The 115,343-nt window shown below is 50.1% G+C and carries 111 protein-coding genes, 1 tRNA gene and 2 pseudogenes (2 of these 114 running past the window's edge); 61 read left to right on the plus strand and 53 right to left on the minus strand.

The genetic code is table 11. The annotated features are described in order from the left end of the window. Window positions 1-349, plus strand: the 3' portion of a protein-coding gene (gene idi / locus GZ59_RS08530) for an isopentenyl-diphosphate Delta-isomerase (protein ID WP_011094324.1). 191 nt of this gene lie to the left of the window's left edge; 349 of the gene's 540 nt are visible here — the last part of the coding sequence; its start codon lies beyond the left edge, outside the window; it ends in the stop codon at window positions 347-349. Between the two features lie 84 nt (window positions 350-433). Here the strand turns inward: idi and GZ59_RS24120 are convergent, their stop codons facing one another. The 3 genes from GZ59_RS24120 to GZ59_RS08545 all read right to left on the minus strand — a co-directional run bounded on the left by GZ59_RS24120 (window position 434) and on the right by GZ59_RS08545 (window position 2,166). Then, window positions 434-541, minus strand: coding sequence for a membrane protein (locus tag GZ59_RS24120; RefSeq protein WP_039291214.1), 108 nt, complete (start codon window positions 539-541; stop codon window positions 434-436). A gap of 91 nt (window positions 542-632) precedes the next feature. Beyond that, entirely contained in the window at window positions 633-1,280 is a 648-nt protein-coding gene (locus GZ59_RS08540; RefSeq protein ID WP_011094323.1) for a LysE family translocator, read from the minus strand. A gap of 52 nt (window positions 1,281-1,332) precedes the next feature. Further along, window positions 1,333-2,166 carry an AraC family transcriptional regulator gene (locus tag GZ59_RS08545; protein ID WP_011094322.1) on the minus strand — a complete coding sequence of 278 codons (834 nt, stop codon included), beginning with the start codon at window positions 2,164-2,166 and terminating at the stop codon, window positions 1,333-1,335. Between the two features lie 165 nt (window positions 2,167-2,331). Between GZ59_RS08545 and dinG the strand changes: the two genes are divergently transcribed. From dinG to GZ59_RS08620, 16 genes and pseudogenes are all read left to right on the plus strand, one after another. Further along, window positions 2,332-4,431, plus strand: coding sequence for an ATP-dependent DNA helicase DinG (gene dinG / locus GZ59_RS08550; protein ID WP_011094321.1), 2,100 nt, complete (start codon window positions 2,332-2,334; stop codon window positions 4,429-4,431). A 641-nt stretch (window positions 4,432-5,072) separates the two neighbouring features. Then, window positions 5,073-6,482 (plus strand): serralysin family metalloprotease, encoded by a 1,410-nt coding sequence (locus tag GZ59_RS08555; RefSeq protein ID WP_011094320.1) that lies wholly within the window; start codon window positions 5,073-5,075, stop codon window positions 6,480-6,482. A 103-nt stretch (window positions 6,483-6,585) separates the two neighbouring features. Beyond that, window positions 6,586-6,897: a protease inhibitor Inh/omp19 family protein gene (locus GZ59_RS08560; protein ID WP_011094319.1), complete on the plus strand. Its 312-nt coding sequence runs from the start codon at window positions 6,586-6,588 to the stop codon at window positions 6,895-6,897. Between the two features lie 17 nt (window positions 6,898-6,914). Then, window positions 6,915-8,642 carry a type I secretion system permease/ATPase gene (locus GZ59_RS08565; protein WP_011094318.1) on the plus strand — a complete coding sequence of 576 codons (1,728 nt, stop codon included), beginning with the start codon at window positions 6,915-6,917 and terminating at the stop codon, window positions 8,640-8,642. Window positions 8,643-8,670: 28 nt separating this feature from the next. Then, on the plus strand, window positions 8,671-9,999 hold the full coding sequence (locus tag GZ59_RS08570) for an HlyD family type I secretion periplasmic adaptor subunit (RefSeq protein ID WP_011094317.1): 1,329 nt from the start codon (window positions 8,671-8,673) through the stop codon (window positions 9,997-9,999). A gap of 2 nt (window positions 10,000-10,001) precedes the next feature. Continuing rightward, window positions 10,002-11,348: a TolC family outer membrane protein gene (locus GZ59_RS08575; RefSeq protein WP_011094316.1), complete on the plus strand. Its 1,347-nt coding sequence runs from the start codon at window positions 10,002-10,004 to the stop codon at window positions 11,346-11,348. A 110-nt stretch (window positions 11,349-11,458) separates the two neighbouring features. Continuing rightward, window positions 11,459-11,788 carry a putative holin gene (locus tag GZ59_RS08580; protein ID WP_011094315.1) on the plus strand — a complete coding sequence of 110 codons (330 nt, stop codon included), beginning with the start codon at window positions 11,459-11,461 and terminating at the stop codon, window positions 11,786-11,788. A 1-nt stretch (window position 11,789) separates the two neighbouring features. Beyond that, window positions 11,790-12,401, plus strand: a complete 612-nt coding sequence (locus tag GZ59_RS08585) for a transglycosylase SLT domain-containing protein (protein ID WP_011094314.1) — start codon at window positions 11,790-11,792, stop codon at window positions 12,399-12,401. Beyond that, window positions 12,391-13,065: a hypothetical protein gene (locus tag GZ59_RS08590; protein WP_011094313.1), complete on the plus strand. Its 675-nt coding sequence runs from the start codon at window positions 12,391-12,393 to the stop codon at window positions 13,063-13,065. Before GZ59_RS08585 ends, GZ59_RS08590 begins: the two co-directional genes overlap by 11 nt. Next, complete coding sequence (locus GZ59_RS08595; protein WP_011094312.1) at window positions 13,055-13,384, plus strand: hypothetical protein; 330 nt, start codon at window positions 13,055-13,057, stop codon at window positions 13,382-13,384. The genes GZ59_RS08590 and GZ59_RS08595 overlap by 11 nt, the downstream gene beginning before the upstream one ends. Further along, window positions 13,377-13,688 carry a hypothetical protein gene (locus GZ59_RS08600; RefSeq protein WP_011094311.1) on the plus strand — a complete coding sequence of 104 codons (312 nt, stop codon included), beginning with the start codon at window positions 13,377-13,379 and terminating at the stop codon, window positions 13,686-13,688. Before GZ59_RS08595 ends, GZ59_RS08600 begins: the two co-directional genes overlap by 8 nt. Before the next feature lie 261 nt (window positions 13,689-13,949). Next, window positions 13,950-14,417: a Gp37 family protein gene (locus GZ59_RS08605; RefSeq protein ID WP_039291217.1), complete on the plus strand. Its 468-nt coding sequence runs from the start codon at window positions 13,950-13,952 to the stop codon at window positions 14,415-14,417. Next, a complete protein-coding gene (locus tag GZ59_RS08610; RefSeq protein WP_011094309.1) occupies window positions 14,414-14,611 on the plus strand; it encodes a hypothetical protein in 198 nt (65 codons plus the stop codon). The genes GZ59_RS08605 and GZ59_RS08610 overlap by 4 nt, the downstream gene beginning before the upstream one ends. Next, window positions 14,601-14,714: pseudogene (locus GZ59_RS23875) on the plus strand (hypothetical protein); the annotation flags it as partial. The gene GZ59_RS08610 and the pseudogene GZ59_RS23875, both read left to right, overlap by 11 nt. Before the next feature lie 108 nt (window positions 14,715-14,822). Beyond that, window positions 14,823-15,791, plus strand: a complete 969-nt coding sequence (gene ybiB, locus GZ59_RS08615) for a DNA-binding protein YbiB (protein ID WP_011094307.1) — start codon at window positions 14,823-14,825, stop codon at window positions 15,789-15,791. Window positions 15,792-15,877: 86 nt separating this feature from the next. After that, the gene (locus GZ59_RS08620; RefSeq protein ID WP_011094306.1) at window positions 15,878-17,746 is read left to right on the plus strand and encodes a M3 family metallopeptidase; all 1,869 of its coding nucleotides are present in this window, start codon (window positions 15,878-15,880) and stop codon (window positions 17,744-17,746) included. A gap of 39 nt (window positions 17,747-17,785) precedes the next feature. Here the strand turns inward: GZ59_RS08620 and glnQ are convergent, their stop codons facing one another. The 4 genes from glnQ to dps all read right to left on the minus strand — a co-directional run bounded on the left by glnQ (window position 17,786) and on the right by dps (window position 20,838). Beyond that, window positions 17,786-18,508: a glutamine ABC transporter ATP-binding protein GlnQ gene (gene glnQ, locus GZ59_RS08625; RefSeq protein WP_011094305.1), complete on the minus strand. Its 723-nt coding sequence runs from the start codon at window positions 18,506-18,508 to the stop codon at window positions 17,786-17,788. Then, the gene (gene glnP, locus GZ59_RS08630) at window positions 18,505-19,164 is read right to left on the minus strand and encodes a glutamine ABC transporter permease GlnP (protein ID WP_011094304.1); all 660 of its coding nucleotides are present in this window, start codon (window positions 19,162-19,164) and stop codon (window positions 18,505-18,507) included. Before glnP ends, glnQ begins: the two co-directional genes overlap by 4 nt. 26 nt (window positions 19,165-19,190) lie before the next feature. After that, window positions 19,191-19,937, minus strand: a complete 747-nt coding sequence (gene glnH, locus GZ59_RS08635) for a glutamine ABC transporter substrate-binding protein GlnH (RefSeq protein ID WP_011094303.1) — start codon at window positions 19,935-19,937, stop codon at window positions 19,191-19,193. Between the two features lie 397 nt (window positions 19,938-20,334). After that, entirely contained in the window at window positions 20,335-20,838 is a 504-nt protein-coding gene (gene dps / locus GZ59_RS08640; RefSeq protein ID WP_011094302.1) for a DNA starvation/stationary phase protection protein Dps, read from the minus strand. 312 nt (window positions 20,839-21,150) lie between these two features. Here dps and GZ59_RS08645 point away from each other — a divergent pair, with 312 nt between their 5' ends. Continuing rightward, window positions 21,151-21,702 (plus strand): P-loop NTPase family protein, encoded by a 552-nt coding sequence (locus GZ59_RS08645; RefSeq protein WP_039294898.1) that lies wholly within the window; start codon window positions 21,151-21,153, stop codon window positions 21,700-21,702. Here GZ59_RS08645 and rhtA read toward each other — a convergent pair. Next, the gene (gene rhtA / locus GZ59_RS08650) at window positions 21,690-22,577 is read right to left on the minus strand and encodes a threonine/homoserine exporter RhtA (protein ID WP_011094300.1); all 888 of its coding nucleotides are present in this window, start codon (window positions 22,575-22,577) and stop codon (window positions 21,690-21,692) included. The two genes, GZ59_RS08645 and rhtA, sit on opposite strands and share 13 nt — an antisense overlap. Window positions 22,578-22,953: 376 nt before the next feature. Here rhtA and ompX point away from each other — a divergent pair, with 376 nt between their 5' ends. Together ompX and GZ59_RS08660 are read left to right on the plus strand one after the other, a co-directional pair. Next, a complete protein-coding gene (gene ompX / locus GZ59_RS08655; protein ID WP_011094299.1) occupies window positions 22,954-23,469 on the plus strand; it encodes an outer membrane protein OmpX in 516 nt (171 codons plus the stop codon). 278 nt (window positions 23,470-23,747) lie between these two features. Then, window positions 23,748-24,917 carry an MFS transporter gene (locus tag GZ59_RS08660; RefSeq protein ID WP_011094298.1) on the plus strand — a complete coding sequence of 390 codons (1,170 nt, stop codon included), beginning with the start codon at window positions 23,748-23,750 and terminating at the stop codon, window positions 24,915-24,917. Between the two features lie 42 nt (window positions 24,918-24,959). On the opposite strand, the gene GZ59_RS08665 is transcribed toward GZ59_RS08660, so the two are convergent. After that, window positions 24,960-26,363 (minus strand): EmmdR/YeeO family multidrug/toxin efflux MATE transporter, encoded by a 1,404-nt coding sequence (locus GZ59_RS08665; RefSeq protein WP_039291220.1) that lies wholly within the window; start codon window positions 26,361-26,363, stop codon window positions 24,960-24,962. A 387-nt stretch (window positions 26,364-26,750) separates the two neighbouring features. Between GZ59_RS08665 and GZ59_RS08670 the strand changes: the two genes are divergently transcribed. Both GZ59_RS08670 and GZ59_RS08675 read left to right on the plus strand, forming a co-directional pair. Further along, on the plus strand, window positions 26,751-27,287 hold the full coding sequence (locus GZ59_RS08670) for a rhodanese family protein (protein ID WP_011094296.1): 537 nt from the start codon (window positions 26,751-26,753) through the stop codon (window positions 27,285-27,287). A 59-nt stretch (window positions 27,288-27,346) separates the two neighbouring features. After that, a complete protein-coding gene (locus GZ59_RS08675) occupies window positions 27,347-27,676 on the plus strand; it encodes a DHCW motif cupin fold protein (protein WP_011094295.1) in 330 nt (109 codons plus the stop codon). A 325-nt stretch (window positions 27,677-28,001) separates the two neighbouring features. Here the strand turns inward: GZ59_RS08675 and GZ59_RS24055 are convergent. From GZ59_RS24055 to GZ59_RS08705, 8 genes and pseudogenes are all read right to left on the minus strand, one after another. Then, window positions 28,002-28,076 (minus strand): annotated as a pseudogene (locus GZ59_RS24055) (integrase arm-type DNA-binding domain-containing protein); the annotation flags it as partial. A 263-nt stretch (window positions 28,077-28,339) separates the two neighbouring features. Next, entirely contained in the window at window positions 28,340-28,699 is a 360-nt protein-coding gene (locus GZ59_RS08680; protein ID WP_011094294.1) for a hypothetical protein, read from the minus strand. Between the two features lie 45 nt (window positions 28,700-28,744). Continuing rightward, a complete protein-coding gene (locus tag GZ59_RS08685; protein WP_011094293.1) occupies window positions 28,745-29,029 on the minus strand; it encodes a type II toxin-antitoxin system RelE/ParE family toxin in 285 nt (94 codons plus the stop codon). Then, the gene (gene relB / locus GZ59_RS08690) at window positions 29,019-29,264 is read right to left on the minus strand and encodes a type II toxin-antitoxin system RelB family antitoxin (protein ID WP_010286544.1); all 246 of its coding nucleotides are present in this window, start codon (window positions 29,262-29,264) and stop codon (window positions 29,019-29,021) included. Before relB ends, GZ59_RS08685 begins: the two co-directional genes overlap by 11 nt. A gap of 227 nt (window positions 29,265-29,491) precedes the next feature. Next, complete coding sequence (locus GZ59_RS08695) at window positions 29,492-30,517, minus strand: DUF5677 domain-containing protein (protein ID WP_011094292.1); 1,026 nt, start codon at window positions 30,515-30,517, stop codon at window positions 29,492-29,494. A gap of 788 nt (window positions 30,518-31,305) precedes the next feature. Further along, window positions 31,306-33,912: a TOPRIM and DUF927 domain-containing protein gene (locus GZ59_RS08700; protein ID WP_011094290.1), complete on the minus strand. Its 2,607-nt coding sequence runs from the start codon at window positions 33,910-33,912 to the stop codon at window positions 31,306-31,308. Then, entirely contained in the window at window positions 33,909-34,076 is a 168-nt protein-coding gene (locus GZ59_RS23715; RefSeq protein WP_162837369.1) for a hypothetical protein, read from the minus strand. Before GZ59_RS23715 ends, GZ59_RS08700 begins: the two co-directional genes overlap by 4 nt. Next, window positions 34,069-34,269, minus strand: coding sequence for a host cell division inhibitor Icd-like protein (locus GZ59_RS08705; protein WP_039291223.1), 201 nt, complete (start codon window positions 34,267-34,269; stop codon window positions 34,069-34,071). Before GZ59_RS08705 ends, GZ59_RS23715 begins: the two co-directional genes overlap by 8 nt. A gap of 189 nt (window positions 34,270-34,458) precedes the next feature. Between GZ59_RS08705 and GZ59_RS08710 the strand changes: the two genes are divergently transcribed. Next, on the plus strand, window positions 34,459-34,650 hold the full coding sequence (locus GZ59_RS08710; protein WP_039291225.1) for a YlcI/YnfO family protein: 192 nt from the start codon (window positions 34,459-34,461) through the stop codon (window positions 34,648-34,650). 138 nt (window positions 34,651-34,788) lie between these two features. Here the strand turns inward: GZ59_RS08710 and GZ59_RS08715 are convergent, their stop codons facing one another. From GZ59_RS08715 to GZ59_RS08740, 6 genes are all read right to left on the minus strand, one after another. After that, window positions 34,789-35,004 carry a helix-turn-helix transcriptional regulator gene (locus tag GZ59_RS08715; protein WP_010286533.1) on the minus strand — a complete coding sequence of 72 codons (216 nt, stop codon included), beginning with the start codon at window positions 35,002-35,004 and terminating at the stop codon, window positions 34,789-34,791. 105 nt (window positions 35,005-35,109) lie between these two features. Then, complete coding sequence (locus GZ59_RS08720; RefSeq protein ID WP_011094288.1) at window positions 35,110-35,994, minus strand: hypothetical protein; 885 nt, start codon at window positions 35,992-35,994, stop codon at window positions 35,110-35,112. 146 nt (window positions 35,995-36,140) lie between these two features. After that, entirely contained in the window at window positions 36,141-37,391 is a 1,251-nt protein-coding gene (locus GZ59_RS08725) for an integrase domain-containing protein (protein WP_011094287.1), read from the minus strand. Between the two features lie 187 nt (window positions 37,392-37,578). Further along, window positions 37,579-37,655 (minus strand) — tRNA-Pro (locus GZ59_RS08730). 77 nt (window positions 37,656-37,732) lie between these two features. After that, window positions 37,733-39,481 (minus strand): LPS biosynthesis-modulating metalloenzyme YejM, encoded by a 1,749-nt coding sequence (gene yejM, locus GZ59_RS08735; RefSeq protein ID WP_011094286.1) that lies wholly within the window; start codon window positions 39,479-39,481, stop codon window positions 37,733-37,735. Window positions 39,482-39,495: 14 nt separating this feature from the next. Continuing rightward, on the minus strand, window positions 39,496-39,726 hold the full coding sequence (locus GZ59_RS08740; protein WP_011094285.1) for a YejL family protein: 231 nt from the start codon (window positions 39,724-39,726) through the stop codon (window positions 39,496-39,498). A 202-nt stretch (window positions 39,727-39,928) separates the two neighbouring features. On the opposite strand from GZ59_RS08740, the gene yejK reads away from it, so the two are divergent. Next, a complete protein-coding gene (gene yejK, locus GZ59_RS08745) occupies window positions 39,929-40,939 on the plus strand; it encodes a nucleoid-associated protein YejK (RefSeq protein WP_011094284.1) in 1,011 nt (336 codons plus the stop codon). Between the two features lie 83 nt (window positions 40,940-41,022). Here the strand turns inward: yejK and GZ59_RS08750 are convergent, their stop codons facing one another. The 4 genes from GZ59_RS08750 to GZ59_RS08765 form a co-directional block, all read right to left on the minus strand. Next, entirely contained in the window at window positions 41,023-42,171 is a 1,149-nt protein-coding gene (locus GZ59_RS08750; protein ID WP_011094283.1) for an acetyltransferase domain-containing protein, read from the minus strand. 99 nt (window positions 42,172-42,270) lie between these two features. Then, on the minus strand, window positions 42,271-42,555 hold the full coding sequence (gene rplY, locus GZ59_RS08755) for a 50S ribosomal protein L25 (RefSeq protein ID WP_011094282.1): 285 nt from the start codon (window positions 42,553-42,555) through the stop codon (window positions 42,271-42,273). 330 nt (window positions 42,556-42,885) lie between these two features. Continuing rightward, on the minus strand, window positions 42,886-44,646 hold the full coding sequence (radD, locus tag GZ59_RS08760) for a DNA repair helicase RadD (protein ID WP_011094281.1): 1,761 nt from the start codon (window positions 44,644-44,646) through the stop codon (window positions 42,886-42,888). 2 nt (window positions 44,647-44,648) lie between these two features. Beyond that, on the minus strand, window positions 44,649-44,888 hold the full coding sequence (locus GZ59_RS08765) for a YecH family metal-binding protein (RefSeq protein WP_011094280.1): 240 nt from the start codon (window positions 44,886-44,888) through the stop codon (window positions 44,649-44,651). 214 nt (window positions 44,889-45,102) lie between these two features. On the opposite strand from GZ59_RS08765, the gene rsuA reads away from it, so the two are divergent. The 3 genes from rsuA to GZ59_RS08780 all read left to right on the plus strand — a co-directional run bounded on the left by rsuA (window position 45,103) and on the right by GZ59_RS08780 (window position 47,761). Continuing rightward, a complete protein-coding gene (gene rsuA / locus GZ59_RS08770; RefSeq protein ID WP_011094279.1) occupies window positions 45,103-45,798 on the plus strand; it encodes a 16S rRNA pseudouridine(516) synthase RsuA in 696 nt (231 codons plus the stop codon). Between the two features lie 40 nt (window positions 45,799-45,838). After that, window positions 45,839-47,029: a Bcr/CflA family multidrug efflux MFS transporter gene (locus tag GZ59_RS08775; protein ID WP_011094278.1), complete on the plus strand. Its 1,191-nt coding sequence runs from the start codon at window positions 45,839-45,841 to the stop codon at window positions 47,027-47,029. 387 nt (window positions 47,030-47,416) lie between these two features. Further along, window positions 47,417-47,761, plus strand: coding sequence for a YejG family protein (locus GZ59_RS08780; protein ID WP_011094277.1), 345 nt, complete (start codon window positions 47,417-47,419; stop codon window positions 47,759-47,761). A gap of 40 nt (window positions 47,762-47,801) precedes the next feature. On the opposite strand, the gene yejF is transcribed toward GZ59_RS08780, so the two are convergent. The 8 genes from yejF to yeiP all read right to left on the minus strand — a co-directional run bounded on the left by yejF (window position 47,802) and on the right by yeiP (window position 57,098). Beyond that, window positions 47,802-49,418, minus strand: a complete 1,617-nt coding sequence (gene yejF, locus GZ59_RS08785; RefSeq protein WP_011094276.1) for a microcin C ABC transporter ATP-binding protein YejF — start codon at window positions 49,416-49,418, stop codon at window positions 47,802-47,804. Window position 49,419: 1 nt separating this feature from the next. Further along, a complete protein-coding gene (locus tag GZ59_RS08790; RefSeq protein ID WP_011094275.1) occupies window positions 49,420-50,445 on the minus strand; it encodes an ABC transporter permease in 1,026 nt (341 codons plus the stop codon). Continuing rightward, complete coding sequence (locus GZ59_RS08795) at window positions 50,442-51,539, minus strand: microcin C ABC transporter permease YejB (RefSeq protein WP_039291228.1); 1,098 nt, start codon at window positions 51,537-51,539, stop codon at window positions 50,442-50,444. Before GZ59_RS08795 ends, GZ59_RS08790 begins: the two co-directional genes overlap by 4 nt. Before the next feature lie 9 nt (window positions 51,540-51,548). Continuing rightward, entirely contained in the window at window positions 51,549-53,357 is a 1,809-nt protein-coding gene (locus tag GZ59_RS08800; protein ID WP_039291230.1) for an extracellular solute-binding protein, read from the minus strand. Window positions 53,358-53,798: 441 nt separating this feature from the next. Continuing rightward, entirely contained in the window at window positions 53,799-54,380 is a 582-nt protein-coding gene (mepS, locus tag GZ59_RS08805) for a bifunctional murein DD-endopeptidase/murein LD-carboxypeptidase (protein WP_005967268.1), read from the minus strand. Window positions 54,381-54,702: 322 nt separating this feature from the next. Continuing rightward, window positions 54,703-55,404 carry a phosphatase PAP2 family protein gene (locus GZ59_RS08810; protein ID WP_011094272.1) on the minus strand — a complete coding sequence of 234 codons (702 nt, stop codon included), beginning with the start codon at window positions 55,402-55,404 and terminating at the stop codon, window positions 54,703-54,705. A gap of 33 nt (window positions 55,405-55,437) precedes the next feature. Then, window positions 55,438-56,439 (minus strand): CobW family GTP-binding protein, encoded by a 1,002-nt coding sequence (locus GZ59_RS08815; protein WP_039291232.1) that lies wholly within the window; start codon window positions 56,437-56,439, stop codon window positions 55,438-55,440. 86 nt (window positions 56,440-56,525) lie between these two features. Then, window positions 56,526-57,098: an elongation factor P-like protein YeiP gene (gene yeiP / locus GZ59_RS08820; RefSeq protein WP_039291233.1), complete on the minus strand. Its 573-nt coding sequence runs from the start codon at window positions 57,096-57,098 to the stop codon at window positions 56,526-56,528. 288 nt (window positions 57,099-57,386) lie between these two features. Here yeiP and GZ59_RS08825 point away from each other — a divergent pair, with 288 nt between their 5' ends. Further along, window positions 57,387-57,641 (plus strand): hypothetical protein, encoded by a 255-nt coding sequence (locus tag GZ59_RS08825; protein WP_005967276.1) that lies wholly within the window; start codon window positions 57,387-57,389, stop codon window positions 57,639-57,641. A gap of 10 nt (window positions 57,642-57,651) precedes the next feature. Here GZ59_RS08825 and setB read toward each other — a convergent pair whose 3' ends face one another. After that, window positions 57,652-58,830, minus strand: coding sequence for a sugar efflux transporter SetB (gene setB, locus GZ59_RS08830; protein WP_039294900.1), 1,179 nt, complete (start codon window positions 58,828-58,830; stop codon window positions 57,652-57,654). A 334-nt stretch (window positions 58,831-59,164) separates the two neighbouring features. On the opposite strand from setB, the gene fruB reads away from it, so the two are divergent. From fruB to fruA, 3 genes are read left to right on the plus strand one after another with little or no spacing between them, the layout of a single operon-like run. Further along, the gene (fruB, locus tag GZ59_RS08835; protein WP_039291235.1) at window positions 59,165-60,298 is read left to right on the plus strand and encodes a fused PTS fructose transporter subunit IIA/HPr protein; all 1,134 of its coding nucleotides are present in this window, start codon (window positions 59,165-59,167) and stop codon (window positions 60,296-60,298) included. Next, the gene (gene fruK, locus GZ59_RS08840) at window positions 60,295-61,233 is read left to right on the plus strand and encodes a 1-phosphofructokinase (RefSeq protein ID WP_005967280.1); all 939 of its coding nucleotides are present in this window, start codon (window positions 60,295-60,297) and stop codon (window positions 61,231-61,233) included. The genes fruB and fruK overlap by 4 nt, the downstream gene beginning before the upstream one ends. A gap of 18 nt (window positions 61,234-61,251) precedes the next feature. Continuing rightward, window positions 61,252-62,943 (plus strand): PTS fructose transporter subunit IIBC, encoded by a 1,692-nt coding sequence (gene fruA, locus GZ59_RS08845; RefSeq protein WP_039291237.1) that lies wholly within the window; start codon window positions 61,252-61,254, stop codon window positions 62,941-62,943. Window positions 62,944-63,224: 281 nt separating this feature from the next. On the opposite strand, the gene nfo is transcribed toward fruA, so the two are convergent. Continuing rightward, on the minus strand, window positions 63,225-64,070 hold the full coding sequence (gene nfo / locus GZ59_RS08850) for a deoxyribonuclease IV (RefSeq protein WP_039291238.1): 846 nt from the start codon (window positions 64,068-64,070) through the stop codon (window positions 63,225-63,227). A gap of 203 nt (window positions 64,071-64,273) precedes the next feature. After that, window positions 64,274-65,347, minus strand: a complete 1,074-nt coding sequence (locus tag GZ59_RS08855; protein ID WP_039291239.1) for a YeiH family protein — start codon at window positions 65,345-65,347, stop codon at window positions 64,274-64,276. A 118-nt stretch (window positions 65,348-65,465) separates the two neighbouring features. Between GZ59_RS08855 and yieE the strand changes: the two genes are divergently transcribed. From yieE to GZ59_RS08875, 4 genes are all read left to right on the plus strand, one after another. Continuing rightward, a complete protein-coding gene (yieE, locus tag GZ59_RS08860) occupies window positions 65,466-66,338 on the plus strand; it encodes a DNA-binding transcriptional regulator YeiE (RefSeq protein WP_039291241.1) in 873 nt (290 codons plus the stop codon). Window positions 66,339-66,473: 135 nt separating this feature from the next. Continuing rightward, window positions 66,474-67,949: an amino acid permease gene (locus tag GZ59_RS08865; protein WP_039291244.1), complete on the plus strand. Its 1,476-nt coding sequence runs from the start codon at window positions 66,474-66,476 to the stop codon at window positions 67,947-67,949. Window positions 67,950-68,289: 340 nt separating this feature from the next. Beyond that, window positions 68,290-70,407 carry a TonB-dependent receptor gene (locus GZ59_RS08870; protein WP_039291246.1) on the plus strand — a complete coding sequence of 706 codons (2,118 nt, stop codon included), beginning with the start codon at window positions 68,290-68,292 and terminating at the stop codon, window positions 70,405-70,407. A 472-nt stretch (window positions 70,408-70,879) separates the two neighbouring features. After that, the gene (locus GZ59_RS08875) at window positions 70,880-71,869 is read left to right on the plus strand and encodes a 2-hydroxyacid dehydrogenase (RefSeq protein WP_080708289.1); all 990 of its coding nucleotides are present in this window, start codon (window positions 70,880-70,882) and stop codon (window positions 71,867-71,869) included. A gap of 553 nt (window positions 71,870-72,422) precedes the next feature. Here GZ59_RS08875 and GZ59_RS08880 read toward each other — a convergent pair. Then, entirely contained in the window at window positions 72,423-73,343 is a 921-nt protein-coding gene (locus GZ59_RS08880) for an ABC transporter permease (protein WP_207193806.1), read from the minus strand. Between the two features lie 71 nt (window positions 73,344-73,414). Continuing rightward, window positions 73,415-74,926, minus strand: a complete 1,512-nt coding sequence (locus tag GZ59_RS08885; RefSeq protein ID WP_039291248.1) for a sugar ABC transporter ATP-binding protein — start codon at window positions 74,924-74,926, stop codon at window positions 73,415-73,417. Window positions 74,927-75,178: 252 nt separating this feature from the next. On the opposite strand from GZ59_RS08885, the gene GZ59_RS08890 reads away from it, so the two are divergent. Next, window positions 75,179-76,267 carry an oxidoreductase gene (locus GZ59_RS08890; RefSeq protein ID WP_039291250.1) on the plus strand — a complete coding sequence of 363 codons (1,089 nt, stop codon included), beginning with the start codon at window positions 75,179-75,181 and terminating at the stop codon, window positions 76,265-76,267. 61 nt (window positions 76,268-76,328) lie between these two features. Here GZ59_RS08890 and GZ59_RS08895 read toward each other — a convergent pair whose 3' ends face one another. The 5 genes from GZ59_RS08895 to ptrR all read right to left on the minus strand — a co-directional run bounded on the left by GZ59_RS08895 (window position 76,329) and on the right by ptrR (window position 80,718). Further along, window positions 76,329-76,541: a KTSC domain-containing protein gene (locus tag GZ59_RS08895; protein ID WP_011094258.1), complete on the minus strand. Its 213-nt coding sequence runs from the start codon at window positions 76,539-76,541 to the stop codon at window positions 76,329-76,331. Window positions 76,542-76,901: 360 nt separating this feature from the next. Beyond that, window positions 76,902-77,546 carry a glutathione S-transferase gene (locus GZ59_RS08900; RefSeq protein WP_011094257.1) on the minus strand — a complete coding sequence of 215 codons (645 nt, stop codon included), beginning with the start codon at window positions 77,544-77,546 and terminating at the stop codon, window positions 76,902-76,904. Window positions 77,547-77,711: 165 nt separating this feature from the next. Then, window positions 77,712-78,572, minus strand: a complete 861-nt coding sequence (gene fghA / locus GZ59_RS08905; RefSeq protein ID WP_011094256.1) for an S-formylglutathione hydrolase — start codon at window positions 78,570-78,572, stop codon at window positions 77,712-77,714. A gap of 39 nt (window positions 78,573-78,611) precedes the next feature. Further along, entirely contained in the window at window positions 78,612-79,733 is a 1,122-nt protein-coding gene (locus tag GZ59_RS08910; protein ID WP_039291252.1) for an S-(hydroxymethyl)glutathione dehydrogenase/class III alcohol dehydrogenase, read from the minus strand. Between the two features lie 112 nt (window positions 79,734-79,845). Beyond that, on the minus strand, window positions 79,846-80,718 hold the full coding sequence (gene ptrR / locus GZ59_RS08915) for a putrescine utilization regulator PtrR (RefSeq protein ID WP_039291254.1): 873 nt from the start codon (window positions 80,716-80,718) through the stop codon (window positions 79,846-79,848). 703 nt (window positions 80,719-81,421) lie between these two features. On the opposite strand from ptrR, the gene GZ59_RS08920 reads away from it, so the two are divergent. From GZ59_RS08920 to yeiB, 3 genes are all read left to right on the plus strand, one after another. After that, window positions 81,422-83,104, plus strand: coding sequence for a methyl-accepting chemotaxis protein (locus tag GZ59_RS08920; protein ID WP_039291256.1), 1,683 nt, complete (start codon window positions 81,422-81,424; stop codon window positions 83,102-83,104). 313 nt (window positions 83,105-83,417) lie between these two features. Next, a complete protein-coding gene (folE, locus tag GZ59_RS08925; protein WP_011094252.1) occupies window positions 83,418-84,080 on the plus strand; it encodes a GTP cyclohydrolase I FolE in 663 nt (220 codons plus the stop codon). Between the two features lie 137 nt (window positions 84,081-84,217). Continuing rightward, complete coding sequence (yeiB, locus tag GZ59_RS08930) at window positions 84,218-85,393, plus strand: DUF418 domain-containing protein YeiB (RefSeq protein ID WP_039291259.1); 1,176 nt, start codon at window positions 84,218-84,220, stop codon at window positions 85,391-85,393. A gap of 9 nt (window positions 85,394-85,402) precedes the next feature. On the opposite strand, the gene sanA is transcribed toward yeiB, so the two are convergent. The 3 genes from sanA to GZ59_RS24060 form a co-directional block, all read right to left on the minus strand. Next, window positions 85,403-86,185, minus strand: a complete 783-nt coding sequence (gene sanA, locus GZ59_RS08935) for an outer membrane permeability protein SanA (protein ID WP_039291261.1) — start codon at window positions 86,183-86,185, stop codon at window positions 85,403-85,405. Between the two features lie 182 nt (window positions 86,186-86,367). Then, entirely contained in the window at window positions 86,368-87,696 is a 1,329-nt protein-coding gene (rimO, locus tag GZ59_RS08940; protein ID WP_011094249.1) for a 30S ribosomal protein S12 methylthiotransferase RimO, read from the minus strand. Between the two features lie 394 nt (window positions 87,697-88,090). Further along, complete coding sequence (locus tag GZ59_RS24060) at window positions 88,091-88,360, minus strand: DUF2461 family protein (protein ID WP_051122288.1); 270 nt, start codon at window positions 88,358-88,360, stop codon at window positions 88,091-88,093. Window positions 88,361-88,999: 639 nt separating this feature from the next. Between GZ59_RS24060 and GZ59_RS08955 the strand changes: the two genes are divergently transcribed. The 15 genes from GZ59_RS08955 to GZ59_RS09025 all read left to right on the plus strand — a co-directional run bounded on the left by GZ59_RS08955 (window position 89,000) and on the right by GZ59_RS09025 (window position 103,698). Next, complete coding sequence (locus tag GZ59_RS08955) at window positions 89,000-89,386, plus strand: VOC family protein (protein WP_011094246.1); 387 nt, start codon at window positions 89,000-89,002, stop codon at window positions 89,384-89,386. A 157-nt stretch (window positions 89,387-89,543) separates the two neighbouring features. Next, window positions 89,544-90,323, plus strand: a complete 780-nt coding sequence (locus GZ59_RS08960; protein ID WP_011094245.1) for an SDR family oxidoreductase — start codon at window positions 89,544-89,546, stop codon at window positions 90,321-90,323. A gap of 46 nt (window positions 90,324-90,369) precedes the next feature. Beyond that, complete coding sequence (locus tag GZ59_RS08965) at window positions 90,370-90,828, plus strand: PhzA/PhzB family protein (protein ID WP_011094244.1); 459 nt, start codon at window positions 90,370-90,372, stop codon at window positions 90,826-90,828. Window positions 90,829-90,907: 79 nt separating this feature from the next. Continuing rightward, window positions 90,908-91,528 (plus strand): isochorismatase family protein, encoded by a 621-nt coding sequence (locus tag GZ59_RS08970; RefSeq protein WP_011094243.1) that lies wholly within the window; start codon window positions 90,908-90,910, stop codon window positions 91,526-91,528. Continuing rightward, window positions 91,525-93,402 carry an anthranilate synthase family protein gene (locus tag GZ59_RS08975; RefSeq protein ID WP_011094242.1) on the plus strand — a complete coding sequence of 626 codons (1,878 nt, stop codon included), beginning with the start codon at window positions 91,525-91,527 and terminating at the stop codon, window positions 93,400-93,402. The genes GZ59_RS08970 and GZ59_RS08975 overlap by 4 nt, the downstream gene beginning before the upstream one ends. After that, window positions 93,399-93,749, plus strand: a complete 351-nt coding sequence (locus tag GZ59_RS08980) for a hypothetical protein (RefSeq protein ID WP_039291267.1) — start codon at window positions 93,399-93,401, stop codon at window positions 93,747-93,749. Before GZ59_RS08975 ends, GZ59_RS08980 begins: the two co-directional genes overlap by 4 nt. Beyond that, entirely contained in the window at window positions 93,728-94,573 is an 846-nt protein-coding gene (locus tag GZ59_RS08985) for a PhzF family phenazine biosynthesis protein (RefSeq protein ID WP_039291269.1), read from the plus strand. Before GZ59_RS08980 ends, GZ59_RS08985 begins: the two co-directional genes overlap by 22 nt. Before the next feature lie 9 nt (window positions 94,574-94,582). Continuing rightward, on the plus strand, window positions 94,583-95,221 hold the full coding sequence (locus GZ59_RS08990; protein ID WP_051122289.1) for a pyridoxal 5'-phosphate synthase: 639 nt from the start codon (window positions 94,583-94,585) through the stop codon (window positions 95,219-95,221). A gap of 12 nt (window positions 95,222-95,233) precedes the next feature. Further along, on the plus strand, window positions 95,234-96,295 hold the full coding sequence (locus GZ59_RS08995) for a phenylacetate--CoA ligase family protein (RefSeq protein ID WP_039291272.1): 1,062 nt from the start codon (window positions 95,234-95,236) through the stop codon (window positions 96,293-96,295). Continuing rightward, window positions 96,295-97,704 carry an aldehyde dehydrogenase family protein gene (locus GZ59_RS09000; RefSeq protein WP_144243124.1) on the plus strand — a complete coding sequence of 470 codons (1,410 nt, stop codon included), beginning with the start codon at window positions 96,295-96,297 and terminating at the stop codon, window positions 97,702-97,704. The genes GZ59_RS08995 and GZ59_RS09000 overlap by 1 nt, the downstream gene beginning before the upstream one ends. Further along, complete coding sequence (locus GZ59_RS09005) at window positions 97,701-98,618, plus strand: acyltransferase domain-containing protein (protein WP_039291274.1); 918 nt, start codon at window positions 97,701-97,703, stop codon at window positions 98,616-98,618. The genes GZ59_RS09000 and GZ59_RS09005 overlap by 4 nt, the downstream gene beginning before the upstream one ends. A gap of 29 nt (window positions 98,619-98,647) precedes the next feature. Then, window positions 98,648-100,432 carry a non-ribosomal peptide synthetase gene (locus tag GZ59_RS09010; protein WP_051122290.1) on the plus strand — a complete coding sequence of 595 codons (1,785 nt, stop codon included), beginning with the start codon at window positions 98,648-98,650 and terminating at the stop codon, window positions 100,430-100,432. 65 nt (window positions 100,433-100,497) lie between these two features. Then, the gene (locus GZ59_RS09015) at window positions 100,498-100,953 is read left to right on the plus strand and encodes a PNPOx family protein (protein ID WP_039291277.1); all 456 of its coding nucleotides are present in this window, start codon (window positions 100,498-100,500) and stop codon (window positions 100,951-100,953) included. After that, the gene (locus GZ59_RS09020; RefSeq protein ID WP_051122291.1) at window positions 100,950-102,368 is read left to right on the plus strand and encodes an FAD-dependent oxidoreductase; all 1,419 of its coding nucleotides are present in this window, start codon (window positions 100,950-100,952) and stop codon (window positions 102,366-102,368) included. Before GZ59_RS09015 ends, GZ59_RS09020 begins: the two co-directional genes overlap by 4 nt. Before the next feature lie 163 nt (window positions 102,369-102,531). Next, the gene (locus GZ59_RS09025; RefSeq protein ID WP_039291279.1) at window positions 102,532-103,698 is read left to right on the plus strand and encodes a PQQ-dependent sugar dehydrogenase; all 1,167 of its coding nucleotides are present in this window, start codon (window positions 102,532-102,534) and stop codon (window positions 103,696-103,698) included. A gap of 32 nt (window positions 103,699-103,730) precedes the next feature. On the opposite strand, the gene GZ59_RS09030 is transcribed toward GZ59_RS09025, so the two are convergent. Further along, the gene (locus GZ59_RS09030; protein WP_039291281.1) at window positions 103,731-104,348 is read right to left on the minus strand and encodes a glutathione S-transferase family protein; all 618 of its coding nucleotides are present in this window, start codon (window positions 104,346-104,348) and stop codon (window positions 103,731-103,733) included. Window positions 104,349-104,489: 141 nt separating this feature from the next. On the opposite strand from GZ59_RS09030, the gene GZ59_RS09035 reads away from it, so the two are divergent. The 4 genes from GZ59_RS09035 (at window position 104,490) to GZ59_RS09050 (ending at window position 108,576) form a co-directional block, all read left to right on the plus strand. Beyond that, window positions 104,490-105,335, plus strand: coding sequence for a MetQ/NlpA family ABC transporter substrate-binding protein (locus GZ59_RS09035; protein WP_039291283.1), 846 nt, complete (start codon window positions 104,490-104,492; stop codon window positions 105,333-105,335). A gap of 81 nt (window positions 105,336-105,416) precedes the next feature. Beyond that, a complete protein-coding gene (locus tag GZ59_RS09040; protein WP_039291285.1) occupies window positions 105,417-106,433 on the plus strand; it encodes a methionine ABC transporter ATP-binding protein in 1,017 nt (338 codons plus the stop codon). Next, entirely contained in the window at window positions 106,426-107,085 is a 660-nt protein-coding gene (locus tag GZ59_RS09045; protein ID WP_011094228.1) for a methionine ABC transporter permease, read from the plus strand. The genes GZ59_RS09040 and GZ59_RS09045 overlap by 8 nt, the downstream gene beginning before the upstream one ends. 285 nt (window positions 107,086-107,370) lie before the next feature. Beyond that, a complete protein-coding gene (locus GZ59_RS09050; protein ID WP_011094227.1) occupies window positions 107,371-108,576 on the plus strand; it encodes a serine hydrolase in 1,206 nt (401 codons plus the stop codon). Here the strand turns inward: GZ59_RS09050 and deoR are convergent. The 3 genes from deoR to GZ59_RS09065 form a co-directional block, all read right to left on the minus strand. Then, a complete protein-coding gene (gene deoR, locus GZ59_RS09055; protein ID WP_011094226.1) occupies window positions 108,573-109,346 on the minus strand; it encodes a DNA-binding transcriptional repressor DeoR in 774 nt (257 codons plus the stop codon). The two genes, GZ59_RS09050 and deoR, sit on opposite strands and share 4 nt — an antisense overlap. 31 nt (window positions 109,347-109,377) lie before the next feature. After that, window positions 109,378-110,046, minus strand: a complete 669-nt coding sequence (gene deoC, locus GZ59_RS09060; RefSeq protein ID WP_039291287.1) for a deoxyribose-phosphate aldolase — start codon at window positions 110,044-110,046, stop codon at window positions 109,378-109,380. A gap of 614 nt (window positions 110,047-110,660) precedes the next feature. Further along, window positions 110,661-112,349: an aspartate:alanine antiporter gene (locus GZ59_RS09065; RefSeq protein ID WP_039294916.1), complete on the minus strand. Its 1,689-nt coding sequence runs from the start codon at window positions 112,347-112,349 to the stop codon at window positions 110,661-110,663. A gap of 375 nt (window positions 112,350-112,724) precedes the next feature. Between GZ59_RS09065 and GZ59_RS09070 the strand changes: the two genes are divergently transcribed. Continuing rightward, on the plus strand, window positions 112,725-113,096 hold the full coding sequence (locus tag GZ59_RS09070) for an inner membrane protein YbjM (RefSeq protein WP_011094223.1): 372 nt from the start codon (window positions 112,725-112,727) through the stop codon (window positions 113,094-113,096). 70 nt (window positions 113,097-113,166) lie between these two features. On the opposite strand, the gene GZ59_RS09075 is transcribed toward GZ59_RS09070, so the two are convergent. Continuing rightward, on the minus strand, window positions 113,167-113,433 hold the full coding sequence (locus tag GZ59_RS09075; RefSeq protein ID WP_010277298.1) for a GrxA family glutaredoxin: 267 nt from the start codon (window positions 113,431-113,433) through the stop codon (window positions 113,167-113,169). A 415-nt stretch (window positions 113,434-113,848) separates the two neighbouring features. On the opposite strand from GZ59_RS09075, the gene nfsA reads away from it, so the two are divergent. After that, window positions 113,849-114,568, plus strand: coding sequence for an oxygen-insensitive NADPH nitroreductase (gene nfsA / locus GZ59_RS09080; RefSeq protein ID WP_011094222.1), 720 nt, complete (start codon window positions 113,849-113,851; stop codon window positions 114,566-114,568). Between the two features lie 16 nt (window positions 114,569-114,584). Beyond that, window positions 114,585-115,343, plus strand: partial view of a 30S ribosomal protein S6--L-glutamate ligase gene (rimK, locus tag GZ59_RS09085; protein WP_011094221.1) — the 5' portion only. Its footprint extends 153 nt past the window's final position; the window shows 759 of its 912 coding nt (coding positions 1-759); the start codon lies at window positions 114,585-114,587; the stop codon falls past the right edge of the window.

Raw genomic sequence — 115,343 nt, forward strand, 5'->3', positions numbered from 1 at the left:
CTGTTGCAGCCACCCTGCACCCGGTGAAGAGACGTTACAAGCGGCACATCGTCGTTTGTATGAAGAAATGGGATTACGCTGTGCGCTGACGCCGATGTTTACGCTGACCTATCGTCTGCAACTGGATAATGGGTTGATTGAGCATGAACTGGGGCATGTGTATTTTGGCGTGACGGATGACGTTCCGCAGATCAATCCTGATGAAGTATCGAGCTATGAATACCAGTCGATAGACGAGATTACGCAGCGGATGATGATGACGCCTGAGCAGTTTACGGCTTGGTTCCAACTGACTTTTGCCCGTATTCCAGACTACTGGCAGGCGTTCAAGTCTGAGCAATCGCGTTAGTCTGAACCGCTGCGATAATTGCCGCGTTTCAGTGCGGCACTGTTCATGCAGCGTGCAGTAGGAGGGAAAGGTAGGTCGAAAGCCTCAGCCTGCGTGCTCGATAATAATGTAACCCACCAGCATCATGCCAGACATGCCACCTAAGGCGAGCAGGGCAAAGAGACTGATAATGCCGATTTTTTGAAGAGTCATCAGGTTATCCTTTTGTTAATTGCCCCGAATTATAAAGCCTTCCGCCCATGAAACAAGGCCGAAACGCGCCTCACTTTTTAAATAAACCTCATTACCGAAATAAAAGCAGCAGACCGAAAAAGAGCAAAATGACGCCAGCACCGCGCTCAATCGGGTTAAGCCAGCGTGTTAAACGCTGCTGAATCAATGGGCGAGCGATAAGTGCCGCGATGAGCAGATCCCACACCAGCACGATAGAAAACATCCAGCTACCGCTGACGAATTGCTGTGTTGGTGTTACCTGTGGCCCAAGGATACTGGTCATCAGGCTGATATAGAACAGCATGTTTTTAGGATTCAACAGCGACGAACCGAGCCCCAATAGGATTTGTTTACGCAGCGTTGGGCAACTGTCGGACTGCTGTTCGGCCTGAAACGACGGGATAGAACGGCTTTTCAGTAACTGATAGCCAATCCAGATCAGGTAAGCGGCACCGGCCAATTCGATGGCGGTAAAAAGCGTCGGCGAGTGCTGAATACCAGCCCAGCCGATCGCCGCCAGCAGAATATAAATACCGTTGCCCAACGCGATGCCTAGACAGATTCCCGCGCTGCCGCGCAGTCGGTAGCGAATGGCGTAGGCCGTCAGCAGAAAGAAATCCGGACCCGGGCTCAATAGCGCCACAAAATGCGCCAGTGCCAGAGCAGGAAAATGGGCAGGAAAGAGAGAATCGGCGGAAAAAAGGGGATTGATAAACATGATATTTCTGACCTCGATAAGTAATCGACGCCAGTCTAGACAAGGTGTTCGGCTATTTATTGTCAAATATTGATCGCGCGTACTGACCCGGTGTCGCGGAGGTATATTGCACAAACGTTTTATGGAAATGGCTTTGGTCGCAGAAGCCGCTTTGGTAACTGGTATCAACCAGCGGCGTGCCCTGCTTCAGGAGTGATTTAGCATACTCAATACGGGCATTATTAAGAAATGCCATGGGTGTAATACCGGTATCGTGACGAAACTGCCGCACGATAGTCTCGCGTCGTAGGTTCAACTCGTCCGCCAGCGTTTCCAGCGAGGGCGATTCTTGAAGATTATTCAGCAAACGCTCGCGTACGTGCCGCGTCGTGGTTTGTAACGCCTGATGGGGTAATGCTGGCTCAGGCAGGCAATATTGCTGCCAAACGGGTGTCAGCATCGCGTTGAGTAGGCTGTCTGCCGACGTGATTTCTCCCCGATGCAGCAGCGTAATAAGATGCTGGTAACGAATAAATAGCGTGGGATCGCGTAAGACGACACGGTTGCAACGCAAGCTATCCGCCTGATAATTACAGTGGACAGCGATCTGGTCGAGGCACCATGCAGTATCCAGATAAAGCATGTGATAACTGCGCATTTTCCCTGGAGGTGGATTACAGCTGTGCGGCTGTTGGGGATCGATAAAGATCAGATCGCCAGCCTGTAAGTGATGCGTTTCGTTGCGGTAATGGCACAGTGTTTCGCCGTGTTCGATCGCCCCAATTGAGAATTGCGCATGGCTGTGTGTTTTATAGGCGTGGCTGCTGTTGCGCGTGGTGCGGCTTTCAACATGCGGTAATTGTGTCGAAAACCAGTACGATTGGTTAATGGCGTGGACCGAAGACATAATTTACCTAAGATAGCGTTTACCGCTCGCGACAAAAATAGGGTTTTACCCTAATCGCTGGGCGGAAGATTGTCGAGAGCAGAATCATCGCGGACGTGATATCGGCTGACGTCGCCGGACGTCTGTGGGACAATGGCGACCAGATTACGCAGATACAGAGTATGCATGACGCTGTCCCCCGCAATAAAATTGCAGATTGGTCAATGGTATAAGGCCCTGCAAGAGCAAATCCCAGATTTTATTTCCCGCGTTTCCCAGCGACAGATGATTGCCGAAGTGGCGAAAACGCTGGCGGGCGATTACCCGCGCCATCTGGCCATCGAAGCACCAACCGGCGTCGGGAAAACGCTTTCTTACCTTATTCCGGGTATTGCAGTGGGGCGTGCAGAGGATAAAACGTTGGTGGTGAGCACCGCGAATGTGGCATTGCAGGATCAGATTTACAGTAAAGACTTGCCTCTGTTGCAGAAATTTATTCCCGAATTGAAATTTACCGCGGCATTTGGTCGCCGTCGTTATATTTGCCCACGTAATTTGGCGATGCTGGCAACCGATCCCGACGCGCAGGGGGATTTACCGCTCTTTCTGGATGATGAACGGGTGTCTGCCAGCAAGGAAGAAGAACGCGTCTGTGTAAAGCTTGAAAAAGCACTGCAAGGCCACGCTTGGGACGGGCTGCGCGATCATTATCAGGATTCGATAGCCGATAGCCTGTGGCAAAAACTGAGTACGGACAAAGCAAACTGCCTTGCGCACAACTGCCATTATTACCGCGAGTGTCCGTTCTTCCTCGCGCGGCGTGAGATCGAGCAGGCCGATGTTGTCGTCACTAACCATGCATTGGTGATGGCGGCGATGGAAAGTGAGTCGGTACTTCCTCCCCCTAAGAATTTACTGCTGGTGCTCGATGAAGGGCACCACATTCCCGACGTTGCCCGCGATACGCTGGAGATGTCTGGCGATATTCATCCCGCCTATATGATGACGCAACTGGAACAGCTGGTGCAGCTCATCGGGCAGTGTATGGCGCAATTCGCGCCTAAATCGCCGCCGCGACTTGCGAACAGTGAACGGTTAACCAGCCATTGTGAGGAGATCCGCGAGTGCGTGCTGTCTTTCTCGCAAATGTGTGCGCTGTTCCTTCCGCATGACGGGCAGGAAACCGAGTACCGTTTTGCGATGGGCAAAATGCCAGATGAAATGCGCGAACTCTGTGTGCGGTTGTTCAAACTGACCGACACGCTGCGGGCGTTGGTGGAATATATGCTTAACGATCTCAGCGAGAAAACGGGTAAGCATGACGTGGTACGGGTTTATCACGCATTGCTGAAAATGAGCCGCCAGCAGAGCTACCTGGAGTCTATGAGCAAGCTGTGGCGACTGGCGGCGATGGAAAAATCCTCGAACGCGCCAGTTTCCAAATGGATCACGCGGGAAATGCGCGATAACCAGCCGCATCTTCACCTGCACTGTGCGGGAATTCGCGTTTGCGATCAGCTTGAAAGGTTACTGTGGGGTAAGGTGTCGCATGTTGTGGTGACCTCGGCAACGCTGCGCTCGCTGAACAGTTTTGCGCGCATACAGGAGCTTTCCGGTCTGAGCGAGCAGGAAGGCGATACGTTTATCGCACTGGATTCACCGTTCAACCACCGTGAGCAGGGGCGTCTGGTGATTCCTAAAATGCGTCATGAACCGCTGATGGAGTCTGAGGCGCAGCATATTGCCGAGATGGCGCAATTTTTTCGAGCAGAATTACAGAAGGATAAGCATAAAGGTATGTTGATGCTGTTTGCCAGCCAGCGTGCCATGCAGCTCTTTCTGACACAGGTGACCGATTTACGCCTGATGTTGCTGGTTCAGGGAGATAAACCACGCTATAGGCTGGTTGAATTACATCGTCAGCGGGTACAAGAAGGCCAGACCAGCGTACTGATTGGCTTACAGTCCTTTGCGGAAGGGCTGGATCTGAAAGGTGAACTGCTCTCTCAGGTGCATATTCACAAAATAGCGTTTCCGCCCATCGACAGTCCGGTGATTTTGACGGAAGGCGAGTGGCTAAAAAGTCTCAAACGGCACCCGTTTATCGTACAAAGCTTGCCCAGCGCCTCGTTTAACCTCATCCAACAGGTTGGACGCCTTATTCGCAGCCATAGTTGTTTTGGTGAAATTGTCATTTACGACAGGCGACTGTTAACCAAAGGCTATGGCGCACAGTTGCTGGCGGCGCTGCCGGTTTTCCCGATTGAACAGCGAGATATGCCATAACAAATTTCTCTATATCTGTTCGTCTAATAAGGGGGTAATTAGTTCTTATTTAGCGCTATATTTTTTTATTCTTATTTGTTAGATTTGTCTCGGAACAGCAAGGATGCCGTTAATACGTGTGGCAAAGTGTGTCATTACGCAGTGCGGTTTTATCAACCAGGGATTGGTGACATGATGAGAATTAATACAATTAATAAAACCCCCTTCTTTTTCAAAAACAAATGCCGTTTGGCATCAGATCCCTTTACTGTCCATACCAATAATAAAAAGTAGTCATCTAACTTTATTATTTATTAATTGATAATAACGAAAATAATTGGAATTTTTTCTTAATTATTTCCTTATAGAGATAATTTTTATTTATATGAGTTTTTTGGATATAAATATTTTTGGGTAAGCACCCTTTATACTCTAAATAATTCGAGTTTCAGGACAAAACATTGGCCCTTTAGAGCAAGGCCCACGGCGGGCCGAGTACTTAAGAGAAGCCAACGCACATGCGGCTTGAAGTATGACGGGAATACTCAGGAGACGATTAAACCGCAGCCATGCACGGCATCGTGCAATGTAGTTCAGTAGGGTTATTGCATGAAGGGATTTAGGATTCTGATCATCCTGATCAGACTTATGGAGAAGAAAAGATGGCTTTACGAGATTTGCAAGATGAAGACACCGCAACATCCGCATTGGATGCGGCTGGTACAGGATTTAGCGATGTAGCACCGCTGTTTTATAACCATGTTCGTGGTGATGATGTGGTGTTGAAGGGAAAACCTTCTTTCACCAGCGAGCAGGCTGGCTGGCAAATAGTTCGCGATGGTTTGACGTGGAACGGTACAAATGTGTTTGGTAAATCTGCGGATTTGACCTATTCGTTCTTACAGAACGTGAAGTCTATCCCTTCTGGCGATCAGGGCTTTGTGAAATTCAGCGCAGCCCAGGAACAACAAGCCAAACTGTCTCTGCAATCGTGGTCAGATGTTGCCAATCTCACGTTTACTCAGGTTAGCCCTACCCAAAAAGCCACTATCACGTTTGGTAACTATACCCGTGATTCAAGCGGTCGGATGGACTACGATACTCAGGCTTACGCTTATATGCCGGGTAACCACTCAGCGGCGGGCAGCGCTTGGTTTAACTACAACGCTGACACGGTGCGTAACCCAGCGACGGAATACGGCAAGCAGACGCTGACGCATGAAATCGGCCATGCGCTGGGCCTGAATCACCCAGGTGATTACAATGCGGGTGAAGGTAATCCGACTTACCGCGATGTGACCTACGCAGAAGATACGCGCCAATATAGTCTGATGAGCTACTGGAGTGAGCAGAATACCGGCGGTGATTTCAAGGGGCACTATGCTGCTGGTCCGTTAATTGATGATATCGCGGCGATTCAATTGCTGTACGGCGCGAATATGGACACGCGTACCGGTGATACGGTATACGGTTTCAATTCCAATACCGGTCGTGATTTCTATACCACCAACAGCAATAGCCAAAAATTGATCTTCTCCGTTTGGGATGCGGGCGGCAACGATACGTTTGATTTCTCTGGCTACAAGGACAATCAAATTATCGATCTGAATGAAGGTCGTTTTTCTGATGTTGGCGGCCTGAAAGGTAACGTGTCTATCGCTCACGGTGTGACGATTGAAAACGCGATTGGTGGTTCCGGCAACGATATTATTATCGGTAACAGTGCAGATAATATTTTGCAAGGTGGTGCTGGTGCCGATACGCTGACAGGCGGTGCAGGCAAAGATATTTTTGTCTACGCCAGCGCGAGTGATTCTTCCAATACCACAGGTTATGACACCATCACGGATTTCCAACGCGGTATAGACAAGATCGATCTGTCAGCGCTGAATCAAAATAAAGACTTGCAGTTTGTCGACTCTTTCACCGGACTTGGCAATGAAGCACTGCTTGACTGGGATGCGGGTAGCAACACGACCAATCTGTGGTTGAATTTTGCAGGCCAGACCACACCAGACTTTCTTGTACATATTGTTGGTCAGCCCTCTGCGGCCACCGATTTTATCGTGTGATGTAGCAAGGACGGGGTAACCCGTCCTTTTCTGTTATCGATTTGGGGCCACTATGAAAAAATTAATCATCGCGGCGCTGTTAAGTGCAATAAGCGGAGGATGTATGGCGAGTAGTCTGAAGTTGCCTTCAGCAAGTGAACTAAGCGGTGCATGGCAATTGCGTGGTGGAGAACAACACTGTGAGGTTGTACTGCACAACACGCAGTTAGTGGACAACATCTGGCGCCTTGACGGTGATGCGCAGTGTTTAAAAGCGCTGCTATCCGATGTTCCTGCCGGCTGGCGGCCGACGCCGGACGGTATCACTCTGACGAAAGAACAGGGCCAATCTGTAGCGTTCTTTAGCAAGGAAAAAGAGGGCTATACGCTGATATTGCCTGATGGCAGTACACGTACGTTGCATAAGCAGCCCTGACAGGAGAGGCAAACGCAGTGAGTCAACTATCAAATAAGGAACGTTCGTTGTTGAGTATACTGCGTCCTTTCCGGCGCAGCTTCTGGAGCATTGGGATTTTCAGCGCCATCGTTAATCTACTGATGCTGTCGCCTTCTATTTACATGCTTCAGGTTTACGATCGCGTACTGGCTTCGGGCAATGGCACGACATTGCTAATGCTCACCTTGCTGATTGCCGGGTTGGGGATATTCATGGCGGCGCTTGAATGGGTGCGGAGTCTGGTTGTCGTCCGACTCGGTACGCGGATCGATCTGCAACTGAATCAACAGGTCTTCAACGCCGCGTTTGAACGCAATCTGGAAGCCGGTGAGGCAAAAGCGGGTCAGGCACTGAACGATCTCACGCAACTGCGGCAGTTTATTACGGGCAACTCACTGTTTGCCTTCTTCGATATCCCCTGGTTCCCCTTCTTTTTATTAGTGCTGTTCCTAATCCATCCGGTTCTTGGCCTGCTGGCGCTGGGGGGAACGGTGGTGCTGGTGCTGTTGGCCTGGCTGAATCAGTATCTCACCACATCGACTTTAGAAAAGGCGAGCCACGAGGCGTTACAGGCGACCCATCTTGCAGATACGCAACTGCGTAATGCCGAGGTGATTGAATCGATGGGAATGTTATCTAATTTACGTCGCCGTTGGCTGGGGCAACACTATCGCTTTATTACCCTGCAAAATCTGGCCAGCGAACGGGCTGCGGTTGTCGGGGCGGCGTCAAAACATTCCCGCATCTTTTTACAATCGCTGATGCTCGGTGTGGGGGCAATGCTAGCGATTAAGGGCGAGATCACGCCGGGGATGATGATTGCGGGGTCAATTCTTGTTGGACGCGTGCTGAGCCCAATCGATCAGCTTATTGGTATTTGGAAACCGTTGAGTAGTGCGCGGCAAGCGTGGCATCGGCTGAATCGAATTATGACGGCTTATCCGCCCAGAAGCGAGACGATGACGTTGCCCGCGCCAGTGGGTCAGCTCAGCGTCGAGAATGTGTTATTACAGACCCCGCAAGGGGCGTCACGATTGCAGGATATCCATTTCTCGCTTCAGGCGGGGGAAACGCTGGCAATTTTGGGCGCATCGGGTTCAGGTAAATCGACGTTGGCACGTTTACTTGTCGCGACGCAAACACCGACGCGTGGCAAGGTTCGATTGGATGGTGCCGATCTCAGTCAGGTAGATAAAACAGTGTTTGGCCCGGCAATGGGCTACCTGCCGCAGGATGTGCAGCTCTTTAAAGGCACGCTGGCGGAAAATATTTCCCGTTTTGGCGATCATGACGCGGAAAAAATCGTCGCGGCGGCGAAGCTGGCTGGCGTCCATGAGATGATTCTTAGCCAACCACAGGGGTATGACACGCCTCTCGGCGCTGACGGCAACGGGCTATCGGGTGGGCAGCGGCAGCGTATCGCACTGGCGCGCGCGGTGTATGGCGCTCCCTGCCTGCTGGTACTCGATGAGCCAAACTCCAGCCTCGACAACGAAGGCGAAGTCGCGTTGGCGCAGGCAATCTCACACCTTCAGAAGCGGGGAGCGACGGTGGTACTGATTACCCATCGTCCTGCATTAACCACGCTGGCGCATAAAATTCTGGTTCTCAATCAGGGTAAGCAACAGCGATTTGGGCCTGCGCGCGACATTCTGAACGAATTGCAGCCGCGTCGTGCTGCGAACCAAGCACAAATGACACCTTCTGCCGCTGTCCAGCAGTAACAGGGAATGAAAGAAAACAGGGAAAGACATGTCCGCATCTGAATTAAGTGAAGAGAATATGAACCAGACTGCGCGGCGCGATGAGAAACGTGCCGTGCGTCTGGGGTGGTTGCTGGTGCTTGCCGGATTCGGCGGTTTTCTCCTGTGGGCACTGTTTGCGCCGTTGGATAAAGGCGTCATGGTTAATGGCAGCGTCGTGATTTCCGGTAATCGCAAGGTTGTGCAGCACAATCAGGGCGGTATCGTTGATAAAATTCAGGTGAAAGACGGCGACAAGGTTGAGGCTGGGCAGATTCTATTAACGTTGAATGAGGTTGATGCACGTTCGGCAAGCGAAGGGCTGGATGGTCAGTATTTACAGTTGGTGGCGCGAGAAGGTCGTTTGCTTGCTGAGCAGCAGCGCCTGAGTGATATGGTTATGACACCTCGCCTGCAACCGCTAGCCGAAAGGCCGGAGATGAGCGTGATTACGGCATTACAGCGCGATTTACTGCGCAGCCGTCAGCAGTCTCTCAAGCTTGAGGCGGAAGGAATGCGTTCGAGTATTGCAGGAATGGAAGCGTCACTCAGCGCCCAACGTCAGGTGATGTCCAGCAAGCAGAAGCAGCGAGAGACGTTGGAACAACAGCTGCAGGGGTTGCGTTCACTGGCGGCGGAAAACTATGTACCACGCAACAAAATGCTGGAGAACGAACGCCTGCTGGCGCAGCTAAACGGCGATATCGCACAACTGACAGGGGATATTAATCGTACTCGTCGTGATATTGAGCAACAAACGCTGCTGATGGCCCAGCGCCAGCAAGAATACGACAAAGAGGTTAACAGCGAGCTGGCGGAAGTGCAGGCGCTATTGAGCGATGTGGGCAGCAAGAAGGAAAAGGCCGATTTCAATCTGGCGAATATCCAGATGCGTGCGCCCGTTTCCGGTACGGTGGTGGGGTTGAAAGTGTTCACGGAAGGCGGTGTGATTGCGCCGGGACAGACGCTTCTGGAGATCGTGCCGGACGATCAGCCTTTGCGGGTGGATGGACACCTTCCTGTTGAATTGGTCGATAAAGTCTGGCCGGGTTTACCCGTAGAGCTTCAGTTTGTCGCGTTTAACCAAAGCACCACGCCACGCGTGGCGGGAACGGTCGAGCTGTTGTCGGCTGACCGTCTATTGGACGACAGAGATGGTCAGCCTTATTACAGTCTGCGTGTTCAGGTGGATGATGAAGGAAAACGCGCGCTGGAAGGATTGGAGATTAAACCCGGTATGCCGGTACAAGGATTCATTCGTACCGGAGAGCGGTCATTCGTCAATTATCTATTTAAGCCTTTAATGGATCGCCTGCATCTGGCATTAACGGAAGAGTAATCATGCAAAGGATCGCGATAATCGTGCTGTTTGGGCTGCTTTCTTCGGGCGCTAACGCATTAGGGCTGCTTGATGCCTGGGAACTGGCGCTGCGTAACGATGCGCAATTTCGTGCGGCGGGTTTTGAGCGCGCGGCGGGTCAGGAAGAGGAGACGATCGGGCGTGCCAATCTGCTCCCTAATCTCCAGTACGGCTATAGCGCCAATAGCAGCCATTCCAAAGTCACCCAAACAGATAGCGTCAGCAATAACACGCTAAAACGCGATTACAACAGCTACACGTCAACGCTATCGCTGCGCCAGCCGCTGCTGGACTATGCGGCCTGGGCTCGTTATCAGCAGGGGGCTGCCCGCACGCTGATGGCCGATCAGCGTTTTCGCGATCGTAGTCAGGATCTGATGGTGCGGCTGTATAAAGCCTGGAGCAGTGCGCTGCTGGCGCAGGAAAAACTACAATTGTTGGATGCGCAGCAGCGGGCCTATCAGGAGCAGTTGGCGATGAATAAACGTCTCTTGCTAGCAGGCGAAGGGACGCTAACGGACGTGCGGGAAACGGAAGCGCGGTTTACGCTGATTGAAGCACAGCGCATTGAGCAGCAGGATAATCTGGATTCTGCGATCACCGATTTAGAGAATATGACGGGCACGGTGCTCGATATCGCTGCGCTGCATCCTCTGATGCTCACGCAACTTCCGTCTACGGAATCCGTCAAGCAGACGCTGGCGCAGTGGCGCGATCTTGCGGTGCAACACAATGCCAAACTGGCGACGCAGCGAGAAGGATTGGCGGTCAGCCGCTATGAAATCGAACGCAGTCGCGCCGGGCATTTACCCACGCTGTCGCTGGTGGCATCGTCGCGTAATAGCCGTTCCGAAAGTGAATATAACTACAATCAGAAATACGACACACAAAGCGTCGGTTTGCAACTGAATGTCCCGCTCTATTCCGGTGGTTCCGTCTCGGCATCGATGCGGCAGGCGGCGGCGGAATACCAGCAAAGTCAGGCGGAGTTGGACGATCAAACTAAGCAAACGCTGGCTGAATTGAAAAAGTACTACAACCTGTACAACAACGGATCGGCGAAAATTAAAGCCTGGCAAATGACGGCCTCGTCGGCGCAGGAAGCTGTCAAGGCAACACGGTTGAGCGTCGCGGGCGGCGAACGCATTAATCTGGATATTCTGCTAGCTGAGCAAGACTGGTATAACGCCCGACGAGAGCTGGCGGAAGCGAAATACAGCTGGCTTCAGGCATGGCTATTACTACGCTATACGGCTGGCACGCTGAACGAGAAAGATATTTTGGAATTGGCGGCCTGGTTTCAGCCTGCTGGCAAGCCCTCATTTTAAATGGTTCAATTCTGTAGGATATTGCGCCTCCGTCATACTTAAACTCCTTTAAAATCATCGAATCTTCCCGTTTTGCATAATGGCCTCCATTCTTATCAGGAGGCTTTATCGTGAAAAAAATCAAAAAACCACGTCTTACCGGCTGGATTATGACATCGGCTTTTCTCTTTACTGTTATCGGGCTGATTTCACCACAACAGCTTCCCGTCACCGTCTATAAACTCTCGCTTATCTCACTCGCTGCCGTATTAGGCTATTGGCTGGATCGTTCGCTGTTTCCTAAAGCTCGCCCCGGCTTATTCCTTGAACAAGGTGATGAACCTGTACCACGTGGACGTTTTCCCGTTCGGGACGGTCACCACACGGTATTTGCCGCAGCGATGTTACGACGAGCGCTGATTGTGTCAGCCGTTTGCATCGGCGTAGCGATGGGGCTGTGATATGCGACACCTTTTTATCCCATTGTTTTTAAATTTAATATTCTTTAGTGCTGTGGCCTGTGCTGACACGATCCCTCGTGCCGCGCAGGCGTACCGTAGTGATGTGATCCGCAGCGCACGGCTGGATTGGGGCATGAATGCCCCGATTGCTGATTTTGCAGCACAGCTGCATCAGGAAAGCGGTTGGAATCCACGGGCAGTCTCGCCCGTCGGTGCTCAGGGGTTGGCACAGTTTATGCCGACAACAGCCGACTGGTTCAGCGGTATTGTTCCTGAGCTTCGGACAAATCAACCGTTTAACCCCGCGTGGGCTATCCGTGCGCTGACGGGCTACGATCGCTGGCTGTGGGCGCGAATTAGCGCCAGTAACGACTGTGAACGCATGGCAATGACCTTATCGTCCTACAACGGCGGACTTGGCTGGTTACAACGGGATAAGCAACGCGCGAAGGCCGCCGAGAAGGACATACTTCGCTGGTTCGATCATGTGGAAACCGTCAATGCCGGACGCAGCGCCGCCAACTGGCGTGAAAATCGCCATTATCCCGACCGCATCTTGCATCAGTTGGCACCACGTTATTTGGTCTGGGGGAGGGCGAGCTGTGTGGAATAGTCTGTTTATTACTAGCCTGAAATCCTTTCTTTCGCCGCGCGTGGTCGCTGTCCTACTAGCCGTTGTGCTACTACTCGCCGTCTATCTAACCGGCCGTAATCAGGGTTACCAACTGGCGCAAGCGCTGGGGGACGCCGCGTTGGCGAAGCAGTTGGCGGCATTTAATTTACTCCAGCAGCAGCAGGCCGAAACCCAAAATCAGCTATTACGTGCGGCGGCGGAACAATACCAGCAGCAGGTAGAGCGTGGGAATCAACTCGAACAGCGTTATGTGGCAGTGCGTCAAAAACTGGCGGCGGATAACGTCGCTCTGCAAAGGAAAATCGACCATGTTACTCAGCAATACATTGACGAAAAAGGCAAGGCTCAGCCTGTGCAGTGCGTGTTTACTCGTGGCTTCGTGCAGTACTACAACGCCGCTTTCGGTCTGTACGGCGACGGTGCCTCAGACATTACCGCCGTTGCCCGCCGCACTGGCGCAGCGTCCAGTTTCGGTACAACCGTTGACGCCGAATTACAGCCTTCAGGCGTCTCCCAGCGCGATATCCTCGCCAACATCAGCGACAACGGAGAGCGCTATCAGGCGCTAAGTGCGCAGGTTAATGCGCTGTTGGATTACATCGAAGCATTACAACAGGCAGGGGAGGTAACACGTGAAGATTGAAGTGGAATTTTGGTCGCTGGTCGGCCTGCTGCTGTCGTTTATGAGCTTCCTGTTTGCCGCCGGGCGGATTCTACTTACCCAGATTGAAAAGCGGCTGAACGAGCGTTTTGCCGCGCTGGAAAATGCGCGACAAAAGAGCGAACAGGGATGGACGCGACTAGAACGTGAGTTTCTGGAGTTTCGTGCCGATTTACCGCTGATTTACGTGCGACGTGAGGATTATATCCGTGGTCAGACGGTAATAGAGGCCAAGTTGGATGCACTTTATAACAAACTGGAGTTAGTACAACAGCGGTATTCGGGAGGACATCATGGCTAATACGCAGTGTATCCGACAGGAGTCGATGCGTTGGCATTTGCTCATCGCATTAAATAAAACACGTCCTTATACCGCGAATGAAATGTTTTTATTGGCCGTGATGCAGCGGCTATATGCAGGTGCTTCTGAACCGGAGTTACGTCAGGCGCTGGATTATCTGGCCGATCGCAAGATGGCAGTATTGACCAAAGAGATGGGAGGTGTCTGGCTAGCGAATCTGACCCGCCTGGGTGTGGACGTTGTGGAATATGCGGTTGACGGTATGGTTGGCATTGCCCGGCCAGAAAAGTACTGGGATCGGTAACTCCGTAATATTTAATTTCTCTTTGCATTTTCTCTTTATCGGTATCGTCATATTCCTTTGCGCCAGCACGGTTGTGCTGGCGTTTTTTTATCGAAGTAATTTTTATATTTCATGTGATTAGACGTTTTTTATCAATAAAGCATATCGCTGTTTTTTTCTAAAACAGATTAAAAGCCGCAGCCAGTCGTTATCCGGATACTAGCGCCATCAACACGATGTGCCACTAAAACAGTAAGCCATCAACACAGCGGGTGAACGGATATGAATACCAAACCAATTATCGATGCGGTGATAGCCCGCCTCCAACAGCATTTACCTGCACGGCGGATCGCGTCCTGTCCAGAAAATATTCTGATCAGTCCAGATCTTCTGACACCTGGCGATGTGCTGGTGGGGTATCGCGGTTCTGAGTTTTCCGCACCGGAAGATGTGGATTCTCCGGTTCAGACGCAGCGACCGCAGTTGATGGTTGCCGTGCTGCTGGCGGATCTGGATGGCGAAGACGGCGTGCTGGCCACGCTCGATACCATTCGTCAGGCGCTGGGAGGATACCGACTGCCTGACTGTCATCGCGGTATCCGGTTAGTGCGCGATCGCTATGTTGGTTACACCGAAGGTCGTTGGCATTACGCCATCGATTGCACCACAGAAACCCTTTTTATCGAAGACCGCGAGCAGACGGATGGTCCGCTGCTTACCACGGTTAATTATGAGGAGAAAGACGCATGAAGTATCGCTATACCGGCCCCGCCAGCGGCGTCACGCTGGCAGATGGTCAGGAAATTCTGCTTTGGCCCGCTCAGGTGACTGAACTGCCAGCAGATCATGAGTACGTGAAAACACTGATCGCGCTGGGCTATTTGCTGCCTGTCGCGGGTCAGAATCTGGTTGATAGCGCAACGGAGGTGACACTTGGCCGCTAATTATTTACATGGTGTAGAAACGATTGAAGTTGAAACCGGTGCTCGTCCGGTGAAGACCGTCAAATCTGCGGTAATTGGGTTGATTGGTACGGCACCACAGGGAAAGCGGCCTAATAGCAATTTCCTCTGCGCCAGAGTGACCAGAACCTCAGCAAACATGTTATTTTCATTGATAAGTTCTTTACTAGGTCGCCGAAAATGAGAGGCCAGCATGGATTACACCAAAATTATCAAAGAAGTGGGGCGCGGGAAAAATCATGCGCGCGATATCGATCAGGCAACGGCTTATGAACTGTATAGCGCGATGCTGCGCGGTGACGTGCCAGATCTGGAGCTCGGCGGGTTATTGATTGCGTTTCGCATCAAAGGCGAATCCGAGGCTGAGATGTTGGGCTTTTATCAGGCAATGGACGAGCATGTGTTGCGCTTGAGTCCGCCTGCGGGCTTTCCTATGCCAGTCGTGCTTCCTAGCTACAATGGGGCGCGCAAGCAGGCTAACCTGACGCCGCTATTGGCGCTGCTGCTGGCAAAATTGGGTTTTCCGGTGGTAGTGCATGGCGTAAGTGAAGACCCGACTCGTGTTACCAGCGCCGAGATTTTACGTAACCTTGGCGTGACAATTGCGGAGAATGCCGAGCAGGCTCAACAGGAGCTTGATAACGGTAGCCCGGTATTTATTCCCGTCTCTGTGCTGTGCCCTGCCATCGATCGTCAGCTACAGTTACGCTGGCGTATGGGGGTTCGTAACAGTAGTCATACGCTTGCCAAGGTGGCGACACCGTTTGGTGAAAGCGAGGCGTTGCGCGTCGCCAGCGTGTCCCACCCTGAATACGTTTCTCGCGTGGGGACGTTTTTTAACGATATCAATGGGCGCGCGCTTCTGATGCACGGCACGGAAGGGGAGGTTTATGCCAACCCGCAGCGCTGCCCGGAAATCCATTTTATTCACCAGCAACATACTAACGTGCTGCAACTTCGGCAGGATATCAGTGTCGCGCCCGATGCTCTGCCTATTGCGAGGGATGCTGCAACCACGGCGCGCTGGACGGTACAGTGCCTGACGGGTGAAATTGCTATACCGCAGGCGATTCGTCTGCAACTGGCGTGCTGTTTGGTTGCTGCCGGTGAAGCCGCGACAATGGAACAGGCTGTCGCAACGATTAAGAAGCGCCTTGGCTGATTGGCCTGCTGGGGCGGGTTCAGACGCGGGTTACTGCGTCACTTCACACAGCCAGACGGCTGTCATTTGAAGAGAGAAGGAATAGCATGCAACAGGTAGCGGACTATTTTAATGCATTGAATCGTGACTATCTTGCGGTCCATCAGGCGAAAGAAGAACTGTTTTGGCAACTGTATATGGGAACGGGAAACGATGGGGTGTCTGAGCGTTTCTCCGCCGCAGAGAGCGCATATAAGCGCTTTATTTCGCAACCGCAGCGTTTGGCCGAGTTGAGAACGCATATCGCGACACTGGAGAATGGCCCGCGTGATGAACAACAGCAGGCGCTGCTACATGGCTTGCAAGGTTGGTATCGGTTTTTTGACTGCAATGTGATTGAAGATCCGCAGGCTCAGGTGTTGATGGATGAGATTATTGCAGCTGAAAGCGCGCTATACGCCAAGCGTAAATCCTATGAAATGACGCATCTGGATGCCAAGGGAGAACGTGTTTCCGCCTCGCTCGGAGAACTGCTGACCAATCAGGCGACCAATGATACCGAAGCTTATCGTCAGAGTTCTCAGCAGGCGCTGCGCTCCCTGGAGCAATGGCTGTTGCAGAACGGTTTCCCTGAGCTGATTTCACTGCGTAACCGCTTTGCTCGTCAGATGGGCTATCGGAATTATTTTGACTATAAGGTCAATAAAACGGAGCAGATGACGCCGGAACAGCTCTTTGCCATCCTCGATCCTTTCGAAGAGCAGACCCGTGAAGCGACTGCCCGCAGCCTGAAAAATCTGGCGGATGAAAAGGGCGAAGATGCGCTGCAACCGTGGAATATTCGCTATGCCAGCGCGGGTGATGTGACGCGCCAGCTCGATCCTTATTTCCCATTTTCTGCGTCGCTTGAACGTTGGATTAATAGCTTTAAGCGTTTGCGTATCGGGTTTAATGGCGCAGAAATGCAGCTCGATTTATTGGTGCGGAAAGGCAAATACGAGAACGGCTTTATGCACGGTCCGGTACCGCCGTTTGTGCAGGAAGGGAAATGGGTCCCTGCGCGGATTAATTTCACCAGTCTGGCAAAACCGGATCAAATTGGTAGCGGTGCCAGCGGTATTAATACGCTGTTCCATGAAGGTGGACACGCCGCGCATTTTGCCAATATTCGGCAGAATGCCCCCTGTTTTTCACAGGAGTTTCCGCCAACTTCGATGGCCTACGCTGAAACACAGTCGATGTTCTGCGACAGCCTGTTGGGCGATGCTGACTGGTTAAAACGTTATGCAAAGAATGCGCAGGGAGAGACGATTCCTGATGAGTTGATCCGTGCGGATATCAGTACTCAGCAGCCGATGCGAGCCTTCAACGATCGACATATCCTGCTGGTGCCGTATTTTGAGTGGCAGCTCTATTCGTGGGATGACGAAGCACGCACGCCGGAAGCGATGACCAAATTGGCACGCGACACCGAGCAGCGTATTCTGGGCACTAGCGGTAGCCCGCGTCCAACGTTAGCGATTCCGCATCTACTGTCTATGGAATCGGCATGTTCTTATCAGGGATATCTGCTGGCGCTGATGGCGGTGGAACAGACGCGGAGCTACTTTCTGCAACGCGACGGCTATTTGACGGACAACCCAGCTATTGGCCCCGATCTGGCGCAGCACTATTGGTTGCCAGGTAATAGCGTGAGCCATGACGATACACTGCGTAGTTTGACGGGTGAAGGATTCAATCCCGCCTATCTGGCACAGGCCTGTAACCTGACGGTGGAAGAAGCCTGGAAACAGGCGGAAGGCACGATGGCGCAGGCCGCTCGTCGTCCTCAGCCTGAAGCGGATTTCGATCTGTCCGCTCGTATTCGGGTGGTCGATGGTAGCCGTGTACTGGCGGATAATGAACAGGGTGATGAGAAGATGTGCCAGGATTTTGCGGCGTTTATTGAGCGGGAATATCCGCGTTCACAGATATAAGGCTGAAAAGAAGTAAGGGGGCGAAAGCCCCCTTGTTGATCAGGATACGTGTTGCAGGAATTCACGCAGGCGATCGCTGGGTGGATTCGTAGTCAGCGTTTCCGGGTCGCCATCTTCTGCGATGCGGCCTTTATCAATAAAGATCAGGCGTGAAGCCACCTTACGCGCAAAGCCCACTTCGTGGGTGACGATAACCATCGTCATGCCTTCTTCGGCCAGATCTTTCATTACGGTCAGCACTTCATGACGCAGCTCTGGATCCAGTGCAGACGTCGGCTCATCAAACAGCATCAGCTTCGGTTTGACGGCCAGCGCGCGGGCGATTGCTACACGCTGCTGTTGGCCACCGGAAAGCTCGGAAGGATAGTGATGCGCGCGTTCTGACAGACCTACTTTCGCCAGCAATTCTAGCGCCAGTTTCTCAGCCTCCGCTTTACTCGCACCGCGCACTCGGATCGGACCGAACGCGACGTTTTCCAGCGCGGTAAGATGCGGAAACAGATAAAACTGCTGGAAAACCATCCCTGCTTCCTGACGGATCAAGCGCTCATCAACGCGAGGATCGTTCACTTTGAGGCCGTCAACAATCAATTCACCGCTGGTAATCTCTTCCAGCTTATTGATGCAGCGCAGCAGCGTGGATTTACCCGAGCCTGAAGGCCCGATAATGACGACAACTTCACCCTGACCGATGGTGAGATCGATATCGTGTAAGACCTGTGTCTTGCCAAAGTGTTTGGATACGTTTTTAAATTCAATCATATAATCTTAAGTCTTCTTTCCAGACGACGCAGAATAAAGCTGAGGACCAGCGTGATGCACAGGTAAATAATGGCAACCGCAGTCCAGATTTCCAGCGCACGGAAGTTGCCCGCGATGATTTCCTGACCCGAACGCGTGAGTTCAGCCACGCCGATGACAATAAACAGTGAGGTATCTTTGATACTGATAATCCACTGATTACCCAGCGGCGGCAGCATACGACGCAGGGCGAGTGGAGCAATCACATGACGTAACGTCGCGCTACGAGATAGCCCAAGCGCCAGACCCGCTTCACGAAAGCCGTTATGAATTGATAATACCGAACCACGGGTAATTTCCGCGATATAAGCACCAGAGTTAATCATGATGGTCACTACGGCGGCGGCAAAAGGGTCAATCCGCACGGACGTGAAAATCATCGGCAAGGCGAAGTAAATAAACATCACCTGCACAACAATGGGGGTACCGCGAATAATTTCAATAAAAACGAGCGAAATACGGCTGGAAAACCAGCCGCCGTAGGCGCGGGCAAAACCCGCAACCACGCCAATCACCAGGCCGCCAAGCAGACCCAGAACAGAAATCAACAACGTCATTTTTGCCCCTTCCAACAGGAGGGGCAGAGAAGGCCAAATGGCACTCCAATCAAACTGCATGGAATATCTCCAGATTAAATCGGCAATTACTTAGGTTCTACGCCAAACCACTTCTTGTAGATCTCAGCATAAGTGCCGTTTTCACGCAGTGTTTTCAGGGCGCCATTCACTTTTTCACGCAGCTCGTTGCTGCCTTTCGGGAACGCGATGCCGTATTGCTGAGCTTTAATGGAATCACCTACCGCTTTAAACTGGCCGTTGCCTGCGGTTTTGATGAAGTAGAGAATATTTGGCGTGTCGTGCAGCACGGCGTCAGCACGGTTGGTGCCCAGTTCCATATAGGCGTTGTCGATGTTCGGGAACTGGCGCAGATCTTTGGTTTTGATATTGGCTTTCGCGTAATCCACGGAACCTGTGCCGCTCTTCACCGCAACCACTTTACCAGCCAAGTCCTGCTCGCCTTTGATATCGTTGTTGTCTGCTTTAACCATCACCAGCAGGCCGCTGTCGTAGTAACCGTCAGAGAAATCGATTGCTTTTTTACGCTCTTCGGTAATGGTAATGCCTGCGAGCGCCAGATCGATGTTACGCGTTTGCAGGGCAGGAATAATACCGCCGAAGTCCATTGGCTTCAGGGTGTACTTCAAGTTGAGTTGTTTAGCGATAGCATCCCAGAGGTCGATGTCAAAACCGACGTACTTGTCGCCTTGTTTGAATTCAAAAGGGACGAAAGCAGTGTCTGTTGCGACAATCAGTTCTTTCTCAGCGGCATAGCTGGATACGCTCATCATCAGCGTCAATGCAGCCAAAGAGGCCTTAAGTAGTGATTTCATCAAATCCTTCCTATTTAGCGGTTGTGGGAGCTTTTTGTTTTACAGGCGTTTTAAGCATAGTACGAAAGTGGAACCCATTAGAACATTAGGTCAGTTATCATGCGTTGTGCTTAACCTGTTGTTTTTATTTTATTACCTTGCTAGTGGTGAAATTTTCATCTCCAATTCGCTTAGGCAAGGCGCTGTTATGATTAACTGATTTATACGAGGGAAACAACCGTTGATTAGCGTTATGGCCAATTAATGGAGACAAAAGCTAATTTTTTGAGCGTCTTAACGGATAAAATGCGTGGTTTGTGCGGGTAACACGAAGAAAGAGGGTGGATTGAGTGGATTTATTAATGAGTAAAAAGGCTGCTTAAGCAGCCTTCAAAGCGTTCCGGGACTACAACACCGATTACTCGATGTTTGATTCAATGAACCACAGGAACTGATCCAGATCGCGTGATGCGGCGGTCAGAATGTCCGCAGAGGCCTCATCTTCCGTTTTACCAATGGCCTGACGTACGTTGTTAGCGACAATCGCATAACGCTCGGCGAGCGCTTTCAAATGATCCTGAACGCTATGGATAGTGGTCGGATAGCTTTTCAGCGACGTTTGTTTACCCACAATTTGCACGGTACCCAGCGCGACACCGCCTATCTGCACGACGCGTTCGGCGATGGTGTCCTGATGGTCAATAATCGAGGTGCGGAAGCCATCAAGCATTTCATGAACGGCGATAAAATTTGCGCCACGCATGTTCCAGTGCGCCTGCTTGGTAATCAACGACAGATCGATGAAATCAACAACCAGTTGGTTTAACAGCGCGATAGTCGAGGTTTTAACGCTATCGTCCAAATCATTGCGAGTGTAAAGCAGTTCGGACGGTGCTGATTTCACGAGTTTGGCGGTAGACATAGTAGTTATCCTCTCTTTAATTTCATAGTCTGACTGTTCAACGTGACTAATTATAGCAGTGGTGAAAATTAATATTGAAAAGAATTACCTATCAAATGAATAGCTATAGCATAACGACATTGTGGTTATTTGTGGTCGGGATTTATCTGATATCAATAATGTGGGAATAGTGATGCAAGGGAAATATTTTAATTGTCTCCGTAACATAATCTCACATATTGATAAATATCATTACTGCTTAGGTGGAAATGGTTATTATTCTCTGCTTTTCTCTTAAAGTATATTAGGTGTTATTAAAGGGCGTCATGAATGATGAGAATCAATATTATTGGCACCAGCGGAAGTGGTAAGTCTACGCTCGCTCGTCGTTTGTCTGTAAAGTTGGATACGGCCTATGTTGAAATGGATGCGTTGTTTTGGCTGAGCGACTGGCAAGGAAGAACGGATGCCGAATTTTTTCAACGGCTTGAAGACGCGCTAGAACCAGACAGTTGGGTGCTGGATGGTAACTATAATCGAACGCGAGATATAAAATGGCGCAATGTTGAGGTCGTGATTTGGGTCGATTATTGCTTTACCCGCACGCTTTTTCAGGCGGTAAGACGCGCCTATCTTCGGGCGTGGCACAAAGAAGAACTTTGGAGTGGTACCGGTAATAAAGAATTTTTTCTCCGCAGTTTCTTCAGTCGTGATTCGATTATCCTCTGGACAATAAAAACCTATTCAAAAAATCGGAAACGGTATTTGGCGGATTTAGCTAACCCTCTTTATCGCCATATCCGCTTTATTACGCTGCGTTCTCCTCGGGAATGTGAAACCTTTCTGCAACACCTTCCCAAGGAAATACGCACTCATTCTGCTTGAGTTGTCGCTTTGGTCGCGCCCGCTGATTTTATTGTCAACGTTGCACCTATTGACGCAATGATAATAAACATCAGCGCCATCCACTGTATGAATGCCAGATGCTCACCGAGGAAGAGGATGCCAGATAAGGCGGCAATAGCGGGCTCCATGCTCATCAGCGTGCTGAACGTTCTGGCGGGCAGACGGGTTAAGGCCACCATCTCCAGAGAATAAGGCAGTGCGGTGGATAGGATGGCGACGGCAATGCCGAGTGGGAGTATCGAGAACGAAAACAGCGTGCTCTCCGCGTAATACACACCGATAGGGCAGAAGATCAGCGCCGCAATACAGGATCCGACGGCGACGGTGCCTGGCCCATGATTTGCCCCCGCTTTTTGTCCAAATAGAATATAGAGCGCCCAGCAGGCGCCTGCACCCACGGCGCAAGCGGCACCGGTCAAGTCAACATTGCCGATATTGTGACCCAGTGGCAATAAGAACCACAGCCCCGCAACAGCCAGAAAAACCCATAGAAAATCAATAGGTCTACGTGAGGCTAACATAGCAACGGCAAGCGGACCGGTGAATTCCAGTGCGACAGCAATGCCGAGCGGCACCGTTTGCAATGAGAGGTAGAACAAAAAGTTCATGCCACCCAGCGTAATGCCATAAACCAGCAGCGGTAGGCGGTTACTGCTAAAGCGCATACGCCACGGCTTGAAGATGATACACAGAATGATCGTCCCAATTCCCAGACGCAATGCTGTGACGCCCGTTGCCCCGATGAGCGGAAACAGACTTTTTGCCAGAGCGGCTCCGCTTTGGATAGAAAGCATCGAGATAATGATGAGCAACACAGGGACGAATGAAGACGAGCGGTGGGAAAATAAGGTCATTCTTGTGGCCTTAAAACAGGTATAACATTCCGTTGCTATTATATCCAATTGTAAACAATTTGTCTGGTATGAATTGACTTTTGTTGACCTTTATTTACGCATCATTTAATTGATTTATTCTTTTATAGCACTATTAGCATAGAAACTGAGCGAGAAATTCAGATTTGTCTGTTTTACCACCCTGTGGTGAATTTATTTTTAATCTAACTGTCACAATAAAAAATTCAATATAATTAGTGTGATAGATAGGTTTTGACAATATTTGTTACATCTAAAGGCTAATTGATAAATATTTATAGGGCGGCAAGTTCCGAACTTCTTTGTTATATTTACTGCGTTAGTTAGTCTTTCATAAAATGAATTTGAGGCTGTAAATATGAAAAAAATCGCGTGTCTTTCCGCTCTGGCTTGTGTATTAGCCGTTGGCGCAGGTTCTGCATTTGCTGGTCAAAGTACTGTAACTGCAGGCTATGCTCAAGGTGATGCTCAGGGCGTACAAAATAAAGTTAAAGGTTTTAACCTGAAATATCGTTATGAGCAAGATAATAACCCACTGGGCGTTATTAGCTCGTTCACCTACCTGGAAAAAAATGGTAGTGATGACGGCTTCTACAGCAAAGGCCAATACATGGGCTTCACTGCTGGTCCTGCTTACCGTCTGAATGACTGGGCAAGCCTGTACGGCGTTGTCGGTTTCAGCCATGGTAAAGTAACAAGCAACAACACCAACGGCCAGGATAACGCCAGCAATGACGATTACGGCTTCACTTACGGTGCTGGTGTTCAGTTCAACCCAATCCAAGACGTTGCTCTGGATGTTGGTTACGAACAAAGCCGTATCCGCAGTGTTGATGTTGGTGCCTGGGCTGTTGGCGTGGGTTACCGCTTCTAATCTAACCCTGTAGGGTTTTTACCCTCAGCGTTGGTGTTAGCTGTGTCGAAAGAATCCGCTCTTTTTAGGGCGGATTTTTTTATGCCTGTTTGTCTAAGCTAGCACCGAGTTTATCCAGTAATTTTCTAACCGATCGGTATCTGGTCATGCTTGCCGCCATGGATCACATGCATGCTGTAACCAGTCTGCCATACGATTTTATCTTGACGTTAAGATTCTTTGTGTGAAGATAATGATAATCAGGCAGCAGTAATTTGCTCAAGCTATTGAGGTTATAAATGGTAGTGACATCAACGGTCCGCACGCGGGCTTTTCTGTTCTTCACAATTATTCTATTGGGATTGAATCTACGCCCTGTTTTGGCGGGGATTGGCCCGTTGCTGAATCAAATTCAGGCCGCAACAGGTTTGGATGACAGCATGGCGGGGATGTTAACCACGCTTCCCGTGTTCGCTATGGGATGGTGCGCATTATATGGCGGCCAGTTGCAGAAGCGCCTTGGCGAATATCGGGGAATCACGCTGGGCATCGTGGTGATTGCTCTGGCATGTAGTGCCCGCTGGTGGCTGAATAGCGGCATTGCTCTGCTGGTTAGCGCTGCGCTTGCGGGGATCGGAATTGCCTTAATTCAAGCACTGGTACCGTCGTTTATCAAACTTCACTTTGGTCGTCATAGCAGCCTCCTTATGGGTTTTTATACCACGGCGATTATGACCGGTGCGGCGTTTGCGGCTTCATCGGTTTCTCCGTTGGCAAATGCGTGGGGCTGGCAAAGTGCACTGGCGTGCTGGGGGATTGTGGCGTTGGTTGCAGCGGTAGCCTGGCGATGTATCCCTAAAATCTATACCGCGAAGCAGGATACGGTGGCTGTTTCAGCCACGCGCCGAACGGGAATGGATTGGATGCTGATGGTGTTCTTTGGCATTGGGACGGGCGCGTATACTCTGGTGCTAGCATGGTTACCGCCGTATTACATGCAACTGGGGTTAGATGCGACGCAAAGTGGCCTGATGTTGGGCGGATTAACGCTGACGGAAGTGATTTCCGGCCTGTTGGTGTCAACGTTCATTAATCGTTTTCCCGATCGACGCAAACTACTGCTTCCTATCCTGCTCGTGATGCTGGTGGGGATGATCGGGCTGATTGTGGCTCCGCTGGCGTTTACCTATCCCATCATTATTATGCTGGGAATGGGTATTGGGGCGCTCTTCCCACTGTCGCTAATCGTGGCGTTGGATCAGGTGACTGAACCACATAAAACGGGTTCGTTAATGGGCTTTGTTCAGGGCGGTGGCTACATCCTCGCCAGCCTGATGCCGTTACTCGCCGGGTTTATACGCCAGCATACGGCGGGTCTGGAACAAGCTTGGATGATTATGACGGTTGGCGTGGGCGTATTGATTATCATGGCGACCCGTTTTGCTCCGTTGAAAAAACCGAGTCGTTGAGCGATATATTTTTGTTGTAAGCGAGCGGGTTTCCGCTCGCTATCATGAATCAGTCGGAGGGCGATAGCGCCATAGCCAGCGCCCGCTCATCAGACGGCGGTAATAGAAGAACCCGCGTACAATCCAGTCAAAGAACATCCCCATCCACACGCCGATCACGCCAAGGCCGAGCATCACGCCGAGGATGTATCCCGCGATAACACGGCATCCCCACATTCCTGCCATCGCCACCCACATGGTGTAACTGGCATCTTTCGCGCCTTTTAACCCGGCGGGTAGCACCCAGGATGCAGCCCAGATTGGCATAAATAGTGCGTTGAGCCACAGAAGGTGTTTTGCCACCTCGATCACTTCTGGCTCATTGGTGTAAAACGACGCCAAAAAGCTGGCGCTGGGCACCGACAGTATGGCAAGAGTACATAACCCAATATTGGACAGCCAGAAGATGTGCTTCAGCTGTCGAGTAGACTGCATAATCTGGCCTTTCCCTAATCGTGTGCCAACTATGATAGTGGCGGCTGCACCGAGCGAATTGCCAGGAAGATTGATCAGCGTTGAGATGGAGAAGGCAATAAAGTTTCCGGCAATGACTTCGGTCCCCATACCTGCCACAAAACGCTGGGTGATGAGCTTGCCGATATTAAACATCACGGATTCAATGCTGGCGGGAATGCCGATGCTGAGCACTTCATAGAGGATCGATAGGGTAAAAGGTGCAAAGTAAGACTTGAAGGGAATGCGCAACGCACCGTTAAAACCGTGCATCAGCGTCAGAATAACAAGTACCGCCCCAATGTAACGTGAAATGGTAATACCAATGCCCGCGCCAATAAAGCCGATACCATCCCAGGAAAATGCGCCGTAGATTAGCAGGCTGCTGATGGCAATATTGAGGATATTCATCCCAATGTTGATGACCATAGGCAATTTAGTGTTACCCGCGCCCCGCAGTGCGCCGCAGCCGACTAGCGCAACGGCGACAGCGGGATATCCCCATACCGTCCAGCGAAGAAACGTGAGAGCAAGCACCTTCACCTGTTCATCGGCCTGTCCTGCGATCAGATCGATGATTGCAGAACCGGCGAATTCAACCAGAGCAACTAACAGAAATGATGACAGGACGAGTAATGACATTGATTGGCGAGCGGCAGAACGTGCCTGCTTTCTATTGCGCTGGCCCAGACTGAAAGCGACAACAACGGCGGTCCCCAAGGCGACAGCGGTAAAGAAGGCGATAATAACCATATTGAAGCTGTCAGCCAGGCCGACGGCTGCCATGGCCTCTTTCCCCAACCAACTGACCAGGAAAGTGCTGAAAACCCCCATGAGCACGACGCATAGACCTTCAATAAAGATGGGGAAGGCTAGCGGCGAGATTTCTCTCCAGAAGAGAACGCGGTTGGAGTAACGCTTTTTATACCAGTCTGTATCTTTTAATTTTTTCATGAAACGGTCTTGGATAGATCTCAAGTTTCCCAGTCGGCAAGGTAAACAGAGCCATAAGGTGGCTCGCAAATAGCGTTATTTCTGCACGGTGCTTATCCATACCGTTACTGATCCATTTTGTACGATCGGTGCAGCATGGCTATTTTTAAAATGACGTTTCTATTTACAGAGTATCAGCCGGCAAATTGATGTCCAGCTTGGATTGCTTTCCCAGCATGGAAAGTTGTTGCATGTAGTCATTATTTAATTTAGATTTTACTTAATTAGGTTTACCTAAATTAATGGTGGCACGCATACAATCTGCGATATCACCTTCCTTGCCGACGGAACACCGTGTTGAGTGATGCATTATGACGGGTTTCAACGGCTCAAAAGAGGCTCACGATCATGTCAACACCACTTGCCATTTCACCCGCTCAGGCTCACAAATTGTTAGATGAAGGCGCGATACTTATCGATATTCGCCAGCCGGAAGAGTATGCCCGCGAGCACATTGCGCAGGCGAAATCGCACCCGCTAAATTCCTCCGCTGGATATCCTCTTACTGGAGAGGATAGGGAAGGGAAGGTTGTGATTTTTCATTGTTTGTCTGGCATGCGTTCAGAACAGAATGCTGAGATTCTGGTGCAGTCTGTGTTTCCTGCAACGGCTTTTTTACTTAATGGTGGAATGACTGCCTGGAAAAAGGCGGGTTTTCCAACAGAAATCAATAATAAACAACCAATTGAAATCATGCGACAGGTCCAAATCGCCGCTGGCGCACTTATTCTGAGTGGTGTATTACTGGGTTACAGCGTAAACAGCACGTTCTTCCTGCTCTCTGGTTTTGTAGGGGTAGGGCTGCTGTTTGCTGGAATTACAGGTTTTTGCGGCATGGCAAAATTGTTAATGAAGATGCCGTGGAACGGTGGTGCCAAACGCTGATTTGCCGGGATAGTCCGCGGAGTGTTAACTAACAACGTTAGAAGAATAGGGGCAGTAACATGGACATGAAGAACATTCCGTTTGGTACGACTGATTGGTCACAAATAGAACCCACTGAACATAAGGGTGAGTCGGGGATTGCGTATTGGCGGACACAGCATTTTGATAATATTCGAGTCCGGATTGTCGAATACACCCCCGGATATTTAGCAGATCACTGGTGCTCAAAAGGACATATCCTGCTATGCCTTGAGGGTGAACTCCATACGGAATTAGACGACGGTCGTGTTTTTGTTCTCAAGCCGGGAATGAGCTATCAGGTTGCGGATAACGCGGAAGCTCACCGTTCCTACACCGAGACGGGTGCTAAACTGTTTGTTGTCGATTGATGTCAGGGGGCTAACTCGGAATCACGGAGAGTAGCCCTCGATTTTAGTTAGATCATCTCATCTGGATTCACGTTCGTTGAAACCGAAAAAATACTATATAGACACGCTCAATCCTTTGATGGATAAGGGAAGAACTCGCTTATAAATAGGTTGTTGATATCGATGTTTAATCATTACAGGCAGCATGGTTAACTGGTGTGCCGACTATATTTCTACACTATTCAGGAGTGCGCGATCGTGTCTATCGGAATTGAACTTTAAAACGGGCGTTGTGGCAGGAAGAGATTCGAGCAAAGTAACCTCGATGTGGCAATGTACTCATTTTTCCGTCCTGTAGCGTGTATTCCTTCTCGGCAGGTTTGGCGGCTTTGATCTCGGTATTGGTCAGTGGGGTAGTTATACGCTTTTGTAGTTATATGAGACGGTATAACTAAGCGTATAACTAAATTTTCCGGCTGTAAACGGGGTATCCCGATAGATAACAGGCAACAAAAAACCCGCAAACTCAGTGAGAATGCCACGAGAGAAATTGAATTTGTTTTTTAATGTTATGATTTTTAAATAATTTGTGTTTTTAGTTTTTACATCATAGTCCCAATCGTAGTCCCATAGAGAAAAGTCAGTTTAAAAATGGCTATGTCTCGCCCGTTGTATACGCTGGTTTTAGCGCTGGCTGTGCTGTAAATTTAATTTTGCTTTACGACGCTCCAACACCATCATTTTTCGGGTGTGTTGCCATAAAATCCCATCTAGCAACATAAATTCACGCCACTCGGCCGTGCCCAAAGAAAGAGATCTGTGCATCAACTCGCCGACACGTTCGGCAAGGAGTAGGTTTCTTACTCGTAGCAATTGCAACTGCGTGAATTGCCCATTATCACCCGCCAACGGAAAGAATGCCTGGCGGCTGCGTTCCCCATGTTTCACTGCATTGGTATTACCTATGGGAGCGCCTGCGCCGGTACGTTTCCCGCCCCAGCCAGACGATCTTGATTGTTGGGTGTGTTTTTTGTCGTTTTTCATGGTTGCATGGCGGTTAGTCGGTGGATGTACGTTCGTTAAAGGTTGTCACCATTTTGATGGTAAACGCCTGTGCGTATGAAAGACGCGTAGAATCTGGATCATATTATCTTTCGCGCGGTAGGGGATGATGTAGGGATAGTGCGTTAACACTAGCTCACGCGTTCCTGGCACACGGCCTGGCCTTCCCATTGCTGGCTGTTGCGGTAGTAATTCCGTTAACCTTTGGACTTCATCTACAAACTGGCTGGCAGCCTGTGGATCGTCTTGCGCGATATAGAAGTATTCGGCTTCCAAATTGGCCGCGGCTTTACGCAGCCATTTAATTTCCATGTCTTGCCGTACCTAACTTTTTAAACAGATTGTTCATCTCATCTGATGAGACGAAATCGCCCGCATCGGCTTCTTTAATAGCTTGCTCGATCTCTGCTATCTGCCAGGCTTCCCGCGCAAGATAGTCTTCAATGGCTTGTCCAGCGAGAAAAGAGCGGGTACGTCCCGTGGCTTTAGCCAGCGCATCAAGTTGCGCGGTTGTTTCATCATTCAATCGAACGGACATGACACCCATACAGTTGCCTCACTACATTGTGTGTTTTGTATACATTGTAATAAGGTGAGAAGAGAGAGGCAAGTGACTACTCAATGGTAGCTGGAATGTTGTTCTCTTTGCAGGTATGGATTAGCCGCTGGCGTCTGTTAAGCGAGGCGCGGACGTTCGATAGGTGTGAGCTAGTAACTTTAAAAACATTTAATTACTAGTGAAAAAAAAAGAACATATTATCACTTTTGCAATTTTTAATTGCCCTTATCAATTTTAAGAAAAATATTTCCAACTTCATGAGAATAATTCTGTATTATTTTTGAAATGACGATATGGTCAATGGTTGGTTTTAAAAATAAAACTGTCACAGTAATCTGCATCAAACTAATAGCAGTAGCATGGGCTGGATCAGTCATTCCTGAATTACTTTGACCGACCAGTAATATATCCTCATCAGTTTCACAGAGACCAAGCCTATTTCTCATCGCCTTAGAGCCAGTGTGTATATTCTGACTCGCCCACTTATAATAAGGACGCATGTGTTCTAACTGAACATCTTTCTCAATGGCTCCAAATCCTACTTTATTATGGTTAGGGAAAAGATAAGATGCCCATCCATAATTATCTGCGTATTTTTTACCATATTTTTTTATTAATAGATCAAATTGAACTTTACACTCAGCTACTTCTTCAATAGTTGGACCTTTTTCTTGTAACCGGTGCTCGTACTTTTTGTGTTCCACCATTCCATTGTATGAGTCAACCACTTCGTGTTGGTAAAAGCGCTCAGCACACTCTTTTCCATGCTTTGCTATAAACATAGCTGTAGCCGCTACTTCATGAAGTGCTCGCCATCTCGCATGAGCAGCATCTGCGAATCCATTTTTTAGTAGACACAATATTTCGTTGGCGATATGGCAAGCTCTGGCATGATGTCGAACGACTAAATCAAAAACTAAATCATCTTCAGAGGCAGCCTGTGGTCTATAAGAGTTATTGAATTCTTCACCGGACTCCGTACATATCACTATGAGTGTTTCGAGCAAATCAAAAGCTTCTGCCCATCTTGAAATATTTCTCGCAACAAACTCATCTGAAAGAGAACGATGTTCTCTAAGCATTGTATTAGTAGAGCCAATAAGAGATTTTTTAACGATGGTTGCCATTTCGGGAATTAGAATATTAATAACCTTTTCGATGTCAATGTCGCTAGATAAATCAGAATTCTCATTAAAAAGACTCTCTATGTGGTCAAATAAAATATTATGAAAAGTATCCATGTCATCTCTCGATTAGTTTTAAATTCATATGGCAATATTTATAATACAAGATAAACAGTATGCCAGTTTAAGTCTAGCTATATAGTATTATCTAAAACAATCACAGATATAACCCCCGAGAATATTATCAATGTTTGCTTCGGGCACATAGCAGACCGTCGAGTTTAGCCGATCTCTAGTAGTGTTTGACTCGGTCATAGATCGAAACCGTCCCCAATCTACTATTTTAAGCATGTTCCCCATACCATATCCCGCCGTGCCGACTGCGCAAAAAACCTTAGCATTTCTATACATGCGTACCGACCAAAAAATTGATTTCAAATTGAATAAAATGAGGCGTGGTGCGGGTTGCAGCGAGGTACGCAGTTCGCACAGCAATGTGCACAACTGCGTACCATGTTGCGCATTTTTCCGTACTTGTTCAGTGCCGTTTTGCGCATTTTCTTGCTGGCAATGGTTTGACCCATCATGATTTTTGTGTGCGCAAATTCTTATAGATAAGCAAAAGTGGGTCGGTTCGGTAGGTTCAGTCGGTTCACGCAATCAACTGATTGATAGATAGGATAATTATTTTCAGAATTGAACCGACCTATGGGTAGGTTCACGCGGTGTGTAAGTCGGTTCACCAAGCCAGCCAGAAAAGGGGTGTTTGGTTAGGTCGGTTCAAAATGGCTAAAGTCGGTTCAGGGTCGGTTCACTATTCAAATAAAAATAACGATAAATCAATGTATTAAAAAAATGAACCGACTGAACCTACCGAACCGACCTTATTTTACCTTACGCGTAATTTACTCTTCCTCGTCGTCGAGCGTCATTAGCACCACAAAGCGCGGCTGCTTGCCGTCAATGCGCAGTGATTTACGTGTAATTCCTTTGGCGGGTTTATCCAGCATTCCGGCATCGGCCAGCACCTGCGCAAACGCGGCGGCATTCGCACCTACGGCAATTTCGTTATTGAACACGGCGGGGAAGGTGTGAAACACCAGTGTATCGGCTCCCGGCTTTTTCACCCGATACCCCGCCAGATCCTTGATGGGTAAATCGCGTGGATCAGGGTTGGGGTGAGGTAAATAACGGCTGTAGCCAAACTGGTGCAAAAAAGCATCGGCCTGTTCTACCCAGGCTTTGGCCTCACGGTTGCCCATGCCAAATTCATTTACCCAGGCATAGAAGCTATGCTGTAACGCATCGTGGCATTCTTGCGCCGTCCAGCCGGTAAAAGAGGCTGAGAGCAACAAAGCGGCTTCCAGTACGGCAAAACGTGATGCCACACGCCGCACTTGTTCGCTGGCATCATCGGGTAAGAGTGATAACCAGCGCCGCTCTGTTTCACGGTAGGTTGCCAGCGCATTTTCTTTCTGGCTGGTAAGGTAGGCGATCCACGCCCGACCAACTGCGCCATAATGGGCGTTGCTGGCATCCCGGATTGCGTCGGCATGGGCTTTGCCGTCCTGATAGCCATGAAATACCGCTGCTTTGGTGATTGGGACGTTCAGCAAGCGCACCAATTGACCGGCATTCACCCGCCCCCCGTCAGCGCGGATATAGCTTTCAAGATCGATCTCGCCGGTACTGAACGCCATTGCCCGCCAGCGTTTTAGCTCTCGGTTGCCGCCTTCTCTGGCTCCCTGAATCTTACCCACGCCGTTAAACAGCGCATAGGCGGCATCGGCCACGGCTTTACGATTGCTGCCTTGCCCGATTTCATCCAACGGCATAAAGCCGTCATTATGGGCGGCGGCTTCGTTCACCAGCCCCAACGCGGTGGAATACCACGTTAGTTTAAGCGCGTTAGGATCGCCATAGACGGAAGAGGCGATATTGCCGGTGGTGGTTTTGCCCGCAGAGGAACCGCCAAACAGGTGGACGCCGAACCCGTCCGCGTTTACCAGCCCGATAAGCGGTGCGGCAAAGGCGCAGGTGATCCCCAGCATCATGGAGGGATTACCCTGTGCCAGTGCTGCGACGTTTTCACGCCAGCTTTGCGCCGTTCCGCTGGTGGCATAACCTCTGGCTGCACCTGATTTACCGTTGAACAAGACGGGAATACTTGGTGTACCGATAACGGAACCATCCGGCATCAGGTATGCCCCATGTTGCCAGCCGGTGGCGCTGGCGATTGCCCAGCGGCAACCCGCATGACTGCGACACAAGTGATCGGCCAGTATTGCCCGTAACCCGCCTTTGGCCGTGACTGCCAGCCCACCCGCACGTAATCGCGCCCAGCCTTCACGTTCGCCAATATCTCGCATTGGAATGGCTTCGGTGCGGGATTGGCTCTCACCGCTTGGCGTCCAGCTTAAAACCAGATAACGCTCTGATTCATCCGATCCGATACCCGCTACCGTAATAGGATCAGACAGCCAGCTTTCACGCGCGATAATGTCGCCGCTGTCATGGTCAGTCTTCGGCTCTACCCAATACAGCCCACCATGACGAATATCTGCGTAAGGTTTTAAGGGGGAAGCGGAAGATGGCTGCTGTTTTTGTCCTGGCTGATAAAGTGAAGCAGCAAAAGCCGATATCGATACCGCCGCGCCATGCTGCTGGTAGTAATCATTCCAGTCAGCTTTTTCAGTTGTCGGCGGGAGTGTCACCCAACCGTTTACCGCTAGTGCCGCTTTTTCAGCCGCGATTTTTCCGGTGTTACTACCATCAGGTTTGTTGTCATTGTCCGCAGCCAGGATGATTTTGGTGTCCGGCCAGACTGTACGACAAGACCGCGCAACGTGAATCAGATTCCCGCTGTCTAACGCGCTGATAGCGACACCTTGCATCAGTAACGATGTCGTAAGCGCCGTGGCGTATCCTTCGGCAATGATCACCGTGTCTGTGTGTTCGGGTAGGGTACTAACGGGAATGAATGCGCCTTTCTTGTGGCTACCGGCAATCAGCTTTTTCTCACCATTAGGTTTGATAAGCTGTGCGCCAGTGGTGGTTCCGTCCATGTTTTGCAGCACCAGCAACAGGGAATCATCATCTAAGAGTAGTGAGGGGCGTTGCAGCCCCTTATTCAGTAGATAGTTAGATTGACCGGATACCGATTTCGCCACCAGCGAATTCACCCGTTCGGTAATCGTGCGATTATCAGGCTTCTCACTGGCGGGGGTAATGACGGGCAACGGAAGCGACAGCACCTCGGCGACCTGTTCCGCTGCTTGTCTTGCACCACACTTATTCACTTTCATCACCAGATCCAGCCCGGTTCCTGCACCGCAGTGAGAACAAAAATAAGTGCCACGACCTTCTTTATCGTCAAAACGGTAGCGGGTATTCCCGCCACAGTTGGGGCATTCACTTTCCTGCCGATTGGTCGGGATGCCTAATCGCTGCAAAATCCCTTCCCAATGGCCGTTGGCTTTTGCCCGCACGTCCTGAATAAACGTGTTGCTCATGCGGCTTCGTCCTCCTGCGCTCGGTGGAGCGCATTAAGCCGTTCGGCAAGAATGAACATCAGGATCTCTTTTGCCTGTGGTTCCCTTAACTCCACGATGGCATAAGCCAATGCACGACACTGATCGATCAGTTCTTCCTGTTCCAGCGGTGTGTTATCAAACATGGCGCACCTCCTGCACGGGAATACGAGCAGCGAAAGCAAATGCAAAACACGGAGACAGCATTTGCCGTGCTTCTTGCTCTGAATAGGCTTCAACGGATAGACGACAAAATGTTTTTGCCTGCGGAGAGTAGGGGTGTACCAGAAAGCGATACTGAAATTTAAGGCGAGTTTGGGTAGACTGTGAATCAGCCATGACGTTACTCCTTTTAACGCTGTGGTCAGAAGCCCGGCACGTGTTGCTGCACTGCCGGGTTTCGTTATGTTAACCTTGAATTTAATCAAGGTGTGCGCACAGGATAATTCTTGGTGTGCGCACACGTCAAGCACTTTAAATTTCAATTTTTCAGGCATAGTACCGTCAGTGTCTTTAACGGAGTTAGGCATGGCTACAGGCAATAACAATAGTAAATCCACTAAAAAGGGAATCCGTTTCCCACACGAACTTATTGATGAAATTGATGCCAGCGTAGCGCGTGAAAAAGTAGGCAACCCCAACGCTAATTTTTCTGCGTGGGTATTGGATGCCTGCGGACGTAAGTTAGAAGCGGAAAAAGACGATAAATCAAAACCGTGATTTGAGCGTTTTTCTAAATAGCTGGAGTGCTGATTTTGGGCGTAACAATGCCCGTTCCAGCCAGTGCCAGATTTTTGGAACATCATATTTTTGATTCCGATATGCCGCTATCGCGGCAATAATAATGTATGTGTCGGCTTATGCGGTTTCGGTTTGCTGGTCACGTTCGGCAATGCGTTGCCTTAACCAATCGCTAACTTCATCCTCGAACCATCCTACGCGCCGTAAGCCAACCCGAAACCCTTTTGGGAATTCTCCGGCATTGATCATTTCCTGAAAGCTGCTGTCTGAGCTAACGCGCAGAATGGCTTTCACTTCTTTCTTTAACAGGATTTTTCTGTCTAACAGGTTCATAGCGATATACCTCATCAATGACCGGTCGTATCCGGTCGATGAGGCTATTCAATAACAGAGTGAGGGAATTGGCATCGCAACGAAAAATTGATTTTCGCTGCAAACTTAACAGTTTGATTTATAGAACTTATTCGCTTCTGAAAAGTAGTTGTCCAGAGTGCGGTTTTTGATGTTCTCCGTATTCTCGACTATTTCCAGCTTCAGGCTATCTTGTGTCCATCTTTTTGATTTGGTCGATGTATTTTTTAGTGCATCAATAATCGCGCCAATGACGAAAAGGCTTTCATTCAGATTGAGATCGGTATATTCATCCAACTGCTGCTTTTCAAACTGCTCAATATTTACGCGCCGAAATACAAATTCGACATCACGTAATCCATCTGCGGGATAAAACGATGAGTGATAATTATCTGGTGTTACGAATTCTTTTCTTTTTTCATCAAATAATCTTAGCTTTCCTGCGTCATCCATTTTGTATCCAACAGCTTTCTCAATGAAAGGTTCGACTATGCTGATATATCGTTCGTCATCAATTAAAAACGGTCCATCCAGATTAATAAAGGTTGCTGGCTCTCTTCCTTGGTGAATAGAACAAAGGTGCAAAACATCCAATACTTCAGCCCCTATCATCGGTAGATCATAGATGCCTGTTTCAAGGCGAAATACTTCCCCATATCGAGACATGCGTATAGGCATCCTATTTGATATTGCCTCAACTGCATCATCCAGCACGTGAGGATTTTCCTTAAGCACTCCTTTCTCTAATAAGAATTTGTTAAACCCTGCTAAAAGCTCTTTGCTAAGAGGGCTTCTTTTTTCAGCCCACATACCATAGCGGTTTTTTTCTATTAGCGCTGAAATGATGATGTGACCATCAAGTGCAAGTTGAAGACAGTCTGCAATGGATACTTCTTCTTGAAAGCTGGTTGTCAACCTGCGGGCAGTTTCTTCTAATGTTAACCACTCTTTGAGCTTAAACAGCTTTTTCATGATGCTCCCTATCCGTGAATCTTGTGCCAGTTGCGGAGAAAAGTATTCAGGTATGGGATTCTCGGTTCTGCCTGTTTTCACCGGATAACCACATTTTAGGAGGGCAACTAACAGGAATCAATAACTAACTGTATATAAATACAGTATTAGCCATTCGCGACGCGTAAGCCTCTGGCTCCTTCCGACGCCATCACTTTCCCCGTTGCGGCTGTTTCGACAAATTCGCCCCACCAGCACATCAACACCTTGCGTTGTTCCAGATAGGTGGAGCGGTTATAGGCACGGCGCACTTCGTTAGTGTCTACGTGGGCGAGGGCGGCCTCGATCACATCTGGCGGGAACCCTTCTTCATTGGCGGCGGTACTGAATATGGCGCGTAGGCCGTGGGATACCAGTACACCTTTGTAACCCATACGCCGCAATGCGGCATTAGCGGTCTGGCTGTTCATCGGCTGCTTGGGATCTTTACTGGAAGGAAACAGGTATTCCCTGTGTCCGCTGATGGGCTTCATGGCGTCCAGAATGGCTAATGCCTGCGGGGGCAGAGGAATAATGTGATCACGGCGCATCTTCATGCGGCCAGCGGGGATCGTCCAGGTGTTATCTTTAAGGTTTATCTCGCTCCAACGGGTTTCAGCGGCTTCGGCAGGGCGGGTAACGGTGAGTAGCTGCCATTCAATCAATAAGCGGGTCTGTAACTCAATGCTGGCGACCGATAGCGTTTTCATCAAGCCAGGTAATGCCTCTGGCCGAATGGTCGGCATATGAGTTTTCACCGGCGTCTGAAACGCTTTGCGGATCTTGGCGGCGGGATTCGCAGGAATTAGCCCGGAGTTAACCGCATAATCCATCACCTCGTTAATTCGCTGACTTACCCGCTTGACGGTTTCCAGTTTGCCACTGGCCTGTATCGGCTCCAGCGCGCTGATGAAGTGACGAGCGGTAAGCTGGGTTATCGGTAAGGTTCCGATGAACGGGAACACGTATTTTTCTAGCGAACGCCAAATATCTTTAATGGTGTTCTCGGCCAGCGGTTGAGACTTTTTTAATTCGTACCAGTCAGCGGAGACTTTAGCGAATGTATTTAGGTTGATGGCTTGTTCTTGTTCGCGCTGCTGTTGCTGGTGGAATTGTGGGTCGATACTTTTTTCTAAGAGTGCTTTGGCTGCTTCCCGCATTTGCCTGGCATCAGCCAAAGAAATTGCCGGATAGCTACCAAACGTCAACGTAGTGCGTTTTTTAGTTTGTGGCTGGTAATAGCGAAAACGCCATGTCTTTGTGCCGGAAGGTTTGACGAACAATAGCAGCCCGCCTCCATCATGCAGTGACAATTCTTTGTCTATTGCTTTAGCGGCTTTGACTTCCGTGTTTGTGAGGCGCTTTGTCTGAATTGCCATGATCGTTACCTTTGGGACTACGGTTTTATGGGACTACGCTAATATAGTCCCAAATGTAGTCCCAAAATTTCCGGCTGTAAACGGGGTATCCCGATAGATAACAGGCAACAAAAAACCCGCAAACTCAGTGAGAATGCGGGTTTCTGTGGGGTTTCCGGTAGTAAACGATACTAACCGAAGTTGTATTTGGTCGGCACGAGAGGATTTGAACCTCCGACCCCCGACACCCCATGACGGTGCGCTACCAGGCTGCGCTACGTGCCGATGCTATGGCATTTATACTACATTTTCCTGACCTTATTGCAATAGCTAGCTACAACGACTGCTTTAGATTTAAGCAGTTAGTTGGCAATAAAGCGCCTTTCGTTCGTTAGTACCTGCAAGAGCAGGGCAAGCTGCGGTTTTTCATCATTCAGTCGATTTCCCGCCATGTCGTAAGCCCGGTAGTTGCCGTTGCTTTCCAATACGATGATTTGTTCCGGCGTTGTGATCAGTAGCGTGCCGCTATTACCATTAATCAACCACGGATAGCGTCGTTGGGCAGAGAACAGGTCTTCACCTTGTGAATAATCATCCGTGCCGTTTTTAACATGAAGCAGGCGCTGCATCAGCGTAGTCATGACGTCTTTGTTGTCCGTCATTTTCGTAATGGTCTGTGCCGGCGTATTCGGCCAGTGAACAATAAGCGGTGTTTGCCATTGCGAGCGAGTGAAACGTGCCGCGTTGCTGGTATTGGCATTCTGGTTCTGTGCGGTTGTCACGATGATGACCGTGTTATCCAGAATGTTCTTTTCCTGCAAAGTTCGAATGATTTGGCCAATCTGGCGGTCAACGTCCTGAATATTCATTCGGCTGCTTGGCTCTGCGTCTTTGCTGGATGTATTTTTCGGTGCACTGCTCAGCTCAACGTAAGAGAACCAAGGCGCGGGATTATTATCGCGATTGAGCCACTCTTGCCACTGCGTGATGATGGCATCGCCGCTTTGCTGCTGTGGCGCGGGCAAGGAGAAATCAGAAAGCAGCGCCTGACGATAGAGCGGGCTGTTGAAGCCGTTCGCTGAAAATAGCCCAAACTGATAACCCTGCTGGCTTAATGCGGCGATCAACGCTGAGGGTTTACGCGCACTCAGGATACCATCCATATAGGTTGTCGAGAGGCCGTAAAACAGATTAAACAAGGCGGCGTCTGGCTGAGAACCCGAATCGTAGTGATCGCTGAAACGCACGTTTTCTGAGGCGAAGCGCGACAAGTTAGGCATACGGTTTTGTATGGCTTCAGGCTGGGTATCGTCGATCATCACCATCAGAAGGTTGTAGCCGCTGCCGTTGTCGCGGAAGGTGATGTTATTGAGCGGATACTCTACCGTCATCGCCTCAGGATTACCCTGTTGCGTCAATCGGCGCTGATATTCCTGCGCATCCAGCAGGCCATGTTTTTCCAGAAACCGACGTGCCGTCATTGGATAAGATAGCGGTAGATTGGCGCGTTGCATGGTAATCGGGCGATAGAAATTCGCATCGGCCCAGATGTACATCAGGTGCGACGCGAAGAACGCCGAGATGAAAACGCCCGCCAGTGGTTTACCAAAGTTGCGGCGATTCAGACTGCGTAATTTTTGCCAGCACCAGGTGCCGAACAACATCTCCGCCATAAAAATCAACGGAATGCCTATAAACATCCACTGCCAGTCGCGGGCGATCTCCCCTTGTCCTGGGTTGACGACGAGCTCCCAAACGGTGCTGTTGAGGTGCAGGTGAAAACGCGTAAAGACTTCAACATCGACTAACAGTATCGTCAGCCCAGTTGTAGCCAGCGCCGCAGACAGGAACCGCAGCAGGCGTTGCGACATCACAATGAATGTTAGCGGGAAGATGACGAGCAGATAGGCGGCAAAGACGATAAAACTGAAATGGCCAAGCCAGCTAACCAGCGCGTAAATTCGACCGAACAGGGAGGTTGGCCAATCGGCAACAAACAGGTAGCGGCTACCCAGCCCCAAAGTGAGCAAAATGTTGAATAAGGCGAACCAGTGTCCCCAACTGATCATCTGGGAGACTTTTTCGCGGTAGCGCTGACGGTTGGTTACCATACGTTGGTCAAAATTTAGTGAGCTTTATCGGCTTTTTTAATCGAAGCCTGTAGGGCTTCAGCGAAAGAACGCGCCAGAATCTGACGTTGAGCTGGTGCGATGCTGGTGTTAATCAGGTTCGTCACCATGTTACCGAGCACCATTAAAGCAAGGTCGGTCGGAGCGTGGTGCTTTTCCAGAACATTGACCATCTCAGAAAGCAGTTGTTCAACGTGTTCGTCACTATAGCGGGATGATTGTGGCATAAAATGGCGTATCTCAAGCGGATAAAGTCGCTTATCTTACCGTATAGGCTTATGCTTTTCCGCACTTTTATCATTAACGTACTTTTATCACTAAATAGTGTAGACGCTCAGCGCGCGTACAGGTGCAAAGGGGCAGCTTTATGTGTTGCGGGTCGCTCGTATCAGTGTTTGAATACGCGCCTTGCCAAAAGGAGAGTTTATCATGAGTCTGGATATCGCCCAGATTGCCCTGCATCAGCTAATTAAACGTGACGAACAAACGCTGGACATGGTGTTGCGAGATTCTCTGCTGCCGACCAATGCGGCAGTAGAAGATATGATGGCTGAACTGCATCGCGTTTACAGCGCCAAGAGTAAGGCCTACGGGCTGTTTAATGAACAAAGCGAGCTGGCGGATGCGCTGCGGGCTTGCCGCAAAGGGGATGAGGACTTTCTGAGTTTCTCACGCGCCGCGACTGGGCGTCTGCGTGACGAACTGGCGAAGTACCCGTTTGCCGAAGGTGGCATCGTGTTGTTCTGCCAGTACCGCTATCTTGCCGTCGAATATTTGCTGATATCGGTGCTTAATAGCTGCAACAGCATGCGGGTTAATGAGCAGTTGGATATCAGCACCACACACTATCTGGATATCAATCACGCGGATATCATTGCTCGTATCGATCTGACTGAATGGGAAACTAACCCTGAATCCACACGCTATCTGACGTTCCTGAAAGGGCGCGTCGGGCGTAAAGTGTCTGACTTTTTCATGGATTTCCTGGCCGCGTCAGAAGGGCTGGATACCAAAGCACAAAACCGTGGCCTGCTGAAAGCGGTTGATGAGTATTGTGATGAGGCGCAGTTAGATAAAAACGAGCGCCAGAATTATCGCCAGCAGGTGCATAGCTACTGTACTGAGCAGTTGCAGTCTGGTGAGGAAATCGAGCTGGCATCGCTGTCTCAGGAACTGCCACCCCTGGGCGAGAAAACCTTTCAGCAGTTTTCAGCCGATCAGGGCTATGAGCTGGAAGAGAGCTTCCCTGCCGATCGCGGGACACTGCGTCAGTTGACCAAATTTGCTGGCAGCGGTGGCGGCATTAGCCTGAACTTTGATGCCTTATTACTTGGCGAGCGGATTTTCTGGGATCCGGCTACAGATACGTTGACGATTAAAGGCACGCCGCCGAATCTACGCGATCAGTTACAGCGTCGGACGAGTGGTGGTAAGCAGTAGAAATCGAGCCAAAAGGCGACGCTGCCCTTTTTCTTATCGTCAGGAAAAGGGCAGTAGCTGATCTCGTTTGGAAATGATAACAATTAGAAATATTTGAGCCAGCGGATGTCTCTGCGGCGGGCTTTTAAACGGGCAAACGCACGAACGGGCGAAAATAACGCGACCATCAGCACCAAGGTACAAACCCACAATTGCCAAACGGCGGAAAAGCCGAACCATTCACCTTGATTTTCCCCCCAGATCGCAACAGCGGTTAAATACATGCCTTTTAAAACATAAAGATGCAATAAGTAGAAAAACATCGGTGCGGCACCGAAATTCGCCAACATAACAAGCCAGCGCTTCTGTTGCTGACGCTCAAACAGAGCGAGCAGGCAAAACCCTATGCTAAGGGTTAGGCAGAGAAACAGCAGCGATGGCGGGTATTTCGTGATGTTGAAATAACTCATGAGTGTCTGCGTGATGGTTTCACTCTGTTGCCAGGGTTTATCGCCATACAGATTGATACTACGTAGTATGAAAAACAGCGCTAACGTGGTTCCGGCTAGAGCGAGCAAGACTTTCTGCCGCTGAAGCGGAAAGACGTCTTTTCGGTATAGTGATCCTGCCGCGTAGCCAAGTGAAATGACGCCAATCCAGGGAAGTATCGGATATGAAGTACGCATACGGAACGTTTCGCTGATTGCTATCCAACCGCGATCGTGCAGAACTGCCCAGGGAATGGACCAAATGGAACCTGCGGATGCATGCAGAGGGTCCAGCAGATTATGCCCACCCACGATAACAATACCCAATATGAAAACCAAGCTAGCAGGTAGCCAGATTAGCGCGCTGAGAGCGAGCATACTCATGCCGATTGCCCAAATCACCTGCAAATAGATGACCTGCGGTGGGAATTGGAACGTCCACGCAAAGTTGATCAACGTGACTTCAAGAAGAATGAGAATTAAGCCGCGTTGGAACAGGAAGAGGGCAGTTTGCCGACGATTTTGCACTTTCTGATGATAAAGTGCCGCAGAGAGTCCGGTTAAAAAGACAAACACGGGAGCACACAGGTGCGCCAGCGTACGATTGATGAATAGCATAGGATCAGTGCTGGTGACATCAATGGGATCGGCGAGTTGCAGGTGTAAATAAAAGGTTTCGCGCACATGGTCTAGTAGCATAAGTACCATCACCAGACCGCGCAGAGCATCGATAGCGAGAAGTCGCTGAGAGATATCTCGAGACATGTTCACATTCCTTTGTGAATGAATAAATTTTTATAAAAAAAACGCCGCATAAGCGGCGTTCTTCTTTCCCGGCGTCCCGGAAAACGACTTCAGTGCAAACTAAACGCGAACGAAGTCGATGTGAGTCAGTTTAGGCTTGTAAACGTGACGTTGTACAGCCTGAACTTTAACTTGAACTTCTTTGCCATCGATAGACAGGATCAGTGTTTCACCGTAGAAGCCTTCTTTCACTTCTTGGTTTTTTACTGAATCGTGATCTAGTTCGATAGATACTGGTGCTTCTGAACCACCGTAAACGATGGCTGGGAATTTACCAGCGGAACGCAGGCGGCGGCTCGCACCCTTACCCTGACCTTGACGTGCTTCTGCTTTGATAGTAATCATTTTCTTCTCTACTTATATAAAGTAATCCTGCTACAGGCGACCCAGCAGCAGGTTGGGTTATCCAGCTTTTGCGGACAAAAGCGGGCTAAATTCTAGCGGAATATGGCTTCGTGGGCAAATGAATCCCAACATTACTCGTCATACTTCAAGTTTCATGTGCGTTGGCAGCGTTCTGTCACCCGAATCACTTACCAGAGTAAGCTCATCGGGATTAAATGAGAGACATCCTGTCTCTCACCGGAGGCCAGCTGTTGGCTGGTCAAATTCGTTCCCGACGAATTTGTCCCTCACTTGCCGGCTGCCTGAAACTCGAATTATTTAGAGTATACCTTAGCCGCGGAGTTCATTGGCGCGGCGAAAGCGCCCCTGATAATCAAAGAGCTTTTCACGTATTTGCCAGAATCTCCCGTTTTTACGCGCGACGACAAAGTCGGGTGCGCGTAAAGATATCTGCTGTGCGATGACGTCGGCGGCATTCTGCCAGTTAAATGGCGTTCCCGGTGCGCGTTGATGAACACGTAAAAACTGTTGCAGGAAAACGTGGCGTTGTGCGGTGGAGTGCAGGCGGAAACGCTCGCTAACGTCAGCACCTTCCTCATCATGGTAGGTTATTTTCAGCCATTCACCTTTTGCATCTTGCCCCTGTTCGAAGCTCATGCCGCTACAGCGTAAAACCAGCGCATTTTTCAGTTTCAGTGCGGCTTTCAACATGTCGTCGGGGTCGACTAATACCTCGTCGCACTGGTTGCAGCGCCGTGCGGCAATGTCGTTTTCTGCCCCACAGTGTGGACAGACTTTAAACCGAAACCGGAAATTACACTGCTGACGTTGGCCGTTTTCTGCCATTTCCCAGCCTTGGCAGCGGCGGCCATAGTGTTCGATGATATCGCCATCCGGGGTGGTTTTGCCCCAGAACAGGTTAGCAAAACCACACTCAGGGCAGAAAACTTGCACCGGCTGGCTGCCAGCATGGGGTTTGCTGTTGCCTACTTCTGGGGTGTAGAGGTCGTGTGGGTTACCTGCGTAATCCAGTATCAGACAGTCTGCTTTTCCCGGATACAAACGTAAACCGCGCCCGACAATTTGCTGATAGAGGCTTACGGACTCTGTCGGACGTAGAATGGCGATAAGATCGACATGTGGGGCATCAAAACCGGTCGTCAGTACCGCCACGTTGACCAAGTATCGCAACGACTGCTGTTTAAAGGCGTCAATCAACGCATCACGCTCGGCAGGTGGGGTATCGCCGCTGACCAGTGCAGCCTGACCTGCGGGTAACAACGCTGCAATTTCTTTGGCATGCTCGACGGTAGACGCAAAAATCATCACACCGCGTCGCGTTTGCGCATAATCGACAACCTGGCTGATGATGTGCGGCGTAATGCGCTGTTGGCGTTTAAGTTCGAGATTTAGGTCAGCTTCGCTGAATAATCCGTTGCTGCGGGCGACAAGCTTACTGAAATCATATTGCACCACTGGCATATCCAGTCGGTCAGGCGGCACCAGAAAGCCATGCTTGATCATATAGCGCAGCGGTAGCTCATAGATGCAGTCGCGGAACAAACAACGCTCGTCGCCACGCATCATGCCGTGATAGTGGTACTGATATATCCAGCCTTTGCCAAGCCGATAGGGCGTCGCAGTTAGGCCGAGTAGCCGCAGCTGTGGATTGGTTTTTTGCAGGTGCTGGATGATTTGTTGATATTGGCTATCATTGTCGTCGCTGATACGGTGACATTCATCGATGATCAGCAGAGAGAAGGCGTTATCGAACTGATCGAGGTTACGTGCGACGGACTGCACGCTGCCAAAGACCACTTTTCCCCTGCTCTCTCGCTGTTGCAGCCCCGCCGCGAATATATCCGCTTCCAAATCCCAGGCGCAGTATTTGGCGTGGTTTTGCGCGACTAGTTCCTTGACGTGGGCGAGCACCAGCACACGACCACGAGCAAGCCGCGCCAGTTCGGCGATGACCAGACTTTTCCCCGCGCCGGTGGGCAAAACGATGACGGCCGGTTGGGTATGATGCCGAAAATAGTCGAGTGTGGCGGAAACAGCCTCACGCTGGTAAGGCCGTAGTGTGAATGACATCGCTAGTGCTGGCAGATTTTACTGGCGCTGGTGGTGAAACCAGCATCGTGCGGGATAAATTTTCCGCGTTCAGACAGAAATTGCACCAGCATTGAGGCTGTCATGTTTTCGGCGGAGCAGGTATGAAAACGCGCTGCGTTGCCGAAGCGGGTTTCTATGGTGGTAATCAGTTGTTCAGTGGTAAATGACTCACCGGACGCGAGCATCATTTGCAAAACTTCATGGCCGTGAATAGATGACATGAGGATTGTCCTTAAAATGTAAAAAATTGCCCTTATTATGCCTGTTGATAGTACCCAGTGCGAGGGGCGCGCAGCATGAGGGTTGGCTAAAAAGAGCAACATACAGGCGGTGAATTGCAGGACGAGCGGGCAAAGCCTCGGTATACTATCCTCTCACAATTTAGGGCCTCACAATTTGAGACCGGCATTTCTTTGAAATAGGTAGTCAGTTTTAATGCGATTGGACAAATTTTTATCCCAACAGCTGGAAATTAGTCGTTCACTGGTGGCGCGCGAGCTCCACGCACAGCGTGTTACCGTAGATGGCGAAGTGGTAAAAAGCGGTGCGTTCAAGTTATCCCCTGAGCATAACGTTGAATTTGATGGTAACCCGTTGAAACAGCAAAACGGCCCACGTTATTTCATGTTGAATAAGCCTCAGGGCTACGTTTGTTCAACTGACGATCCCGATCATCCGACCATTCTTTATTTTATGGATGTGCCGGTGGCGTACAAACTGCATGCCGCAGGGCGTTTGGATATCGATACCACAGGGCTGGTGCTGTTAACTGACGATGGGCAATGGTCGCATCGTATTACCTCACCTAAACATGAGTGTGAAAAAACCTATCTGGTGACGCTGGAGTTGCCGCTGGCTGAGGATACCGCAGAGCAATTTACGGTGGGTGTACAGCTGCATAACGAGAAGAATCTTACTAAACCCGCTACGCTTGAGAAGATAACGGATCATGTTGTTCGGTTGACGATTAGCGAAGGTCGCTATCATCAGGTGAAAAGGATGTTTGCTGCGGTGGGCAATCGCGTTGTGGAGCTACACCGTGAGCGGATCGGTGGTATCTGTTTGGATAGCGAGCTGGAACCGGGAGAATTCCGCGAGTTAAGTGCTGAAGAGGTCGCCAGCGTAAAATAATACTATTCAGAACGACCTTCTTTCTAATCTGGAGTTATTAGTGCAATTACGCCGTTCTTCTCATCTCGGGCTGATTTTTATTCTTGGCCTGATTTCGATGCTAATGCCGTTAGCTATCGATATGTATTTACCGGCGTTGCCGACCATTGCTAACGAGTTTGGCGTGGGCGATGGGCATGTCCAAATGACGCTCAGTGCTTACGTGTTGGGTTTTGCTATTGGCCAGATGTTCTACGGACCGATGGCGGACAGCCTAGGGCGTAAACCTGTCATTCTCGGCGGTACGCTGGTTTTTGCGTTCGCAGGCGTGGCCTGTGCGCTGGCGCAAACGGTAGAGCAGCTGATCTATATGCGTTTTCTGCACGGTGTTTCTGCCGCCGCCGCGGCGGTTGTTATTAATGCACTGATGCGCGATATGTTCTCGCGGGATGATTTTTCTCGCATGATGTCGTTTGTCGTGCTGGTGATGACTGTTGCCCCCTTAATTGCACCGATTGCCGGTGGCTGGTTGCTGCTGTGGTTTAGCTGGCATTCCATTTTCTGGACGATCTCTGCCGCGGCGTTTCTGGCGTCAGCGCTGATTTTCTTTTTTATCAAAGAAACCTTACCGCCAGCGAAACGACAGAAATTTCATCTGCGCACCACCATCGGGAATTTCGCTATTCTGTTCCGCCACAAGCGGGTGTTTAGCTATATGGTGGCGAGCGGGCTTTCGTTTTGCGGCATGTTCTCCTTCCTGAGTGCCGGGCCGTTTGTGTACATCAACCTGTATGGCGTTTCTCCTCAGAATTTTGGCTATTACTTTGCCCTGAACGTCATTTTTCTGTTCGTGGTGACGCTGTTTAACAGCCGTAATGTACGACGACTGGGTGCTATGGCGATGTTCCGCACAGGGCTGGTCATTCAGTTTGTGATGGGAATATTTTTGGTGGTTGTCTGTCTGTTCGATCTCGGCTTCTTACCGCTGGTGTTTGGTGTGGCGCTGTTTGTTGGCTGTATTGCGATGGTGGCGTCGAATGCGATGGCAGTTATTCTTGATGATTTCCCTCATATGGCAGGGACGGCATCGTCGTTGGCTGGCACGCTACGCTTTGGTCTTGGTGCGATTGTAGGTGTTGTCCTCTCACTGGCTTCATTCAGCAGCGCTTGGCCGATGGTACTATCTATGGCGCTCTGTTCGATCGGAGCATTTCTGCTGTATCTGTACGCGCACCGTTCCCCAGGGTCCTGATTTTCCCCTTCTTTTCAGATGCAGGTAAGATGTGCCTGCACCTGAGTTTGTTCTTCTCTTATATTCCTCATTTTCCTTTTGACAGCGATAGCCTGCCATTCTCCTTTGTTTTGCCAATGTAAAATATTTTACTAAAAAGTGAATAAATAAGCTGAAAGGAGTTGAGATATTAAATGGAAAAGGTTACATATAGCCGGAAAAGAAGAGCGATTCGTGATCAGTTTGGCATTAATAGCGCTTGCAATCAGGTTAGTTAGCCACTACCACGATATGCAAAATATGTGTTTGTTGTTTTTTTGTTCACGAAAAGTGGCGGGAAATGGCGCGAACACGCTACTATGATAAATATGTTGCTATTTTGTGAATTTTTACCTGAGGAAAACAGTAGTGGACAGTTTTCAACTTTCGGTGGTTCATCGTTTGCCGCAAAGTTATCGCTGGTTATCGGGTTTTGCAGGTATCAATGTTGAACCGATTCCGCTGAGCGGCAGAGAAGAAGACAATAACCTGATTGGTCTCAAATTGTTGAGTCATGATGGCGATATCGCATGGGAAATCATGCGCCAGCTGAATCAATCCCTGTTTGAAATACAGGTTGAATGCGCCGTTCTGGAATGGGAAAGCGAACCGTGTCTGTTTTTACATCGCAATGATGAAAGTACAGCAATGTGCCGTCTGAAAAATGTCGGTGTCGCTATTGCTGAATCTGTATCGGCACAGTATCCTTTTTAAACCGCAGCGCCAGTAGACTGGCGCTGCGGCACTTCCTCGTTTATGCCGATTGCGTTTCCGTCATGCCAGATGAAAACTGTAGCAGCTCCCGCGTGTAATGCTCGGCAGGATGCGTGAATACCTGTTTACACTCCCCCTGTTCGACGACTTCACCCTGTCGTAACACGATAACCTGATGACACAGTGAGCGGATAACTTGTAAATCATGGCTGATGAACAGGTAGGCGATTTTGTGCTTTTCCTGTAATGACTTCAGCAGGGCCAGAATTTGCGCCTGAACCGTTCTGTCCAGCGACGACGTAGGTTCATCGAGAATCAGCAGTTCCGGTTGCAGTATTAGTGCCCGAGCGATAGCGATACGCTGGCGCTGACCGCCGGAAAACTCGGAGGGATAACGGTAACGAGTGGTGGGATCCAGCCCGACTTCCTGCATCACCGCCACCACGCGTTGTTCTTGCGCCTCTTTACTCAATTTGTGATGAACGATCAATCCCTCAGCAATGATTTGCTCCACATTCAGCCGTGGGTTCAGCGCGGAGTTCGGGTCCTGAAAAACGACCTGAATCCGGTGACGGAAGGGCAGCATTTGCTTACGGGTTAGCCCTTGCAAGGGTTGACCATCAAACCAGATATCACCGCGTGATTGAATCAGGCGAAGTAGCGCTAATCCGGTAGTGCTTTTCCCTGAACCCGATTCCCCTACCAAACCCAGGCTTTCACCGCGCCGTAAGGTGAAACTAATATTATTAACGACCTGCTTTTCGTCAACGGTACGGCGCAAAAGGCCGCGTTTGATAGGGAATGAAACGTGCAAATGCTCCACCCGCAGGAGGGGGCCACCGTCATCCTCTACCGGAAGCGGCTCGCCTGATGGCTCTGCGTCCAGTAATTGGCGTGTGTAAGGATGCTGCGGAGCGCTGAAAAGCTGCTGACAGCTGTTGTGCTCCACGGCTTTACCCGATTTCATAACCGACACGTTATCCGCCAATTGACGGACGATATTCAGATCGTGGGTGATGAACAGTAAGCTCATCCCCATTTCCCGCTTCAGCTCGTTCAGCAATTTCAGTATTTGCGCCTGAACGGTAACGTCCAGTGCTGTTGTCGGCTCATCAGCAATGAGTAAATCGGGCTGAGTCAGCAGCGCCATTGCAATCATGACGCGCTGGCGTTCCCCGCCGGAAAGCTGGTGTGGGAAATCATTCAATCGGCTTTTAGCCTGCCGAATACCCACGCGATCCAGACAGGAGATGACTTCGCTACGGGCCGCCTCGGTGCGCATGCCACAATGGAGCGAAAGCACTTCAATTAGCTGTTTCTCAATGCTTTGCAGGGGGTTAAGCGACACCATCGGTTCCTGAAAGATCATCGCAATTCGGTTACCGCGTATCTGACGCAGTGTTTTTTCATCGGCATGTAGCAGCGATTGCCCCGCAAAGCGGATATCTCCCTGCGGATAAACCACGGGTGGGGAAGGGAGCAAGCGTAAAACCGACAGTGCAGTGACGCTTTTCCCCGAACCTGACTCGCCGACCAGCGCCAGCGTCTCACCCGCATTCACCGCCAGTGAAAGCTGGTCGACAACACGCTGCTCCTGATCGCCTTTGCGGAAGGCAATGCTGAGATCATCTATCTGCAATAAAGGTGAACTGGACATATTAATGCGCCTTGCTGGGGTCAAAGGCGTCGCGCACCGCTTCGCCGATAAAAATGAGTAAGGAAAGCACGATGGAAAGTACCATAAACACGGTAATACCCAGCCACGGTGCCTGAAGGTTATTTTTCCCTTCCAGCAATAAAGTACCTAATGATGGTGAGCCCATTGGCAGACCAAAACCGAGGAAATCCAGCGATGTCAGTGTGGTAATCGAGCCGCAGAGAATAAAGGGCAGATAGGTCAGCGTCGCAACCATCGCGTTTGGCAGCATGCAGCGGAACATAATGGCACGATCGCTGACGCCCATTGCCTGCGCGGCGCGAATATAGTCAAAATTTCGAGTACGCAAAAACTCTGCCCGGACCACACCAACCAGACTCATCCAGCCGAAAAGTACGGTAATCGCCAGTAGCCACCAGAAGTCCGGCTGAATCACGCTGGACAGTAGGATGATGAGAAACAGCGTCGGCATGCCGGACCAGACTTCGATAAAGCGTTGGCCCCATAGGTCAAAACGTCCGCCGTAATAGCCCTGTGTTGCGCCTACGATAATACCAATCACGCTCGACAGTATTGTGAGCGCCAGACCGAACAGCAGTGAGATACGGAAGCCATAAAGTACCTGTGCGACTACGTCTTTCCCCTGGCTGTCCGTACCCAGCCAATTCTGCCAGGAGGGTGCCGATGGGAAAGACACCGTGGTGGCATAGTTTATGGTGGCATAGCTGTAGCGAATCAGTGGCCAGATGGCCCAACCGTGGTTGCTGATACGTTCGGCGATATAAGGGTCACGAAAATCAGCCGTGGTATCTAACTGTCCGCCGAACGTTCTCTCGCTGTGATCAATAAGGACAGGCGTATAGAGCTGACGGTCATATTTCACCAGCAGCGGTTTGTCATTGGCGATCAGTTCGGAAAACAGGCTGAGAATAAACAGCACCATGAAAATCCACAGCGACCAGTAACCGAGACGATTACTTTTAAAACGCGCCCAGCGCGCCTGATTGATCGGGCTTAATCGGCTCATTGGCGTCCCTCAAAATCGATACGCGGATCCACCAGTGTATAGGTTATGTCACTGACGATATTCAACAATAAACCGATCAGCGTGAAGATATACAGCGTGCCGAACATGACGGGATAATCACGTTGCAGCGTGGCGTCATAGCCCAACAGACCCAGCCCGTTGAGAGAAAACATCACCTCAATCAGCAGCGAACCAGTGAAAAACATGCTGATAAACGTGGCAGGGAAGCCAGCAATCACCAGCAGCATGGCATTACGGAACACATGCCGATAGAGGATGCTTTTTTCATCCAGCCCTTTAGCGCGTGCGGTAACAACGTATTGCTTACGAATCTCATCCATAAAGGAGTTCTTAGTGAGCATCGTGAGGGTAGCAAAACCGCCAATCACGGAAGCTACTACCGGTAGCGCGATATGCCACAAATAATCGGTAATCTTGCTGTACCACGGCAGGGTATCAAAATTGCTGGAGATCAGTCCTCGAAGTGGGAACCAGTCTAGATAACTGCCGCCTGCGAACAGCATAATTAAAATAATCGCAAACAAAAACGCCGGAATGGCATACCCGACGATGATTAATGTACTGCTCCAGGTATCGAACGGTGTGCCGTTCTTCACCGCTTTTTTGATGCCAAGTGGAATGGAAACCAGGTAGATAATCAGCGTACTCCATAGCCCCAGCGTAATCGAAACCGGCATGCTTTCCTTAATGAGCTGCATCACCGAAGAGCCACGAAACAGGCTGTCGCCGAAGTCAAAACGTACGTAATCCCACAGCAGTTTAAAATAGCGCTCATGGATTGGTTTATCGAAGCCATAGCGTTTAGTGATTTCTTCGATGACTTCCGGGTCAAGCCCGCGTGAGCCTCGGTAAGCGTTTTCGATATTGGGCGCGCCGCTGGTGCCAGTGCGTGCCATTCCTGCATCCATTCCGCTATTGGCGGTATAGCCGCTGCCGTGTCCCATTTCGATCGCTGCGATAGCTTGATCGACAGGGCCGCCGGGAGCAATTTGTACAATGAAGAAGTTAATCGTGATAATCGCCCACAGGGTTGGAATGACCAGCAAGAGGCGGCGTAACAGATACGTTCCCATTTTGATTCCTTAACGTCGCTCTGCGGGCAGCGTAGCTGCCTGTTTGGTATCGAACCACCAACCATCAAAACCAAGTGAATAGGTCGGTCGTACAGCAGGCATGGCAAACTTGTTCCAATAGGCGAAGCGGTCATGGTTGGAATACCACATCGGAATCATGAGCTGATTCCAGGTCAATATCCTGTCCAGCGCGCGGCCTAATGACAGCAAGGGGACTTTTTGCCCTTGATGCTTAACGATGTCTTCGATGAGTGAATCAATCGCGGGATCGCTGACTCCCGGTCGGTTGTAGGTCGAGTCGATATACTGCGAACTCCAGCGAATTTGCAGGTCAGCACTGGGGTAGAGCGACGCGCTGTATACCGTTGCCAGCATATCGAAATCCCGTTTACGGAGGCGGTTGTTGAACTGCGTGCTGTCGATGTTACGCACGTTCATGGTGATGCCCAGTTTTTTCAAGCTCTGCTGGAAAGGCAAGACATACTGCGAATTACCGGCGCTTGGCAATAGCAGTTCAAACGTAAATGGCTGTCCGGTTTTGCGATTAACCAGCTTCTGATCTTTCAATTCCCAGCCAGCCTCTTCCAGCAGCTTGATTGCCTTAAGCCAGTTTTGTCGGTCATACCCGCTGCCGTCGGATGAGGGCGGTTTGTAGGCCGTGCCGAAGACTTCGGGGGGGACTTTGTCCTTCAGTGGCGTCAGCCAGGCCAGTTCCTCTGCGCTGGGTTCACCTTTAGCGGCATACTCAGTATTCTGGAAATAGCTGTCGGTACGTTGATAAGCGTTGTAATACAGCGCCTTGTTCATCCAGTTGAAGTCAAATGCCAAGGATAACGCCTGACGAACGCGACGATCCTGAAACAGCGGCCGCTGGATATTGAACGCGAGCCAACGCGTATCCTGAGCGGATTGATTGACCTGATCCTGTTTAATGATGTAGCCACGCGCAAAGTTGCCACCCTGATATTGGGTCGCCCAATTTTTTGGCGATCCTTCTTCACGCAGATCGAAGGCTCCCGCTTTAAAGGCCTCTAGTGCGACGCTGTCGTCCAGATAATAGTCGTAGCGGATTTTGTCGAAATTGTACTGGCCTTTATTTACCGGTAAATCGTTACCCCAGTAGTCTTTCACGCGAGAATAGGTAACATATTGCCCCGTTCGATAGGCGGTGATGCGGTAAGGGCCACTAGCCGGGGGTGGATAGGATAGCGGCTCGCTGAACTTATGATTCTTCCAGAATTTTTCCGGCATGATGGGCAAGGTCAGCAGGCTGAACATGCGGTTTTTGTCGGATACGGGAAAATCGAAGCGTACGGTCAGCGGTGCAACGGCCTTGGCGGTAACATCTTTAAAATAGATGCGAAACTGCGGCACGCCCTGCGTCATAAACATATTGTAAGTGAACGCCACGTCGGCCGCCGTGATCGGGGTGCCATCATGAAAGCGGGCTTTGGGGTTCATCTCTATTTCAATCCAGCGGAAATCCGCCGAATGGCGTGTCGTCAGCGCGACGAGTGGATAATAACTGCCGGGTTCGTCATCAGAGGAAGTGAAAAGCGAATCATAGAGACGTTCAGTACGTGCCGCCGCTGTGCCGCGTAGCGCGAAACGGTTGAAATTGTCAAAGGTACCCAGTGCGCTGAGAGTGATGCTGCCGCCTTTGGGGGCGTCAGGACTGACATAGTCAAAATGGCTGAAATTCTCGGCATATTTGGGTTCCCCCAACAGTGCGAAGCGGGTGCTGTTTTCAATCGTTTCGGCATGCAGCCCAAAATGGGTCGTGCAAAGCAATACGGCAGCGATAACGCGTTTTAACATCTGACGGCAATCTCCTGCGAGTGGTCGTTATCTGATTGGGCGTCTGATGTAGATATGCCATATCGTAACGTCGACGATGCCGATTTCTTCGGCATAAAGTTCTTGAAATAATTAACATTCCCATAGGGAAGTTGCGTGTTTTCTTTTTATCATGAAATCAGGTGATAAACCTACCTTAATCACGGCCTGTTAATGTTTCAGATTGTTGAGTCAGTCATATTTTGCGCAATATGCCGCAGAAGGGGAGGAACGAAGTGGCATTCGGAGGAGGCAGGAATAAAAAACGTAGGGAACGTTTTCCAACGTTGCGCAGCAACGGTCCGTAGGGTGACGGATAAGGATGTTCGTCATAAAAAAACGCCGCTTAGGTTATAAGCGGCGTTAATGTCATCTCGTTTCGTTGGCTAACTAAACAATACCACAGCAAGGGACAGATATTGTTTAGCTGGTTTTTCCTTTACTCAGAACACGGCGTCCTTCTTGATAACGCTTATTCCAGTAGTCTTCTGTCATTTTGGAGATGATGACACCACTGCTGGTTGATGCGTGGACGAACTGATCGTTGCCGAGGTAAATACCAACGTGGCGTCCGGTTGAACCTGCACGGAACAGAACAAGATCGCCAACGCGCAGTTTGTTGCGCTGAATTTGCTGGCCCATCTCTTGCTGTTCATAGGTCGAACGCGGTAAATCCATGCCAAATTGTTCGCGGAAGGTGCGCTGAACGAAAGCTGAGCAGTCAATGCCACGGCGACTATCACCGCCTAAGCGGTAACGAACACCTTTCCAACTGGCATATTGGTTAAGCAATTTGGACTTGATGTCCACGTTACGAACCAGTGCTTCAAATTCATCCTGAGAGGCTTGCAGTAAAAGACCATCTTTATCATTAACTGCATGCATATCAGTTTGAGCTTTATGGTTATATGCACTATTACTTCCACATGCGGAGAGCATCATTGCTACCGCTACGGCAGGCACTGCCCGCCAGATATATCTCAGAATCGGTTGAGACTTGACCATTATTGTTATGTTCCCTTGCTGTCCTTAACGATAAATATCGCTATGTAGTATCCCCATTTCACTGGGGCATAAATGCCAAACGAAAACGAGAGTCAGACTAAATCAGAGTTTCTTCTTAGCCAAATACTCATCAACGAAAGTGTGCCAGAATGCACATTATTTTTCTTGTCGCTACTAGTTCAGTATGCGCTAAAAAGCAAACTTCAACGAGACTACCGCAACAGCAGTAGGATTGCGAGTAGTTTTAACTAATTTATTTATAAGATTTAATGATGTATTCAGCTAAAAAATGTCGATGTAAAAAAGCTGAAATCATATGAATTTATACTGTCGATTTCTTAGGTAATCGTCGGTTTAACAGGGCAATAGCGGCATCGCTTGCTGGCGTTAATAACCACCAACTCAAGCCGACCAGAACAACCGAGAGCGAACCGACGGCAATATCGGTAAACCAATGTGCACCGATCATGATGCGAGGCAATGAGAAGATTACTGTGATGGCCACGCCGATAGCGAAAGCGGTGCGGGTAAAATAGCGCAGCATAAAGGCAGCAAAGATCATCAACATCATACCGTGGTCACCGGGGAAACTGTCCGATGAAGCATCTTTGGTAGGTATACCCGTTAAGTCTGAAACGCGGTTGACGTCACTAAAATAGAGCGTCGGGCTGGCGTGTTGAACGGGCAGCAAATGTCCCGCTTGATTCAGCACTACGGCAGTTAACAGCATGATGAAGCCAATGATTAACAAATGGCGGCGCTCTATGGGGGAGGCTTTCAGATAAAACGACAAATACAGCAACCCCATCGCAATAAGCGCACAGCCGTCAAAAGCCCGGTTATTGGTAATCGCTACCAGATGTAAAAATGCCGGACTATCAACCAAAAGGCGGTTGAAATAGAAAAAGATGTTACTGTCGAGCGTGAGCCAAAAACCATGATTTTCCGGCAGGTACCAAGATAAAAACAGACCAATACCCAACACATTGAGCACTAAAATAGAAGAAATACGAGCAAATGACATAAGGCAAAGCATCCAAATACGAAAAACTCCAGTTTAGTCCACGTTAGGTAAACGAGCCTTTAACAATGAGGCTTGCAACGTATTCCATTCTGCCGGTGTTTCATTGATGACTTCGATACGGCTATCAATCGGTGCCGCCGATCGGGTTTCTATATGAAGATCGAGTCCCTGACGGTTGACGACGAGCGTCCCTTCTTTGATACGCATAACCCCTTTAACCCGGCTCACGGGGGAAAGGCGAACCCAGTCCAGCAAGGTGGCGGTGTCAAAAGCGGTTTCAGGCTCGAATATCCAACCGCAGGCATGGTAGCCCTGTCCCTGATTAAGAGAACGTCGCCAGGATTGCCCACTCGGTAATTGCAGCGCGGCCAAACCATTTTTTGGCTTATGTGCGTGGTGGTGAATGCCGTCCGGCAGTTCGCGTACACGGTTTTGCGATAAAGGGTGTCGCGGTTGGTCGAGCTGCTGTCGGTTAAGGTTTCCCTGACTGGTTTCGATGATTTGCCGACCCTCGCTGTTTGCCTGTTGCCACTGTTGTAAGGCCGCGAGATCATCGGTGGTGTAGGTATCGCGCTTGTTGGCGATAATAATGTCAGCGGCGGCAAGCTGATCGCGGAAATTCTCATTTTCTGTGTAACGCGTGTCGCTTAACTGGCGCGCATCCAGCAGACACAGTGTGGCCTGCAATGTCAGCCAGGGCTGATAGATGTCACTCGTCAGCAATGAGAGAATTTGTTTCGGGTGGCCGAGCCCCGTGGGTTCGATAAGTAATCGATGGGGCTTTTTCTGTTGCAGCAGCATGTTCAGGCCAACCTGCATCGGCAAGCCGTTCACGCAGCACATGCAGCCGCCGGGAATTTCTTTCAGGACAGCACCGCTGTCCGCCAGTAAGGCACCGTCAATGCCCACTTCGCCGAATTCATTGACCAGCACTGCCCAGACTTCGTCTTCAGGCTTTTGCGACAGAAGATGGCGAATTGTGGTGGTTTTTCCACTACCCAGAAACCCCGTAATCAAATTGACTTTCGTTAGCATGGCAGGCTCCTATATGAATGGACGGTTGAAATGTGCCGGATATCTCATCCGGCGACACGTATCGTGCTGATGGTGCGAGGTCGTTGTTAGTCTGCGCGGCCCATGTAGCGACGTTCTGGAATGTGAATACGGATTTTTTCACCTGCGCTCAGGTATTCTGGAACTGGGATGACCAGACCGGTGCTCATGGTGGCTGGCTTGTTGCGTGAGCTGGCGGAAGCACCTTTAATGCCCGGTGCCGTCTCGATGATTTCCAGATCTACCGTTTGCGGCAGTTCCAGCGCAATGATTTGGCCGTCCCAGCTTAATACCTGAATCCCCGGCATACCGCCTTCAGGGATAAACAGCAGTTCGTCTTCTATTTGATCTTTTTTGAAGAGGTAAGGGGCGTAGTCTTCATCATCCATAAAGACGTATTCGTCACCGTCAATATAAGAGAAGGTCACCGTGCGGCGTGTCAGCGTGATGGTGTCGATAATATCGTCACCTTTAAAACGTTCTTCCACTTTCAAACCCGTGCGGACGTCAGAAAAACGCATTTTATACAGCGTGCTGGCACCGCGGGCACTGGGGCTCTGGACATCGATGTCCTTTACCAGCAATAACTTGTCGTTATAGTTAACGACCATTCCGCGTTTAATCTCGTTCGCTCTTGCCATAAAAATTACCTGTTATAAGGAGTGTGATTTTTGTGGCGACACGTTACTCGCGCCGGAGAATTCAGGCAAGTAGATACTCGTCATACTTCAAATTTCATGTGCGTTGGCTGCGTTCACTCACCTGAATCACTTACTTATGTAAGCTCATCGGGATTCCTTCCCTTGCCGCCTTCCTGAAACTCGAATTATTTAGAGTATAAGATGAATGGGGCTGATATTGGTTTTTTGCTATCGGGCTGCTATCGTGGCGCTCTCTTATCTCTTGTCAGCCCACCGGAGAGCTTACTGATGGACTGTCGCCCTCATTGCGGTGCTTGCTGCATCGCGGCATCGATTTCAACGCCTATGCCGGGCCTGCCGCACGGCAAGCCAGCAAACACGCCCTGTATTCATCTTGATGAGGCGATGCGCTGTGGGTTATTCCATTCCCCTCTGCGGCCTGCGGTTTGCGCGGGGCTAAAGCCGCGTGCGGATATGTGTTTCAGCCATCGGGATGAGGCGATGATTTACCTGCTCAAACTGGAAGCTGACACCGCGCCTTGAATTGCGGTGGTCAGGCATCTTTGATGCGTGACATACAATAGATGGAACCGACGATCATCAGCAGTGCGAAAAAGAAAACGGCGTGATAGCTCCAGATTTCAGCGACGATACCGGCCAGTGAGCCGGAGATGATCCAGCCAACGCGGGTGGTATTGGTAAACAGCGTCGTCGCAGCCCCTGCCTGTCCAGGCATTAAATCCTGAAAATAGAGCATACCTATTCCAGCTAGAATCCCGATGAAAATAGCGTTCAGCACCTGTAACGCCAGCAGCGCGGTTTCTCCGTTGAAGAACAACAATCCGCTAAAGAACAGTAGGCCAGATGCAACGGCAAGCCGCATTAGGAAACGTTTACCGAAGCGTTTGGCAACGTAACCTGCAATCAACATCACCGGAATTTCCAGCCCAGCGGCAACGCCCATCATGATACCCGCCAGCTTTTCTGGCAGATGAAGCTCATGCACCAGATACAGCGGCATATTAATGAGGTAAATCCCGTTGCAGGTCCACATCAAGGTACACGCGATGAATAGCAAGAGCGTGTCACGACGGTTGCGGCGAGGTGATTCCAGCGTGGAGGTGGTTTTCTCCACCGCTTTGGGCATGGAGGGTAGAAAGAATTTGACCAAAATGCCGCACAAGATAAAGACGACTGCGGCGGTCAGATACATCGTGGTGAAGCCGAATCCTAGTGCCAGCGCAAAGGCGATAGGCGGGCCGACAACCCAAGCGAGAGAAATTTGGGCGCGGAGGATTGAGCTGAACATTGCCGCTTCACGACCGGTTTTATCCGCGTGCTCGCGCGCCAGCGCAAAAAGTTGCGGGTTCGCGGTCGAGCCAAAACTGCTCAGCAAGACGCCGATAAAGAGCAGAATAAAATAGTTACGGTTCCACGCAAACAGCATGCAGGCCAATGCACCCAGCAGGCAGCAGACGAAGATCAACGATTTACGATCGCCTTGACGGTCTGAACGCGTGGCCAGCATTTGGCTGACGACGATGCCAATAACTGCGCTGCCGGTATAAAACATCCCCACCATAAAAGGACGAACCTGTACTTCGCTGGAAAGAAAGAGGCTGAGCGTGGGAAGTTGCAGGGCACCGGCTGTTCCAGTCAGAAAGGCAATGATTAAAAATGCTGACGATGTCAGGTCAAGCGGGCGTCGTGTTGTGTTTGCAGGAGTGAACATAAATTGATAGCGCTTGGAAAATAGGCAGAGGCTGTCGAGCGCGACATAGTACGCGGGTTTATAATGAAACAGAAATCTTGTTTCATTATTTTTCGTCAGCACAGCTTCAGCCATTTGAGGGTTTTTGTTGGCGGGCAGTGCGTCATCCACGTTAAAATGTGCGTGATGTCAAAATTTTGTTACGTCAGCAGTGTAGAAAGCTTGCATAAAGTACGTAATAGAATGAGACTTTTGAAACGTTTCAGCGGGATTTTTTTTGAAACGCCCTAATCATCACCACATTTTTTTCTCATAAAAGCTGAAACGATTCAACTTTCAGCAAGAGAGGAGCGCCATGTTCCAGTTGTCACAGCAAGATATTCATTTGGGCGCAGCGGCAAGTAATAAGCAGGAAGCTATCCAGCTTGTTGCTTCAGCACTGACCGCTGCCGGGTGCGTTAACGCAGGGTATGTCGACGGCATGCTACAGCGCGAACAGCAAACATCTACTTATTTGGGAAGCGGTATTGCTATCCCTCACGGTACAACCGATACCCGCGATTTGGTATTGAAGACCGGAGTTCAAGTATTTCAGTTTCCTCAGGGTATAGCCTGGGGTGAAGACCAAACCGCCTACGTGGTGTTAGGGATTGCAGCTCGCTCTGATGAGCATCTGGCTTTGCTGCGTCAGCTGACTCACGTCCTGAGCGATGATCGCGTAGCGGCACTGCTGGCAAGCACAACCTCAGCAGAAGAACTGCGTAGCCTGCTAATGGGCGAGCAGCAATTGGCGGAGTTCCGTTTTGACACCTCGCTGATTGCGCTGGATGTAGCGACCGATAATCTGCTGACACTTCAGGCGCTGAACGCCGGTCGTCTTCAGCAGGTCGGTGCAGCAGACGCTAGCTTTGTCAGCACCACCGTCAGCAACAAACCGCTGAATCTGGGGCAAGGTGTGTGGTTCAGCGATAGCGCTGTCGGTAACCTCAGCAGCGCGGCTGCGGTGGCACGCCCGGCTGCGCCTTTCAGCGTTGACGGTGAAAACGTGGCCTTATTGGTGACGGTTGCGGCTGCTGACGATCAGGCTTTTGCACCTATCGATTACTTGAGCAACTTGCTGATTACGCAAAAAGCGGAACGTCTGCTGACGGCTGATGCACCGACGCTGCTGGCACTCTTGACCAGCGACGTACCGGAAGAAAGCGAAGTGCTGACGGCAGAATTTACCATTCGTAACGAACACGGTCTGCACGCTCGTCCGGGCACCATGCTGGTGAACGTGGTCAAACAGTTCACTAGTGAGATTACGGTGACCAATCTGGATGGCACAGGCAAACCGGCAAATGGCCGCAGCCTGATGAAAGTCGTCGCGCTGGGCGTGAAAAAAGGTCACAAACTGCGTTTCACCGCCAGCGGTAGCGATGCGGAGCAAGCACTTGCCGCTATTGGCGACGCGATTACGTCCGGTTTGGGCGAGGGGGCAGCATGAGCAGGAGAGTAGCCACAATCACCCTGAATCCAGCTTACGATCTGGTTGGCTATTGCCCAGAAGTTGAGAAAGGCGAAGTCAATCTGGTTCAGACAGCGGGTCTGCACGCCGCAGGTAAAGGTATCAACGTTGCCAAGGTGCTGAAAGATCTCGGGATTGATGTCACGGTAGGTGGCTTTCTGGGTAAAGACAATCAGGATGGTTTTCAGCAATTGTTCAGCGAGTTGGGCATTGCCAACCGTTTCCAGGTTGTGCCAGGACGTACGCGTATTAATGTCAAATTAACGGAAAAAGATGGCGACGTAACCGACTTCAACTTTTCCGGTTTTGAAGTGACACAGCAAGATTGGCAGCGTTTCGTCAATGATTCGCTGAGCTGGCTTGGGCAGTTCGACATGGTCGCGGTGAGCGGTAGTTTGCCTGCAGGCGTCGATCCTGATGCGTTTACCGACTGGATGTCTCGTCTGCGCACGCAGTGTCCTTGCATTATTTTCGACAGCAGCCGTGAAGCGCTGGTGGCGGGACTGAAGGCCTCTCCTTGGTTGGTGAAACCGAACCGCCGGGAGCTGGAAATATGGGCTGGGCGTAAATTACCTACGCTGGCTGATGTGGTGGATGCCGCTCACGCGCTGCGTGAACAGGGTATCGCGCATGTTGTGATCTCACTGGGTGCGGAAGGTGCGCTGTGGGTGAATGCATCTGGCGCGTGGCTGGCAAAACCACCTGCCTGTGATGTGGTAAGTACGGTAGGGGCGGGCGACTCCATGGTTGGGGGGTTGATTTATGGCTTATTAATGCGTGAGTCCAGTGAGCACACTCTGCGTTTGGCTACGGCGGTTTCGGCTCTGGCCGTCAGCCAAAGTAATGTAGGTATTACCGATCGTCCTCAGTTGGCCGCAATGATGGCGCGTGTCGACCTAAAACCCTTTAACTGATACAGCAGGAGACAAACAATGAAAACGCTGCTGATTTTGGATAAATCACTGGGCCTGGCGAGAAGCCAACTAGTGAAAAACCTACTCGGCGCTGCCGCTGCGAAAGCAGAGGTGACGTTTACAGAACATGCTAACGATGCTGAACTGGCGATCGTTCTGGGTGCATCCGCTGCGGCGGACAGCGCACTGAATGGCAAGCAGGTTTATGTCGGTGATATCGAACTGGCTGTTTCGCAGCCGGAAGCCTTTTGGGCGAAAGCGCAGGCTGAAGCAACGGCGTATCAGGCCGTCGCGTCAGCTTCCGTTCAGCAACCCGTTACTGCCAAGCGTATTGTTGCGATAACGGCGTGCCCGACTGGCGTCGCGCATACGTTTATGGCGGCAGAAGCGATTGAAAGCGAAGCAAAAAAACGCGGCTGGTGGGTTAAGGTTGAAACACGCGGCTCCGTTGGCGCAGGTAATACGATTACCCCAGAAGAAGTGGAGCAGGCCGATCTGGTGATCGTCGCTGCGGATATTGAAGTCGATCTGGCGAAGTTTGCCGGTAAGAGGATGTATCGCACGTCGACGGGTCTGGCACTGAAAAAGACGGCGCAAGAATTAGATAAAGCGCAGGCTGAGGCTAAAGTGTATCAGCCATCCGGGCAAGCTGGCGCGTCAAGCGCGAGCGAGTCTGGTCAGAAAGGCGGAGCAGGCCCATATCGTCACCTGCTGACCGGCGTGTCTTACATGCTACCGATGGTAGTGGCGGGCGGCTTGTGTATCGCACTGTCGTTTGTCTTTGGTATTGAAGCCTTTAAACAGGAAGGTACGCTGGCAGCAGCGCTGATGAAGATCGGCGGTGGTTCTGCCTTTGCGCTGATGGTGCCGGTACTGGCAGGCTATATCGCTTTCTCCATTGCGGATCGTCCGGGTTTAACGCCGGGTCTGGTTGGCGGGATGTTGGCGGTGAGTACAGGTGCGGGCTTCCTCGGCGGTATCATTGCCGGTTTCCTTGCGGGTTACATTGCCAGAGCAATCAACAATAAATTGACTCTGCCGCAAAGTTTGACTGCGCTAAAACCGATCCTGATCATTCCGCTGTTTGCTACCTTGATCACCGGTCTTATCATGATTTACGTCGTCGGTACGCCGGTGGCGAAAATCCTGACTGGCCTGACAGGCTGGCTGCAATCCATGGGCACGGCGAATGCGGTGATTCTGGGTGCGATTCTGGGTGCGATGATGTGTACGGATATGGGCGGCCCGGTTAACAAAGTGGCCTACGTCTTCGGTACCACCTTACTCAGTAGCCAGATTTACGCGCCGATGGCCGCTGTCATGGCTGCGGGTATGGTGCCACCGTTGGCGATGGGTCTGGCAACCGTGCTGGCAAGCAAGAAATTTAACCCGACTGAACGTGAAGGGGGTAAAGCGGCGTTTGTACTGGGCCTGTGCTTTATTTCCGAAGGGGCGATTCCTTACGCCGCGCGTGATCCAATGCGCGTTCTGCCTTGCTGCATCATCGGTGGGGCATTGACTGGTGCACTGTCGATGGCGGTGGGCGCTAAGTTGATGGCACCACACGGTGGTCTGTTCGTACTGTTGATTCCAGGCGCAATTACCCCAGTTATCGGCTATCTGTTAGCGATCATTGCGGGAACGGCGGTCGCGGGCGTGCTGTATGCACTGCTGAAACGCTCTGATGAGCAACTGGCGAAAGCGGCATAAGCCTGATTATCGTTATAAATTTCACGATGCAGGATGATGGCGGGGAAAGTTAACCGTCACACCTGCAAAGTGAAGAAAGCGTACTGCCATAACACAAGGATGTGGATGAGATAGCGCCAGTTGGTATTCACCAACTGGCGCTTTTTTTATGTATATACTCGTCATACTTCAAGTTGCATGTGCGTTGGCTACGTTCATTCACCCGAATCACTTACTTGAGTAAGCTCATCGGGATTCCCTCTCTTGCCGCCTTCCTGAAACTTGAATTATTTAGAGTATAATCAGTACTGGGCTTCAGACTTGAGCCAGGCGATTTCGTCGGCCCAGATGTCGGGATTGACTGTTTCCAGAATCATCGGGATACCGTCAAAACGGGTGTCTTTCATAATGTAGCTGAAAGCAGTTTTGCCAATATTACCTTCTCCCAGGCTGTGGTGTCGGTCAACGCGGCTGCCGAACGTGCTTTTCGCATCATTCAAATGCATTCCGCGCAGATAGCGGAACCCAACAATGCGATCGAACTCAGCAAAGGTCGCTTCGCAATCCGCTTCTGTTCGCAGATCGTACCCGCCAGCGAAGGCGTGGCAGGTATCGATACAGACGCCGACACGGCTTTTATCTTCCACGCCATCGATGATGGCCGCCAGATGTTCAAAACGGAAACCCAGATTACTGCCTTGTCCGGCGGTATTTTCAATTACGGCGGTGACACCGTCCGTTTCCGCCAGCGCGATGTTGATGGACTCGGCAATACGTGCCAGACAGTCCGCTACCTCGATCTGCTTCAGATGGCTACCGGGATGAAAGTTCATCAGGCTCAGCCCAAGCTGTTGGCAGCGGGACATTTCGTCAATAAACGCGATGCGTGATTTCTCCAGCGCTTCCTCGTCTGGGTGACCCAAATTAATCAAATAGCTGTCGTGGGGCAGAATCTGTGCCGACGTATAGGCGTACTGTTCACACGCGGCTTTAAAACGGTCAATGACCTCTGCACTGAGTGCGGCAGCCTGCCATTGGCGCTGGTTCTTGGTAAATAAGGCGAAAGCGGTCGCCTTTATCTCATGCGCGCGAATCACGGCCTGATCGACACCGCCTGCTGCGCTAACGTGCGCTCCGATGTATTTCATGTTGGTCTCCTCTATAACGAAGACATTATGGCATCGTCATGCATACCCGTCATACTTCAAGTTGCATGTGCGTTGGCTGCGCTTACTCACCCGAATCACTTACTTGAGTAAGCTCATCGGGATTCGCTCACTTGCCGCCTGCCTGCAACCCGAATTATTTAGGGTATGGGTTAATCAGACGTTAATGGGTAAATAATTTATCGTTAGCTGAATAAGTGTTCGAAGAACAGGTTGATTCCCGCACCACCGATCACCAGCCAGATAAACAGAATAAGTGCCAGCAGTAGCGGTTTTGCTCCTGCCTGACGGATGGCGCTGAATTGGGTAGTCAGGCCTAACGCCACCATCGCCATCGTCAGTAGTACATTATCAAGTTGAACTAACTGGGTGACGAGTGTCGGAGAAAGTAGCGGGAAAGAATTGAAGGCGGCCACGGCAATGAATCCCAAGGCAAACCACGGGAACATCAGTGGAACAGCGTCTTCTGCATCACGTTTTTGCGTGTTTTTTTTCAGGAAGAACCCGAGTATGAGAAGGAAAGGTGCCAGCATCATCACGCGCAGCATTTTGCTGATAACGGCGATGTTTTCCGTCGCGCCATCAACGGCATGCCCAGCGGCAACGGCCTGAGCGACTTCATGTATTGTTGAACCAAAATACAGGCCGACGATCTGCGGTGTAGCTTCAATCCACTGATGTTCGAGATTGAGTTGATAGAGCCACGGATACAAAAACATGGCTGTCGTACCGAAGATCACCACGGTGGAAACCGCGACGGCAATAGTATTGCCAGCGGCTTTAACAACGGGGGCTGTTGCCATTATCGCCGCCGCACCGCAGATGCTGCTGCCAGCACCGATGAGAATCACCGTCTCATTGTCGAGCTTCAGCCAGCGCTTGCCAATCCAACAGGCGAGCAAAAATGTTAGCGTGACGACGGTAAGATCGACGGCGATACCCGTAAAGCCGACGGCAGCAACTTGCTGAAAGCTGAGACGAAAACCATAAAGTATGATGCCCCAGCGGAGTAAGTGCTGCTTGGCCCACTGCACACCGGGATCGCACAGAGGATGAATTCGCGGATAAACGCTATTCCCCAGCACGATCCCAGTTAGGATCGCTAATGTCAGTGAGCCGGGTCCCCAGTGGGCGATTTTCGGAATATTTGCCAGCCAGAGAAGTGAAAAAGTTATTAAACTTACTAACAACAGGCCAGGTAATCGCGCTTTTGCTCCATTGGGTGGTGCTATCGCTTGTAATGTCGCAGGAAGAGCCATGGGTTTGGTGCCTATTCTGACCGTACCGAATTGAGAAGCCAGCTTATAATCCATGAGATTAAAAGAGAAATTGATTATATATTTATAACCTATAAGTATTTCAGATAAAGAGCGCACTATGCATATCACGTTACGTCAACTGGAAGTCTTTGCCGAAGTCCTGAAAAGTGGTTCAACGACACAGGCCTCCGTTGTGCTTTCACTTTCTCAATCGGCAGTCAGCGCTGCTCTGGCGGATTTAGAAGGGCAGCTGGGTGTTCAACTTTTCGACCGCGTGGGTAAACGTCTGGTTGTTAATGAGCATGGCCGCCTGCTGTACCCCAAGGCGCTGGCATTGCTTGAACAGTCGATAGAAATTGAGCAGCTCTTCCGGCGTGATAATGGAGCACTGCGTATTTATGCCAGCAGTACTATTGGCAACTATCTATTGCCTGCGATGATTGCCCGCTATCGCCATGACTACCCTGAAATTCCGCTGGAACTGCATGTCGGCAATACGCAAGATGTGATCACCCGCGTGTCTGAATTTAGTGTCGATTTGGGCTTGATCGAAGGCCCTTGCCATCACCCTCATTTAATTACGCAGCCCTGGCTGGAAGATGAACTGGTGGTATTTTGTTCTCCCGAGTATCCGCTCAGCCGGGGGACGGTATCATTAGCGGCGCTGGCGGATGCCCACTGGATCCTGCGTGAGCGCGGTTCAGGCACGCGTGAAGTGCTGGATCATCTGTTGTTGACGCACCTGTCACATTTCCATCTGGTGATGGAATTAGGTAATTCGGAGGCAATTAAACATGCGGTTCGCCATGGAATTGGTATCAGTTGCCTGTCACGGCATGTGATTGCTGAACAGCTGGCGTCAGGCTCGTTGGTGGAATTGAAGGTGCCGTTGCCTAAACTCACGCGGACGCTGTATTTGGTACACCACCGACAGAAACATCTTTCAAATGTGTTACAGCGTTTCCTGAGTTATTGCTGTGAAATGCCATAGTGAAAATATTTTCTGCTGCTAATAATCGGGCGTGAGTTATTAAGCTCTCTTATAACTCGACGATCTTAACTATCCAGTACAACGCTATTTGCTACAATCCCGCCTCGATTTTTAGCACGAGCACGCAGGATAACAATGGCTCAGCACGATATTCAACAAACTACACAGGGCGCACCGACCCTGCGCCGTGAACTGAAAGCGCGGCATTTAACGATGATCGCCATTGGCGGATCGATTGGTACCGGGTTATTTGTCGCTTCTGGTGCGACGGTTTCACAAGCGGGTCCCGGTGGTGCACTCCTGTCTTATGCCCTGATTGGGCTGATGGTTTACTTCCTGATGACGAGCCTAGGCGAACTGGCGGCATTCATGCCAGTTTCTGGTTCATTTTCTACCTACGGATCTCGCTATGTTGAGGAAGGTTTCGGCTTCGCATTGGGCTGGAACTATTGGTACAACTGGGCGGTGACCATTGCGGTCGATCTGGTCGCTGCGCAACTGGTGATGGGATATTGGTTCCCTGAAGTCTCCGGCTGGATCTGGAGCGCTTTGTTTCTGGCGCTGATGTTCCTACTTAATTACATTTCCGTGAAAGGGTTTGGCGAAGCCGAGTATTGGTTCTCACTGATTAAAGTGACGACGGTCATTATTTTCATTGCTGTGGGTGTGATGATGATTACGGGCATCATGAGCGGTGCGGAAAATGCTGGATTCCACAACTGGGAGATTGGCGATGCACCGTTTGCTGGTGGCTTCTCCGCCATGATCGGCGTGGCGATGATCGTGGGTTTTTCTTTCCAGGGAACGGAACTGATCGGTGTGGCTGCTGGGGAGTCCCAGGAACCGAGCAAAAACATTCCGCGTGCCATCCGTCAGGTTTTCTGGCGTATCCTGCTGTTTTACATCTTCGCGATTCTGATTATCAGCTTAATCATTCCGTATACCGATCCGAACCTGCTGCGTAATGATGTGAAAGACATTACGGTGAGTCCGTTCACGCTGGTGTTTGAGAATGCGGGTCTGTTGTCTGCCGCTGCGGTCATGAATGCGGTCATCTTGACGGCGGTGTTGTCGGCGGGTAACTCCGGGATGTACGCCTCTACACGTATGCTGTTTACGCTGGCATCGGAAGGTAAAGCGCCGCGTATTTTCGCTAAGCTGTCAAAAGGGGGTGTGCCACGTAATGCGCTGTATGCAACAACCGTGGTGGCTGCGCTGTGTTTCCTGTCTTCTCTGTATGGTAACCAAACGGTTTATCTGTGGTTGTTGAATACCTCGGGAATGACCGGCTTTATTGCTTGGCTAGGGATCGCGATCAGCCATTACCGTTTCCGTCGCGGCTATGTTATGCAAGGCCACGATCTGAACCGTCTGCCTTATCAGTCGCGTTTCTTCCCGTTAGGGCCGATCTTCGCCTTTGTGCTCTGCCTGATCATCACATTGGGGCAGAATTATCAGGCGTTTCTGCAAGACAACATCGACTGGTATGGCGTCACGGCAACCTACATCGGCATTCCGTTGTTCCTGCTGATTTGGTTCGGCTATAAGCTGTATCGTGGAACGGGCTTCATCAAGTATCAGGATATGACGTTCCCGGATCATAAAGACTAATCGCTAGCATACCGTTAACGGGCGATTCCCTGATGGGGGTCGCCTTTTTTATTGATTTTTTTTCGTTTTCGCACTGTCCTTCATACTTCCTCTTATATTGATGTGTTGATTTATATCAAATTTATTCACCTTGATTTACCGGGTTATTTTACATTAACTCGATTTAATAATTGTTTTTTTAATTTAATTATTTGTTTTTTATGAATAAATGCCACATCAATTTCATTCCTTATTGCGCATGCAAATGATTTTAATTTTCATTTACAATTATTATTTGCTCATTACAATGTGTTGAACAAAAAAACTCAATGTAAATCATCCGTTCTGAGGACACAGACGCATGGCAATAAATATAAGAAAATCGGTGGCATTGGCGCTGGTTACAATGGCAACGACACCCGTTATCGCCGCACAGGACGATACGATGGTTGTGACGGCTTCGGGTTATGAACAAAAAATCACCGAAGCGGCCGCGAGTATTTCGGTTGTTGGTCATGATGAACTGACTAAACGTAAATATAACGATCTTGGTGAAGCACTCAGTGACGTAGAAGGAGTTGATGTACGAAGCTCAACGGGTAAAACAGGTGGCCTAGACATCAGCATTCGCGGTATGCCAAGTGACTATACGCTGATTCTGGTTGATGGTATTCGCCAGAACGGCTCATCAGATGTCACGCCGAATGGGTTTGGTACAATGAACACCGGCTTTATTCCACCGTTGGCGGCGATAGAGCGTATTGAAGTTATCCGCGGGCCGATGTCAACGTTATATGGTTCTGATGCGATGGGTGGCGTGGTAAATATCATCACCAAAAAAGCGTCGAAAGAGTGGGTCGGAAATATCACTCTGGATCATACTTTTCAGGAGGACAGAGACTATGGTGACGCGTCCAAGTTCTCGATTTATTCCAGCGGTGCGTTGATCGAAGACAAACTGGGGCTCGCCCTGCGCGGCAACATCTTACGCCGCGATGCATCAGAAGTTAGTTCGTCCTCAACCGGACAGGAGCTCAGTATGCGTGGTCCGAATCCAGTTAAGTCTGACAATTACCTTTTGGGTGGTAAGTTATCCTGGCTGCTGGATAGTCGTAATACCCTGTGGCTGGATGGTGAAGTCTCCAACCAGAAATATGATAACAAGGAAGAACAACTCGGTGCGCTGGGAGCTGGTACTGCGGCTCGGGGCGGCGGTTATGAAGATACACTGCGTTATGAGCGTCGCAAGGTTACGCTGGGTAGCGATAATCAGCTCGATTTTGGTACATGGAATTCGAGCTTGTCCTTCAACCAGACAGAGAACAAGGGACGGTTGATTCCTCGTTCTACGGTGCCGGCAGGGTCAACAGCCTCAGGGCAAAAGCGCGAGCTAAAAAATACCAACTACATTCTTGATACGAAACTGGTTAGCCCACTAGGTGACAGTCATTTAGTGACGCTGGGTGGGCAGTACTGGAATGCCGTCATGAAAGATGGAATTGTTCTGGCGAATACGGGTGAGAAATTCGAACAGAATTCGTGGTCGCTCTTTGCTGAAGATGAATGGCGCATTGTTGATTCGCTAGCGTTAACCACAGGCGCTCGTTATGAGCATCATGAAGCGTTCGGTGGCCATGTTAGCCCACGTGCTTATCTCGTGTGGAATGCGTTGGATGAATTAACGATTAAAGGTGGGGTGAGCACAGGCTACAAGACGCCATCGTTGGCTCGGTTACATAACGGCATAAGTGGCGTAACGGGGCAGGGTACGATCAATACGATTGGTAACCCTAACCTGAAGCCGGAAGAAAGCGTGAATACGGAACTGGGGGCATACTATGAGCATTTTAGTGGTTTCTCTACTAACGCTACGCTTTTCCATAACCGCTTCCGTAATAAGATCGATAGTTACGAAATTGATACGGTAACGTCTAGCTATCGCAATATTGGTAAAGCGAACACGCAAGGTCTGGAGTTGGGATCGACTATCCCTCTATGGTCAGACAACTGGACGCTGAACGTGAATTACACCTTTACTGACAGCGAGCAGAAAGGCGGAGAAAATCCCGGTGCCCGTTTGACCAATACGCCTAAGCACATGGCCAATGCGCGTTTAAACTGGAGTGTGAACGAGCAGTTGAGTACCTGGCTTAAAGCGGAATATCGAGGCAAAACGGCTCGTTTCACGGAAAATTATGACCAACTCAGTGATGCAAACAAGGTTGTTCATGACAATCTTGGCTCGGATTTCAAATCATTCACCGTCGTGAACCTCGGCGGATCGTATAAGATATCCAAAGATGTAACATTGAACGGATCGGTTAATAACCTGTTGGACAAAGATTTCACCAAGACCTATGTCCTCCCGGTCGGAACGGGTACGACAACAGCGGGTGATTACTTTACATCAAGTCAGGTCACTACAGGTTCCGTAGTACCAGGTCGTAATTACTGGGTATCGGTAAACGTCAACTTCTGATGAAACAGCGCCCCGGAATGAGTCAAGCTCGTTCCGGGGTATAATGATTCTCACTCCGCTTCCTTCCCCCTCTAAAGACACTGCATCATTTCTGAGGTTTTTCTCGCGCATTTATTCTTGCTGATTAACGACCAGGTTTTGCTATCACCCTTATTATTCCCTCCCTTTGCCAGCATCATGAGAACAATGAGTGAATATCATCAGCACTTATTTTTTTGTGATATTTCTGAATATCGACGATAACAATGTCGATGAATGAAATTCATTATATTAGGTATTGTTAATTGCTTTAATGCTGACTACGCTTCACGTTAGGGAGTGATGGATTTCCGATGAGGCAGGAAGTGTAACGTTATTAATACGTTCGTTGTCTTGTGTCATACAGAGAATTTAATTCATTATTTTTGTATGAGAATACCTGTCGTGATTGCCGACTGCGGAACCCTTGATATCTGCAATCGGAGATCGATGTATGAATAGCAACCAGGGCGCGATGATGTTAAAAATTACCTTTTTGGATAAAGGCTCACTGCCTGAAACCATTTTCCTGAAAAAGACGAGTTTTAGGCGTCCACAATGCCGCCATGAATGGATTGAATATAGCCATACCTCACCCGATCAAGTTATCGCCCGAGCAAAAGACACCCACGTTATCATCACAAATAAAACGCTATTAACGCGCGAGACCTTAGCCGCGTTGCCTGCGCTGAAGCTGATTGCTGTGACAGCAACAGGAACCGACAATATCGATCTTGCGGCTGCTAAAGAACTGGGGATCACGGTCAAAAACGTACCGGGCTACTCGACGCAAGCCGTGTCCGAGCACGTTATTGCCATGATGTTCGCGCTGAAGCACAGCATTATGGCATGGTACCGCGATCAATTGAGCGATCGCTGGGCCAGCCAGTCGCAATTTTCTTACTTTGATCATCCGGTCAAGGATATCGCAGGCTCTACGCTTGGCATCATCGGTGCAGGGACGATTGGACGGGAAGTTGCACGTCTTGCTCTGGCGCTGGGGATGAAGGTGATTTTTGCCGAGCACAGAGGGGTATCACTGTGTCGTGCTGGGTATCTGCCGTTTGAGGAGGTTCTGCGGCTGGCTGATGTGATTTCACTCAACTGCCCGCTAAATGCGAGTACGCAGCATCTGATTAATTCAGAGACGCTCGCGTTGTGTAAGCCAACCGCGTTTATTATTAACACCGCCAGAGGCGGGTTAATTGACGAGCGCGCGTTGGCAGCGGTATTGCTCCAGCGTGGCATTGCTGGCGCAGCGCTAGACTGTCTGACGCAGGAGCCGCCGGAAAAAGACAATCCGTTGATGGTTGCGGCGAAAACCCTACCTAATCTTCTGATTACTCCGCATATCTCCTGGACGTCCGCCTCATCGCTGCAATTGTTGATGGAAAAGACGATTGAAAATATTGATGAGTATGTTCAGCAGAACGGACATAGATAAATATACCCGTCATACTTCAAGCTGCTTGTGCGTTGTCTGCCCTTACTCACCCCAGTCACTTACTTGTGTAAGCTCCTGGGGGCTCGCTCGGTTGCCGCCTTCACGCAACTCGAATTATTTAGGGTATAGAGGTAATTTGATTTAGCCGGGTATGAGGGAATATTTCCCGGCAGCTAAAATATGATATTCATCAATTTTAATTCATTACTAAAATTGAACGTTTTAGCGGGGCGAATCTTTCGTAATCTATTGTCTGCTTAACTTTTTATATCCAGTGAAGATGGGAATAGCGATGCGCCTGTATTAATGTAGCGATCTATCCTTTGTGATTATTCTTATGTTAATTTTATTTTTATAGTAAATGCTCACCTATAAATAATAACGTAAGTAAATAATGTCATGTATGTGGTGACTTTTGTCTGCGGCAACCAGCCTGTTTCCCCGTGTATCTCGGTGCTTAAACGATGGGTATTCGTTTAGTGAGGGACGGTATTAGCGGGCTGAATGGCGAATCCGCCCCGAATTCGGATGAATGGGGCGGAAGCGAGAAGTCTCAGCGTTTCTGGATATACGTCATTGCCAACGCGAGCGCGAGAACCAGACCTTTGATGATATCCATGGCGTAATAAGGCACGGAGAGCATCACAAGACCATTCTGCAAGACGCCAAGAATGACGGCACCGAGCAGTGTACCCAGCGCATTCGGCTTACCGGATCCCGCCAGTGAGAAACCGATATATGCCGCAGCAACAGCATCCATTAAATAGCCGCCCCCAGCATTGACCTGTGAAGAACCGATGCGTGATGCGAGTAGGATGCCGCCCAGCGCTGCGAGTAAGGAAGAGAATACATACGCCTGTACCCGATAACGCGCTGTGCGAATGCCCGCCAGTCGAGCGGCTTCTGGGTTGCCGCCGATGGCATACATCCGGCGACCGTGCTTGGTAAGGGACAGATACAACTGCACCAGTACCGTCACCGCCAGCATAATGACAACAATCACCGGCACCTGACCTAGCGTGGCAAAGAACTCAGGAATGACACCTTCTGCCATTTCACCACTGGGCAACACCATGTTCTGCGTGATGGAACCGCCATAGCTGTACGTCATCGCCACGCCCTGAATGACGAACAGACTGGCGAGCGTCGCCAGCATATCGGGAATCTTCAGCACAACGATGAGAAAAGCGTTGAATAGCCCGACCAGCGTACACAGCAGGAGCGTCAAAACAATCGCGCCAGTGGTGCCGAACCCATGCCAGACAAAGAGGGAGATAACCAGAGCGTTGGCCAACGATGCCGTTGATCCCACGGAAAGGTCAAACCCGCCAACGGACAGTGAAATGGAGACGCCAATCGCAATCACCGTGACGATGGCGATAGAACGCAAAATATTGATGATGTTATACGGGTCGAGAAAATTTTCCGACGCGAGTCCAAAAAGTGCAATCAGTGCGACGACCGTGATCAGCATGCCCCACTTATAGAGAAACTCGAAAACGTGGTGACGGAAGGGGATCGCCCCGTTAGATGAAAGTGGGTGACTCACGTGGGAGTTCCTCCAGTTGAATATAAAAGTAGGGTTTCTTCGTCAATCTCAGCGGCGTTTAGCTCTGCGACAATCCGGCCATCCCATAGCACGCAGATGCGATCGCAGAGACCGACAAGTTCGGAAAACTCGCCCGACGCATAAATAATGCCTTTACCCTGTCGTGCGAGGCCGTCAATCAGCGTGAACAAGTCCTGCTTGGCCTTGATATCGACGCCTTTGGTGGGTTCATCAAAAATCAGAACCTGTGCTTCACTGCGTAGCCACTTGCCAATGGCGACTTTTTGTTGATTCCCACCCGACAGGCGTGCGAGCTTTTGCGCTGGGCCGGTGGTGCGAACCGCAAGCCGCTCAACAATCTGTTTCGCCCAGCGCAATGCCTTGCCACGATTGAATATTCCCCAGAGGGAAAAGCTGTCTGTGGCCGTGATGCTGAGATTCATGGTGACGGATTCATCAATAAAAATGCCTTCCTTGCGCCGCTCTTCAGGAACCAGTGCCAGACCTTGCTCGACGGATTGATGAGGCGAATGAGGTTGCCAGGGTTTGCCGCGATATTTACCTTGCGCTATCTGGCAGGGTTCTGCGCCGAATAGTGCTTTACACAACTCGGTTTTACCCGCACCGGCCAGCCCGGCAATGCCCAGAATTTCCCCTTTGTGCAGCGTGAGCGAAATATTGTGCAGCAGCGTCTCGTCGTGCAAACCGATGACCTGAAGCAGCGGCTCTTCTGAAGGTGTGGTACGGCGCGGTGGGAAGATATCGTCAAGCCGATGCCCCAGCATTCTCTCTACAATCTCTTCGCCGCTCAGCCCCTGCATCACGCCACTGCTAACAAACTCGCCGTCACGCAGAACGGTCAAGGTATCGCAGATTTCGCTCAGTTCATGAATACGATGGGAAATGAATACGATCCCGATGCCATCGGCCTGTAAGCGACGAACCACCTGAAAGAGACGCGCACTTTCAGCCTGATCCAGCGGGGCGGTGGGTTCATCTAAAATCAGGAAGCGACACTCGTGGGATAACGCACGGGCGAGTAGAATTTGCTGTTTTTCGGCCAGCGAGCAGGTATCCAGACGTTGGCGAACATTGAGGGGAACGCCAAGTTGGTCAAGCAGCGCCTGCGCCTGACTGTATATCTGCGGCCAATTCAGTAGATGCCCGTCCTGTGCCAGCGTATCCAGCATAATGTTTTCCGCCACGGACAGCGTGGGAACCAACGCGACATCGACTTCCTGCTGCACCAGATGAATGCCGTACCGCTTGGCATCACGCGGCGAATGGATATCGACCAGCTTACCATTAATCAGAATATCGCCCTGATAGTGATCGTAAGCGCCCGATAGGATCGTCATCAGCGTGGATTTTCCCGCACCGTTTGCGCCGGTCAGGGCATGAATCGAACCACCTTCCAATGTGAAGTTAACCTGCTTGAGGGCGTGGAAACCAGAAAAGGAGATGGAAATGTTGCGCATCTCCAGTCGGCTTTGGGAGGTAGAGGTCATGGTCGGCAACGCTCTTGGCGGTTAAGGTCATGAAATAACGGAAAAGAAAGGTAGCATATATCCCAGAGAATTTAATACAGCTTCACGTGTTTGAGAGTCGCTGGCTATGAACGAAAAGGCATAAATTAAATAAAAAAGTTCTTAATCTGCGGCAAGCAAGTGAATAAAATGGAATTATCAAAAGGGTAGAGCAGTAGCAAACATAAGATAAGAGCCGTGCTCAAGATAAGTGGCGGCGAGGAATGTTCAAACATGCACACAACGACCGTTCGCGTACAGGTTGGCCCTGCCAACTATTTTTCCTTTCCCGGTGCTATCGATAAGTTGCTGGAGTTTTACCCGCCAGAGGTGCTGAAAAACGCGCTGTGGATTTATGGTGAGCGTGCGATTGCAGCGGCTCGGCCCTATTTACCGGCCGAGTTTGAAGCACCTTCAGCCCGACGTGTTCAATTTAGTGCGCATTGCAGTGAGGGTGAAGTGGCAAAACTGGTCGCGCAAGCGGGCGATGACTGTCAGGTTGTCATCGGTGTCGGCGGCGGCGCTGTACTGGATACCGCGAAGGTCGCTGCGCGTCATATCGGCGTGCCGCTGGTAGCCATTCCGACTATTGCGGCAACCTGTGCAGCCTGGACGCCGCTGTCCGTCTGGTATAACGATGCCGGACAGGCACTGCGTTTTGAAATTTTTCCCGATGCTAACCATCTGGTACTGGTGGAGCCGCGGATTATGCTCGCAGCGCCGGTGGAATACCTACTGGCAGGGGTCGGCGATACGCTGGCGAAGTGGTATGAAGGCGTGGTTCTCAGCCCCCAGCCTGAAACGCTGCCTCTTTCTGTTCGTTTGGGCTTACAGACTGCGCTAGATATCCGCAATGTCTTGTTGCAACAAAGTGCGGCTGCGTTAGAAGCCGTCAAGCGTGGCGAGTTGACGCAGGATTTTCTGGATGTGGTAGATGCGATCATTGCCGGGGGCGGCATGGTTGGTGGGTTGGGAGAGCGATATACTCGCGTGGCGGCGGCACATGCGGTTCATAACGGCTTGACGGTGTTGCCGCAAACCGAACGCTTTCTGCACGGCACCAAAGTGGCTTATGGCATTCTGGTGCAAAGCGCCTTGCTGGGAGATAGCGAAACGTTGCTCCAGTTGAAAGCGGCGTTCAAGGTGTTTGGTTTACCTACATCGCTGGCTGAGTTGGATGTGGATATTCACGATCGTGCTGCGCTTCAGGCCGTGATTGCACGTACTTTGCAAGCGGGGGAATCCATTCATTATCTGCCATTGTCGTTAAATGAAGACGTCTTGCTGGCAGCGTTTAACACCGTTGAGTTGAGCGGGAAATAAATAGTAGGGAATAGGCGGAGGGAATTCTCCGCCCTTAAAGACTATTCTTTATCTTTAAAAACTACTGTGTTTTCTCGTAGGGAAATGAGTTTTTGATATAGCTGGCGTAGTAACGGTACTTCGCCTTGCTTGCCATCAGCTCTTCATAAATCATACGAGCTACGCCGTTGTAGAGATAGATGCTCCCGTTCAGCAGCTCGACCTCCAACTGACTTTTTTCTGCATCGTACCCGACTGAAAACAACTCTGTTGATGAAACGCGTTTTCTCTGCAAAATTAACCACTCCCAACGTATCAATACCGCATCCTGACGATATACGCCTTTCGAGCTTTCTAGCCATATCGTGTTATGTACCCGTAATACTTCAAGCTGCATGTGCGTTGGCCGCGTTCAAATACTCGGCCCGTGGTGGGCCTTGCCCTGAAGGGCCAACACTGTGCGTTGTTCAAAACGCTAACGTTTTGTCCTGCAACTCGAATTATTTTGGGTATAGCTCGAAATATATCCGTGTTAGATAGCAGCATATCTTTATTAAGTTATGAATAATCAGTAAACGCTCACAGAATTCTTGCTCTGTCGTTTATCGGGCAGTTTGTTGTTCGTGGTCGATGAGGCGATATCCCTATTGCATGGTTAATCCTGAGCAAGAGCCCGTTGAAAAGCTGGCTGGTTTTCTATCCGCTCAATGTATTGTTGAATGTGTGGATAGAGGCTGAAATCCAGACGCGTTTTCGCCAAAACCAGCGGTACTGCCATTTGTATATCGGCACCGCTGAACGACTCTCCTGCAAACCAGTTTTGTTTACTCAGATGCTGTTCGATGAACTGAAGCTGAGTGGTCAATCGCGGCACAATAAAGGCCTGTTCGATACTTTGCACAATTTTGCGTGCTATCGGGCGGATGAAAAACGGCATCGGTGCGGATTCTGTTTTCGCCAATACCAGACGCATCACCAGAAGCGGCATGAGCGAACCTTCGGCAAAATGCAGCCAGAAGCGATAATCCAGCAACGCTTGTCCGCTCTGTGGACGAAATCTGCCATTACCGTAAGTCTCAATCAGGTATTCCACAATGGCCCCAGATTCGGCAATGGTCAATTCGCCATCGGTAATCACTGGCGATTTCCCTAGCGGGTGAATCTGCTTGAGCGATGTTGGGGCGCTAAAGGTTTTGGGGTCACGTGCGTAGCGAATAATTTCATAGTCAACGCCCAGTTCTTCCAACAGCCAGGTCGCTCGGGTCGAACGGGATTTTTCGAGGTGATGAACGTGTATCATCCATTGCTCCTTTTTGTTTGTCTTGGTTCCGGTAATTTGGTTCAGGGCAGGTGTGTAATCGAATATTTTAATGCGACTGCGTTCTAACAAGAAAGAGAAACAGCGCTCAGGGCGTACCTGAGCGCTGCTCTCAACGAGATAAGCATAGCACCATTATTCGAACAACTATCGTGTGAGCGACTCTTCTTCAAACAGGTACTGGGCGTGGAAGCGCAGGTGATCTTCGATAAAACTGGCGATGAAGAAATAGCTGTGATCATAGCCGGACTGCGTCCGCAGTGTCAGCGGCCACGCATACTGGTTTGCTAGCGCTTCCAGTTTTGCCGGTTGCAATTGGTCGGGAAGGAATTGATCGCAATCCCCCTGATCGACCAGCATTGGCAGTTTTTTCTGGCTATTTGCTAGCAAATAGCAACTGTCATACTGCAACCACTGTGTTTCGTCCTCACCAAGGTAAGCGGTAAGCGCCTTACGCCCCCACGGAACCTGGCTTGGGTTAACGATCGGCGCGAACGCCGATGCAGACAGAAATTGCTCCGGGTTGCGTAGCGCCAGCATCAGCGCACCGTGGCCGCCCATCGAATGTCCACTGATGGACTGGCGGCTATTCACGTTAAAATGCTGCTGGATCAGTGCCGGCAATTCCGTGCTGATGTAGTCATACATCCGGTAGTGTGCTGCCCAAGGAGCCTGTGTGGCATTCACATAGAATCCTGCACCCTGACCCAGATCGTACCCAGTATCGTCCGCTACGCCATCGCCGCGCGGGCTGGTATCCGGCATCACCAGAACCAGACCCAGCTCGGAGGCAACGCGCTGGGCGCCTGCTTTCGTCGTAAAGTTTTCGTCATTGCAGGTTAACCCAGACAGCCAGTAAAGCACGGGCGGTGGAGTGTCATCCTGTGTTGGTGGCAGATAAATGCTGAACGTCATGGCGGTGTTCAGTGTGTCTGACACATGGCGATAGCGCTGTTGCCAGCCGCCAAACATACGGTGTTCTTCCAGCAGTTCCAGTGATGGGTTCATCGCTGTACAGCCTCCTTTTTATTCCTGACAGTGGCGCAATTAACCGAAATGAATCACAGTGCGAATCGATTTGCCTTCGTGCATTAAATCGAATGCGGTGTTGATGTCGTCCAGCCCCATGGTGTGGGTGATGAAGTCATTCAGCGGGAATTCGCCTTTTAGGTAACGATCGACAAGGCCCGGTAGTTCGCTACGGCCTTTCACGCCGCCGAAAGCAGAACCGCGCCATACGCGACCGGTTACCAGTTGGAACGGACGCGTGGCGATTTCTTCGCCTGCACCGGCCACACCGATGATGATGGATTCACCCCAACCTTTATGACAGCACTCTAGCGCGGAACGCATAACGTTAACGTTACCGATACATTCGAAGGAGAAGTCCACGCCGCCATCGGTCAGTTCAACAATGACGTCCTGAATTGGCTTATCGTAATCTTTCGGGTTGAGCAGATCGGTGGCACCTAGTTTACGTGCCAGATCGAATTTGCTGGTGTTGAGATCGATACCGATGATGCGACCTGCACCGGCCATTTGTGCGCCGATAATCGCCGACAAACCGATGCCGCCGAGGCCAAAAATAGCAACAGTATCGCCTGCTTTAACTTTTGCGGTATTTAGTACGGCACCCATGCCGGTGGTGACACCACAGCCCAGCAGGCAGACTTCTTCCAGCGGCGCTTCTTTATTCACTTTTGCTAGCGAAATTTCAGGCACGACGGTGTGCTCGGCGAACGTGGAGGTTCCCATGTAGTGGAAAATCGGTTGGCCATTTTTAGAGAAACGGGTGGTGCCATCTGGCATCAAGCCTTTGCCCTGTGTGGAACGAATAGCCTGACACAGGTTTGTTTTGCCGGAGCGACAGAATTTACATTCGCCACATTCCGGGGTGTAAAGCGGAATAACGTGGTCGCCAACGGCAACGCTAGTCACGCCTTCGCCAATCGCTTCCACAATACCGCCGCCTTCATGGCCCAGAATCGCTGGGAATACACCTTCAGGATCTTTACCTGACAGCGTATAGGCATCCGTGTGGCATACGCCAGTGGCGACGATGCGCACCAACACTTCACCTTTCTGCGGTGGCATCAGATCCACTTCTTCAACCGAAAGAGGTTGGTTTGGACCCCAAGCGATGGCGGCGCGGGTTTTAATCATTTGCATGGTGGTGGCTCCTAATGGCATACCGTTATGGGTTGTAAGTTAAATGATAGGACGTCGGTGATCATCACGGTGTCGTCCCTCTTGAAAATGGTCGCTCACTAAAAATAAATGTTCATTCCGACTGAGCGGACTGCTCAATAATGAGCTTTTTAAGCGCCTCGACATTGGGGCCGAAAGCGTCGCGCCGCCATACCAGCCAGGTTGAAGCGGCTGCGATATCGGGCGGTAATTCATGTACCTGAACGCGTGCGCCTGCGGGCAGCGATTCGAGGACGGCATAGGGCAGCATAGCCAGCCCAGAACCGCTGGCTACACAGGCAAGCATGGCGTGGTATGAGTGAATTTCCATGATGGTGCCGGGCACCACGCCATCCTGACGGAACCAGTTCTCTAAGCGTTTTCTATAGGAACAGCTGGGGCGAAAGGCAAACAGCGTATCGTGGCTGGCATCTCGTGCATGGGTAATCGGTGAGTGCGAAGGATCGGATATCAGCACTAATCGTTCCGCAAAACACGAACAACCATTCAGCTCATCGTACACGACGGGGCCATCAACTAACGCCGCGGCTAGCGTTCCCGCCCGCACGCGCTCGATGATTTCCCCCGATGTACCGGTATTCAGGGACAGCGAGACATTGGGGTAGCGCTGATGATAAGCCGCTAATAGCGTAGGCAAACGAGTCGCCGCCGTGCTTTCCATCGAGCCTAGCGCAAAATTACCTGCGGGTTCACCCGTACGCGTCATGCTGATCGCTTCCTCACTAAGCGCCAGAATGCGCTGTGCATAGCACAAAAAATTGTGCCCAATCGGCGATAGACGCAGGCGCTGTTTTTCTCGGATAAACAGGTCGGTGCCGAGTTCCAGTTCCAACTGGCGTAACCGCGTGGTCAGATTTGAGGGCACTCGGTGAAGCTGCTCTGCGGCGCGGGCGACGGATCCCGTTTCGGCGACGAGACAGAACATGCGGAGTTGAGTCAAATCCATAGCTTTCTCTTTTCGTAATGAACTGGCATTTGATTATTCATTTTTTGTGAATTGTAGCGGCAAGCTGTGCATTTCGCAACAGGTGTGGATCACTCATATAGCGAACTCAACCTAAATCTGGCGCGATGAAACATACCGGAATGGTGGAAATTACGGGCGTAATTATCATCAAGATTAATATTTGGATTTAGAAAAAGAAGGAAGCGATAAAATGATCGCGGCCTGAATTAATAGCACCAAAATCAACTATTGCAGTGAATAGGGGAATATTTACTAACAGAAGAGACTCGAATGAAAAAATTAAGAATAATCACAGAAAAATAAAATCGTATTGTCTCCTGATACAATAGCAAAAGAGAAAAATAAATAGATAATTAAAATAAACAGTTAAATGTATAGGTAAATAGTTGTAACTAAGCAATAGCCAAAAACTATCGCAATTCTTTATTTTGATCGCATTTGTTGATGCAAGGGCGTAAAGTGCCCGGCCAAAGTGCCGATAATGTTAATGTATGGTAGGAATACCTTATCGTTATTGTAAGGAAGTGTATCTTTTTGTCATTAAAGGAAAATAACTCTAACTAATGAGAGCCTTAGCTCTTCATTAAGTGACGTAACACTCGGCGTATTTCCAATTAAAAATGTGCAGCCATCTTGTAGAAAGCGCAGAGGAAAATCGCCAGATAATTTATAGGAGTTTTCTGTGAACTTTTTAAAAAATATCACCATCAGGGCAATGCTTTTAACAATATTGGGGCTGTTTTTAGTTGTATGGGGCGGAGCATCTTTCTTTACCTCCACCTCATTAAGCAGCATGACCAAACTATTGGAGTCCGGCGAAACTCAGCGTAAAAACGTAGAGATGCTGGTAAAAGGCAATGACCAGTATTTTCGTACGGTTACTCGCTTGTTGCGTTCAATGGACTTCCAGCAAACGGGCGAAACTGCGGAAGCAGAAAAAGTATTTACGTCAGCGACAACGGCGTTTAAAAACACGTCAGATCAACTGGCGGCGTTTAAAGCCGCTGGACATGTCGGCGTCGATAAAGCAGCGGCAGACAATATGATCGCGTCGTGGACCCAATTGCTGGATAACGGGTTGACGCCAATGTTGAACGCCGCGCGTGATAATCGTCAGGAGGAGTTTCGTCAGCTTTTCCGCAAAGCGTACCCGCCGCTGAGCGTCGCGTTTGGCAGTAGTATGGATAAATATCAGGCCGCAATTATTTCGTCGTCAGAGACGTCAATGAAAGAGGTCTACGATCTGGTTGACTGGAGTAATTATATCCTGCTGGCTGCGGTGATTATTGGGTTGCTCATCCTGCTGCTGACCGATCGTTATCTGGTTAACTATCTGGTCAAGCCGTTGAATATGATCAAAGGCTATTTCCAGGTTCTGGCTGCCGGGCAGCTTGGTCACCCGCTTGACGAGTTTGGCCGTAACTGTGCTGGGCAACTGATCCCTTACCTGAAAGAGATGCAGGGAAGTCTGGTTAATACGGTTTCAATTATTCGCGATAGTTCTGCATCGATTCATCAGGGCTCAAGCGAGATCAAAAGCGGCAATAACGATCTGTCCGCACGCACCGAGCAGCAGGCTGCCGCACTGGAACAGACGGCTGCCAGTATGGAAGAATTGAGTGCGACGGTGAAACAGAATGCCGATAACGTTCATCAGGCGACGAAGTTGGCACAGGACGCTTCTGTAGCGGCGAAAAAAGGCGGTGAGGTCACGGCAGATGTAATGGCGACGATGGCGAGTATTACGACAAGCTCGAAGAAAATTGCAGACATCACCAGCGTGATCAACGGTATTGCCTTCCAGACCAATATTCTGGCGCTGAATGCGGCAGTAGAAGCAGCCAGAGCCGGTGAACAAGGTCGCGGCTTTGCGGTCGTTGCGGGTGAAGTCCGTAATCTGGCGCAGCGCAGTGCTCAGGCGGCGAAAGAAATTGAAAGCCTGATTGCGGAATCAGTTCAACGCGTCAACATGGGATCAAATCAGGTCACACAGACTGGCGAAGCGATGGATTCCATCATTTCTGCGATTACTCGTGTGAACGATCTGATGGGTGAAATTGCATCGGCGTCGGATGAACAGAGTCGCGGTATTAGCCAAATTGGTCTGGCTGTTACCGAGATGGATGGCGTTACGCAACAGAACTCCGCGCTGGTTCAGGAATCTGCCGCCGCCGCTGCATCTCTGGAAGATCAGGCTCGTCAGTTGACTGAAGCCGTATCGGTGTTCCAACTGTCGGCCGCAGAGGCACCTCGTCGTCCTCAACAGCGTCTGGCGGAGAAAGCGCCAGCAGCGCAGAAACCGATGTTACTCGCGGCCGCTGGCGGTAAGAAAGGCAACGCCAACGACAACTGGGAAACCTTCTGATAATTTCATGACAAACGGCGTCGCGACAGTGACAGCCGAAAAAATCAGGTAATTTATCGTTAAAAGCACTGGGGTTATTGCCTCAGTGCTTTTTTATTTATCGCTGAATAGTCGTTTTTCTGTGCGTACTCGTGACCCTCGTTACTGCACACTGGTGCACCCGCTGCGCTTGATAACTTGAATCTATTTCAACAATCATGACATACAATCACTGGATAATCGTTACTCTCTCAACTAGAGTGTTGACGGCGCTAGGGTCTGACCAAGACCGTGATAATACGATAGGCATAGTTACACCTGCAGGAGAATAATAATGTCATCACTAAGTAAAGAAGCCGTTATGGTGCACGAAGCGCTGCTGGCACGCGGTCTGGAAACGCCGCTGCGCGGGGCGTTGTTGGATCGGGATACGCGTAAGCAACGTATTGCCGAGCATATGACGGAAATTATGAATTTGCTGAGCCTCGATCTGGGCGATGACAGCCTGGCTGAAACACCGACTCGTATCGCCAAAATGTACGTTGATGAAATATTCTCCGGTTTGGACTACGCCAACTTCCCCAAAATCACCATCATTGAAAACAAAATGAAGGTCGATGAAATGGTCACCGTGCGTGATATCACATTGACCAGCACCTGCGAACACCATTTCGTGATGATCGATGGGAAAGCTACGGTGGCGTATATTCCAAAAGATGGCGTCATTGGCCTGTCGAAGCTCAACCGAATCGTTCAGTTTTTCTCTCAGCGTCCTCAGGTGCAGGAGCGCTTAACTCAGCAGATTTTGGTTGCGCTGCAAACGCTGTTGGGAACAAACAATGTTGCGGTCTCGATTGATGCAGTGCACTACTGCGTGAAGGCACGCGGTATTCGTGATGCGACTAGCGCAACGACCACGACATCGTTAGGCGGACTGTTTAAATCCAGCCAGAACACGCGTCAGGAATTCTTGCGCGCGGTACGCCACCACAATTAAGCCTCTTTTATTGGCGATGATGAGGCAAGTACAGGTTGTCATCGCCAAACTGATTATCGCTAAATCAGTAAGCATCTTCGCTTTTTCCCCGTCTGTGCATACAATCGCTACTTCGATGCTTTGAAAATGTAATTTGTATGCCTTCTCACACTATACCGTCACATCATTTTCCATCCTCGCGGATCGTTGCGCTGGATTTCGCGCGCGGCATCGCTATTTTGGGCATTCTCCTGCTGAATATTACGGCGTTTGGTTTACCGCATGCGGCATATCTGAATCCTGCCTGGCAGGGACAAGCGACATTATCTGATGCCTTAACCTGGGCGGCGATGGATCTGATCGCGCAGGCAAAATTTCTGACGCTATTTTCTCTTCTTTTTGGTGCGGGATTACAGCTTCTGCTCTCGCGGGGGAAACGCTGGGTACATGCACGTTTGTTCTGGTTGATGGTCATCGGGCTAATTCATGCCATTTTTCTGTGGGATGGCGATATTTTGCTCGACTATGCGCTGATTGGGCTGGTGTGTTACGGCATGATTCGCCATGCGGAGAGCGGTCGATTGCTAATGCGTACTGGGGCTTTCCTGTATCTGGTGGGGATCGGTGTGTTGTTTGTGCTGAGCCAGATTCTGAATTTGCAACCGGGGCGATTCTGGTTGCCGGGCATGGCGGATATCACCTATGAGGTTTACTGGCGGGCCTTAGGTGGGCCCGTGGCGTGGGAGAATCGCGTTGATCTGTTAACGGAAAGCCTGTTATCGCTGGGCGTGCAGTATGGCTGGCTATTGGCGGGATCGATGTTACTCGGTGCAGGGTTGATGCGCAGTGGCTGGCTAAAAGGTGAGTTCAGTACCGCCCATTATCGTAAGATTGCTCTGTGGCTAATTCCGCTGGGGGTGGCAATTAACAGTATTGGTGTGGTGGGCCAGTGGCTGGTGGGTTGGGAGTATCGCTGGAGCGGGCTGTTATTGCAGATTCCACGTGAGTTGAGCTCACCATTACAGGCGATAGGGTATCTTGCGCTGTGTTATGGCTTTTGGACCACGCTGTGCCAGTGGCGAATCACGTATTGGATTACAGATATCGGGCGTATGGCGCTAACCAACTATTTGCTGCAAACGCTGATTTGCGTGGTGCTGTTTAACCAGCTTGGCCTGTTTATGGCCTTCAGCCGCCTGCAACTGCTGGCGCTGGTTCCTGCTATCTGGGTCGTCAATCTGGTCTTTTCCCACTACTGGCTACGTTATTTCCGTCAGGGGCCGCTTGAATGGTTATGGCGTAAACTTACCAATGCGATAGGGAAAACGGCGTAGAAAAATACGCTACGGAGTGACTTTCTCGTTCTGCTGCGTAGGTTCCGATGCTGTTCTCGTCGGTTGTTGGTAAGGCTTAGTCTGATTAACTGGTGAGGTCAGCACCTGTTCCGGTAGAACAGCAGGGTAGTCAGGCGCATCTTCTGGGATTTTGTGCTCTGCTGGAATCGGCACTTGTGGTCCTAAAAAGCGTGGCTCGCGTTTGAGAATATACAGATCAAACAGCGCGCCCAGACGAGCGCCAAATTCACGAACTCGCACGGTCATCATATTTTTGGGGGAAGGTACGGCGTAACACTGCGCCTGAATACCAAGGTGCAGCGCGATGAATAGTGCACGCTCGCAGTGGAAACGCTGGGTGATGATGGTGAAATCGTTGGTATCAAACACCTTGCGCGTTCTGACGATGGAATCCAGCGTGCGGAACCCCGCGTAGTCCAGCACGATGTCCGAAGGCGGAACGCCCGCGGCGATCAAATCGCGGCGCATCGTCATCGGTTCATTGTAACTTTGCAGCGCGTTATCACCGCTTAATAGCAGATAGCTGACTTTACCGCTGTTGTAAGCGTTAATCGTCCCTTGCATACGGAACAGATAATACTGATTGATTACGCCGGTACGGTAGTATTTTGCTGTCCCCAGTACGACGCCGACCTGACGTTTCGGCAAGGTCTGAAGCTCATCGTAAATAAAGGGCGCGGTTTTCCAACTGATCCAGCGATCGAGGGAAAAAGCAGAGAGCAGCAGCACGCCAATGAGGGCTAACAAACCGAATGTCAGGCGTTTCCACATGCTTATGCCTCGGGTAAGGCGAGTAGACTAATCATGCCTCAAGGCTACTTTACCTGACAGGGGGACGCAAGATGCAGGAGAGAAACGGGCGGTTTATTGATTGAATTTTCAGCATTCAGCCCAATCTGGCATGAAAATAAAACACCAGCCTTTCGAGCTGAAAAGCTGGCGTGATAAGCGTATTAAACGCGACTACCCCACAGATCGTATTCATCTGCGTGTTCTACTTTCACTTTGACGATGTCACCGACTTTCACGCCAGTTTCGCCGTTCAGATAAACTGCGCCATCAATTTCAGGGGCGTCAGCCATACTGCGGCCAATTGCGCCTTCTTCGTCGATTTCATCGATCAGCACCAGTACTTCACGGCCAATTTTATCCTGCAAGCGTTGAGTGGAAATCGCCTGTTGAAGCTGCATGAAACGGTGGAAACGTTCTTCTTTGACTTCTTCCGGCACCTGATCGGGCAATTCATTTGCCGCTGCGCCTTCGACTGGGCTGAATTTGAAGCAACCCACGCGGTCAAGTTTGGCTTCTTTCAGGAAGTCGAGCAGCATCTGGAAGTCCTCTTCCGTTTCGCCGGGGAAGCCGACAATAAAGGTCGAACGCAGCGTTAAATCAGGGCAAATTTCGCGCCAGCGCTTAATGCGCTCCAGCGTTCTTTCTACCGCGCCCGGACGCTTCATCAGCTTGAGAATCTTCGGACTGGCGTGTTGGAGCGGAATGTCCAGATAAGGCAGGATTTTGCCTTCTGCCATTAATGGGATCACATCGTCTACGTGCGGGTAAGGGTAGACATAGTGCAGGCGCACCCACACGCCTAGCGATGCCAGTTGCTCACACAGGCTGACCATGCTGGTTTTGACCGGTTGACCGTTCCAAAAGCCGGTGCGCTGCTTCACATCTGCGCCGTACGCCGAGGTGTCCTGAGAAATCACCAGCAGCTCTTTTACACCAGCATTTACCAGGCGTTTCGCTTCATCCAGCACTGAACCGATTGGGCGGCTATCCAAATCGCCACGCATGGAAGGGATGATGCAGAACGTACAGCGGTGGTTACAGCCTTCTGAAATCTTCAGATAGGCATAATGGCGCGGCGTGAGTTTCACACCTTGCTCGGGAACCAAGCTGGTAAACGGATTGTGCGTCGGTTTAGGGACATATTGATGTACGTGTGACAGCACTTGCTCGTAGCTGTGCGGGCCGGTAATTTCCAGAACCTTGGGGTGCACTTCGCGTATTTGATTTTCTTTGGCACCTAAACAGCCCGTCACGATGACTTTGCCGTTCTCATTCAGCGCTTCGCCGATAGCTTCCAGCGACTCTTGCACGGCGCTGTCAATAAAACCACAGGTATTGACGATCACCAGTTCAGCGTCGTCATAACGTGGCACGACCTGATAACCTTCAGTACGCAGTTCGGTCAGAATCCTCTCGGAGTCGACGAGATTTTTCGGGCAGCCGAGTGAGACAAAGCCGATGCGTGGTTGCGGGGTGGAAATATTGCTCATAATGATAAAAAAATAGTCAGATTAGGGTTCGTTAGGGCAGCGATTGTACCGATGCATACATCAAATTCCTACAAGAAGATGAGGGATACTGCTGCCATGTATTGGTACCAATCTACGCCAGGTCGTTCGCGCATTGGCTCATCTCGTCAATTAGCGTATCAAGTGATGAAGGGGGAGGCAGCTGCCTTTTTTTCCTTTTCAACTTTGATAAGGAAGGCGTATAGCGGGGCAGGTAAGATAAAAGCGTCCCTCAATGTAGTTGCAAGCTGTTTATTGAATAGATCATGTGGCTGGTCAAATCCTTTCCCGACGAATTTTACCTTACCTTGCCGCGTTACGAGACCCATAAATGAGCCACGCCCTAGCGGGCCAACGCTTTGCGCTGTTCAAAACGCTAATGTTTTGTCCTGAAACTCGAATTATTTAGGGTATATATGTGAGAAATCGTCCTTCCTATATCGGGTCTTATTTCAATCGTAGGATCGATTTCCCGTATCGTCGCTGACAATGAGACGACTAATTTTTGGAAAGGTTCTAACAAGGACTTATTATAAAAAACCTTATTTTCATCATGCCAGTCTTTGCTGTTTTCTTCTTTTATCTTACTGAGTAACGTCAGGCTTTCTTTTTTAAATCCAGTAAGTATTGGCGATGTCGATTTCATTCTTGCCCCTACATTATCCTTCGATGGCAATATTCAAATAGTAATAGACTTTTGCCTGGAATTAAGCAAGGGGAAAATAGCCGTGGTTAAAAAGAGAACGATAATTGTGACTTAAGTCAAATTTTTATTTGGCTTATGAATTTTAGCTAGGAATGATAAAAAAGCTAATGCATACTTATTACAGAAATAAATAACTGTTTTCACTTTTATCAATAAGACTGATTCTAATTTTTACTTGTTAATTAAATTAATTAAGTCTTATATATGTTGTTTTAATGAATTTCTAATAACGCCATTAAATTTATTTGTTTGATGTTTAAGTGAATTTTACGGCATTTAGGGTTTTCTGCTTATAACGATAAAAGGTGTCTAATGGCCAGTGAAGGAACAGATTATCTGTATACGGGTCAGTTCAATGTCAGAAAAACTGTCTCCGCTGGTCTAAAATGCATAAGTATGCCTAAGTTTTGGCATCATCATCCGATGGTGTTTGTACACACAGACTCTATTCCATTAAAATCAGCGCGTTAAAATAACAAATATGATTTTAGTCTTAACATAATAGAGTTTAAAGGTTTTCTCCTTGTTTCTAGTGTGAGTATTTTAAATGTTCTTTTTATATGAATAAGGAATAGCGATATGTTTAAACCAAACAGTGTCATTCTCTATGTCAATGATGTCGATGCCAGTACAACGTTTTATACGTCTATTTTTGGAGAGGGCCCTATTGAAGCTTTCCCCGGTTTTTCTGTGTTTTCATTGAAAGATGGGTTTATCCTGGGGTTACAGACAAAGCACGATATTGAGCCTAAACCTGAACCTGCCTTTGGTGGATTTGAACTGTGCCTAAGTGACATTTCAATTGAGGAAGTCGATGCTATTTATAATGACTTTGCATCCCGTAATGTTCCTATGGCGTTGACGCCGACCAGACTAGAGTTTGGTTATACATTTGTTGCACTCGACCCGGACGGACATCGAATTCGCCTTTGCGCGACAGATACTAGCGGTATTGAAAAACTGTAATTTACCGACTGGCTTTATTCTTTTTATATTACATTCTTTGGAATAAAGTCAGTTTATTTATCTTAAATAAATTATAAAAAGCACTTATCGGTGCGATATGACCCTGCCTGCCACTCCATGAAAATGAATATCTGTCCCAAATACTGAGGAGAATAATGTGGGAAAAGTATGGTTTATTACGGGGGCTTCCCGTGGTTTCGGCCGTATATGGACGGAAACGGCATTGCGACGTGGAGATTGCGTCATTGCCGCTGCGCGTGAACCAGAAAAATTAGCAGATTTATGTAAGTTATTCGATGACAGACTGTTACCGGTTACGTTGGATGTGTGCGATCGGGCGGCAGCCGTGCAGGCGGTAGAAAAGGGTGTTCATAAGTTTGGCCGGATTGATGTGGTCATCAATAATGCCGGATATGCGCTTTTCTGCCCGGTGGAGGAGGTTCCAGAATCTGATGCTAGGAAAATTATTGAAACGAATTTTCTTGGTTCCCTATGGGTAATACAAGCCGTATTACCGTTATTAAGAGAGCAGAGGAAAGGGCACATTATTCAAATATCCAGCATTGCTGGTTTAATGGCCTTCCCCGGCATGGCGATGTATAACGCGACTAAATGGGCCGTGGAGGGGTTAATTGAAACATTGGCTGGTGAAGTCGACGCATTTGGTATTCATGTCACGTTAGTTGAGCCCGGCCCACATTTAACCGACTGGATTGGCTGCTCTGCTACCCGACCGCCTCATAGTGACATTTATCCTACCCTGGAGGAGATGCAGCAGCGTTGGCCCCGATTAATTCCTGCTGCACCGGAAAGTGTGGCACAGCCAATGATGGAATTGGTTGACGCGACTAAACCACCGTTGCGAATTTTATTAGGGGAAGGGTTAAAAACGCTGATTTTAAAAAATGGGCAGCATCGTCTGGCTGAATTTATATAATGTATTGATTATAAAAACCCTACTTCATAAGGAATAAGGAAATATCATGAAGCATAGCGATACGCGTGAAAACAATCGGAAAACAGTTAAGCAGTACATGGAAACTTTAGGGCAGACTAGGCTATCAAGACATGAGCTCTTTGATGATGAAGGGTACGGTGGATTATGGACTACAGATACAGGAGAGCCAGTTGTCACTAAAACTAAAAAGCGGTTAGCTGAACATGCGGTGTGGTCATTAGCCTGTTTTCCCGATTGGCAATGGTATAACGTCCAGATATTCGATACCCAGGACCCTGATATTTTCTGGGTGGAATGTGATGGGAAAGGCGAAATTAATTTTAAAGGATATCCAAAAGGATATTATGAAAACCATTTTATTCATTACTTTCAATTTAAAAATGGAAAAATTTTTATCCAAAAGGAATTTATGAATCCTTGCGAACAATTTCGTGCGCTTGGAATACCTGTTCCAAAGATAATGCGTGTAGGCATTCCCACTTAATTTCATTTTTATTATTTCTATGTCAATCGCATGATGATGCGATGGTCTTTTACGCTTCAAATATTGAAGAGGATATGACATGGCTATACCCCAGATAGAAGAGTACGATCTTGGTTCTCCAGCGCTGTCGGTAAAAAATAGCGTCTCATGGAATATTGAACCTTCCCGATCTTTACTTTTAGTTCATGACATGCAGGATTTTTTCCTCGCTCCGCTGCCAACAATGCTGCGTAATACACTAATAAAAAATTGTGAAAAATTAATTGATTGGGCAAGAAAGCACTCTATTCCTATTGTCTATACCGGACAGAAAGGAAATATGACGCCGAAAGAACGTGGCCTGCTTTATGATTTCTGGGGCGCCGGCATGAATGCCGAACCTGCTCATACTAAGATTACGTCGGCATTATCCCCACAGCCTGAAGATCATGTATTGAAAAAATGGCGATATAGCGCTTTTTTCTCCTCACCGTTGGATGAAATTTTTAATCGTAACCAAAAAGACCAAATAATTATATGTGGTGTCTATGCGCAGATAGGGATTTTGACAACGGCACTCGATGCATACTCTCGTGATATTGAGGTTTTCCTCGTTCAGGACGGCATTGCTGATTTTTCGTGTGCGCTGCATCAGAACATGTTGACTTATGCCGCTTCATGCTGCGCTTCTATTCTGCCTGTAGAAGAGGTGCTGAAATGAATACGGAAGCCAGCATCACTGAATTGCTTAAGCACTGTATAGGCAGAGAAAATCATTCATTTGCATTGTTGTTCCGGCCAGAGAGAAACATTTATCCCGAAATCGAAATAATAGAGGGCGATGAGCAACAACTGGCGTGTTTGAATGATTTAAACGATCTTCTGGTGAAAAAAGAGGGGGAGGAAACGCAAGATGTATTACTCCTTGCCCCCTATCGCCAGATTATAGAGCGGGGCTATTCCGCGATTGACGACCATAAACCCCTGATTGCGATCACCATTACGGATTACAACACCGTACCGCTACACAAGGCGTTAACGTGTTTGCCCAGTGTCGCCGTGGATGTCAAAAATGCGCATTTCACGCCGTCTGATGAGGAGTACGCCCGCACGGTCGCTGAGGTTATCCAGAACGAAATTGGAACCGGACAGGGCGCAAATTTCGTGATTCGCCGCGCTTATAACGCGACGCTAACCGACTACAGCTCGGAGATGGGATTAACCATCTTTAAAAATCTGCTGCTACAAGAGAACGGCGCGTATTGGACGTTCTTTATTCAGTGCCGTGATATGACATTAATAGGCGCCTCTCCTGAGCGGCATATCACGCTGGATGAACAACGTGTCTCCATGACACCCATCAGCGGCACTTACCGTTACCCGCCGACTGGTCCGACTCTCGAAGGGCTTATTGACTTTTTATCGAATGAGAAAGAGGAAGATGAACTGTCAATGGTTCTTGATGAAGAACTGAAAATGATGACCAGAATTTGCGACTCGGATGTAAAAACCTTTGGCCCGTTTTTAACGCCGATGTCACGTTTGGTGCATACAGGGTACCGACTTGAAGGGCATTCTTCGCTCTCTGTCCCCACGATTCTTCAACGGTCTTTATTTGCACCGACGGTAACTGGCAGTCCTCTCGAAAACGCGACGCGGGTTATTGAGAAGTATGAATCATCCGGCAGAGGCTACTACAGCGGTTTTGCCGCACTGCTGGGACAAACATCTGGAAAGCCCTCGATTGACTCGGCCATTTTGATCCGGACGACCGAAATTGATCGGACTGGAACTATGACCATGGGGCTAGGTGCGACACTAGTGAGAACCTCAGATCCTGCTTCGGAAGCGGCGGAGACGAGAGCTAAGGCTGCGGCATTTCAGTGTGCTATGGGGCTAACTAACTGTTCAAAATCTATTTTTCAAGACGAGCAGGTGACGGCTGCGTTGCAAAAGCATAACCAACGCCTTGCCGCGTTCTGGCTCGATAATCACTCAGCAGCACGTTCAAAAACGGGTGATACAGGACATGCCCTACTGGTCGATAACGAAGACGCCTTTACCTCGATGATGGAATATCAGCTTCGCGCTATGGGGTTGAGTGTTCGTCTTGTGCATTATTCCTCCTCTTTTCGCATTGAGCCGAACGAACTCTTGATCATTGGCCCCGGTCCCGGCGATCCGAGGGACCTTAGCGATGTACGAGTGATTAGAAGTCGTAAATTGATGCTGAATGCGATGCGACAGTGCCATCCGTTTATTGCCGTTTGTTTTGGCCACCAGATTCTGTGCGCCTCACTGGGATACCCCATTGCAGCGCTGGACTACCCTAACCAGGGGATTCAAAAAGAGATTTCTTTTTTTGGCAGGGTAGAGAAAGTGGGGTTCTACAACACCTTCACCGCCATTGATGATCATAACGTTCCGCCAGGTTTTCAGGGGGAAATTCGTGTTTCTCGTGATGAGATCACAGGGCATATCTTTGGCCTCCGCGGGCCGCGTTTTTCCTCCATGCAGTTTCACCCAGAGTCGGTCTTGACCCTTGATGGGCCACGAATTCTCTATGAATCAATACAACAGATGGTGATGTCATGATGATGGAATGGGTGTGGTGGGAACTCACAGAAAACGATCCCGATATCAAAGATCTACGGGAGCAACTTACGCAACGGGATGTGATTGCCTGGCATTCGGTGGAGGCACTTCAGGAGAAATACTGGGTGATGAATCATTCACCCACGCGTTGGGGGGCGATCATGCTGTGGCGTGAAAAGAAACCCGCCCTGGCAGATTTACCGCCGAATCGTTCGACTGAAATGATCGGGCGAGCGCCGGATAAGCGTATGAGTTTTACCGTCGCCGCCTGTTGTCTGAATGAATCGCACCTGGCTCCGCTTGCTTCTCTATTTGCGGAGGGTTTATGCACCACTATGCCATCGTAAATGCGTTCAGCGATAGGCCGCTGGCAGGGAATCCGGTCGCTGTCTTTTTTGACTGCGATGAGCTGGAAACCAATATCATGCAGCGCATTGCGGCTGAAATGAGGCTGTCAGAATCAACATTTGTATCCCAGCCGAAACATGGCGGTGATGTCCATGTCCGCATTTTTACCCCCGTCAATGAACTGGGTTTTGCAGGACATCCGCTGCTGGGAACGGCGCTCGCTTTGTCCCTGCGTCTAGGGAAAAGCACGCTGAACATTGAAACCGCGAAAGGCATTTTTCCTTTTACTCTGGAATACCCCAAACGGCTAGGAGACGCTGTCGTCGCGCATATTGATATGGTTCAGCCTGAACCGATGATTCAGATGTATACCCAGACTGACGCGCTATTACACGCATTGGGTGTGCCGTGCAGCACCTTGCCAGTTGAAATGTATGACGTCGGTCCGCGGCATGTCTTTGTCGGCGTTGAAACGCTGGAAATGCTTTCTGCACTTGTGCCCGATCAGCGTGCGCTCTCTCGGCATGAAAACATGGCCGCACTTTGCTTTTGCGGTACCGGTAATGCGTGGCGTATGCGTATGTTTTCTCCTGCTTATGGTGTGGTGGAAGATGCAGCGACGGGCTCTGCCGCCGGGCCTTTGGCGCTGCATCTTGCCAGGCATGGTGTCACACGTTTCGGCAGAACACTGGAAATTTTACAGGGCGTGGAGATGGGACACCCATCTAAAATGTACGGTCTTGCACAGGCTGATGGAGAGAAATATCGGCTATACGCTGGTGGACATGCGATACAAGTCGCGCAGGGAACCTATTTCATTTAAAGGGGAATCATGATGGGCAGCAGTGATTTTGAAAGCATGAGCGGAAAGGCTAATTCCGACTTTCTGCACTTTCATGCCGCATTACACGACCCTATAGCACGCGCACAGGCATGGGTGAAAGAAGCCATGGACGAAAAGGTCCGAGAGCCCCGGGCGATGGTATTAACCACCGCGAATGAGCAAGGTGAGATGAGCTCAAGAGTGATGGCTATTCTCGATTTCGCGGAGCAGGGCATTTTATTCGCGACACACAGATGTAGCCGGAAAATTCAGGACATTCAAGGTAATTCCCACGCGTGCGGCCATTTTTACTGGAAAGAACTCGGCAGACAATTATCAGTCAGCGGTCACGTGATCGCTATGCCACATGAGGTCGCCGTTGAAGTGTGGGAGCAACGTCCTGTTCCATTGCACGCGATGTCAACGGTGTCGCACCAAAGCCAACCATTGCTGGATAGCCATAAACTCTGGGCTGCGGCAGAGGAGCTTGAGAATAAAGGGCCGCTTCCCTGTCCAGAGCGCTTTTCTGTTTATCAGCTTATCCCTCAATCCATTGAGTTTTGGGCGTCAAGTTCAGATCGTCTGCACAGACGCCTGCGTGTTGAACGTGGGCAAGACGAATGGCGTAGTACCTGGTTGCAGCCGTAGCAGAGGGACACAATGAAAAATTTACCGAATTTTGATGCTCATCTGAAGCACATGATGCAATGGCATTTTTCTACGCAGACAGGAACGCCTTTCTGGTTGGAAAGGCGAGAGACATTGGATTTTGATCCGTTAACAGACATCAACACTTTCGACGATCTGGCACGTTTTCCTGATGTCGCTGATTTGCTACGTGACGTGCCTGTCGAGCGGCTTATCCCACGTGGTTTGCGTGATGAGAAAATAGCGGGCGTATTTGAAAGTGGGGGCACTACCGGTAAGGCTAAACGGCTTGTGGTATTCCAGTCCTGGCTCGATGAATTGGTGGCGTGGCGGCTGGATCAACCACATCCTGATGGCGAACAAAATGTGGGTAATACGCTGGCGCTTGTCCCCACAGGCCCACATGTCGTCGGGGCGATCAATCGCTGTCGGGCGTCAGCCAAAGGCGGACTGTTTTTTACCGTCGATCTCGATCCCCGCTGGGTTAAGAAATGTATCCAGAAAAATGATGTCGGGAGTAAGCAAGCCTATGCTGAACATATTATCGAACAGGCGGAAGATATTCTTTTCACTCAGTCTATTCAATATCTTATTGCCACACCGCCTATTCTTGAATATATGGCAAGACGTCCTGCATTAATTACCCGAATGAATCAAACGTTGAAAGAAATCACCTGGGGTGGGACGCAAATGGACTCCGATACCCAGCTGTTTTTGCAAGCGGAAGTCTTTCCTTCTGTTCCCATTAGAGCCAGCTACGGCAGTACGATGATTTTAGGTGAAGCTAAATCACGAAACGTGCCTGATATCGCCACGCCAGCGATTTTCGATAGTTTTGCTCCCTACGTTCTCTTTGATGTTCAGGACGCGCAGACCCGCACCCCTGTTGCGTTTGGCTCGCGCGGCCAGGTGGTTATGCATCATCTCAGCTGTTATGCCTTTTTTCCCAATATTCTTGAACGCGATACCGCGATTCGCATGCCACGAGAAGATAACTTCCCCGGTGCTGCAGTCAGTCAGGTTGCGCCGCTGTCGACGGTTGCCGGGAATGTGGTGATAGAGGGGGTATATTAATGAATGACGTCTCTCCCTCTTCACATGTGGTGACGCCTGAAAAGGCCATAACCGATTATGGTATCGATGCTTCAGCATTAGGGCGCCGCTATGTTACACAACGGCGTATCTGGGTTAACGATCTGCTGGATGTTCCTGTTGCAGACATGAGCATCGCCCCCCCTATCTATATCCACAATACGATCGATGCGATGAAGTCTGCGCCGGTTTTGCCGTTGGCAGAGATTCATGCAGCGATAACTGAGGCGGCGGAACGGTTCCAGTTCGGCATACTTGAGGGCTTATCCCCCGATGAATATTGCCAACGGGTGCACCGCACCACGGGCTTACCGTCTAGCGTCATTCAGGAAGCGCTGACGTCAATTGCCAACGCGTTGCGAATAATGCCTGAAACACTCGACATTGGGATGCCGAGAGGGGCTAGGTGGTCCTGGCGCGATCCTGATGCATTGGCAGGATGCAGTCTTTTCAGCCGTAAAGGAGACACATTTTCGGTTCTTGCAGCGGGTAATGGACCTGGCATTCATGCACTGTGGCCGCAAGCTGTGGCACTGGGCTACCGTGTTCTGGTCAGGCCATCATCACGGGAACCGTTCACTGCACAGCGTGTTATTTCCGCACTAGCCATGTCAGGTCTGGAAAATTACGTCGCGTTCATTCCCACCGATTATCGAGGCGCCGATGCGTTGGTTACCTCAACGGATTTTACATTGGCCTATGGCGGTTCGGAGATGGTAGAAAAATACCGACACCATCCGACGGTGCGAATACAGGGCCCCGGGCGTTCCAAGATCGTTGTTGGCGCGGATGCCGATCGTGATGAAGCGGTTGCCTTGGTAGCAAAATCCATGACCGATCTCGGTGGTGCCGCATGTGTATCAACGAGTGCTGTACTGGTTGAAGGTGACGTCACGGATTTTTGTCAGAGGCTGCGGTTGGCGCTGAAGCATATCCCCGCGCATCGCTTACCTCTCGGATCGGCCAAAACTGTCGAGCAATTATCACGCGTATCGGGCGATAGCATTCATCATCCGTTCGACGCTCCGCTAACGCCGTTTGGTTACCTTCTTCAGCCGGCCGTTATCGAGCTTAGCGAATTCGACGATCCCCGGCTTCAGCAAGAACTTCCATTTCCCTGTGTCTTCGTGGCGCCTTACCTCGCGACGAAAAGCATATCCATGTTGGCGGGGTCACTGGTCGTTACCGTTTTCTCCCGCCAACAGAAACTACTCAGGCCGGTACTGGATGAATCCAGTATCAGTAATGTTTATATCGGCGCTATTCCTACAACCTGGATGTCATTGCTGGTTCCGCATGATGACTATCTCTGCACATTTCTGATGTGCAGCCGTGGGGTGCGTGTGAATGCATTCTGGGATGACGTAACCACTACAGGGGAAAAACAGTGACAACACCTTATGCATTAATCTTTGGACCCGCAGACGTTTCACACATGATGGCGGATATGCAGCAACTCTATGCACATCATCCACAGGTTCGCGCCCGGTTTGAACATATTGCCAGCGTGGCGGACGTGAGCGTGGCGGTAATTCTTCGCCAGGCACCGATTCCTGACGATTTTTCATGCATTCAGGTCGTGTCACTCGGTTTGCTTGCCGGCATGTTGGGTATTGCTGATAGCGTCGTTGCACAGCGCGGTGAACCATGTTGTGCAGGCGGTATTAGCTTGGGTGAAGTCGCGGCGCTTTGTGCTTCCGGCGCATTGACGATCGATGATGCGGTTGCGCTCATCCACTTACGGGTAGATCGGCCAGAAACGGAGGATGAGACCGTAGGATTCGTCCTGTCCACGCAAGAAGGCGATCGTGATTTTTACCATCAGCCGCCTGAAATGCGGATTTCGGTGGACTATGGCTTAATCCAACAAGGGGTCGGCTCGCTGTTAATGGTGTCTGGGTTGCGCCGGGTGTTGGAAGGGAAAGGGCAGGAAGGGTCGGGGATGCTGGAGGTACTTCCACCCTCGCTCTGTCAGTCTGCCTACCACACGCCATATCGGCAGCGAATTGCCCAGCAGGTACAAGCTTATCTGGAGACGAAAAAATTGCTGTCCCCGCGTTACCCGATAGTGACGTGTCTGGATGGGCTCGATGTCGTGAACGATCCCGACGGCGTACAGGTCATGAGTGTGCGTGGCGAAACGGAGCGGTTGTCTGTGCCTACCATGATTCAACAGATACAGCGCCTGGGCGCAGTTGAGACAGTGTGTATTGGTCCTTTTCTTCGCAGCCTGAACATGGATTTTGGTATGCCTGCTTCTTTTTGGGATGAGAAATGGGTGACTGACATTTATCCGGCGGCGTAGGCCATTTGATCGCAAAACCAGGAGGAATCATGTCAGGTGATAATACGAATATGACGGCAGGGAATGTTTGTAGGCGAAATAAAGAAACCGCGAATGCGGTAGCGCAGATTCTTGATGCTTTTTCGCATCACGCAGATAAAACAGCGCTAATTAACGCAAAATTCGCAGTCAATTACACGGAGTTTGAACGGCTTGTTGTCTCGGTTCAACAGTCGTTGATGACGTCTGGCGTTAAGAGAGGGGATGTTATTGGGCTACTTTTATGCCGCGATCAATGGTTAGTCCCGAGTATGGTGGCGGCTTTGGCACTGGGCGTAACCTTTGTTCCACTAGATCCCTCCTATCCCTTATCCCGATTGCAGCAGTACGTTGAAGTCGCCAGACCGACGTTGCTGCTCAGCCACCCAGATAATGGCGCATTGGCACGTGAACTTCACGATAGCGTTATCTATCCCGAACGAGGAGTCGAGGGGAATTGGGTGTGTCTGGATATACAACAGGATGATACTGCCTATATTTTGTTCACCAGTGGCTCAACGGGACAGCCCAAAGGCGTCAGTATCGGGCATAAGGCGTTGGGCAATTTTCTCTCGGCGATCGGCAAGCGTTTGCAAATGCAGGCTTCGGACGTTTTTCTGGCGCACACGACGGTGGCCTTTGATATTTCGATTCTTGAACTGCTTTATCCTTTAACGCTTGGCGGGACGGTTCTGCTGGCGAGCAATAGCGACGTGAACGAGATTGACCGTCTGCTTCCGCTGATCGCCAGAAGCCATTTTGTGCAGGCTACGCCGAGCTTGTGGAAGATTCTGCTGGCGACAGGGTGGCGCCCTAATGCCTCTGTGACGATTTTGTCTGGTGGAGAGGCACTACCTTTGCCAGTGGCAAGGAAGTTGAATCAGACATGTCGGCGCTTATGGAATCTTTATGGACCGACTGAAGCGACGATCTGGACATCCTGTGGATGCGTCGAAAAAGACGCGACCTTTATTTCTATCGGTGAACCTTTAGAAAATACGCAGCTACATGTTCTGGATGAGGATCTTCAACCCGCCACAGAAGGCCAGTTATATCTATCAGGAGTTGGTCTGGCGCTGGGCTATTACGGCAACCCAGAGGGAACGGCGAGTGCTTTCTTCACCCATCCTCAAAGCGGTGTAAAAATCTATCGCTCAGGCGATCGAGTGCGGATGCACCCGCAGGGAAAATTGGAATGGTTGGGCAGAGGGGATGGAGAGATCAAAATCAGGGGGAATCGTATTGGTGTAAAAGAAATCGAACATGCCTTAGAAAATCTTCCCGGTATCGCAGGCGCTGTCGTCGCCGCCAAACCCTTTGCCGGACACGGCGACGATATGCTGACAGCCTATGTGATCAGTCAGAACTCACCGTCAAAAGCGGAACTGGAGCAGGCGCTTCACAAGGTGCTTCCTGCCTATATGGTACCTGATTTATTTGTTGTACTCGCCACATTCCCTTTGCACCCGAATGGAAAATTCGACAGGAAATCACTCCCCGAACCAACGTGGGATAACACCTTGCACCATGAAACGCATGACGGGAGCTCTGTCCATCGTAACGCACATTTTAACGCAGTGGTGGCCATCATCTGTGACGTGTTTTCGACCACCCTAGGTCAAGCCGATTTTCATGAGACAGCAAATTTTTTCGATCTGGGTGGAAACTCTGCACTGGCGGTGATTTCCGCAGGGATGATCGGCGCAAGATTGGAGAAAAAAGTGCCCGTTGCTCTGATTGCTGCTTTAGAAAGCCCTAAAGCGATCGCGGAAAAAATACTGTATACCGAGCAGTAAGGTCTCGTCTGGGGCAGGGCGATGCCAGTGCCACTCTGCGTCATGCTTGTGCGAAGGGAGGAAAAATGAATAACGAAGAACAACTACATGAAATATGTCACTTCATGAATCAGGAACGCCTATTAACGTTGAGCGCTGCGGCAGAAGGGCAAGTGTGGTCTGCCAGTTGTTTTTATCATTTCCAGCAAGATGAAATGACAATGTATGTCATGAGCGATATTACCACACGCCATGCCAGTCTTATGCTTAAGGCGCCGGAGGTTTCAGGTACGATTACGGGATCTGACATTTCACTGATGCAACTGAAAGGCTTGCAATATCATGCTGTTGCATCGCTGCTGTCGACAGAGCAGGAGGGCATCGCCCGTGCGCGTTATTATCAGCGTTACCCGCTTAGCCGTGTCATTACCCGTCCAATATGGTCTTTAAAGCTAATAGAAATCAAATTCATGCAGAATCGTTTGGGAGTGAAACGATGTATGAGTTGGCACTGCTCGACCCGGTCGGAGAAGGGACTATGAAGAAGAAAAATCTGGCTATTATTGGTGGTGGCGCTGCGGGAGTGGTTGCCGCATGGCGATTACGAAACACGCACAACGTCACTCTCTTTGAGGCCAATAATTATATTGGAGGCCATGTTTACACGCAGCGAGTTGATATAGGAAAAGGGGGAAGTGTGCCTATTGATATGGGGGTTGAATATTTTAACGAACGTATTTCTCCCAATGTGTTCAATATATTACAAAAGTTAGGTATCGGCAGCTATGTTGCCCCTTCCTCTTTCCATGCATATTTTCCCAGTAAGAAACAGTATTGGAGCAACGTCACATTGGAGGGCCCGTTGCGTCAGGCCATACAGGAGGAATGCAGTCGCTTCCAACTCGGCATGTCTGAAGTGATGAGCTCTGGTGACCCTCGGTATAAAGCGATGACAATTGAGGAGTATTTAAGTGAAAAAGGGTATTCTGAGACGTTTATTTATCAGGCTCTGTATCCCATGATGAGTATTTCTACGGGATGCAATGTCGATCTACGCACATACCCACTGATGTTTTTTGCAATCTCATTTAATGCCAATCTGGTTTCGTTTTTTTCTCCAGGATACTGGCGAAAAGTTCGCGGTGGGATGCAACGCTATTTGCAGGTGCTCGCCGAGACGCTGGGAGAACACATAAAGCTTGATACCGCGGTGAAGTCGGTGAAGCCGTGCAGAGGGAAGGTTAGGGTTTGCTATGGCGATCGGGAAGTCTCGTTCGATGCGGTGATTTTTGCCACTTCGGCGGAAGTCACATTATCTTTACTTGCTGAGCCAACGCACAGACAACAGGAAATATTATCCTCGTTTGAATACCACGATATCACCAGCGTCGCGCACCATGATACTGACTACCTTAACACAGACACCCCATCACATTATTTCAACTTTCGCCAGTTTACTGGCACCCAAGCACATCATACTCACTTATTCGGCAGTGTGACACGAGTGAACAATGCGTTAATGGCGTATCAGAATATTACGAAGCCTTTATTGGTGACGCTTGATCCTACGCAGCCTATTCACGATGAAAAGGTCGTGAAAACGTGTCATTGGCGTGCAGCCAAACAGCGACCTGCGGATTTCATGCATAAAATGCGATTACGCGAGTTACAGGGTAAAGATAACCTGTGGTTTTGCGGGGTAGATACCAGTCTAGCTGGGCATGAGGGTGCTGTAGTGTCCGGTATGGTTATTGCTGACAGATTAGGGGCCCCCTATCCTTATAAAGATGACACGCTAGCGTTTATTCAATTTCGGATAACTAAAGATATTATGGGCGTGAAAACACGTCATGAAGCGTTAAAAGATGCGCTATCAGGATTGATGTTTGTTTTAGCTAAAAAACTCGCTCTCCATAAAACGCTGTCTTATAAATTCGTAAAGGATTTCATCATGTAAATGCAGCGGTCTCCAGCGTTATTCGGTTGGCGTCGGCGCAGGTGATCATTTATACCGTTACGCCTTTAATTTCTTCAATAAATGTAAACCTCGCACCGTTTTTTTGCACAAACACCGCCTGCCGCCTAAATTTACAGGACTTTTGTTGGATGGAGACAACGCTATGTCCGCTTGCTTGATGCCTCGAAACTCTGCTTCACACACTGTGTTACGACGATTTTCTGCTGCGCCATACTGGCTGCTGCTTAGCGCAACGTTGCTGTTTTCCAGCCAGTTATTGGCGGCGGAACCGAAGGTGACGGAATTGCAGGATAAGCTGGATCACCCGTGGTCATTAGCGTTTTTGCCGGAAGAACAGGGCATTCTGATTACTGAGCGTGCCGGGAATTTACGCTTATGGAAAGCGGGTAGCGCGTTGTCTGCCCCCATCGCTGGCGTGCCGAAGGTCTACGCTAAATCACAGGGCGGGTTGTTGGAAGTCGCGTTATCGCCGGATTTTGCACAGAATCGGCGCATCTATCTGAGCTTTGCTGAAGAGGGGAGCGATGGCAAAGCGGGAACCGCTGTCGGGTATGGCAAACTTTCTGAGGATAATAAACGGTTAGAGAATTTCACGGTCTTCTTCCGTCAGGAACCGAAGCTGTCGACGGGTAACCATTTTGGCGGCAAGCTGGCCTTTGATCGACAGGGGCATCTGTTTATCGCATTGGGTGAAAACAACGAGCGCCCGACTGCACAGGATCTGGATAAATTACAGGGTAAAATTGTTCGCCTGACGGTAGATGGCAAGGTGCCGTCCGATAACCCGTTTGTTAACACACCTAATGCGCGGTCGGACATCTGGTCTTATGGACACCGTAACCCACAGGGATTGGCGATTAATCCCTGGTCTGGCGTGCTGTGGGAAAATGAACATGGTCCGAAAGGCGGCGATGAAATCAACATCCCTAAAGCGGGTGAAAATTACGGCTGGCCGATTGCGACACACGGCATTAACTATTCTGGGTTGCAAATTCCAGAAGCGAAAGGAAAAGAGATCGCCGGGATGGCGAACCCTGATTTCTACTGGGAAAAATCACCGGGTATCAGCGGAATGGCCTTCTATAACAGCGATCGTTTTCCGCAGTGGAAAAATTCGGTCTTCATCGGCGCACTGGCAGAAAAGAACCTGATTCGCTTGACGCTTGATGGCGACAAGGTCGCGTCACAAGAGCGTTTGCTGAATGACCGAGGTGAACGCATCCGCGACGTAAGGCTGGGGCCTGATGGCTACCTCTATTTGCTAACCGATCACGACAATGGCAAATTGCTGAAAGTCGGGCTGGAGTAAAAAATCAGGCACCGCAAGGTGCCTGTATTCACTTAAGACAGCGGGGTCATGACGTGTTTTTGATAAGCCGGACGCTCGGTTAGCTGCTGATACCAGCGCTCCAGATGAGGATGTGTCTGACGTTCAATCGGCATATTCAGCCAGCCGTAGACCACGCAGCCTAACGGAATATCACCAACGCCAAACCGATCGCCGGATAGCCATTGCTGACGAGCCAGAACCGTATCGACAATACCGAACAGACGTTCGCATTCGGCCATGCCTTTCTGTACCAATGCCATATCGCGTTTTTCCGGCGCGACACGCACCATATTAATGAACACGGGGCCGAAAGAAGCCGCAAGCGAGCTCGTCCAGTCCATCCACTTTTCTGCACCCGCACGTTCGCCCGCATCAGCGAAATACAGCGAATTCTGGCCGTACTGTGCCGCCAGATAACGCACGATAGTGTTGGATTCCCACAGTACCAGATCGTCGTCCTGTAAACAGGGGATGAGGCCATTAGGGTTCATAGCCAGATAATCGGCATCATGGTTACGGCCGAATTGCCCGCCAACCGCAATGTGTTGGTAAGGCAGCGCAAGCTCTTCCGCGCACCACAGGACTTTCTTGACGTTGGTCGAATTGTCACGACCCCAAATCGTTATCATAGCTACCTCTTTCTGCATAAAGGATGTTCAGATGTTTGCGACAGTTGATGAGAAATAATGATATGCCTTTTTAGTCTTTATGATTTAACTTGTCATTCTTAATAATGACAGCAAGTTACATTTAGACAGGAAAGTTACACAATGAAATTGACGCATTCTGTTCGCGCCGCGCTGGGCATCACGCTGTTTGCTGCCGGTATGCAACTTGCTATGGCCAGCAGCGATCCGCAGACGATCACGTTTGGCGTGGCACCGGGGCCGTATGGCGATATGGTGAATCTGGCGATTAAACCTGAGTTGGTGAAAAAAGGCTACAAGGTCGTCGTGCGTGAGTTCAGTGATTACGTTCAACCCAATTTGGCACTGGCCAACGGCAGCATCGACGCCAACCTCTTCCAGCATACGTTGTATCTGGAGAAATTTGCCGCCGATAAAGGGTTAAAAATTTCTCCACTCATCGTGGTACCGACGGCCAGCATGGGCTTCTATTCGAAGAAAATCACATCGCTGGATGAACTGAAAAAAGGGGACGTAATTACGCTCTCTAACGACGCAACCAATCTGGCGCGTGGCCTGCGTTTCCTGCAATCAATGGGCTTGATTACGATTAAGGCCGACATTGATCCAACCAAGGCTTCCGAGAAAGATATTCTTGAAAACCCACGCGGGTTAGTTTTCAAACCGATGGAAGCGGCACAGCTGCCTCGTACGCTGGATAGCGTGGCGGCGTCGCTGGTGAACGGTAATTTTGCGCTGGCATCGGGCATGAAACTGTCATCGGCCATCAAGCTGGAAACGCTGGATGAAAATCTGAAGAATATTATTGCTGTGCGTACCGACGATCTCGATAAGCCATTCGTGAAAGACACAAAAGCGATCGTAGAATCACCTGCGTATGCCGCTGTGATCAACGATCCGGCGTTGATGTATAGCCAATTCCAGAAACCTGAGTGGATGCAGGCGAAAACGCCAGCGCCCGCACAGTAAGCGTTAAGCTGCACCGAATACGATTTGGCCGGTCTATGACCGGCTTTCTTCTTTTCCGCTCAGGCTAGGAGTTTGCGGATAATGATTCAGTTAGAAGGGGTAAGCGTTGACTTCTCACAAGGGAAGCAACCATCAAATCTCGCGGTAGACAACGTGTCGCTGCACATCCAGCGCGGAGAGGTTTACGGGATTGTCGGCACCAGCGGTGCGGGGAAAAGTACGCTGCTGCGAACCATCAACCTCTTGCAGCGACCGACCTCCGGCCGTGTGCTTGTTAATGGCGTGCTTATCAGCAAATTAGCAGGGCAGCCACTGCGGGAACAGCGGCAAAAAATCGGCATGATATTTCAGCATTTCAACCTGATGCAGACGCGTACTGTGACAGAAAACGTCGCCTTCAGCCTGAAGGCTGCGGGAAAATCGAATGCAGAAATCACTCTGCGCGTGCCGGAAATTCTGAGTCTGGTCGGTTTGTCGGATAAAGCGTCGTCTTACCCGGCACAGCTCAGCGGCGGTCAGAAACAGCGAGTGGGCATCGCCAGAGCGATTGCCAACGATCCTGAAGTGTTGCTGTGCGATGAGCCGACTTCGGCGCTCGATTTGGAAACGTCAGCCGCCATTCTGGCGCTGCTGAAAGAGATTAACGAGAAATTGGGCATTACCATCGTGCTGATTTCCCATGAGATGAGCGTGATTAAGGCCGTCTGCGATCGGGTCGCGGTGATGACGGGCGGTCGGGTTGTGGAAGAGGGCGATGTTTTCGATATCTTTGCTACGCCGCAGCACGCGTTTACCCGCCAACTGGTGTCCCATACGCTCGATCTCGCATTGCCGCCTCGTTTACTGGAAGATTTGCAGGGCACATTGTTGAAGATTCTGTTCGTCGGTGAATCCGCCGAGCAACCGGTGTTGTCGGACGTGGCGACGCGCTTTGGCGTGTCCGTCAATATCCTGCACGGTAAGATCGAATACATCGGCAACCGTGCGCTAGGCATACTCGTGGCGCTCTTGACTCATCCATCTGACCCTGAAAAAGTGGCGGAAGCGGTGGAACATATTCAGGTAAGAACGGCGAACGTGGAGGTGTTACATGGCTGATTTATGGATCGATCTGATCGCGGCGTTCGGTGAAACATTCCAGATGGTGGGTATTTCCACGCTGTTTGCCGTGATCGGTGGTTTACCGCTGGGGCTACTGATTTACGTTACGGACAGGAATCTGTTCTGGCAAAACCGCGCCGTTTATCTGTTTGGCACCGTGTTGGTGAACATCATCCGTTCTATTCCTTTCGTTATTCTGCTGGTGTTGCTGCTGCCGCTTACGCAGATTCTGTTGGGCAATACCATTGGACCTGTGGCGGCGGCGGTGCCGATGTCTGTCGCAGCGATTGCGTTTTATGCCCGTCTGGTGGATAGCGCACTGCGTGAGATCGATCCCGGCATCGTGGAAGCTGCCGAAGCTTTTGGTGCCAGTCCGATGCGTATTATCGGCACGGTGCTCTTGCCAGAGGCGAAAGCAGGGCTATTGCGTGGCCTGACGATTACGCTGGTGAGCCTCATCGGCTATTCGGCGATGGCAGGTATTGTCGGCGGCGGTGGCGTGGGCGACTTGGCGATCCGCTTCGGCTATTACCGTTATGAAACCGAGGTGATGGTGATTACCGTAATTGCACTGGTTATTCTGGTGCAGGTAGTGCAGACGCTGGGTGATGGGTTATCGAAGCGTGCAGATAAACGCGAACGGCGCTAGAGGCTAGGCTCAAGCACGAGGGGAGGCTGTACTGCCATGGCTCCTCGTGCCATTCTCTATTTTTTCTGATTGTGTCTTGCCGCTAACATTTTCAGATATTCCTTATTTCCCCTAAGTCCTTTCTTTATCTGCATTTTTTTAGAGGCTTTCATTTCTTTGACTATCTTTACAGAAAGGACGGTTTTCATCCAAGAGGTGACGCGTTACCTTTGTATGTTACTAAAGTTTTCAAAACATATTGAAAATTAATAATTTTTAACGACTGATGGATATTGCGGCGAACTCATGAAAACAACTCCTTTCCTGACCAAACTCACGTCTTTCTCTGTAGGTACGGTACTGCTTGTTGGTGCAGTGCCATTCACCTATGCGGAACAGTTGCCTGCCGTGCCGCAGATTGATGCCAAGGCCTTTATCCTGATCGATCACGATAGCGGTAAAGTGCTAGCGGAGAGCAACGCCGATGAGCGCCTTGATCCCGCCAGCCTGACAAAAATCATGGCGAGCTATGTGATTGGACAGGCGCTCAAATCCGGTAAAATTCGCCCGACGGATGAAGTCACGGTGGGAAAAGATGCCTGGGCAACCGGTAATCCGGCGCTACGCGGTTCGTCGCTGATGTTCCTTAAGCCAGGCGATCGCATCCCCGTTTCTGAGTTAAATAAAGGTATTGTCATTCAGTCAGGCAATGATGCCAGTATCGCTCTGGCGGATTACGTGGCGGGCAGTCAGGATTCGTTTGTCAGCCTGATGAACAATTATGCGAAGGCGCTTAACCTGACGAATACGCATTTCCTTACCGTGCACGGCCTTGATGCGCCGGGGCAGTACAGCACCGCGCGCGATATGGCGCTGTTAGGGCAGGCGCTGATTCGCGACGTGCCCGAAGAGTATGCATTGCACAAAGAAAAAGAGTTCACCTTCAACAATATTCGTCAGCCTAACCGCAACCGTCTGCTATGGAGCACGAACCTGAACGTGGACGGCGTGAAAACTGGCCATACCAACGGGGCGGGGCACAATCTGGTGGCCTCGGCAACGGAAGGTAATATGCGCCTGATTTCCGTGGTGCTGGGGGCGCAAACGGATTCCATTCGTTTTCGTGAAAGCGAAAAACTACTCACATGGGGCTTCCGCTTTTTTGAAACGGTAACGCCTATCAAGTCGGATGCACCTTTTACTACGCAGCGGGTGTGGTTTGGCACAGAAAAAGAAGCGCGGCTTGGCGTTGCACAGAATGCTGCGCTGACCATTCCGAAAGGGCAAATGAAGAACCTGAAGGCTAGCTTCACGCTAAATCCGCCGCAGCTTTCCGCACCGTTAACCAAGAATCAGGTTGTCGGCACTATCGACTTCCAACTAGACGGTAAAAGCATCGGACAGCGCCAACTGGTGGCGATGGATGATATCCCCGAAGCCGGCTTCTTTAGCCGCCTCTGGGATACGGTGATGATGAAGGTGCAGCAGTGGTTCGGTGGGTTATTCGGTTAATTTCCGGGATGGATTAACTGAATGCCGTTGTTGGAGAAGTAGCGTAGGTAGGGTTCGCTCGGGGCGCTGTCGGAAATAACCGTATCAAACAGCGTCATCGGGCCGATACAGGCGCGTTTGATCTGACCGAATTTACTGTTGTCTGCCACAATAATGATGCGCTGTGCAGTCGCCATCGCGCGTTGCTTCATGCCCAGCTCGGCAAAGTTAAAGCAGGTCGCGCCCGCGTTAAGTTCGATACCCGCCGCAGAGATAAAGGCTTTATTCGGACAAATGTTGTCTAGCTCACAGCGTTGATTGAGCGGGGTAAAGATCGCGTTATCTGGATGGTATTCCCCGCCGCATAAAATCACTCTGCACGCCTTTTTTTCCTGTAACGCCAAAAAGGTGTTCAGGGAATAGCAAATCGCAGTAAAAAGCAGCTCATCAGGAATTGCATCGATGATGAAGGGAATGGTCGTGCCACAATCGAAAAAAACGGTATCGTTTGCTTCCACCAGATAAGCTGCGGCAGTACCGATAGCCTGCTTTTCTCTTACGTGTTTGGTCTGCTGGTCAGAAACAAAATAATTTGTGACACCGTTATTCTTCAGGTCGCTAACGACATAGCCGCCGAGCAGCATAACGCTGGTGGAATCTGCATTTAGATCGCGGCGCACGGTCATCTCGGACACGCCGAGTAGCTGTGCGGCGTCCTTAAGATGGAGTTTATCGGTTTTCTTTAATGCCTGAGCCAGTCTGCCGATTCGTTCGTCGCGCCGCGTTTCCATAAAATTCCCTGCTAGTAAGCTATTTTTGTTGTTAGTAGTTCCCTGCTGCGGCAGCGTCATCAGAAACGATAGCAACGCCTGAACTGGTGCCAATACGTGTGGCACCGGCTTCAATCATACGTTGTGCCGTTTGGCGATCGCGAACCGCGCCGGAGGCTTTTACACCCATCTCGCTGCCGACAGTGCTACGCATCAGTCGAACGTGTTCTTCGCGTGCGCCGCCGGTGCTGAAGCCGGTAGACGTTTTGACGAACGCGACATCCAACTGACGACACATTTCACACACCAGCACAATCTGTTCGTCATCAAGCAGACAGGTTTCCAATATTACCTTCAACGGTATAGCGGCGCAAACCTCACACACGGCCTGAATATCCGCTTTGACGGCATCAATCTTCCCGCTTTTCAGCCAGCCGACGTTAATCACCATGTCGATTTCCTGTGCACCGGCATCAATCGCGGCTTTCGCTTCAAAAGCCTTGCTGGAAGTCAGGCCTGCACCGAGAGGGAAACCAATAACCGAGCACACCTGTACCGCTGAACCTTTCAATTTTTCAGCTACTAAGGGAACGTAGCCGGAATTAACACAGACGGCATAAAAATGGTGCGCTATCGCTTCATCGCACAGCGTGACGATTTGCTGTTCGGTGGCATTTGCTGCCAGCAGGGTGTGGTCGATATAACGTGCATAGTCAGTCATGGTAAATCCTTGGTTGTGTCGATAAAAATCACATAGCGTGATTATGGCATTCAATGATTTCAATGTCACAAAAATAACAAAATAATTAATATTTGTTATTTTAATAACAAATAATGAAGCGAATGTGATAGCGGATGTGTGGATATCGGGAAATAGGGAAGAGGTATACTCTAAATAATTCAAATTTCAGGACAAAAACGGCAAGACGTTTTTGAACAGCGCTTGCGCTGACCCCGGAAGGGAGAGGCCATAAGGCCGAATAATGCGGCAAACGAAGGACAAATTTGTCGGGAACGAATTTGACCAGCCAGCGGCTGGCCTTCGGTGAGAGACTGGATGTCTCTCATTTAATCCCGATGAGCTTACACAGGTAAGTGATTCGGGTGACAAATCTGCCGGGAGCAGATTTGAACGTAGCCAACGCACATGCAATTTGAAGTATGACGAGTATAAGGCAGAAAAGAAAACGCCCATCGCTCTTGAACCTGAAAGGCGGGAACGATGGGCTTCCTCAATAAGGGGAATCAAAGAAAAGCAGTGGCACTTATTCAGACTGTGGACCAAAGAAAAAGTTCTGAGTTTTCTGGAAAAAATTCACGCTTTTTTACATTTTGTTAGCCGGGTAATTCAGGCCAGATAACCACGATAAGTGAACCCGCTAATGTGAGTAGCACGTTAGCGATGGCGTAGGTACCCGCATAGCCGAGTGCAGGAATATTGCTGCGTGCCGTATCGCTAATGATCTCCATGGCTGGCGCGCAGGTCCGAGCGCCCATCATGGCACCAAACAGCAGCGCTCGGTTCATTTTCAGCACATACGCGCCGAACAGAAAACAAATCACCACCGGCACGAGGCTGACAATCAGCCCTGAAGCCAGCATCTGGATACCGACTTCTCCCAGGCTACTGTTGATGGTGCTACCGGCACTCAGACCTACGCCCGCCATAAACACCATCAGGCCAAACTCTTTGACCATGTTAAGCGCGCCTTGCGGAATATAGCCGAAGGTCGGGTGGTTGGCGCGCAGGAAGCCCAGCATGATACCGGCGAAGAGCAACCCGGCCGCGTTACCGATGCCAAAGGTGAAGTTGCTGAACTGGATCGTGATCAGCCCGACCATCACGCCGATAACAAAAAAGGCGCAGAAGGCCAGCAGATCGGTGACTTGACTGTGAATAGAAATGAACCCGATTCGCTCAGCAATGCTTTTTACCCGACGGGCGTCACCGCTGACCTGTAAGACATCGCCTTTATTCAGCACGACGTTATCGTCGAGCGGCATTTCTATCTGGCTGCGAACAATACGGTTAAGGAAACAGCCGTGGTCAGTCAGCTTCAATTGGCTGAGGCGCTTACCGACGGCGTTGTGATTCTTGACGACAATCTCTTCCGTCACGATGCGCATGTCCAACAAATCACGGTCGAAAACTTCTTTGCCATCGCGGAAATTGGAGTTCAGACGAGAGTGTGCATCGGGATAACCGACCAGCGCGATCTCGTCGCCGATTTGCAGGACGGCATCGCCGTCGGGATTTGCCAGAATTCCGTTGCGTCGAATGCGCTCGATGTAGCAACCAGTCTGGCGATAGATTCCCAGTTCGCGCAAGTTTTTGCCAGCCGCCCAGTCGACCAGTTCTGGCCCGACGCGATAGGCACGAATCACTGGCAGATATACTTTTCTTTGGCTGTCTACATCCAGCCCGCGCTCGCGTGCAATTTGCTGCGCACTGGTGGGAAGATCCTGATGCTGAAGTTTGGGCAGATAGCGTGCACCAAAAATGAGACTGACCAGCCCGACCAGATACGTCAGCGCATAGCCCAGGCTCAAATGATCTTGTTCAACACCGAGTTGACCACCCAAACTGGCGGTATTGCGTAGTGTGTCGCCTGCACCGACCAGCACCGGTGTCGATGTCATGGATCCTGCCAGCATCCCCGCGGTCAGGCCGATTCCCCAGCCGAAAAGTTTGCCTAACCCTAACGCCAGTAACATGGCGCTGCCGACCATCACCAGCGCCAGCATGAAATAATTTTTCCCGTCGCGGAAGAAAATAGAAAAGAAATTCGGCCCGGCTTCTACTCCCACGCAAAAAATAAATAACATAAAACCGAGGCTCAGTGCTTCGGTATTAATCGAAAAATGTTGTTGGCCGAGTAATAAAGAAACCACTAAAACGCCAATAGAATTACCGAGTTGTACTGGCCCGAGGCGCAATTTTCCCAGACAGAGTCCTAATGAAAGAACCACGAATAAAAGCAGAATGTAATTCCCGTTTAACAAATCAGCGACGTTTATATTCATGGGATGTAACTTGTTGTTTACCAGTAAGTTCTTGATGTTATTCATTATAGCGGCTAGATTTAGCCATGAAATGCATGAATTCCCGTGACGGTATCAATACACGTCAGCTGAAAGGAATCAGCCTCGTTCAGTATAATTTATCCGATAAAAATTGTTCAGTGTAATTATTGTTTAATTTAATGATTGTGGTGTCGCTGTTGACGAAATGCGCGGGTTATCGTCTTTTTCTACGGACAACTTGTGCGTCGAATAAATCATAGCGAAGCCTCATGTTTTTCATATCGGGGAATAGATACACCAATCATTTTTGCCATACCGAGCGCTTTCGGTATCTGGTCGATGCAGGTTGGGGGGCATATTGAGAAGGGGCGATTTATGGCAAGAAATAAAGGTTGGGTTGGTGCGACCTGCTGTTTTCTATTGTTCACCGTAGTCTTTCTGAGTCAAAAGATTGAAGTATCGGAGGTCGCGGTGAATGATGGGCTGCGGGGCAGTCCGGGCATGTTGCTCTTTCTGCTGCCCGGCATGGTGGCTTGTTTTCTTTCCGCACGCGGTCGTCTGCTTTACCCGCTGTTTGGCGCGCTGGCGGCTATGCCGGTGTGCTTACTGCTACTTCACTTGTGGAATACGCCGATGCGCTCTTTCTGGCAAGAACTGGCCTATGTGATGAGTGCGGTCTTTTGGTGTGTGCTGGGCGCGATGGGCGTGCTGTGTTTACGCAGTCTGTATCGACGTTATCTTCGTTGAGTGGGTTCTCGACAATATCCCATAAAAAAGCGCGGACTTTCGCCGCGCTCTTGTCCTGCCAGTCTGATGATTATGACTGGAACAGCGCCAGATGCTCTTTGGCATAAGCTTCAAAATCAGTGCAGCCGCCGATGTGTTTTTCATCCAGGAAAATCTGCGGTACAGTTTCAACCGGTTTTCCTACCGTCTTGGACAAATCTTCTTTCGAAATGCCTTCGGCGTGAATGTCTACATAGCGGAAGCTGAAGTCATCACGTTGCTCGGCCAGTTTCTCTGCCAGTTCTTTCGCACGTACACAATAAGGGCAAGCAGGGCGCCCGAAAATTACAGCGAACATGTAAACTCCTTTGTAAAATTAGAAAATGTGCTCATTCTTGGAACGCATAGCGTGACGCGGTTTGCAGACAAGGTCACAGCTAAAAATGTTACGGTTAATGAGGTTACTGCGAATCGCGCTACTATGCCCGTATTCATTGATGAAAAAAAGTAGTCATTACCTGTTACAACGATTTGCTGAAGCTATTATACCCGTCATACTTCAAGCTGCTTGTGCGTTGGCAATACTCGGCTCATCTCCGAGCCTCGCCCTGAAGGGCCGCCGCAAGCGGCGTTTAAATTGGCTAAGCCAATTTGTCCTTACTCACCCCAGTCACTTACCTAAGTAAGCTTCAGGGGATTCGCGCAGTTGCCGCCTTCACGCAACTCGAATTATTTAGGGTATAAACGAATTTTACCGACCCAAGGATGCCAGTGTGATACCAACTATTGATTTGCTACAACGCCACCGTTCCATTCGTGCGTTTACGTCTCAAGCTGTGACAGATGAGCAACGCCACGCCATCATTGCCTCCGCACAAAGCGCGTCCAGCTCCAGCTTTTTACAATGCAGTTCGATTATTCGTATTACCGATCCTGCCGTACGTGAAACGCTCGTTCACTATACCGGCGAACAAGCCTATGTGGCACAGGCGGCAGAGTTTTGGGTCTTTTGTGCCGATTTTCACCGGCATGTGGAGATTTTCCCACAAGCGGAAACTGGGCTGGCGGAGCAATTGCTGATTGGTTGTGTCGACACCGCTATCATGGCGCAGAATGCGCTGGTTGCCGCTGAGTCGCTGGGGTTGGGCGGGGTATTTATCGGCGGCATCCGCAATCGGATTGCTGATGTGACGCAGTTACTGCAATTGCCGACGCTGGTGATACCGCTGTTTGGCCTGTGTCTGGGTCACCCAGACGCCGAACCTCAACTGAAACCGCGTATGCCAACCGCCATGATGCTGCATGAAAATGTCTATCAGCCGCTCGACCGCGATGTGTTGGCACAATACGATCAGCAAATGGTGGAGTATTATCTGCAGCGTACCGGTAGCCGCCGTGAAAGCTGGAGTGAGCATGTTGAACTGACGCTGAAAAAAGAGTTACGTCCATTCATGCTGGACTACTTACATCAACAAGGATGGGCGATACGCTAGTATCTGTAGGATATTTATGAAGATAGCCATTCTGTCTAGAGATGGGACGTTATATTCCTGCAAACGTCTGCGTGAAGCGGCTGAGTCGCGCAAGCACAGCGTTGAGATTATTGATCCACTTTCCTGCTATATGAATATCAATTCGGCGGCACCGTCGGTGCATTATCGCGGACGCCGGTTGGATAAATTCGATGCGGTTATTCCGCGTATCGGTTCACAGATCACCTTTTACGGCACGGCAGTGTTGCGCCAGTTTGAAATGCTGGGAAGCTATCCGCTGAATAATTCTGTTGCGGTGATTCGTGCCCGTGACAAACTTCATTCACTGCAACTGCTTGCCCGTGAGGGAATTGACCTGCCGATCACTGGGTTCGCCCACTCGCCGGATGATACCGGTGACCTGATTGCTATGGTGGGCGGAGCACCGCTGGTCGTGAAACTGGTGGACGGTACGCAGGGGATCGGTGTCGTATTAGCCGAGACGCGGCAGGCGGCGGAAAGCGTGATTGATGCGTTTCGCGGGCTGAATGCCCATATTCTGGTGCAAGAATACGTGCATGAAGCGCAGGGTAAGGATATTCGCTGCTTTGTGATCGGCAATCGAGTTGTTGCGGCCATTGAACGGCAGGCGAAAGCAGGGGAGTTCCGTTCAAATTTGCACCGTGGTGGGTCGGCAAATAAAGTTAAAATCACGGCGCAGGAACGTGCGATTGCCATCAAGGCGGCGAAAACATTGGGGCTGAATGTGGCGGGTGTTGATATTTTGCGTGCCGAT

Source organism: Pectobacterium atrosepticum (genome assembly GCF_000740965.1).
In the GTDB taxonomy this organism is placed as follows: Bacteria; Pseudomonadota; Gammaproteobacteria; order Enterobacterales; family Enterobacteriaceae; genus Pectobacterium; species Pectobacterium atrosepticum.

Coding starts and splice junctions, on each gene's coding strand:
- GZ59_RS24120 (WP_039291214.1), bottom strand. CDS start 541: ATGACTCTTCAAAAAATCGGCATTATCAGTCTCTTTGCCCTGCTCGCC.
- GZ59_RS08540 (WP_011094323.1), bottom strand. CDS start 1,280: ATGTTTATCAATCCCCTTTTTTCCGCCGATTCTCTCTTTCCTGCCCAT.
- GZ59_RS08545 (WP_011094322.1), bottom strand. CDS start 2,166: ATGTCTTCGGTCCACGCCATTAACCAATCGTACTGGTTTTCGACACAA.
- dinG (WP_011094321.1), top strand. CDS start 2,332: ATGACGCTGTCCCCCGCAATAAAATTGCAGATTGGTCAATGGTATAAG.
- GZ59_RS08555 (WP_011094320.1), top strand. CDS start 5,073: ATGGCTTTACGAGATTTGCAAGATGAAGACACCGCAACATCCGCATTG.
- GZ59_RS08560 (WP_011094319.1), top strand. CDS start 6,586: ATGGCGAGTAGTCTGAAGTTGCCTTCAGCAAGTGAACTAAGCGGTGCA.
- GZ59_RS08570 (WP_011094317.1), top strand. CDS start 8,671: ATGTCCGCATCTGAATTAAGTGAAGAGAATATGAACCAGACTGCGCGG.
- GZ59_RS08575 (WP_011094316.1), top strand. CDS start 10,002: ATGCAAAGGATCGCGATAATCGTGCTGTTTGGGCTGCTTTCTTCGGGC.
- GZ59_RS08585 (WP_011094314.1), top strand. CDS start 11,790: ATGCGACACCTTTTTATCCCATTGTTTTTAAATTTAATATTCTTTAGT.
- GZ59_RS08600 (WP_011094311.1), top strand. CDS start 13,377: ATGGCTAATACGCAGTGTATCCGACAGGAGTCGATGCGTTGGCATTTG.
- GZ59_RS08605 (WP_039291217.1), top strand. CDS start 13,950: ATGAATACCAAACCAATTATCGATGCGGTGATAGCCCGCCTCCAACAG.
- GZ59_RS08610 (WP_011094309.1), top strand. CDS start 14,414: ATGAAGTATCGCTATACCGGCCCCGCCAGCGGCGTCACGCTGGCAGAT.
- ybiB (WP_011094307.1), top strand. CDS start 14,823: ATGGATTACACCAAAATTATCAAAGAAGTGGGGCGCGGGAAAAATCAT.
- GZ59_RS08620 (WP_011094306.1), top strand. CDS start 15,878: ATGCAACAGGTAGCGGACTATTTTAATGCATTGAATCGTGACTATCTT.
- glnQ (WP_011094305.1), bottom strand. CDS start 18,508: ATGATTGAATTTAAAAACGTATCCAAACACTTTGGCAAGACACAGGTC.
- glnP (WP_011094304.1), bottom strand. CDS start 19,164: ATGCAGTTTGATTGGAGTGCCATTTGGCCTTCTCTGCCCCTCCTGTTG.
- glnH (WP_011094303.1), bottom strand. CDS start 19,937: ATGAAATCACTACTTAAGGCCTCTTTGGCTGCATTGACGCTGATGATG.
- dps (WP_011094302.1), bottom strand. CDS start 20,838: ATGTCTACCGCCAAACTCGTGAAATCAGCACCGTCCGAACTGCTTTAC.
- GZ59_RS08645 (WP_039294898.1), top strand. CDS start 21,151: ATGAGAATCAATATTATTGGCACCAGCGGAAGTGGTAAGTCTACGCTC.
- rhtA (WP_011094300.1), bottom strand. CDS start 22,577: ATGACCTTATTTTCCCACCGCTCGTCTTCATTCGTCCCTGTGTTGCTC.
- ompX (WP_011094299.1), top strand. CDS start 22,954: ATGAAAAAAATCGCGTGTCTTTCCGCTCTGGCTTGTGTATTAGCCGTT.
- GZ59_RS08660 (WP_011094298.1), top strand. CDS start 23,748: ATGGTAGTGACATCAACGGTCCGCACGCGGGCTTTTCTGTTCTTCACA.
- GZ59_RS08665 (WP_039291220.1), bottom strand. CDS start 26,363: ATGAAAAAATTAAAAGATACAGACTGGTATAAAAAGCGTTACTCCAAC.
- GZ59_RS08670 (WP_011094296.1), top strand. CDS start 26,751: ATGTCAACACCACTTGCCATTTCACCCGCTCAGGCTCACAAATTGTTA.
- GZ59_RS08675 (WP_011094295.1), top strand. CDS start 27,347: ATGGACATGAAGAACATTCCGTTTGGTACGACTGATTGGTCACAAATA.
- GZ59_RS08680 (WP_011094294.1), bottom strand. CDS start 28,699: ATGAAAAACGACAAAAAACACACCCAACAATCAAGATCGTCTGGCTGG.
- GZ59_RS08685 (WP_011094293.1), bottom strand. CDS start 29,029: ATGGAAATTAAATGGCTGCGTAAAGCCGCGGCCAATTTGGAAGCCGAA.
- relB (WP_010286544.1), bottom strand. CDS start 29,264: ATGGGTGTCATGTCCGTTCGATTGAATGATGAAACAACCGCGCAACTT.
- GZ59_RS08695 (WP_011094292.1), bottom strand. CDS start 30,517: ATGGATACTTTTCATAATATTTTATTTGACCACATAGAGAGTCTTTTT.
- GZ59_RS08700 (WP_011094290.1), bottom strand. CDS start 33,912: ATGAGCAACACGTTTATTCAGGACGTGCGGGCAAAAGCCAACGGCCAT.
- GZ59_RS23715 (WP_162837369.1), bottom strand. CDS start 34,076: ATGTTTGATAACACACCGCTGGAACAGGAAGAACTGATCGATCAGTGT.
- GZ59_RS08705 (WP_039291223.1), bottom strand. CDS start 34,269: ATGGCTGATTCACAGTCTACCCAAACTCGCCTTAAATTTCAGTATCGC.
- GZ59_RS08710 (WP_039291225.1), top strand. CDS start 34,459: ATGGCTACAGGCAATAACAATAGTAAATCCACTAAAAAGGGAATCCGT.
- GZ59_RS08715 (WP_010286533.1), bottom strand. CDS start 35,004: ATGAACCTGTTAGACAGAAAAATCCTGTTAAAGAAAGAAGTGAAAGCC.
- GZ59_RS08720 (WP_011094288.1), bottom strand. CDS start 35,994: ATGAAAAAGCTGTTTAAGCTCAAAGAGTGGTTAACATTAGAAGAAACT.
- GZ59_RS08725 (WP_011094287.1), bottom strand. CDS start 37,391: ATGGCAATTCAGACAAAGCGCCTCACAAACACGGAAGTCAAAGCCGCT.
- yejM (WP_011094286.1), bottom strand. CDS start 39,481: ATGGTAACCAACCGTCAGCGCTACCGCGAAAAAGTCTCCCAGATGATC.
- GZ59_RS08740 (WP_011094285.1), bottom strand. CDS start 39,726: ATGCCACAATCATCCCGCTATAGTGACGAACACGTTGAACAACTGCTT.
- yejK (WP_011094284.1), top strand. CDS start 39,929: ATGAGTCTGGATATCGCCCAGATTGCCCTGCATCAGCTAATTAAACGT.
- GZ59_RS08750 (WP_011094283.1), bottom strand. CDS start 42,171: ATGTCTCGAGATATCTCTCAGCGACTTCTCGCTATCGATGCTCTGCGC.
- rplY (WP_011094282.1), bottom strand. CDS start 42,555: ATGATTACTATCAAAGCAGAAGCACGTCAAGGTCAGGGTAAGGGTGCG.
- radD (WP_011094281.1), bottom strand. CDS start 44,646: ATGTCATTCACACTACGGCCTTACCAGCGTGAGGCTGTTTCCGCCACA.
- GZ59_RS08765 (WP_011094280.1), bottom strand. CDS start 44,888: ATGTCATCTATTCACGGCCATGAAGTTTTGCAAATGATGCTCGCGTCC.
- rsuA (WP_011094279.1), top strand. CDS start 45,103: ATGCGATTGGACAAATTTTTATCCCAACAGCTGGAAATTAGTCGTTCA.
- yejF (WP_011094276.1), bottom strand. CDS start 49,418: ATGTCCAGTTCACCTTTATTGCAGATAGATGATCTCAGCATTGCCTTC.
- GZ59_RS08790 (WP_011094275.1), bottom strand. CDS start 50,445: ATGAGCCGATTAAGCCCGATCAATCAGGCGCGCTGGGCGCGTTTTAAA.
- GZ59_RS08795 (WP_039291228.1), bottom strand. CDS start 51,539: ATGGGAACGTATCTGTTACGCCGCCTCTTGCTGGTCATTCCAACCCTG.
- GZ59_RS08800 (WP_039291230.1), bottom strand. CDS start 53,357: ATGTTAAAACGCGTTATCGCTGCCGTATTGCTTTGCACGACCCATTTT.
- mepS (WP_005967268.1), bottom strand. CDS start 54,380: ATGGTCAAGTCTCAACCGATTCTGAGATATATCTGGCGGGCAGTGCCT.
- GZ59_RS08810 (WP_011094272.1), bottom strand. CDS start 55,404: ATGTCATTTGCTCGTATTTCTTCTATTTTAGTGCTCAATGTGTTGGGT.
- GZ59_RS08815 (WP_039291232.1), bottom strand. CDS start 56,439: ATGCTAACGAAAGTCAATTTGATTACGGGGTTTCTGGGTAGTGGAAAA.
- yeiP (WP_039291233.1), bottom strand. CDS start 57,098: ATGGCAAGAGCGAACGAGATTAAACGCGGAATGGTCGTTAACTATAAC.
- GZ59_RS08825 (WP_005967276.1), top strand. CDS start 57,387: ATGGACTGTCGCCCTCATTGCGGTGCTTGCTGCATCGCGGCATCGATT.
- setB (WP_039294900.1), bottom strand. CDS start 58,830: ATGTTCACTCCTGCAAACACAACACGACGCCCGCTTGACCTGACATCG.
- fruB (WP_039291235.1), top strand. CDS start 59,165: ATGTTCCAGTTGTCACAGCAAGATATTCATTTGGGCGCAGCGGCAAGT.
- fruK (WP_005967280.1), top strand. CDS start 60,295: ATGAGCAGGAGAGTAGCCACAATCACCCTGAATCCAGCTTACGATCTG.
- fruA (WP_039291237.1), top strand. CDS start 61,252: ATGAAAACGCTGCTGATTTTGGATAAATCACTGGGCCTGGCGAGAAGC.
- nfo (WP_039291238.1), bottom strand. CDS start 64,070: ATGAAATACATCGGAGCGCACGTTAGCGCAGCAGGCGGTGTCGATCAG.
- GZ59_RS08855 (WP_039291239.1), bottom strand. CDS start 65,347: ATGGCTCTTCCTGCGACATTACAAGCGATAGCACCACCCAATGGAGCA.
- yieE (WP_039291241.1), top strand. CDS start 65,466: ATGCATATCACGTTACGTCAACTGGAAGTCTTTGCCGAAGTCCTGAAA.
- GZ59_RS08865 (WP_039291244.1), top strand. CDS start 66,474: ATGGCTCAGCACGATATTCAACAAACTACACAGGGCGCACCGACCCTG.
- GZ59_RS08870 (WP_039291246.1), top strand. CDS start 68,290: ATGGCAATAAATATAAGAAAATCGGTGGCATTGGCGCTGGTTACAATG.
- GZ59_RS08875 (WP_080708289.1), top strand. CDS start 70,880: ATGAATAGCAACCAGGGCGCGATGATGTTAAAAATTACCTTTTTGGAT.
- GZ59_RS08880 (WP_207193806.1), bottom strand. CDS start 73,343: ATGCTGATCACGGTCGTCGCACTGATTGCACTTTTTGGACTCGCGTCG.
- GZ59_RS08885 (WP_039291248.1), bottom strand. CDS start 74,926: ATGACCTCTACCTCCCAAAGCCGACTGGAGATGCGCAACATTTCCATC.
- GZ59_RS08890 (WP_039291250.1), top strand. CDS start 75,179: ATGCACACAACGACCGTTCGCGTACAGGTTGGCCCTGCCAACTATTTT.
- GZ59_RS08900 (WP_011094257.1), bottom strand. CDS start 77,546: ATGATACACGTTCATCACCTCGAAAAATCCCGTTCGACCCGAGCGACC.
- fghA (WP_011094256.1), bottom strand. CDS start 78,572: ATGAACCCATCACTGGAACTGCTGGAAGAACACCGTATGTTTGGCGGC.
- GZ59_RS08910 (WP_039291252.1), bottom strand. CDS start 79,733: ATGCAAATGATTAAAACCCGCGCCGCCATCGCTTGGGGTCCAAACCAA.
- ptrR (WP_039291254.1), bottom strand. CDS start 80,718: ATGGATTTGACTCAACTCCGCATGTTCTGTCTCGTCGCCGAAACGGGA.
- folE (WP_011094252.1), top strand. CDS start 83,418: ATGTCATCACTAAGTAAAGAAGCCGTTATGGTGCACGAAGCGCTGCTG.
- yeiB (WP_039291259.1), top strand. CDS start 84,218: ATGCCTTCTCACACTATACCGTCACATCATTTTCCATCCTCGCGGATC.
- sanA (WP_039291261.1), bottom strand. CDS start 86,185: ATGTGGAAACGCCTGACATTCGGTTTGTTAGCCCTCATTGGCGTGCTG.
- rimO (WP_011094249.1), bottom strand. CDS start 87,696: ATGAGCAATATTTCCACCCCGCAACCACGCATCGGCTTTGTCTCACTC.
- GZ59_RS24060 (WP_051122288.1), bottom strand. CDS start 88,360: ATGAAATCGACATCGCCAATACTTACTGGATTTAAAAAAGAAAGCCTG.
- GZ59_RS08955 (WP_011094246.1), top strand. CDS start 89,000: ATGTTTAAACCAAACAGTGTCATTCTCTATGTCAATGATGTCGATGCC.
- GZ59_RS08965 (WP_011094244.1), top strand. CDS start 90,370: ATGAAGCATAGCGATACGCGTGAAAACAATCGGAAAACAGTTAAGCAG.
- GZ59_RS08970 (WP_011094243.1), top strand. CDS start 90,908: ATGGCTATACCCCAGATAGAAGAGTACGATCTTGGTTCTCCAGCGCTG.
- GZ59_RS08975 (WP_011094242.1), top strand. CDS start 91,525: ATGAATACGGAAGCCAGCATCACTGAATTGCTTAAGCACTGTATAGGC.
- GZ59_RS08980 (WP_039291267.1), top strand. CDS start 93,399: ATGATGATGGAATGGGTGTGGTGGGAACTCACAGAAAACGATCCCGAT.
- GZ59_RS08985 (WP_039291269.1), top strand. CDS start 93,728: ATGCACCACTATGCCATCGTAAATGCGTTCAGCGATAGGCCGCTGGCA.
- GZ59_RS08990 (WP_051122289.1), top strand. CDS start 94,583: ATGATGGGCAGCAGTGATTTTGAAAGCATGAGCGGAAAGGCTAATTCC.
- GZ59_RS08995 (WP_039291272.1), top strand. CDS start 95,234: ATGAAAAATTTACCGAATTTTGATGCTCATCTGAAGCACATGATGCAA.
- GZ59_RS09000 (WP_144243124.1), top strand. CDS start 96,295: ATGAATGACGTCTCTCCCTCTTCACATGTGGTGACGCCTGAAAAGGCC.
- GZ59_RS09010 (WP_051122290.1), top strand. CDS start 98,648: ATGTCAGGTGATAATACGAATATGACGGCAGGGAATGTTTGTAGGCGA.
- GZ59_RS09015 (WP_039291277.1), top strand. CDS start 100,498: ATGAATAACGAAGAACAACTACATGAAATATGTCACTTCATGAATCAG.
- GZ59_RS09020 (WP_051122291.1), top strand. CDS start 100,950: ATGAAGAAGAAAAATCTGGCTATTATTGGTGGTGGCGCTGCGGGAGTG.
- GZ59_RS09025 (WP_039291279.1), top strand. CDS start 102,532: ATGTCCGCTTGCTTGATGCCTCGAAACTCTGCTTCACACACTGTGTTA.
- GZ59_RS09030 (WP_039291281.1), bottom strand. CDS start 104,348: ATGATAACGATTTGGGGTCGTGACAATTCGACCAACGTCAAGAAAGTC.
- GZ59_RS09035 (WP_039291283.1), top strand. CDS start 104,490: ATGAAATTGACGCATTCTGTTCGCGCCGCGCTGGGCATCACGCTGTTT.
- GZ59_RS09040 (WP_039291285.1), top strand. CDS start 105,417: ATGATTCAGTTAGAAGGGGTAAGCGTTGACTTCTCACAAGGGAAGCAA.
- GZ59_RS09045 (WP_011094228.1), top strand. CDS start 106,426: ATGGCTGATTTATGGATCGATCTGATCGCGGCGTTCGGTGAAACATTC.
- GZ59_RS09050 (WP_011094227.1), top strand. CDS start 107,371: ATGAAAACAACTCCTTTCCTGACCAAACTCACGTCTTTCTCTGTAGGT.
- deoR (WP_011094226.1), bottom strand. CDS start 109,346: ATGGAAACGCGGCGCGACGAACGAATCGGCAGACTGGCTCAGGCATTA.
- deoC (WP_039291287.1), bottom strand. CDS start 110,046: ATGACTGACTATGCACGTTATATCGACCACACCCTGCTGGCAGCAAAT.
- GZ59_RS09065 (WP_039294916.1), bottom strand. CDS start 112,349: ATGAATATAAACGTCGCTGATTTGTTAAACGGGAATTACATTCTGCTT.
- GZ59_RS09070 (WP_011094223.1), top strand. CDS start 112,725: ATGGCAAGAAATAAAGGTTGGGTTGGTGCGACCTGCTGTTTTCTATTG.
- GZ59_RS09075 (WP_010277298.1), bottom strand. CDS start 113,433: ATGTTCGCTGTAATTTTCGGGCGCCCTGCTTGCCCTTATTGTGTACGT.